General features: G+C 75.0%; 103 protein-coding genes (2 of these 103 running past the window's edge). 50 read left to right on the top strand and 53 right to left on the bottom strand.

Annotation, left to right across the window (positions count from 1 at the left end; genetic code table 11):
• Positions 1–1258, top strand: partial view of a glutamate synthase subunit beta gene (locus tag ACFY0X_RS17280; protein ID WP_387755186.1) — the 3' portion only. It extends 353 nt beyond the left edge of the window; 1258 of the gene's 1611 nt are visible here — the last part of the coding sequence; its start codon lies off the left edge, out of view; its stop codon occupies positions 1256–1258.
• Between the two features lie 62 nt (positions 1259–1320).
• Here the strand turns inward: ACFY0X_RS17280 and ACFY0X_RS17285 are convergent, their stop codons facing one another.
• Entirely contained in the window at positions 1321–2841 is a 1521-nt protein-coding gene (locus ACFY0X_RS17285; RefSeq protein ID WP_387755189.1) for a TolB family protein, read from the bottom strand.
• A gap of 261 nt (positions 2842–3102) precedes the next feature.
• Positions 3103–4398 carry an MFS transporter gene (locus ACFY0X_RS17290; RefSeq protein ID WP_387755192.1) on the bottom strand — a complete coding sequence of 432 codons (1296 nt, stop codon included), beginning with the start codon at positions 4396–4398 and terminating at the stop codon, positions 3103–3105.
• A 124-nt stretch (positions 4399–4522) separates the two neighbouring features.
• Between ACFY0X_RS17290 and ACFY0X_RS17295 the strand changes: the two genes are divergently transcribed.
• Complete coding sequence (locus ACFY0X_RS17295; RefSeq protein ID WP_387755194.1) at positions 4523–5161, top strand: TetR/AcrR family transcriptional regulator C-terminal domain-containing protein; 639 nt, start codon at positions 4523–4525, stop codon at positions 5159–5161.
• Between the two features lie 33 nt (positions 5162–5194).
• On the opposite strand, the gene murQ is transcribed toward ACFY0X_RS17295, so the two are convergent.
• Positions 5195–6100 (bottom strand): N-acetylmuramic acid 6-phosphate etherase, encoded by a 906-nt coding sequence (gene murQ / locus ACFY0X_RS17300; RefSeq protein WP_387755197.1) that lies wholly within the window; start codon positions 6098–6100, stop codon positions 5195–5197.
• 292 nt (positions 6101–6392) lie between these two features.
• On the opposite strand from murQ, the gene ACFY0X_RS17305 reads away from it, so the two are divergent.
• On the top strand, positions 6393–7016 hold the full coding sequence (locus tag ACFY0X_RS17305) for an endonuclease (protein ID WP_387755200.1): 624 nt from the start codon (positions 6393–6395) through the stop codon (positions 7014–7016).
• 23 nt (positions 7017–7039) lie between these two features.
• On the opposite strand, the gene ACFY0X_RS17310 is transcribed toward ACFY0X_RS17305, so the two are convergent.
• Together ACFY0X_RS17310 and ACFY0X_RS17315 are read right to left on the bottom strand one after the other, a co-directional pair.
• Positions 7040–7720, bottom strand: coding sequence for a DUF6445 family protein (locus tag ACFY0X_RS17310; protein WP_387755202.1), 681 nt, complete (start codon positions 7718–7720; stop codon positions 7040–7042).
• Positions 7721–7841: 121 nt separating this feature from the next.
• Positions 7842–8489: a TetR/AcrR family transcriptional regulator gene (locus ACFY0X_RS17315; protein ID WP_387755205.1), complete on the bottom strand. Its 648-nt coding sequence runs from the start codon at positions 8487–8489 to the stop codon at positions 7842–7844.
• Positions 8490–8685: 196 nt separating this feature from the next.
• Between ACFY0X_RS17315 and ACFY0X_RS17320 the strand changes: the two genes are divergently transcribed.
• Both ACFY0X_RS17320 and mca read left to right on the top strand, forming a co-directional pair.
• On the top strand, positions 8686–10134 hold the full coding sequence (locus ACFY0X_RS17320) for an MDR family MFS transporter (RefSeq protein WP_387755208.1): 1449 nt from the start codon (positions 8686–8688) through the stop codon (positions 10132–10134).
• A gap of 40 nt (positions 10135–10174) precedes the next feature.
• The gene (gene mca / locus ACFY0X_RS17325) at positions 10175–11068 is read left to right on the top strand and encodes a mycothiol conjugate amidase Mca (protein WP_387755211.1); all 894 of its coding nucleotides are present in this window, start codon (positions 10175–10177) and stop codon (positions 11066–11068) included.
• A gap of 104 nt (positions 11069–11172) precedes the next feature.
• Here mca and ACFY0X_RS17330 read toward each other — a convergent pair whose 3' ends face one another.
• The 12 genes from ACFY0X_RS17330 to ACFY0X_RS17385 all read right to left on the bottom strand — a co-directional run bounded on the left by ACFY0X_RS17330 (position 11173) and on the right by ACFY0X_RS17385 (position 27825).
• Positions 11173–12669 (bottom strand): PHB depolymerase family esterase, encoded by a 1497-nt coding sequence (locus tag ACFY0X_RS17330; protein WP_387755214.1) that lies wholly within the window; start codon positions 12667–12669, stop codon positions 11173–11175.
• Between the two features lie 265 nt (positions 12670–12934).
• Positions 12935–13933 (bottom strand): YdcF family protein, encoded by a 999-nt coding sequence (locus tag ACFY0X_RS17335; protein ID WP_387755217.1) that lies wholly within the window; start codon positions 13931–13933, stop codon positions 12935–12937.
• Between the two features lie 74 nt (positions 13934–14007).
• A complete protein-coding gene (gene pip / locus ACFY0X_RS17340) occupies positions 14008–14970 on the bottom strand; it encodes a prolyl aminopeptidase (RefSeq protein WP_387755219.1) in 963 nt (320 codons plus the stop codon).
• A 218-nt stretch (positions 14971–15188) separates the two neighbouring features.
• Entirely contained in the window at positions 15189–16073 is an 885-nt protein-coding gene (locus ACFY0X_RS17345) for a lysophospholipid acyltransferase family protein (RefSeq protein WP_387755222.1), read from the bottom strand.
• Positions 16070–16903: a GNAT family N-acetyltransferase gene (locus ACFY0X_RS17350; RefSeq protein ID WP_387755225.1), complete on the bottom strand. Its 834-nt coding sequence runs from the start codon at positions 16901–16903 to the stop codon at positions 16070–16072. Before ACFY0X_RS17350 ends, ACFY0X_RS17345 begins: the two co-directional genes overlap by 4 nt.
• A gap of 350 nt (positions 16904–17253) precedes the next feature.
• Entirely contained in the window at positions 17254–18657 is a 1404-nt protein-coding gene (locus tag ACFY0X_RS17355) for a serine hydrolase domain-containing protein (RefSeq protein WP_387755228.1), read from the bottom strand.
• Positions 18658–18851: 194 nt separating this feature from the next.
• A complete protein-coding gene (locus ACFY0X_RS17360; protein WP_387755722.1) occupies positions 18852–20177 on the bottom strand; it encodes a M1 family metallopeptidase in 1326 nt (441 codons plus the stop codon).
• Between the two features lie 47 nt (positions 20178–20224).
• Positions 20225–24211 (bottom strand): Pls/PosA family non-ribosomal peptide synthetase, encoded by a 3987-nt coding sequence (locus ACFY0X_RS17365; protein ID WP_387755230.1) that lies wholly within the window; start codon positions 24209–24211, stop codon positions 20225–20227.
• A 392-nt stretch (positions 24212–24603) separates the two neighbouring features.
• Positions 24604–25467 carry an NmrA family NAD(P)-binding protein gene (locus ACFY0X_RS17370; RefSeq protein ID WP_387755233.1) on the bottom strand — a complete coding sequence of 288 codons (864 nt, stop codon included), beginning with the start codon at positions 25465–25467 and terminating at the stop codon, positions 24604–24606.
• Positions 25464–25952 (bottom strand): hypothetical protein, encoded by a 489-nt coding sequence (locus ACFY0X_RS17375; RefSeq protein WP_387755236.1) that lies wholly within the window; start codon positions 25950–25952, stop codon positions 25464–25466. Before ACFY0X_RS17375 ends, ACFY0X_RS17370 begins: the two co-directional genes overlap by 4 nt.
• A gap of 113 nt (positions 25953–26065) precedes the next feature.
• On the bottom strand, positions 26066–26587 hold the full coding sequence (locus ACFY0X_RS17380) for a MarR family winged helix-turn-helix transcriptional regulator (RefSeq protein WP_387755239.1): 522 nt from the start codon (positions 26585–26587) through the stop codon (positions 26066–26068).
• A gap of 56 nt (positions 26588–26643) precedes the next feature.
• Positions 26644–27825: an FAD-dependent monooxygenase gene (locus tag ACFY0X_RS17385; RefSeq protein ID WP_387755241.1), complete on the bottom strand. Its 1182-nt coding sequence runs from the start codon at positions 27823–27825 to the stop codon at positions 26644–26646.
• Between the two features lie 235 nt (positions 27826–28060).
• Here ACFY0X_RS17385 and ACFY0X_RS17390 point away from each other — a divergent pair, with 235 nt between their 5' ends.
• Positions 28061–28666, top strand: coding sequence for a TetR/AcrR family transcriptional regulator (locus tag ACFY0X_RS17390; RefSeq protein ID WP_387755243.1), 606 nt, complete (start codon positions 28061–28063; stop codon positions 28664–28666).
• A 52-nt stretch (positions 28667–28718) separates the two neighbouring features.
• On the opposite strand, the gene ACFY0X_RS17395 is transcribed toward ACFY0X_RS17390, so the two are convergent.
• Positions 28719–29393 (bottom strand): TetR/AcrR family transcriptional regulator C-terminal domain-containing protein, encoded by a 675-nt coding sequence (locus ACFY0X_RS17395; RefSeq protein WP_387755246.1) that lies wholly within the window; start codon positions 29391–29393, stop codon positions 28719–28721.
• Between the two features lie 131 nt (positions 29394–29524).
• Between ACFY0X_RS17395 and ACFY0X_RS17400 the strand changes: the two genes are divergently transcribed.
• On the top strand, positions 29525–29857 hold the full coding sequence (locus ACFY0X_RS17400; RefSeq protein ID WP_387755249.1) for a hypothetical protein: 333 nt from the start codon (positions 29525–29527) through the stop codon (positions 29855–29857).
• Between the two features lie 233 nt (positions 29858–30090).
• Positions 30091–31710 (top strand): alpha/beta hydrolase, encoded by a 1620-nt coding sequence (locus ACFY0X_RS17405; RefSeq protein ID WP_387755252.1) that lies wholly within the window; start codon positions 30091–30093, stop codon positions 31708–31710.
• 562 nt (positions 31711–32272) lie between these two features.
• On the opposite strand, the gene ACFY0X_RS17410 is transcribed toward ACFY0X_RS17405, so the two are convergent.
• Entirely contained in the window at positions 32273–33004 is a 732-nt protein-coding gene (locus ACFY0X_RS17410; RefSeq protein ID WP_387755254.1) for an ABC transporter ATP-binding protein, read from the bottom strand.
• A gap of 420 nt (positions 33005–33424) precedes the next feature.
• Here ACFY0X_RS17410 and ACFY0X_RS17415 point away from each other — a divergent pair, with 420 nt between their 5' ends.
• From ACFY0X_RS17415 to ACFY0X_RS17425, 3 genes are all read left to right on the top strand, one after another.
• Entirely contained in the window at positions 33425–36769 is a 3345-nt protein-coding gene (locus ACFY0X_RS17415) for an FtsX-like permease family protein (protein WP_387755257.1), read from the top strand.
• A complete protein-coding gene (locus tag ACFY0X_RS17420; RefSeq protein WP_387755259.1) occupies positions 36766–39612 on the top strand; it encodes a hypothetical protein in 2847 nt (948 codons plus the stop codon). The genes ACFY0X_RS17415 and ACFY0X_RS17420 overlap by 4 nt, the downstream gene beginning before the upstream one ends.
• A 145-nt stretch (positions 39613–39757) precedes the next feature.
• On the top strand, positions 39758–40744 hold the full coding sequence (locus ACFY0X_RS17425) for an ABC transporter ATP-binding protein (RefSeq protein WP_387755261.1): 987 nt from the start codon (positions 39758–39760) through the stop codon (positions 40742–40744).
• Between the two features lie 77 nt (positions 40745–40821).
• Here ACFY0X_RS17425 and ACFY0X_RS17430 read toward each other — a convergent pair whose 3' ends face one another.
• A complete protein-coding gene (locus ACFY0X_RS17430; RefSeq protein WP_387755263.1) occupies positions 40822–41004 on the bottom strand; it encodes a hypothetical protein in 183 nt (60 codons plus the stop codon).
• Positions 41005–41170: 166 nt separating this feature from the next.
• Positions 41171–42721: an AMP-binding protein gene (locus tag ACFY0X_RS17435; RefSeq protein WP_387755266.1), complete on the bottom strand. Its 1551-nt coding sequence runs from the start codon at positions 42719–42721 to the stop codon at positions 41171–41173.
• Between the two features lie 169 nt (positions 42722–42890).
• Between ACFY0X_RS17435 and ACFY0X_RS17440 the strand changes: the two genes are divergently transcribed.
• The 7 genes from ACFY0X_RS17440 (at position 42891) to ACFY0X_RS17470 (ending at position 49977) form a co-directional block, all read left to right on the top strand.
• Positions 42891–43514: an AAA family ATPase gene (locus ACFY0X_RS17440; protein WP_387755269.1), complete on the top strand. Its 624-nt coding sequence runs from the start codon at positions 42891–42893 to the stop codon at positions 43512–43514.
• A gap of 175 nt (positions 43515–43689) precedes the next feature.
• Positions 43690–44442, top strand: a complete 753-nt coding sequence (locus tag ACFY0X_RS17445) for a thioesterase II family protein (RefSeq protein WP_387755272.1) — start codon at positions 43690–43692, stop codon at positions 44440–44442.
• A 179-nt stretch (positions 44443–44621) separates the two neighbouring features.
• A complete protein-coding gene (locus tag ACFY0X_RS17450; protein WP_387755275.1) occupies positions 44622–45860 on the top strand; it encodes a styrene monooxygenase/indole monooxygenase family protein in 1239 nt (412 codons plus the stop codon).
• A 79-nt stretch (positions 45861–45939) separates the two neighbouring features.
• On the top strand, positions 45940–46395 hold the full coding sequence (locus ACFY0X_RS17455; RefSeq protein ID WP_387755278.1) for an archease: 456 nt from the start codon (positions 45940–45942) through the stop codon (positions 46393–46395).
• Between the two features lie 50 nt (positions 46396–46445).
• Positions 46446–47873, top strand: coding sequence for an RtcB family protein (locus ACFY0X_RS17460; RefSeq protein ID WP_387755280.1), 1428 nt, complete (start codon positions 46446–46448; stop codon positions 47871–47873).
• A 224-nt stretch (positions 47874–48097) separates the two neighbouring features.
• The gene (locus ACFY0X_RS17465) at positions 48098–49147 is read left to right on the top strand and encodes an ABC transporter ATP-binding protein (protein ID WP_387755283.1); all 1050 of its coding nucleotides are present in this window, start codon (positions 48098–48100) and stop codon (positions 49145–49147) included.
• Positions 49144–49977 (top strand): ABC transporter permease subunit, encoded by an 834-nt coding sequence (locus ACFY0X_RS17470; protein WP_387755285.1) that lies wholly within the window; start codon positions 49144–49146, stop codon positions 49975–49977. The genes ACFY0X_RS17465 and ACFY0X_RS17470 overlap by 4 nt, the downstream gene beginning before the upstream one ends.
• A gap of 29 nt (positions 49978–50006) precedes the next feature.
• On the opposite strand, the gene ACFY0X_RS17475 is transcribed toward ACFY0X_RS17470, so the two are convergent.
• Complete coding sequence (locus tag ACFY0X_RS17475; protein ID WP_387755288.1) at positions 50007–50918, bottom strand: LysR family transcriptional regulator; 912 nt, start codon at positions 50916–50918, stop codon at positions 50007–50009.
• Between the two features lie 177 nt (positions 50919–51095).
• Between ACFY0X_RS17475 and ACFY0X_RS17480 the strand changes: the two genes are divergently transcribed.
• A complete protein-coding gene (locus ACFY0X_RS17480; RefSeq protein WP_387755290.1) occupies positions 51096–51776 on the top strand; it encodes a type 1 glutamine amidotransferase domain-containing protein in 681 nt (226 codons plus the stop codon).
• A gap of 150 nt (positions 51777–51926) precedes the next feature.
• Here ACFY0X_RS17480 and ACFY0X_RS17485 read toward each other — a convergent pair whose 3' ends face one another.
• Positions 51927–53489 (bottom strand): carboxylesterase/lipase family protein, encoded by a 1563-nt coding sequence (locus ACFY0X_RS17485; RefSeq protein WP_387755293.1) that lies wholly within the window; start codon positions 53487–53489, stop codon positions 51927–51929.
• 111 nt (positions 53490–53600) lie between these two features.
• Between ACFY0X_RS17485 and ACFY0X_RS17490 the strand changes: the two genes are divergently transcribed.
• From ACFY0X_RS17490 to ACFY0X_RS17510, 5 genes are all read left to right on the top strand, one after another.
• Positions 53601–54221 (top strand): TetR/AcrR family transcriptional regulator, encoded by a 621-nt coding sequence (locus ACFY0X_RS17490; protein ID WP_387755296.1) that lies wholly within the window; start codon positions 53601–53603, stop codon positions 54219–54221.
• Positions 54222–54250: 29 nt separating this feature from the next.
• On the top strand, positions 54251–55318 hold the full coding sequence (locus ACFY0X_RS17495; protein ID WP_387755298.1) for a TIGR03617 family F420-dependent LLM class oxidoreductase: 1068 nt from the start codon (positions 54251–54253) through the stop codon (positions 55316–55318).
• Between the two features lie 229 nt (positions 55319–55547).
• The gene (locus ACFY0X_RS17500) at positions 55548–55907 is read left to right on the top strand and encodes a hypothetical protein (RefSeq protein ID WP_387755300.1); all 360 of its coding nucleotides are present in this window, start codon (positions 55548–55550) and stop codon (positions 55905–55907) included.
• Positions 55908–56130: 223 nt separating this feature from the next.
• Positions 56131–56973, top strand: coding sequence for a hypothetical protein (locus ACFY0X_RS17505; protein ID WP_387755303.1), 843 nt, complete (start codon positions 56131–56133; stop codon positions 56971–56973).
• Positions 56970–57113: a hypothetical protein gene (locus tag ACFY0X_RS17510; protein ID WP_387755306.1), complete on the top strand. Its 144-nt coding sequence runs from the start codon at positions 56970–56972 to the stop codon at positions 57111–57113. The genes ACFY0X_RS17505 and ACFY0X_RS17510 overlap by 4 nt, the downstream gene beginning before the upstream one ends.
• Positions 57114–57157: 44 nt before the next feature.
• Here ACFY0X_RS17510 and ACFY0X_RS17515 read toward each other — a convergent pair whose 3' ends face one another.
• The 5 genes from ACFY0X_RS17515 to ACFY0X_RS17535 all read right to left on the bottom strand — a co-directional run bounded on the left by ACFY0X_RS17515 (position 57158) and on the right by ACFY0X_RS17535 (position 61516).
• On the bottom strand, positions 57158–58147 hold the full coding sequence (locus ACFY0X_RS17515) for a bile acid:sodium symporter family protein (RefSeq protein ID WP_387755725.1): 990 nt from the start codon (positions 58145–58147) through the stop codon (positions 57158–57160).
• Positions 58148–58314: 167 nt separating this feature from the next.
• On the bottom strand, positions 58315–58632 hold the full coding sequence (locus tag ACFY0X_RS17520) for a hypothetical protein (protein ID WP_387755309.1): 318 nt from the start codon (positions 58630–58632) through the stop codon (positions 58315–58317).
• On the bottom strand, positions 58629–59516 hold the full coding sequence (locus ACFY0X_RS17525) for an oxaloacetate decarboxylase (protein WP_387755312.1): 888 nt from the start codon (positions 59514–59516) through the stop codon (positions 58629–58631). The genes ACFY0X_RS17520 and ACFY0X_RS17525 overlap by 4 nt, the downstream gene beginning before the upstream one ends.
• Positions 59517–59851: 335 nt before the next feature.
• Positions 59852–60730, bottom strand: coding sequence for a class I SAM-dependent methyltransferase (locus tag ACFY0X_RS17530; protein ID WP_387755315.1), 879 nt, complete (start codon positions 60728–60730; stop codon positions 59852–59854).
• Between the two features lie 249 nt (positions 60731–60979).
• Entirely contained in the window at positions 60980–61516 is a 537-nt protein-coding gene (locus tag ACFY0X_RS17535) for a PadR family transcriptional regulator (protein WP_387755318.1), read from the bottom strand.
• A gap of 201 nt (positions 61517–61717) precedes the next feature.
• Here ACFY0X_RS17535 and ACFY0X_RS17540 point away from each other — a divergent pair, with 201 nt between their 5' ends.
• Complete coding sequence (locus ACFY0X_RS17540; protein WP_387755321.1) at positions 61718–63106, top strand: MATE family efflux transporter; 1389 nt, start codon at positions 61718–61720, stop codon at positions 63104–63106.
• A gap of 285 nt (positions 63107–63391) precedes the next feature.
• Here ACFY0X_RS17540 and ACFY0X_RS17545 read toward each other — a convergent pair whose 3' ends face one another.
• Both ACFY0X_RS17545 and ACFY0X_RS17550 read right to left on the bottom strand, forming a co-directional pair.
• Positions 63392–64882: an MFS transporter gene (locus ACFY0X_RS17545; RefSeq protein WP_387755324.1), complete on the bottom strand. Its 1491-nt coding sequence runs from the start codon at positions 64880–64882 to the stop codon at positions 63392–63394.
• A complete protein-coding gene (locus ACFY0X_RS17550; protein ID WP_387755327.1) occupies positions 64879–65469 on the bottom strand; it encodes a TetR/AcrR family transcriptional regulator in 591 nt (196 codons plus the stop codon). The genes ACFY0X_RS17545 and ACFY0X_RS17550 overlap by 4 nt, the downstream gene beginning before the upstream one ends.
• 73 nt (positions 65470–65542) lie before the next feature.
• On the opposite strand from ACFY0X_RS17550, the gene ACFY0X_RS17555 reads away from it, so the two are divergent.
• Positions 65543–65803: a hypothetical protein gene (locus ACFY0X_RS17555; protein ID WP_387755330.1), complete on the top strand. Its 261-nt coding sequence runs from the start codon at positions 65543–65545 to the stop codon at positions 65801–65803.
• Between the two features lie 90 nt (positions 65804–65893).
• On the opposite strand, the gene ACFY0X_RS17560 is transcribed toward ACFY0X_RS17555, so the two are convergent.
• Entirely contained in the window at positions 65894–66076 is a 183-nt protein-coding gene (locus ACFY0X_RS17560; RefSeq protein WP_387755332.1) for an antitoxin, read from the bottom strand.
• A gap of 151 nt (positions 66077–66227) precedes the next feature.
• Between ACFY0X_RS17560 and ACFY0X_RS17565 the strand changes: the two genes are divergently transcribed.
• The gene (locus ACFY0X_RS17565; protein WP_387755335.1) at positions 66228–67859 is read left to right on the top strand and encodes a M28 family peptidase; all 1632 of its coding nucleotides are present in this window, start codon (positions 66228–66230) and stop codon (positions 67857–67859) included.
• Positions 67860–68141: 282 nt separating this feature from the next.
• Positions 68142–69548, top strand: coding sequence for a dihydrolipoyl dehydrogenase (lpdA, locus tag ACFY0X_RS17570; RefSeq protein WP_387755338.1), 1407 nt, complete (start codon positions 68142–68144; stop codon positions 69546–69548).
• Positions 69549–69695: 147 nt separating this feature from the next.
• Here the strand turns inward: lpdA and ACFY0X_RS17575 are convergent, their stop codons facing one another.
• Both ACFY0X_RS17575 and ACFY0X_RS17580 read right to left on the bottom strand, forming a co-directional pair.
• On the bottom strand, positions 69696–70430 hold the full coding sequence (locus ACFY0X_RS17575) for a sigma 54 modulation/S30EA ribosomal C-terminal domain-containing protein (protein ID WP_387755341.1): 735 nt from the start codon (positions 70428–70430) through the stop codon (positions 69696–69698).
• A 178-nt stretch (positions 70431–70608) separates the two neighbouring features.
• Entirely contained in the window at positions 70609–70944 is a 336-nt protein-coding gene (locus ACFY0X_RS17580; protein WP_387755344.1) for a GNAT family N-acetyltransferase, read from the bottom strand.
• A 185-nt stretch (positions 70945–71129) separates the two neighbouring features.
• On the opposite strand from ACFY0X_RS17580, the gene ACFY0X_RS17585 reads away from it, so the two are divergent.
• Entirely contained in the window at positions 71130–71453 is a 324-nt protein-coding gene (locus tag ACFY0X_RS17585) for a hypothetical protein (RefSeq protein ID WP_387755346.1), read from the top strand.
• Here ACFY0X_RS17585 and ACFY0X_RS17590 read toward each other — a convergent pair.
• Positions 71355–72614, bottom strand: a complete 1260-nt coding sequence (locus tag ACFY0X_RS17590; protein WP_387755349.1) for an AI-2E family transporter — start codon at positions 72612–72614, stop codon at positions 71355–71357. The genes ACFY0X_RS17585 and ACFY0X_RS17590 overlap by 99 nt on opposite strands.
• Positions 72615–72871: 257 nt before the next feature.
• Here ACFY0X_RS17590 and ACFY0X_RS17595 point away from each other — a divergent pair, with 257 nt between their 5' ends.
• The gene (locus ACFY0X_RS17595) at positions 72872–73111 is read left to right on the top strand and encodes a DUF6296 family protein (protein ID WP_387755351.1); all 240 of its coding nucleotides are present in this window, start codon (positions 72872–72874) and stop codon (positions 73109–73111) included.
• A gap of 83 nt (positions 73112–73194) precedes the next feature.
• Here the strand turns inward: ACFY0X_RS17595 and ACFY0X_RS17600 are convergent, their stop codons facing one another.
• The 5 genes from ACFY0X_RS17600 to ACFY0X_RS17620 form a co-directional block, all read right to left on the bottom strand.
• The gene (locus tag ACFY0X_RS17600; protein WP_387755354.1) at positions 73195–73419 is read right to left on the bottom strand and encodes a hypothetical protein; all 225 of its coding nucleotides are present in this window, start codon (positions 73417–73419) and stop codon (positions 73195–73197) included.
• 183 nt (positions 73420–73602) lie between these two features.
• Complete coding sequence (locus tag ACFY0X_RS17605) at positions 73603–74040, bottom strand: CBS domain-containing protein (RefSeq protein ID WP_387755357.1); 438 nt, start codon at positions 74038–74040, stop codon at positions 73603–73605.
• A gap of 146 nt (positions 74041–74186) precedes the next feature.
• Positions 74187–74609, bottom strand: a complete 423-nt coding sequence (locus ACFY0X_RS17610) for a DUF6343 family protein (protein ID WP_387755360.1) — start codon at positions 74607–74609, stop codon at positions 74187–74189.
• Positions 74610–74731: 122 nt separating this feature from the next.
• Complete coding sequence (locus ACFY0X_RS17615) at positions 74732–75184, bottom strand: hypothetical protein (protein ID WP_387755363.1); 453 nt, start codon at positions 75182–75184, stop codon at positions 74732–74734.
• A gap of 130 nt (positions 75185–75314) precedes the next feature.
• Entirely contained in the window at positions 75315–75965 is a 651-nt protein-coding gene (locus tag ACFY0X_RS17620) for a TetR/AcrR family transcriptional regulator C-terminal domain-containing protein (protein WP_387755365.1), read from the bottom strand.
• Positions 75966–76050: 85 nt separating this feature from the next.
• Here ACFY0X_RS17620 and ACFY0X_RS17625 point away from each other — a divergent pair, with 85 nt between their 5' ends.
• Positions 76051–77454 (top strand): FAD-dependent monooxygenase, encoded by a 1404-nt coding sequence (locus ACFY0X_RS17625; protein ID WP_387755727.1) that lies wholly within the window; start codon positions 76051–76053, stop codon positions 77452–77454.
• A 73-nt stretch (positions 77455–77527) separates the two neighbouring features.
• Here ACFY0X_RS17625 and ACFY0X_RS17630 read toward each other — a convergent pair whose 3' ends face one another.
• From ACFY0X_RS17630 to ACFY0X_RS17640, 3 genes are all read right to left on the bottom strand, one after another.
• Positions 77528–77713, bottom strand: a complete 186-nt coding sequence (locus tag ACFY0X_RS17630) for a hypothetical protein (RefSeq protein ID WP_387755367.1) — start codon at positions 77711–77713, stop codon at positions 77528–77530.
• Between the two features lie 81 nt (positions 77714–77794).
• Positions 77795–77968 carry a CsbD family protein gene (locus ACFY0X_RS17635; protein WP_387755369.1) on the bottom strand — a complete coding sequence of 58 codons (174 nt, stop codon included), beginning with the start codon at positions 77966–77968 and terminating at the stop codon, positions 77795–77797.
• Positions 77969–78074: 106 nt separating this feature from the next.
• The gene (locus ACFY0X_RS17640; protein WP_387755372.1) at positions 78075–78701 is read right to left on the bottom strand and encodes an SRPBCC family protein; all 627 of its coding nucleotides are present in this window, start codon (positions 78699–78701) and stop codon (positions 78075–78077) included.
• Positions 78702–78877: 176 nt separating this feature from the next.
• Here ACFY0X_RS17640 and ACFY0X_RS17645 point away from each other — a divergent pair, with 176 nt between their 5' ends.
• Positions 78878–79549, top strand: coding sequence for a TetR/AcrR family transcriptional regulator (locus ACFY0X_RS17645; RefSeq protein WP_387755375.1), 672 nt, complete (start codon positions 78878–78880; stop codon positions 79547–79549).
• A gap of 278 nt (positions 79550–79827) precedes the next feature.
• On the opposite strand, the gene ACFY0X_RS17650 is transcribed toward ACFY0X_RS17645, so the two are convergent.
• On the bottom strand, positions 79828–80151 hold the full coding sequence (locus tag ACFY0X_RS17650) for a plasmid stabilization protein (RefSeq protein WP_387755378.1): 324 nt from the start codon (positions 80149–80151) through the stop codon (positions 79828–79830).
• 361 nt (positions 80152–80512) lie between these two features.
• On the opposite strand from ACFY0X_RS17650, the gene ACFY0X_RS17655 reads away from it, so the two are divergent.
• A complete protein-coding gene (locus ACFY0X_RS17655; RefSeq protein ID WP_387755381.1) occupies positions 80513–82039 on the top strand; it encodes a threonine/serine exporter family protein in 1527 nt (508 codons plus the stop codon).
• 174 nt (positions 82040–82213) lie between these two features.
• Entirely contained in the window at positions 82214–82369 is a 156-nt protein-coding gene (locus ACFY0X_RS17660; RefSeq protein ID WP_359903176.1) for a DUF6131 family protein, read from the top strand.
• A 61-nt stretch (positions 82370–82430) separates the two neighbouring features.
• On the opposite strand, the gene ACFY0X_RS17665 is transcribed toward ACFY0X_RS17660, so the two are convergent.
• Positions 82431–82772: a hypothetical protein gene (locus ACFY0X_RS17665; protein ID WP_387755384.1), complete on the bottom strand. Its 342-nt coding sequence runs from the start codon at positions 82770–82772 to the stop codon at positions 82431–82433.
• Between the two features lie 126 nt (positions 82773–82898).
• Here ACFY0X_RS17665 and ACFY0X_RS17670 point away from each other — a divergent pair, with 126 nt between their 5' ends.
• The 3 genes from ACFY0X_RS17670 (at position 82899) to ACFY0X_RS17680 (ending at position 85843) form a co-directional block, all read left to right on the top strand.
• Complete coding sequence (locus ACFY0X_RS17670) at positions 82899–83540, top strand: L-threonylcarbamoyladenylate synthase (protein ID WP_387755387.1); 642 nt, start codon at positions 82899–82901, stop codon at positions 83538–83540.
• Positions 83541–83735: 195 nt separating this feature from the next.
• Positions 83736–85451, top strand: coding sequence for a cytochrome c oxidase subunit I (gene ctaD / locus ACFY0X_RS17675; protein ID WP_387755390.1), 1716 nt, complete (start codon positions 83736–83738; stop codon positions 85449–85451).
• Entirely contained in the window at positions 85448–85843 is a 396-nt protein-coding gene (locus ACFY0X_RS17680; protein WP_387755393.1) for a cytochrome c oxidase subunit 4, read from the top strand. Before ctaD ends, ACFY0X_RS17680 begins: the two co-directional genes overlap by 4 nt.
• Here ACFY0X_RS17680 and ACFY0X_RS17685 read toward each other — a convergent pair.
• On the bottom strand, positions 85809–87518 hold the full coding sequence (locus ACFY0X_RS17685) for a cytochrome bc complex cytochrome b subunit (protein WP_387755395.1): 1710 nt from the start codon (positions 87516–87518) through the stop codon (positions 85809–85811). The two genes, ACFY0X_RS17680 and ACFY0X_RS17685, sit on opposite strands and share 35 nt — an antisense overlap.
• 133 nt (positions 87519–87651) lie before the next feature.
• Positions 87652–88074, bottom strand: a complete 423-nt coding sequence (locus ACFY0X_RS17690) for an SsgA family sporulation/cell division regulator (RefSeq protein ID WP_387755397.1) — start codon at positions 88072–88074, stop codon at positions 87652–87654.
• A 427-nt stretch (positions 88075–88501) separates the two neighbouring features.
• Between ACFY0X_RS17690 and ACFY0X_RS17695 the strand changes: the two genes are divergently transcribed.
• Complete coding sequence (locus ACFY0X_RS17695; protein WP_387755400.1) at positions 88502–89701, top strand: enoyl-[acyl-carrier-protein] reductase FabV; 1200 nt, start codon at positions 88502–88504, stop codon at positions 89699–89701.
• Positions 89702–89724: 23 nt separating this feature from the next.
• Here the strand turns inward: ACFY0X_RS17695 and ACFY0X_RS17700 are convergent, their stop codons facing one another.
• The 4 genes from ACFY0X_RS17700 to ACFY0X_RS17715 form a co-directional block, all read right to left on the bottom strand.
• Complete coding sequence (locus ACFY0X_RS17700; protein ID WP_387755403.1) at positions 89725–90309, bottom strand: hypothetical protein; 585 nt, start codon at positions 90307–90309, stop codon at positions 89725–89727.
• Positions 90310–90450: 141 nt separating this feature from the next.
• On the bottom strand, positions 90451–91650 hold the full coding sequence (locus tag ACFY0X_RS17705; protein ID WP_387755406.1) for an NAD(P)/FAD-dependent oxidoreductase: 1200 nt from the start codon (positions 91648–91650) through the stop codon (positions 90451–90453).
• Complete coding sequence (locus ACFY0X_RS17710) at positions 91647–91844, bottom strand: ferredoxin (RefSeq protein ID WP_387755409.1); 198 nt, start codon at positions 91842–91844, stop codon at positions 91647–91649. Before ACFY0X_RS17710 ends, ACFY0X_RS17705 begins: the two co-directional genes overlap by 4 nt.
• Positions 91845–91938: 94 nt before the next feature.
• Positions 91939–93138, bottom strand: coding sequence for a cytochrome P450 (locus ACFY0X_RS17715; protein WP_387755412.1), 1200 nt, complete (start codon positions 93136–93138; stop codon positions 91939–91941).
• Positions 93139–93324: 186 nt separating this feature from the next.
• Here ACFY0X_RS17715 and ACFY0X_RS17720 point away from each other — a divergent pair, with 186 nt between their 5' ends.
• The 7 genes from ACFY0X_RS17720 (at position 93325) to ACFY0X_RS17750 (ending at position 103525) form a co-directional block, all read left to right on the top strand.
• Positions 93325–93921 (top strand): MarR family winged helix-turn-helix transcriptional regulator, encoded by a 597-nt coding sequence (locus ACFY0X_RS17720; protein WP_387755415.1) that lies wholly within the window; start codon positions 93325–93327, stop codon positions 93919–93921.
• Between the two features lie 31 nt (positions 93922–93952).
• A complete protein-coding gene (locus ACFY0X_RS17725) occupies positions 93953–95431 on the top strand; it encodes a PTS transporter subunit EIIC (protein WP_387755418.1) in 1479 nt (492 codons plus the stop codon).
• A 301-nt stretch (positions 95432–95732) separates the two neighbouring features.
• Positions 95733–99191, top strand: coding sequence for a SpaA isopeptide-forming pilin-related protein (locus ACFY0X_RS17730; RefSeq protein WP_387755421.1), 3459 nt, complete (start codon positions 95733–95735; stop codon positions 99189–99191).
• 171 nt (positions 99192–99362) lie between these two features.
• The gene (locus ACFY0X_RS17735) at positions 99363–99719 is read left to right on the top strand and encodes an ArsR/SmtB family transcription factor (protein ID WP_387755424.1); all 357 of its coding nucleotides are present in this window, start codon (positions 99363–99365) and stop codon (positions 99717–99719) included.
• Positions 99720–99846: 127 nt separating this feature from the next.
• Positions 99847–101154 carry an MFS transporter gene (locus ACFY0X_RS17740; RefSeq protein ID WP_387755427.1) on the top strand — a complete coding sequence of 436 codons (1308 nt, stop codon included), beginning with the start codon at positions 99847–99849 and terminating at the stop codon, positions 101152–101154.
• A 95-nt stretch (positions 101155–101249) separates the two neighbouring features.
• A complete protein-coding gene (locus ACFY0X_RS17745) occupies positions 101250–102155 on the top strand; it encodes a hypothetical protein (protein ID WP_387755430.1) in 906 nt (301 codons plus the stop codon).
• A 257-nt stretch (positions 102156–102412) separates the two neighbouring features.
• Complete coding sequence (locus tag ACFY0X_RS17750) at positions 102413–103525, top strand: FAD-dependent oxidoreductase (RefSeq protein ID WP_387755433.1); 1113 nt, start codon at positions 102413–102415, stop codon at positions 103523–103525.
• A 96-nt stretch (positions 103526–103621) separates the two neighbouring features.
• Here the strand turns inward: ACFY0X_RS17750 and ACFY0X_RS17755 are convergent, their stop codons facing one another.
• Positions 103622–103963, bottom strand: coding sequence for a darcynin family protein (locus ACFY0X_RS17755; protein ID WP_387755436.1), 342 nt, complete (start codon positions 103961–103963; stop codon positions 103622–103624).
• Between the two features lie 119 nt (positions 103964–104082).
• Here ACFY0X_RS17755 and ACFY0X_RS17760 point away from each other — a divergent pair, with 119 nt between their 5' ends.
• Positions 104083–104823 (top strand): TetR/AcrR family transcriptional regulator, encoded by a 741-nt coding sequence (locus tag ACFY0X_RS17760; protein WP_387755439.1) that lies wholly within the window; start codon positions 104083–104085, stop codon positions 104821–104823.
• A gap of 33 nt (positions 104824–104856) precedes the next feature.
• Here the strand turns inward: ACFY0X_RS17760 and ACFY0X_RS17765 are convergent, their stop codons facing one another.
• Complete coding sequence (locus ACFY0X_RS17765; protein WP_387755441.1) at positions 104857–105612, bottom strand: S1 family peptidase; 756 nt, start codon at positions 105610–105612, stop codon at positions 104857–104859.
• A 271-nt stretch (positions 105613–105883) separates the two neighbouring features.
• The gene (locus ACFY0X_RS17770; RefSeq protein ID WP_387755444.1) at positions 105884–106450 is read right to left on the bottom strand and encodes a TetR/AcrR family transcriptional regulator; all 567 of its coding nucleotides are present in this window, start codon (positions 106448–106450) and stop codon (positions 105884–105886) included.
• 118 nt (positions 106451–106568) lie between these two features.
• Here ACFY0X_RS17770 and ACFY0X_RS17775 point away from each other — a divergent pair, with 118 nt between their 5' ends.
• The 4 genes from ACFY0X_RS17775 to ACFY0X_RS17790 form a co-directional block, all read left to right on the top strand.
• Positions 106569–107009, top strand: coding sequence for a DoxX family protein (locus ACFY0X_RS17775; RefSeq protein WP_387755447.1), 441 nt, complete (start codon positions 106569–106571; stop codon positions 107007–107009).
• Between the two features lie 170 nt (positions 107010–107179).
• Positions 107180–107389: a hypothetical protein gene (locus ACFY0X_RS17780; RefSeq protein WP_387755450.1), complete on the top strand. Its 210-nt coding sequence runs from the start codon at positions 107180–107182 to the stop codon at positions 107387–107389.
• A gap of 142 nt (positions 107390–107531) precedes the next feature.
• Positions 107532–109748 carry a glycoside hydrolase domain-containing protein gene (locus ACFY0X_RS17785; RefSeq protein ID WP_387755453.1) on the top strand — a complete coding sequence of 739 codons (2217 nt, stop codon included), beginning with the start codon at positions 107532–107534 and terminating at the stop codon, positions 109746–109748.
• Between the two features lie 471 nt (positions 109749–110219).
• Positions 110220–112119, top strand: the 5' portion of a protein-coding gene (locus ACFY0X_RS17790) for a hypothetical protein (RefSeq protein WP_387755456.1). Its footprint extends 935 nt past the window's final position; only the first 1900 of its 2835 coding nucleotides appear in the window; the start codon lies at positions 110220–110222; the stop codon falls past the right edge of the window.

Consider the following 112119-nt stretch of genomic DNA (forward strand, 5'->3'; position numbering starts at 1 on the left):
GGCGGACTGGCGGGCGGCCGCGGCGCGGCTGCTGGCGACCAACAACTTCCCGGAGTTCACCGGGCGGCTCTGCCCGGCGCCCTGCGAGAGCGCCTGCGTGCTGGCGATCGACGGCGCGGCGGTGACGATCAAGAACGTGGAGCTGGCGATCGCCGACCGGGCGTGGGAAGCGGGTTGGGACGTGCCCCGGCCGCCCGAGTGCCGGGAGCGGGCCGGTGGTCGGCGGGTCGCGGTGATCGGCTCGGGGCCGGCCGGGCTGGCCGCCGCCCAGCAGCTGACCAGGGCCGGGCACACCACCACGGTGTACGAACGGGCCGACCGCGCGGGCGGGCTGCTCCGGTACGGCATCCCGCCGTTCCGGCTGGAGAAGCACCGGTTGGAGCGCCGGCTGGACCAGCTGCGGGCCGAGGGCGTCGACCTCCGCACCGGGGTGTGGGTCGGCCGGGACGTCCCGGGTGAGGAACTGCGGGCCGGGTACGACGCGGTGGTGGTCGCGGTGGGCGCCACCGCCTGCCGGGACCTGCCGGTGCCGGGTCGGGAGCTGTCCGGGGTGCACCAGGCGATCGACTACCTGACCTGGGCGAACCGGGTGGACGAGGGCGACCGCCCGGTCTCACCGGTGTCCGCCGAGGGGCGCGACGTGGTGATCGTCGGGGGCGGGGACACGGCGGCGGACTGTCTGGGGACGGCGCTGCGCCAGCGTGCCGCGTCGGTCACCCAGTTGGACGTCAATCCGCGTCCGCCGCGGGGCCGGGCCGCCGGGCAGCCCTGGCCGGTGCACCCCAAGGTCTACCGGGAGACCACCTCGCACGAGGAGTCCGGCGCCGCGGAGGCCGGGCCCCGGGTTTTCGCCGCGGCCACCGTGGGCTTCGAGCCGGGCCCGGACGGTCGGCTGGCCGCCGTCCGGTTCGCCGAGGCCGAACCCGCCGACCGCAGCCCGCGGGCCGGCACCGAGCGCAGCCTGTCGGCGCAGCTGGTGCTGCTCGCGCTGGGGTTCACCGGGCCGGAGCCCGACCGGCGGCTGTTCGGCCAACTCGGCCTCGCCACCGGCGCGGAGGGCACCCTGGCCAGGGACGACGGCTTCGCCACGGCGGCGGAGGGCGTGTTCGTCGCGGGGGACGCCGGGCGCGGGCAGTCGCTGATCGTCTGGGCGATCGCCGAGGGGCGGGCGGTCGCGGCGGCGGTCGACCGGTACCTGCGGGGGTGGACGGAGCTGCCGGCGCCGATCCGGGCCTCGGCGCGGGCGCTCACGGTGTGAGTCCGGGAGCGCCCGCGCCGGACCGGGCCTCCGCCGGGGGTCAGTGGTCCGTCGGGCGGGTGTCAGAACAGCGGCAGGCGGCGGAGGAACACGTCCTCCACGCCGTTGGTGTCCCCGGGGACGAGGGTGCCGTCGGCCGAGGTGAACACCACGGTGGTGCCGAAGGCGCCGGGGAACGGGGAGTGCGAGGGGCCGGTGCTCTGCGAACCGTCGCCCGCCAGGCTGACCCGCTCGGTGCGGCCGGTCCACAGGTCGTGGCGGAACACGTCTTCGGCGCCGTTGGTGTCGCCGGGGACGAGATTCGCCGCCTCCGAGCTGAAGAGGACCCACCGGCCGTCCGCCGTGATCCGGCCGCCGTAGGAGCTCAGGGTGGTCGTCGTACCGGGCAGGCCGGCGCTGACCAGCGTCTCGGTGCCCCGCCCGAGGTCGCGGACGTAGACCTCGAAGTGGCGGTCCCACTGGGAGTCGCCGTGCAGGACCCAGGAGGAGTAGACCGCGTAGCGGCCGTCGGGGCTGATCGAGGGGCTGACCACGCCCTTGTAGCCGCCGTCGGCGTCCGGGCTGGCCAGGCTCGTCCGCCCGGTGCGCAGGTCGCGGGCGTACAGCGGGTAGGTGCGCGGCTTGCGGATCTCCGCGCGGGGGTCGGGGAGGGCGACGGGTCGGAGGTCGGCTCGGGAGTCGGGCAGGGCGTCGGGGCGGGCGTCTGGGCGGGAGTCGGGGCGGGACGAGTCGGCGGTGAACTCCTGGTCGGAGCCGGCCCTGAGCTCGGCGACCACCTTCGGGGAGAGGCCGCCCGCCTGGCCCGGGTCGAGGAGGTTGGTCGCCTTGGAGATGAAGACGACCGTGTTGCCGTCGGCGCTGATCTCCGGCGCGGAGGAGGAGGCGTCCGCCTCCCTGCCGTCCGCGCCGATGCTGACCAGGCGGGTGTCGCCCGTCCAGCGGTCGGTGACGTAGATGTTGCCGCCGGACCAGGTGACCGTGCCCGGGGCGAGGTCACCGCGGTTGGACTGGTAGGCGACGTAGCGGCCGTCCCAGCTGATCGAGGGGACGCCGGAGAGCTTGCCGGTCTGCGGCACTCCCGTCCTGCCGACGCTGACCAGCCGGGTCTCGCCGGTCCGGCGGTCGTGGACGTAGACGTCCTCGGAGCCGCGGTTGGCGCCGGGGGCGAGGTTGGTGGCGGTGGAACCGAACGCCACGTAGCGGCCGTCGCCGCTGATGGCGGCCTGGTAGGAGGCGCCGTCGGCCTGGGCGCCGCCCGGGCCGGTGTCGACGCGTTCGGTGCGGCCGGTCCACAGGTCGCGGACGAAGACGTCGGACGTGCCGTTGGTGTCGCCGGGCACCAGGTCGGCGGCCTGCGAGGTGAAGACGGCGAAGCGGCCGTCGGCGCTCAGACCGTCGGCCTGCGAGGCTCCGGTGGCCTGAGCGTGTCCGGGACCGACGGAGACGCGTTCCGTGCGGGCGCCCGGCCGGACGGCCGGGCCCGCGTCGGCCGGAGCGGCCTGGGCCGGTGCGGCGACGGCGGCGGCCAGTGCGGCGGCCGCGAGGGCGCAGGCCGTGCGCAGCGGGCGGCGGATGCGGATCATCTGGTTCCCTCCCCTGGGATCGGCCGTGCCGCGTCGGCGGTGGACGCCGAACTCCCCGGCGGCCGGCTCGGGGTGAGCCAACCGCCGGGCGGGGCGGTCGGTCAACGGTTGCGCGCCGGGAGCGGCGCACCCGTGCCGGGAGCCCGCAGACGTGATCGAGTCGGGTGCGTACGGCTGTTGCGGCGATCCGGTGACAGGAGGGTCGGGAGATCTGCGTACGGGGGGTGGTGGGTCGGGGCGGGGGCCGGCGGGCGGGCGCCGTCACGGGGTGGGCTCCGCGGTGGCCGGCCCGGTGCGGTGGGCCCGCTGGTCGTAGCGCCAGAGCGCGGGGATCGCGGCGGACAGCGCGGCCGAGCTGCCGAGGCAGAGCAGGCCGCCGGTGCGCAGGGCCGCCCGGATGCCCTGGCGGGCGGCGAGCCCGCCGGCCCGGAGGTCGCCCAGGGCCGGGCCGGCGGATCCGGTCAGCATCTCCAACCCGGCGGCGCGGCCCCGGAGTTCGTCCGGAATGGACTGGTTCCAGATGGCGCTGCGGAAGGTGTCGCCGATCCAGTGCGCGCCGCCCGCGACGGTGAGGCAGAGCAGCACGGTCCACAGTCCCGGGGCGAACGCGGCCGCGGTCGTCGCCGCGCCGACCAGGGCGGCGGAGAGCAGGACCAGCCGGCCGTGCCGGTGCACCCGCGCCGCCCACCCGCCGGTCGCGGCGGCGAGCAGGCTGCCGGCCGCGCCGGCCGAGTAGAGCAGGCCGAGCGCCCAGGTGGCGTCCAGGTCCGCGGCCAGGAACGGGAAGAGCGCGGTGGGCAGGGCGAACACGGTGGCGGCCAGGTCGGCCAGGTAGGTGCCGATCAGATCGGGCCGCCTGGCCGCGTACCGGGCGCCGTCGAGGAACTCGGTGAGCCGCGGTGCCTCGGCGTCCCGCTCGGAGGGGACCGGCCGGACCCGGGCGAGCAGGGCGATCGAGAGCAGGAAGGTGCCGAGGTCGACCAGGTAGGCCGCCGGGACGCCGGCGGTGGCGATCAACAGGCCGGCCGCCGCCGGGGCGGCCACGCCGCCGATGCTCCAGCGCAGCGAGAGCAGGGCCCCCGCCGCCACCAGCTGGTCCCGGGGCACCAGCCGGGGCACCATCGCCTCGACCGAGGGCTGCTGGATGCCCTGGAGCGCCGCGGCCACCCCGGCGGCGGCGTAGAGCGGCCAGACGGAGGGCGTGCCGAGCAGCGCGTTGGCCAGCAGGAGGGCGCTGAGCGCGGCCAGTGCGACCTCGGTGACCAGGGCGACGGTGCGGCGGTCGGCCCGGTCGGCGAGGACACCGCCGTAGAGGCCGAACAGGACGGTGGGCACGAGTTCCACCGCGCCGACCGCGCCCACGGCCAGCGGCGAGCCGGTGAGGTCGGCGATCTGGAGCGGGATCGCCGTCATGGTGAAGATCGAGCCGAGCAGGGTGACCGTGCCGGAGGTCCAGGTCAGCCGGAAGTCCCGGGAGGACCGCCAGGGCGCGGTGTCGGGCAGCACTCGGGACCGGAAGCGGCCCCTTCCGGAGGTCGGGTCCGGTCCGGAGGTCATGAGGGGTGATCCCTTCGCGGCCGTCGGCGTCGCGACGGCTCTCCTTATCGCTGATAAGTTCCAGCTCGGGAACTTATCGGCGATAAGGTGGGCCTGGCAAGTGGTTGACGGGGAGGTCGATCGGATGGCGCTGCGGCGCGACGAGGTGGTGCGCACGGCGCTGCGCCTGCTCGACGAGGAGGGCATCGACGGGCTGACCACCCGCCGGCTCGCCCGTGAACTCGGCGTCCAGTCACCGGCGTTGTACTGGCACTTCAAGAGCAAGCGGGAACTGCTCGACCTGATGGCCGAGGCGATGCTCGCCGAGGCCCTCCCGCCCGACCGCGAGCCGGACCCGGAGCACTGGCCCGAGTGGATCGCCGCCGACGCCCGCGCCAAGCGGAACGCCCTGCTCGCTTACCGCGACGGCGCCCGGGTGCACGCCGGAACCCTGCCCACCGAGGACGAGCTCCCGGCGGTCGAGGCCCAGTTGGGAGCGCTCTGCGGAGCCGGGCTGCGCCCGCGCACGGCGCTGCGGCTGCTGCTGACCGTCGACCGCTACATCATGGGCTGGGTCACTGAGGAGCAGGCCTGGCGGCAGGACGCGGCGGACCGCGACCGGCCGCCGTTCCCGGACGAGGCGCTGAGCGGACTGCCGCTGCTGCGCGAGGCGGTCGACGTGCTGCGGATGACCGACCACGACGCCGACTTCGAGTACGGGCTGCGGGTGCTGATCGAGGGGTTCCGCGCGGAGATCGCGCGGGAGGCTGGGGAGGGCCGTTAGGGCCTGGATGCCGGCGGCCCCGGGGCGCGGGCGTCAGGGCTGGGCGAGCCGGAGGGCTTCGCGCAGCCGGCCGTCCGAGGCCGTGAGCAGGCGGGCGGCGGTGGGGGCGTCCACGTCCGCGAGCAGGGACAGGACCGCGTCCTTGGCCCGGCCGCCGGTCGCGGCCAGGGCGCGGTCGACCGCGGCCCCGTCGGCGCCGGTCGCCTCGGCGACGATCCGTCGGGCGCGGTCGCGCAGCTTGTCGTTGGTGGCGCGCAGGTCGACCATCAGATTTCCGTACGTCCGTCCGAGCCGGACCATCACGGCCGTGGACAGCAGGTTGAGCACCAGCTTCTGCGCGGTGCCCGCCTTGAGCCGGGTCGATCCAGCCAGTACCTCCGGGCCGACCTCCACCTCGACGCCCAGCTCGGCCGCGGCCGCGAGGGCCGAGCCCCGGTTGCACGCCAGCCCGACGGTCAGCGCCCCGGCCGCCCGGGCGGCGCGGACGGCGGCCAGCGGGTAGGGCGTACGGCCGGAGGCGGAGACGCCGACCAGGGTGTCGGCGGGGGTGAGGGCGAGCGCGGCCACGTCGGCCTCGGCGAGGTCGGTGCGGTCCTCGGCGCCCTCGGCGGCCGCCGTCACGGCCGAGCGTCCGCCCGCGATCAGGCCGACGACCAGCGCCGGATCGGTGCCGAAGGTCGGCGGGCACTCGACGGCGTCCAGCACACCGAGCCGCCCGGCCGTCCCCGCACCGGCGTAGACCAGCCGGCCGCCACGCGCCATCCGGGCGGCCACGGCGTCGACCACGGCGGCGATCCGGTCCAGCTCCCCGGCGACCGCCGCGGGCACCGTGCGGTCCTCGGCGTTCATCAGGCGGAGCAGCTCGACCGTGGGCAAGTGGTCGATCGCGGCCCACTCGGGGCGGACGGTCTCGGTCGTGGGAACGGCATCACGGCTCATGCTCCCGCCTCGCTTCGCTCGGCAGGGGCCTTCGCCCACGCGCACCTCTTGATGATTCGCTCGCTGCGCTCGCTCATGCTCCCGCCTCGCCTCGCTCGGCAGGGGCCTTCGCCCACGCGCACCTCTTGATGATTCGCTCGCTGCGCTCGCTCATGCTCCCGCCTCGCTGCGCTCGGCAGGGGCCTGAGCCCATGCGCACCTCTCGATGATTCGCTCGCTGCGCTCGCTCATGCGGCGAGCCTCCCCGGGTGCGAGGCGCCCGAATCAGGGCAAGCGTGGAGGGAGGGAGGTGGTGGCCGTGGAACCGACCGTTGCCGAACTGCTGGACCGGTTCGGCCGTACCTACGCGGAGGAGGCGGGGATCACGCTGCGGGACAAGCCCTCGCCGCTGTACCGGCTGCTCGTCCTGACCGTGCTCTGCTCGGTGCGGATCAGCGCCGGGACCGCCACCGCGGCGGCCCGCGAACTGTCGGCCGCCGGGCTGCGGACCCCGCGTGCGATGGCCGGCGCCCGGCGCCGGACGCTCATCGAAGCCCTGGGCCGGGCCCACTACGTGCGCTACGACGAGAGCACCGCCACCGCGCTCGGACAGGGGGCGGAGCTGCTGCTCGACCGCTGGCACGGTGACCTGCGGCGGCTGCGGGAGGAGGCCGGGGGCGATTCCGAGCGGAGCGGCGAGCTGCTCCGGGAGTTCCCCCGGATCGGACCGGTCGGCGCGGGGATCTTCCGGCGCGAGGCGCAGGCGGTCTGGCCCTCGCTGCGGCCGTACTTCGACGAGCGGGTGCTGGAGGAGGCCCGGACGCTCGGGCTGCCGGATGAGCCGGACGGACTGGCGGCGCTGGTCGGGCCGGGGGACCTGGCCCGGTTTGCGGCGGCGCTGACCAGGGCGAGCCTGGCGCACGTGGGGGCCGGGTGAGGTGTGCCGTTGCTGGGCGGGCGTCAGGCCATCCAGAAGAAGACCGCCGTCATCCGCCGCTCGGCGAGCTCGGTGCCGTAGTAGCCGGTGGCGCTGTGGATCAGGTTGGCGTGGTAGAGGAGCAGTTGGTTGTAGCGGTTGGGGACGCGGACGTCCTCCGTGAAGTGGTCGGCCGGTACGTGGCGGGTGCCGAGCGCCTCGACCAGGTTGTTGTGCGGGGCGTTGACCAGGTTGCCGCCGAGGCGGCCGCCGGGGAACTGCTGGCGGTAGAAGCTGGTGCCGGCGTCCTTGGGGGCGCCGGGGCTGAGGTAGAGGACGGCGGCGTAACGGCAGAGCGCGCGGGAGTCGGTGTGCGGGCGGGACTCGGACTCCCCGGCGCCGACGACCTGGACGCAGTTGTGGTTGAGCGTGCCGCCGCCCGGGGTGCTCTGCACCCAGAGCCGGGAGGCGCCGGTGGCCTTGCGGACCAGCGACTCGACCCGGGCCAGCTCGTCGGGTTCCAGGCCCGGCATGGTGCGCAGTCCGGGCCATGTCTCGGGGCGGTGCGGGTAGCCCTCCGTCCAGTCCCCCCGGGCCAGGCAGCGCTCCCGGACGGCGTCCGGGTCGGGCAGCACGTCGTCCAGGACCCAGTAGTCCCGGCCGCGGGTGGGTTTGCGGTACGGCAGAACGGGCAGGGCGATAGGCCTGATGGGCTGTGGGGGCATGCGCCGACCATAGGGGCGGTGATCGTCAACGTTCTGCCGTGAGCAGGTCAACCTTTCGTCAAGGGTGCCCTGACCTGGGCGTATGGCCGGGGCCCCGGGCGCGCGGCGGTGGTCCGGTGCGCTAGTCCTCCCGTACGGCGAAGCTCCCCAGGGCGCCCTCCAGGCGGTCGTAGGCCCGGACCGCCGAGGGGCGGACCGCGGTGGCGATCGCCGCGTGCTCCTCACCCGCCAGGGTGCGTCGGAACACCTCGGCGAACACCGCCCGGTCGACGGCGGCGAGCAGCGCGGCGGCGACCCGGCACTCGAAGCCGACGGGTCTCTCGTGCACCGCCTCGGCCAGTGCCTCGGCGAGTGCCGTCTCGCTCTGCTCGTGCAGCTCGCGCAGCCGGGCGCCCAGCGAGGGACTGTCGAAGACGGTGCGGGCGAAGGCCGGGCCGGAGAAGCCGAGCCGGGCGTCGTGCCGGTCGAGCCCGGTCAGGCAGTCGCGGCGCACGGCGGCGAGCGCGGACTCGCCCGGCGCGCGCCCGGCGACGGCCGCGGCGAGCCGGCCGGCGAGCTCCTCGTGCAGGTCGAAGAAGAGGTCCTCCTTGCGGGGGAAGTGGTTGGTGACGGTCATCTTGGCGACTCCCGCGGCGGCCGCGACCTCGGCGATGGTCGTGCGGTCGAAGCCCTGCGCGATGAAGAGCCTGGTCGCGGCGTGCGAGATCGCCTCGCGGGTGCGGCGCTTGTTGAGCTCGCGCAGGTTCGGCGTGGTCCCGGTCTCGGTCATGGCGGGAGCGTAGCGCAGTTCGCTGGGTCGAGCACAGTAATTAGGTTTGACCCAGAAGCTCGGTCCGCCCTAAGTTCTTCCCGGGCGGTCGGACCGGCCGCCCGGGTGAGTGTCCGCGAGGGTGCCGGGTGAGCGTCGGAGTGACCGCACGCGGCTTCGGGGAGCGGCTCGCCCGAGGGCGACCAGGGGAGGGCGCATGACCACATCCGTCACGGCGAAGGACCGACCGGGAGGAGTCCGGGAGGGGGAGCCGGAGCCGATTCCGCCGGGTCTGTGGAAGATGGGCGCCGTGCTCGCGCTCGGGCCGGTGCTCGCACTGTTGGACAGCACGATCGTCAACGTCGGCATCGACTCGGTGGGGCGCGACCTGCACAGCTCGATCGGGGCGGTGCAGTGGGTGGCCACGGGGTACCTGCTGGCGATCTCGCTGACGATGCCGCTCTCGGGCTGGGCCGCGGCGCGGTTCGGTGGGCGGCGGGCGTGGCTCGCCTCGGTCGTCCTGTTCGTGCTCGGATCGGCGCTGTGCGGGCTGGCCTGGTCGACGGGCAGTCTGATCGCCTTCCGGGTACTGCAGGGGATCGGCGGCGGGATGATCCAACCGCTGGGCCAAGCGATCATCATACAAGCGGCCGGCCCCTCCAGGGTCGGGCGGGTGATGGGCACGCTGATGCTTCCGATCAGCCTGGCCCCGGTCCTCGGTCCCATCCTCGGCGGGCTGGTGCTGGAGCACTTCGACTGGCGCTGGATGTTCCTGCTGAACGTGCCGGTCGGGCTGGTGATCCTGCTGCTCGCCGCCCGGTGGCTGCCGGCTGACGAAGCGTCGGACGGGCCGAAGCCCCGGCTGGACGTCACCGGTCTGGTGCTGCTCTCGCCGGGCCTGACCGGGCTGGTCTACGGGCTCTCGACGGTCGGTGACGGCGACGCGACGGCCGGCTGGGCCGCTCTGCTGGTGGGCGTGATGCTGGTGGCGCTCTACGGCCGGCACGCGCTGCGGGTGGGCCGCGGGGGAGTCCGGACGCCGCTGATCGACCTGCGGCTGTTCGCCCGGCGCGGCTTCAGCGTGGCGACGGCGAACAGCTTCCTGCAGGGCGCCGCGCTGTACAGCTCGATGTTCCTGGTGCCGCTGTACTACCAGCAGGTGCGGCACGCCGGCGCGGTGGAGGCCGGTCTGCTGCTGGCCCCGCAGGCCCTCGGCACGGCGGTCACCGCCATGCTGGCCGGCCGGATGACCGACCGCATCGCGCCGCGTCCGCTGATCCTGATCGGCATCGTCTGCTCCCTGGTCGGCAGCGTCGCGTTCACCCGGCTGGGCAGCGGCTCCGAACCGGCCGGCTGGCTGATCGCCGCCTCGCTGGCCCTGCGCGGCGCGGGCATGGGGATGATCGCGATACCCGGCCTGGCGGCGGTGTACGGGAGCGTCGAGAAGGACCAGGTGCCGACGGCGGCGGGCGCGGTCAACGTGCTGAACCGGGTGGGCGGAGCGCTCGGCACGGCGGTGCTGACGCTGGCGCTCCTGCAGGCGCAGGACGGGCACCCGGGCCACCCGGGCGCGGCCTTCGGCGAGACCTTCTGGTGGGTGCTGGCGCTGTCCGCGCTCGCCATCGCTCCGGCACTGCTCTACCCGAACACCCGCAAGTCCGGCTGACCACCGGTCGGTTCCCGACCCCCCAGGCATGGAGGTACCCGTGTTCACCCGTCACCCCGGCGGCCTGCGGCTGCTCAGCGTGCACGCGCACCCCGACGACGAGTCCAGCAAGGGCGCGGCCACCCTCGCCCGGTACGCCGCCGAGGGCGTGGACGTCCTGGTCGCCACCTGTACCGGCGGCGAGCGCGGCTCGGTGCTCAACCCGGCCATGGACCGGCCCGAGGTCCGGGCCGACATCGCCCGCGTCCGGCGCGAGGAGATGGCCGCCGCCCGGGAGATCCTCGGCGTGCGCCAGCAGTTCCTCGGCTTCGTCGACTCCGGGATGCCCGGGGAGGGCGAGCCGCTGCCGGAGGGCTGCTTCGCCGCCCAGCCGGTGGAACTGGCGGCGGAGCCGTTGGTCGCCCTGATCCGGGAGTTCCGCCCGCAGGTGGTGATCACCTACGACGAGACCGGCGGCTACCCGCACCCGGACCACGTGATGACCCACCGGGTCACCGTGGCGGCCGTCGAAGCCGCCGCCGACCCGGAGCGCCACCCCGGGCTGGGCGGGCCCTGGCAGGTGGCCAAGCTCTACTACCACCTGGCGCTCTCCCGGGCCTGGTTCCAGGCCCTGCACGAGGCCATGACGGAACGGGGCCTGCGCTCGGAGATGGGCGAGCTGCTCGCCGGCTGGCCCGACACCCCGCCCGCCCTGGCGACCACCACCCGGATAGCGTGCGCCGAGCAGTTCGCCGTACGGGACGCGGCGATGCTGGCGCACGCCACCCAGGTCCAGCCGGGTGTGGCCTTCATGGCCCACCCGCGGGACATCGAGCGCGAGGTCTGGCCGACCGAGGACTACCACCTGGCCCGGAGCCTGGCGCCGGCGCCCGGCGCGGGTGAGGTCGAGACCGACCTGTTCGCCGGGCTCCGGGCGGGGGTGGGGGCGGGGTGAGCTCCGGGGTGGGCGCGGTGGACGCATTGGGCGTGGCGATGCGGGCGTTCGCGGCGGGGCGGGCGGTCGGGGCGGTGCTCGGCCGCGTGCCGGCTGTCATCCGTTCAGCACTGGCCGTCGGCGAGAACGTAGTACCCCGGGCCGGTCTGCTTCAGGGTGTGGGTGACGAAGGTGTTCCAGAGCCCCATGCTCTGGCCCGAGCCGAGGGCGTAGGCGAGGCCGCCGCTCTGGGTGGCCCGGCCGGCCTGCACGTGCGCGTAGTTGCTGGCGGTGTAGCACTGGGACGTGCCCCCGCCCGGGGTGGTCGCCGTCACCGCCGCCGACCGGGTGCCGACCGCGCCCGACCCGTCGACCGCCGCCACGGTGTAGCTGTACGTGGTGCCGGCCGCGAGCCCGGTGTCGGTGAACGCCGTGCCGGTCGCACTGCCGACCTGGCCGCCGTCGCGGAAGACCTGGTACGAGGCGGCGCCGCTGACGGCCTGCCAGGTGAGGGCGATCGAACCGGAGGCCGCGGTCGCGGTCAGCCCGGTCGGGGCCGGCAGCCCGGGGTCGGCGGGGCCGGAGCCGCCGTCCAGCCCCCAGAACCGCGCGGTGTGGTAGCCGGAGCAGATCGTGTCGAGGAAGTAGGCGCCGGTCGCCCCGCACTGGTCGGCACCGGAGCCCGGGTCCACGGCCAGGCCGTGCCCCATCCCGCTGATCGTGAACAGGGCCACGGCGGGCTTGCCGCTCGCGTCGGCGTAGAGCTCCTCGGTGGTGCCGCCGGGGAGGCTTCGGGTGCTGGTCGGCTGACGGCCGATGCCCTGGACGTCGGTCCACTGGTCCCGCAGCTCGGTCGAGTTCACCGGCCTGACCACGGTGTCGGCGGTGCCCTGCCAGATCGCGACCCTGGGCCACGGCCCGGTGTACCCCGGGTACGCGGCCCGGACCTTGTCGCCCCACTGGGCCGGGGTGAGCCGCTGGTCGGAGTTCTGGCAGCCGGAGGCGGCGGCCTGAGTGGCGGCGCAGTGGGCGGGCAGGCCGGAGTCGATCGCCCCGCCGGCGAACACGTCCGGGTAGTCGGCCAGCAGGTCGGCGGCCATCCCGCCGCCCGCCGAGAGCCCGGTGACGAACACCCGGTGCGAGTCCGAGCCGTACAGGGACTCGGCCTTGGTGACCATCTCGACCACCGACTCGGCCTCGCCGACGCCCCGGGCGGCCTCGTTCGCGTCGAACCAGCTGAAGCACGAGAGGCTGTTGTTGGCGCTGCTGGTCTGCGGGAACACCACCGCGAAGCCGTACTGGTCGGCAAACTTTGTCCAGCCGGAGTTGCGGTAGTAGTCGGTGGCGCTCTGGACGCAGCCGTGCAGCGCCACCACCAGGGGAGCGCCGCCGGGCAGTCCGGCGGGGGTGTAGGTGTACATCGCGAGGTTGCCCGGGTTGGTGCCGAACCCGGTGACCTGCTGGAAGCTGCCGCTCGTGGCCGTGGCCGTGGCCGTAGCCGTGGTGCGGGAGGGTGCGGCGGAGGCCGGGGCGGGGGCGGCGGCGGCCGCAGCGGGCGCGGTGGTGCCGAGTGCGAGAGTGACGGCGGTGAGCAGTGCCGCCGCGGCGGGGCGCAAGGGCATGGGGACTCCTGGGTGGGGGAGGAGTGGGGGCCTGTCCCGTGCAGCGTGGCGCGCCCCGCGGCCCGGTGCCATGTGGCGGTCATCCGAGGTCCGCCGCCGGGCATGGCACGGGCCGCCATGGTTCCGCCGCCCCGGAGCGCGCCCGGGGCGACCACCGGAGGCCGCACCCGCACCGTGCCGCACCGCACCGGCGCCCGCACCGCACCGTGCCGCACCGCACCGCACCGGCACCTGCACCGCACCGGGCGGGCGGGACCGGGGTGGATCAGAGGGCCACGAGCACGCCGCACAGGGCGATGAAGCCGCAGATCCCGAAGTTGACCAGCTTGTGCGAGAGGAAGATCGCGGCGAACTCGCGGATGGTGGCGCTCGGCCAGTAGTACCGGGCGGTGGGCGAGCCGAAGACGTGGCCGTTGACGCCGGTCTGCCGGGCGAGCAGGGCGGCCCGGAAGGCGTGGAAGTTGTTGGTGACCACGACGCACCGGTAGCCGGGCTTGGCCTGCTCCATGATGGCCTTGCTGAAGAGCAGGTTCTCCTCGGTGGTGCGGGAGCGGTCCTCCCGCTCCAGGTGCTCCTCGGGGAAGCCGCGCTCGACCAGGTAGTCGGCCATCGCGTGGGACTCCGGCAGCTTCTCGTCCGGCCCCTGGCCGCCCGAGGTGATCAGCACCGGCGGGTTGCCGCGGGCGGCCTGCTTCTCGTACACCTCGTGGCCCCGGTTCAGCCGGCTGGCGAGCAGCGGCGGGACGCGCTCGCCACCGATCAGCCCGGAGCCGAGCACCACCACGAAGTCCACGTCCTGGCGCGGCCGGTGGCGGCCGTACAGGAAGGCGTAGCCGACGAAGCAGGTGAACAGGAAGGAGACGTAGCCGACCACCAGCACCGCGGTGCCCGCCAGGGCGGCCAGTTGCCGGGAGTGGACGACGAGGGCCGCGACCAGCAGCCCGATGACCCCGAGGATGCCGAGGCCGGCGAGCAGCGACAGCAGGTTGGCCGGCCGCCTGCCCTCCTTGCGGATCATGGTCAGGCCGTTGGCGAGCAGGAACCAGACCAGGGCCGCCGTGCCGAAGGCCGGGAGGATGACGATGAGGGCCGCGACGAGCGTGACCACCACGCCGGGCGCCTTGCGGAGTTCGGCGAGCAGGGCGAGGGAGAGGAGGGAGACGGCGATGCCGAGCAGGACGGCGTTGCTGAACTGGCGGCGGTCGCGTAGTACCCCGATTCCGAACAACAGGAAGAACAGGGCGGCTGGGGCATAGGCGATCATGCGTCGTATGGTAGGCCTTCCTCGGTCTGGACCATTCGTACGGAAGGCCCAACCGCCCCGGGGCTCATGGCCGATCAGGCGAAGCGTTCGATCGCGGCCAGGACGGCGTCCCTCATCTGCGGGCTCCCGGTGTGCCCGGCCTCGTCGATGACCGTCAGTCGGGCGTCCGGCCAGACCTTGACCAGCTGCCAGGCGGTGTCGACCGGTCCGCCGAGGTCCAGCCGACCGTGGATCAGTTCGCCGGGGATTCCGGCCAGCCGCCCGGCGTCGCGCAGCAGTTGGCCGTCCGGCAGGAAGGCCTGGTGCGAGAAGTAGTGCGCGGTGATCCGGGTGAAGGCCATCACGGCGTCGGAGGGTCGGTCGGTGTACGCGTTCGGCTTGCCCAGGGACTCGTGCGAGATGACCGCGTCCTCCCAGGTGGCCCAGGCGTTGGCGGCGGCCCGCCGGACGGACTCGTCGGTGCTGTTGAGCAGCCGGCTGTACGCGGCGAGCAGGGCGGAGGTGTCCCCGTCCCGGTCGGCGGGCGGAAGGAAGTCCCGGAACTCCTCCCAGGCGCCGGGCAGGAAGCGGCCCACGCCCCGGTAGAGCCAGTCGGTCTCCTCCGGGCGGGTCATGGTGACCCCGCAGATCACGATCGCGGAGACCCGCTCCGGGTGGGCCTGGGCGTACGCGAGGATCAGCGTGGAGCCCCAGGAGCCGCCGTACAGCAGCCACTTGTCGATGCCGAGGTGCTCGCGCAGCCGCTCCATGTCGGCGATCAGGTGCGCGGTGGTGTTGTGCTCCAGGCTGGTCGACGGGTCGGCGGCGGACGGCAGGCTGAGCCCGCAGCCGCGCTGGTCGAACTGGACGAGGTGGTAGCGCTCCGGGTCGAAGTGGCGCCGGGAGCCCGGGCTGTGGCCGGAGCCGGGCCCGCCGTGCACCACCACGGCGGGCGTTCCGGCCGGGTTCCCGGAGGCGTTCCAGTGCATCAGCTGCCCGTCGCCGACATCCAACAGGCCTTGTGCGTACGGCTCGTAGAGGGGATACGGCTCGGGCATCGGTGACTCCTCCGTGATCGTACGAGCGGACCCGGGGAGCCTACCCCGGTGTCGGACCCCGAGGCGGCCCGTCCGCGGCCGGCGGGGTGGGCGGGGGCGCTCCGCCCTGCCGGACCGTGGGAGGAGCCGGTCCGCAGTCCGCCGCGGCAGCAGTCCGCCGCGGCAGCAGTCCGTCCCATCAGCAGCCCGCCGCCGCAGCCCGCCGCACCGGCGGCCGGTCAGCGGATGCCCTCGACCGCCGCCTGCGCCGTGCGGGCCAGCTCGCGCCGGGCTCCGGCCCGGCCGGGCTGCGGGCCGGGCGGCGGTATCGGCGGCAGGAAGGTCACGTCGGCGACCAGCCCGCGGGCGGCGACCACCCGGGCGAGCGAGGTGAGCAGCCCGTCGTCCCCGATGAAGGCGGGCACACTGGTCGGCCGCCCGTCCGCCAGCCGGTAGCGGATCGTCACCGGCTGGACGTCGGCGCCAGCCTCCACCGCGGCCTGGAACAGCGCGGGCCGGAAGCGGCCGCTCTCCCGCCCGCACCAGGTCGACCCCTCCGGGAAGACGATCACCGGGTGCCCGGAGCGCAGCACCTCGGCCACCGCCGCCACGGTGTCCGGCAGGGTCCGCAGCCGGTCGCGGTCCAGGAACACGGTGCCGCCCCAGGCGATCAGCGGGCCGAGCACCGGCCACTGCCGGACCTCGGTCTTGGCCAGCGACCGGCCGGGCCGCCCGGCGGCGAGCAGCGGTATGTCCAGCCAGGACACGTGGTTGGCCACCACGAGCACCCCGGCGCCCGCGCCCGCGCCGCCCGCGCCGCCACCGCCCGCGCCGCCGCCGCCCGCGCCCGCGCGCGGGCCCGCGCCGGACTCCGGTCCGTCGGGCCCGGTGAGGTGGACGGTCACCCCCAGGGTGCGCAGCACCACCCGCGCCCAGAGCCGGACCAGCCGGTCCCGGGCCCGTTCCGGGAACAGCCGGACCGGCAGGCTGAGCACGATCCCCGCCAGCACGGCGGCCAGACAGGCCGTCAGCCGCAGCGCCCGCCGGGGGTGGGAGACCTCCGGCGAGGCTTCGGCCAGGCAGGTCTCGGGCCGGCAGGTCGCCGTGGGCAGCCAGACGCTCATGACGAGGCGCCCGAGGCGGGTACGCCGGACAGGAAGTGCCGCAGGTAGCGGGGGTCGGTGCGCTCCAGCGACAGCAGCACGTACAGGTCGGCGCAGTCGAAGTCCGGGTCGTACGCGGGCTCGCCGCAGACCCAGGCGCCGAGCCGCAGGTAGCCGCGGAGCAAGGCCGGCAGCGCGCCCCGCTCGGCGCGGGCCACCCCGGTGGCGTCCCAGCGGCGGTGCGGGGCGACCCGGTACTCCTCGGGCGCCAGGTGCTTGGCGCTGACGGTGTCCCAGACCCGGGCCGCGGTGGCGCCGCCGTCCGCCAGCTCGATCGAGCAGCAGCCGCCGACCCAGGTGTTGCCGGTGTCGGCGAGGTAGCGCGCTATGCCGCCCCACATCAGGTTGATGACGGCGCCGTTGCCCCGGTGGTCCGGGTGGATGCAGGAGCGCCCGAGCTCGACCAGGCCGGGGCGGAGCGGCGCGAGCGCGGAGAGGTCGAACTCGCCGTCGGAGTACAGCCGGCCGGCCCGGCGGGCGGCCTCGGGGCGCAGCAGCCGGTAGGTGCCGACGACGGCGCCCTGCTCGCCCTCGCGGACCAGCAGGTGGTCGCAGTACTCGTCGAACGGGTCGACGTCCAGACCGGCGACCGGGCTGTGCAGCACGGCGCCCAGTTCGGCGCCGAAGACCTGGTGGCGCAGCCGCTGGGCGGCGCGCACGTCGTCCTCGTCGCGGGCGAGGGAGACGGTGTACGCGGCCGGGGCGGCGGGCCGGGGGCGGGGCGCGGGGACCGCCGGGGCGTCGTGGGTGGTGGCGACTGCGGACGGAGCGTACGTGGGGACGGTGGTCATGGCGGACCCTCCAGGGCAGCACGATCGGCGGTGCCGTGGATCGCCAGGGCACCGTCCCGGTCCGCAGGCGGTTGGGCATGGACGCGAACCGGTCCCCGTATGTCTCTCCGAGCCGGTTGGCATTTATGTTGCGGCCCGGGGGATCGCAGATGTGCACCTGTTGAATGGGACCACCCGTGGCCCGGCGGTCATCTGCCCGGCACCGGGCGGTCGTCCGCCGAGGGTGGACAGCAGACGCCACGGGGGCGTACGGCCGTGCCGCACACCCCCGTCGTCACCTCGCGGTTGTCAGATCGCGCTCGTCACGCCGCTGCTTTCACGCCGCTGTGGTGCCGGTCGCGACGCGCGGCTCAGAAGGCCCGCCAGCCCTCCGGGTCGACCCCGCCGGGGACGGCGCCCGCCGGTCCGTACGGCTCGCGGGTGTAGACGAAGGAGCCGATGTCGAGGTGGCTGACCGTGCCGTCGGGGTGGCGGACCACCCGCAGGGTCTCGCCCGCGTAGTAGTTCTCCGCGCCGGTCCAGGTGCCGTCCGGCTCGGGCAGGAACCGCGAGCCCCGGCCGGTGCCGGTGAGCGGGGTGAGCTCCAGCACCCGCCCGGGCAGCAGCCGCAGGGCGGCCGGGGCGGCGCCCCAGTACCAGGGGCCGGTGAGCTCCAGCAGCTCGTCGTCCACCTCGCTCAGCGGGCGCCACGGTTCGGGCAGCCGGGGTTCGAGCTCGGCGGTGAGCGCGATCAACTGGGCGGCCAGCGACGCGGCGCTGGCGCCGCTGGTGGCGTTGGAGAGGGCGTACGCGGCCAGGCCGTCGGCCTCGCTGATCCACAGGCCCGCGGTGAAGCCGGGCATCGAGCCCGTGTGCCCGTACAGCAACCGGCCCTCGTGGCGGCGCAGTTGCAGGCCGAGGCCGTAGCCGCCGGCCCACTCGGTGTCGTCCGGGGCGACGGCGGGGCGGCGCATCTCGGCGAGGGTGTGGGCGGACAGCACCTTGTCGTCGCCCGCCGTCAGGAATGCCGCCCAGCGGGCCAGGTCGGCGACGGTGGACCAGAGTTGGCCGGCCGGGCCCATCAGGCCGGTGTCGGTGAGCGGCTCGGGGAGCATGACGTCGGCCCAGGGGTGGACGGCGAAGCCCCCGGCGTGCGGGTGCTCGGGGAGCAGTGTGGTGCGGTCCATGCCGAGCGGGGCGAGCACCTCGCGGCGCAGCACCTCGCCCCAGGTCTCACCGCGCAACCTCTCCACCAGCGCGCCGAGCAGCGCGTAGCCGGTGTTGGAGTAGTGGAACACCCGCCCTGTCGGGTGCTTCGACGGCCGCTCGGCCTCCAGGAGGTCGCCGAGTTCGGGGCGCAGCGTGCCCTCGGTCCGCTCCCACCAGGGGGCGGGGGTCTCGGCGGTCAGGCCGGAGGAGTGCGAGAGCAGCTGGGCGACGGTCGCCCCGTCGGCGGGGGTGCCGGGCAGGTGGCGGGAGAGCGGGTCGGCGAGGTCGAGCAGGCCCTCGTCTCGCAGCCGCAGCACCAGGACGGCGACGAAGGTCTTGGTGAGCGAGCCGATCCGGTACTGGACGTCCGGGGTCGGCGCGTGCCCGTCGACCATGCTGCGGGCGCCGCTCCACACCGGCTGCCCGTCGCGCAGCACCCCGGCGACCATCGAGGGCGTGCGTCCCTCGGACTGGGCGACGGCGAGCCGGTGCAGCAGGGCGCGGCGGGTGGCGGGCAGCAGCTCGTGGGGCGGATCGGTCAGGTGGGCTTCTGGACTCATCGACATGTGCACGGACAGTAGCCCAACCCGGCCCCGGGGCCGACCGAATAACCCCGCCGAGCACTCCGGGCGAACAACGCGGCCGATCTCACCCGCCGAGCACTCCGGCCGATCACCCCTGCCGAGCGCCCCCGGTCCGGACGGTCCCGAGAACGCCCCGGGCCCGGACGGTCCTGGAGACACCGGCCCGGCCGGAGCGCTCAGTCCGGCAGCGCCGGCAGCTCCGGCCGCTCCAGCCAGGCCTCGAACAGCGGGCCGAGCGGGGCGGCGGTGTACCGGGCGGCGTGCGCGCGCAGGTCGGCGGTGGTGACCACGCCGTGCCGGTTGGCGCCGGTCCAGTCCCGCAGCATCGCGAAGAAGGCGTCCTCGCCGAGGGCCCGCCGCAGCGCGTGCACCACCAGCCCGCCGCGCTGGTACAGCCGGTCGTCGAACATCAGCTTCCGGCCCGGGTCGCCGAGCCGCAGGTCCTGCGGCAGCCCGGCCAGCAGCCGGTGCGCGGCGGCGGCGTGCACGGCCGCGCCCGGGCCGCCGGCGTGCTCGGACCAGAGCCACTCCGCGTACTTGGCGAAGCCCTCGTTGAGCCAGATGTGCCGCCAGTCGGCGATCGTGACGCTGTTGCCGAACCACTGGTGGGCCAGCTCGTGGGCGATCAGCCGCTCGCGCTCCCAGCCGCCGCCCAGGTGGTTGGTGCCGAAGGTGGCGACGCCCTGCGCCTCCACCGGGACGTCCAGCTCCTCGTCCGCGACCACCACCGCGTACTCGCCGAACGGGTACGGGCCGAAGACGTCGCCGAAGTACGCAGCCATCTCCGGCTGCCGGGCGAAGTCCCGGGCGAACGCGGCGGCCAGGCGCTCCGGCACGTAGCCGGTCTGCGGCACCGCCGGGCGCACCGCCAGCGGCACCGGCCGGTAGTTCCCGATCGACACCGTCACCAGGTACGTCGGGGTGGGCGCGCTCTGCTCGTACACCCAAGTGGTGCTGGAGGCCCTGGTGGTGCGGGTCAGCAGCCGGCCGCCGGCCACCACCGTGAACGGGGACGGCGTGGTGACCGCCAGCTGGTAGGCGGCCTTGTCGGCGGGCCGGTCGTTGCACGGGAACCAGGACGGCGCGCCGACCGGCTGGCTCGCCACCAGCGCGCCCTCGGTCAGCTCCTCCCAGCCCAGGCCGCCCCACGGGCTGCGCACCGGGCGCGGGTTGCCGGTGTAGTGCACCTCGACGGTGAACGCCGCGCCCGGCGCGAGCGCCCTGGCCGGGCGGATCCGCAACTTCCCCGCGCGGTGGGTGTAGCGGGCGGCCCGGCCGTCGACCAGCACCCGCCCGATCCGGAACTCGGCGAGGTCGAGCGCGAACTCCGCCAGCGCCGCGTCCGCCACCGCGCTCAGCCGGGCCGAGCCGGCCAGCCGGTTGGGTCCGGGCCGGTAGTCCAGCGCCAGCTCGTAGCGGTGCACCCGGTAGCGGTGGTCGCCGCTGTTCGGGAAGTACGGGTCCGGGGCGGCGGCGGCCGCCGGGACGTGCTTGGGCTTCACGGGGACGTGCGCTTCCTGCGGGCCGGGACGGGGGGACGGGGAGGTGGTCACGACGTGGTCTGCCACGCCTCGATCGGATTGCCCAGCCACCGCGTGTCGGCGGGGACGGACTCGGCGCGCATCACCAGCGACGCCGGGCCCAGCGTGCTGCGCGCGCCCACCGTGCTGCCGGGCAGCACGATGCCGCCCGGGCCCAGGGTGGCGCCCTCGCGGAGGACCACAGTATCCATCCGCATGATCCGGTCGTGGAAGAGGTGCGTCTGCACCACGCAGCCCCGGTTGATCGTGACCCCGTCGCCGAGGGTGACGAGGTCGGCCTCCGGCAGCCAGTAGCTCTCGCACCAGACCCCGTGCCCGACGTGCGCGCCGAGCGAGCGCAGCCACAGGTTGAGCACCGGGGTGCCCGGCACCGCGCCGACCAACCACGGCACCGCCAGCATCTCCACGAAGGTGTCCGCCAGCTCGTTGCGCCACACGAAGCCGCTCCACAGCGGGTGCTCCACCGCCCGGAACCGTCCGACCAGCAGCCACTTCGCCGCCACCGCGACCAGGCAGGCCACCGTACCGGCGGCCAGCAGCACCAGGCCCGACAGCAGCGCGGCGGCCGGCGGCGAGCCGGCCGCCAGCCAGGACAGCGCCGCCACGGTCAGCAGGCCCAGCGCCCCCGAGGCCAGCACCGGCACCAGCCGGCCCAGTTCGACCAGCCCGCGCGCCCACAGCAGCCGGGCCGGCGGCTCGTAGGTCAGGCTCTGGTCGGCCCGGTCCGCGGAGCGCGGCAGCCGCATCGGCGGCATGCCCAGGTACGAGCCGCCCTTCTTCGCCTTCGCCGGGGTCGCCGACAGCACGCCCACCAGGCCGCGCTTGGGCACCGCGCGGCCCGGCGCGGTCATCCCCGAGTTCCCGAGGAACGCCCGCTCGCCGACCTTCGCCTCGCCGAGCCGCACCCAGCCGCCGCCCAGCTCGTACGGGGCCATCAGGGTGTCGTCGGCCAGGAACGCGCCGTCGCCGACCGTCGTCAGGCTGGGCAGCGCCAGCACCGTGGACACCTCCGCGCCCCGGCCGACCCGCATCCCGAGGGCGCGCAGCCACAGCGGCGTGACCAGGCCGGCGTAGAGCGGGAACAGCACCTCGCGGGCTCGATCCATCAGCTGGGTGACGGTCCACGCCTGCCAGCCCACCCGGCCGTGCAGCGGGTGCGTCCCGGGCACCAGGCCGATGCTCAGCAGCCGGACCAGCACCACCAGCTGCGCCGCGTACACCGCGCCGAACGCCAACGTGGCGGGCAGCAGACCGAGCAGCGCGCCGCCGAGCGCCGGGCCGAGGGCCGCGCCCTGGTCGACGAACCGGGACAGCACGGCCAGCGCGGCGAGCGCGGGCGGCACCGGGAGCAGGCCGAGCACGGCACCGCTGGCGCCGTACAGCGAGGCCCAGCGGGCCCGGCGGACCGGACGCTCCTCGGGCCAGTCGCGCTCGGCGCGGCCCAGCTTGACGGCGGGCGCGCCGCCCCAGCGCTGGCCGGTCGGCACCTGGCCGGTGACGCTGGAGCCGGCCGCCACCCGGGCGCGCTTGCCGACCCGGGCGCCGGGCAGCAGCGTCGAGCGGGTGCCGACCACGGCGCCGGAGCCGATCTTGACCTGGCCGATCAGCAGCCGGTCGCCGTCCAGCCAGTAGCCGCACAGGTCCACCTCGGCCTCGACCGCGCAGCCGCGGCCCAGCTTCAGCATCCCGGTGACCGGCGGCAGCGAGTGCAGGTCCACCTCGGGCGCGACCTTGGCGCCCAGCGCCCGGGCGTAGCGCACCAGCCAGGCGCCGGACAGCGAGTCCGCGCCGGTCAGCTCGGCGAGCCGCTCGGCGGTCCACAGCCGCAGGTGGACGGAGCCGCCGCGCGGGTGGCTGCCCGGGCGCACGCCGCGCAGCAGCAGCCGGGCGCCGCCCGCCGCGACGGCCAGCCGGCCCGGCGGGGTGAACAGCGCGAGCGCGCCCGCGCCGACCCACCACCAGGAGGCGGTGGGCGCCCACGGGTAGTCGCCGAGGTGGGTGAGCAGGTTCCCGGCGGCCAGCAGGGCCACCGTCCAGCGCAGCCCGACGACGGTGAACAGCGGGACCAACAGGAGCAGTTGGAGGAGCTTGGCCCGGGTCGGCACCAGGGTGACGGGGCGGGCCTCGGTGCTCTCGCCGGCGCTGCGCTCCAGGTGCCGGGCGAGCTTGCGCAGTGTCGGGTGCTGGTAGACGTCCAGCACGGCCGCGCTCGGGTAGCGGGTGCGCAGCAGGGTGGTCAGCCGGGCGGCGGCCAGGCTGCCGCCGCCGATGGCGAAGAAGTCGTCGCGCGGGCCGCCGACCCGGACGCCGAGGATCTCCGACCACTGCTCGGCCAGCCAGGCCTCGGTGCCGTAGAGCTGCTCGCCCGGGCCGGCGGTCTCCAGCTCGGGCAGCGGCCAGGGCAGGGCGTTGCGGTCGACTTTGCCGGAGGTCCGGGTGGGCAGGGCCTCGACGGTCGCCAGCAGCGGCACCAGGGCGGCGGGCAGCTCGGCGCGCAGCCGCTCGACGGCCTGCTCGCGGTCGAAGCCCTCCTGGACCACCAGGTAGCCGACCAGCAGCTGGTTGCCGCCGCGCGCGGTCCGTACGGCGGCGGCCGCGCCCGCCACCCCGGGCAGGGCCTGCAGGGCCGCGTCGACCTCGCCCAGCTCGATCCGGCGGCCGCCCAGCTTGATCTGCTCGTCGGTGCGGCCGAGGAACAGCAGGCCGGCCGGGTCGGCCTGGACGAGGTCGCCGCTGCGGTAGGCGCGTTCCCAGCCCAGCGAGGGCAGCGGCGCGTACTTCTCGGCGTCCTTCTCCGGGTCGAGGTAGCGGGCCAGGCCGACCCCGCCGATCACCAGCTGCCCGGTGCCGCCGGGCGCGACCGGCCGGCCGGCCTCGTCCACCACGGCGAGGTCCCAGCCGTCCAGCGGCAGGCCGATCCGCACCGGGCCGTCGCCGGTCAGCAGGGCGGCGCAGGCGACCACGGTGGCCTCGGTGGGGCCGTAGGTGTTCCACACCTCGCGGCCCTCGGTGACCAGCCGCTGCACCAGTTCGGGCGGGCAGGCCTCGCCGCCGAAGATCAGCAGCCGCACCTCGTTGAGCGCCTCGGCCGGCCACAGCGCGGCGAGCGTCGGGACGGTGGAGACGACGGTGATCTCCTGCTCGGCCAGCCAGGGGCCGAGGTCGGCGCCGCTGCGCACCTGGGAGCGGGGGACCGGTACCAGGCAGGCGCCGTGCCGCCAGGCCAGCCACATCTCCTCGCAGGAGGCGTCGAAGGCCACCGAGAGGCCGGCCATCACCCGGTCGCCGGGGCCGATCGGCTCCTCCTGGAGGAAGAGCGCGGCCTCGGCGTCCACGAAGGCGGCGGCGTTGCGGTGGGTGACGGCCACGCCCTTGGGCCTGCCGGTCGACCCGGAGGTGAAGATGATCCAGGCGTCGTCGGCCGGCGTGGGGCGGCGCTCCGGGGCGGGCGCGCGCTCGGCCGTCGTCGTCAGGCCGCGCCCGGTGCCGAGCACGGCGGCGACGGCGGCCTCGCCGAAGACCAGCTCGGCGCGCTCGTCCGGGTCCTCGGCGTCCACCGGGACGTACGCGGCCCCGGCGGCGAGCACCGCGAGGATCGAGACGTAGAGGTCGTTGGTGCCGGAGGGGACGCGCACGCCGACCCGGTCGCCGGGGCCGATCCCGGCGGCGGCCAGCCGGCGGCGCAGCTGCTCGACCTCGGCGGCCAGCGCGCGGTAGCTGAGCACGGTGCGGCCGTCGTCCAGGGCGGGTTCGTCGGGGTGGGCGCGGACGGTGGCGTCCAGCACGTCGACCAGGGTGCGCGGCGCGGTGGCCGGGCGGCCGGGGAATAGGGCGAGTTCCTGCTGCGGCTGCTGCCGCTGCACCGGCTGCACCGGCTGCACCGGCTGCACCGGCTGCACCGGCTGCTTCGGCGCGGCCTGCGGCGCCGGCTGCTGCGGGGCCGGCTCCTGCGGTGGCGCGGCGTAAAGCTCCGGGTGGCTCGGTTCAGCTGTCATGGCAGCCGTGCGCTCCTCGTCCTCGCCCCGTTCCGACCGATGCCCGGCCCCTGGGGCGGTGGGAGCACCGCCTGATCGGGTGACCCCACTCCGGGGCCGGAGCGGACAACCCGACCGATGGTAGCCCGGGTCCGACGACCCGGCAGGAGCGGGAACTCGGCCCAACTGGCTCTGAAATGACCGAATCTGACGTCACGTCAGCCGACAACTGAGGCTTCGTGTCATCGATGTGACGAGACGTCAGCGGAGTTGACGGAGCGTCAGGTTGATTTTCCGACCGTGACCCACGCCACACGGAGTGCTGCTCCCTCCGGGTGGCGGGCCGGGTCTCCCGGGTCTCCCGGGCCGAACCGTCCGGTCCGGGAGACCCGGCCCGCCGTGCTGCCCGGCGGTCAGCGGAACCGGTGCAGGTTCTCGCCGAGGAAGGCCTCCAGGGTGCGCGGGGCGCGTCCGGTGAGGCGGCGGAAGGTGTCGTCCGGCGTCTCCTCGCGGACCACCGCGAGCCGCTGGATCTCCACCACGTGGGTGGCCAGCCAGTCCGGCATCCCGGCCCGGCCGACCAGGTGGGCGTGCAGCTCGGCCGGGCTCAGGTCGAGGTAGCGGACCGGCCGGCCGAGCAGCTCGCTCAGCAGCGCGGTGAGCTCGGAGTGGCTGTAGGCCCGTCCGCCGGTGAGCGGATAGCTGCCGCCGGCCAGTTCGGGGCGGGTGAGCACCTCGGCCGCGGCGTCCCCGACGTCCCGGACGTCCACGTAGTTGCACCGCGCCTGCCCCAGCGCGCCGTGCACCACCCCGGCGGCGATGCCGGGGGCCAGGAGCAGCAGCTTCTGCATGAACGCGTACGGCCGCAGGACGGTCGCCGTGACGCCGGAGCGCCGAAGCCGCTCCTCGATCAGGTGGTGGCCGCGGGAGACGGCGACGGGGGAGTCCGGCTCGGCGGCGGGCGCCGAGACCTTGACGATGTGCTCCACTCCGCAGTCGACCGCCGCCTCGATCGCGTTCAGCTCGTACCGGACCTGCTGCGGGCCGTTGGCCATGGTGAGGAGGAGCTGGTGCGCGCCGCGGAACGCCGTGCGCAGGGAGGCCGGGTCGGCGGCGTCGGCCGGGGCGGTGGTGGTCCGGGCGAGCGTGTGCCCGTCCAGTGCGGCGGCCAGTCGGGCGGGGTCGCGGCTGAGGGCGCGGGACGGCGCGCCGAGCGCGGCGAGGCTGCGCAGGGTGGCGCCGCCGGTGGCGCCACCGGCGCCCATGATGACGATCATGACGTCTGCCTTTCGGGTCGGGGTGCGGCGGGGAGCCGGTGCTGAGCCGTACGGGCGGAGCGGCTGCCGCGCCAGCGCCAGGTGGTGATGGTGGCGGCGATCGCCGAGGAGACCGCCAGGTCGAGCGGGAGCCGACGCGGCCACGGGCTGTCGGCGAGGGCCGGGAGCTGCGGCAGCCAGTGGCCGGCGGCGAGGCCGACGGCCAGGCCGAGCGCCGCGGCGAACAGGCCGAGGGCGGCGGCCGCGAGCGCGCGCGGGGTCCGGGCGGGCCGGCTCCGGGCGGGGCGGCGGCGCAGCACGGCGCCGAGTGCGGCGGCCACCAGGGCGGAGGTGCCGCCGATGGTGGTGAGCGCGGCGGTCACCAGCTGCGGTTGGCCGGTGAGGGCTCCGCCGGCCCCGGCGGTGGCGGCGGGCATGGCGTAGGCGGCCAGGACCTCGCGCCACAGGACGAAGGGCGGGGGAGCGCCGGGAGCCTTCTTGCTCATGGGCGGAGCTTCCTCTCATAGGTGCTAAGGTGCCTAAGTATTTGTGCTTAGGTGCCTAACTATCCGGGCTGAAAGGAGGCGGGCCGCCGTCCGGCGGCCCGCCTCGGTGCGGATCAGTCCTCGGTGAGCGCGTCCATGCCCGCGACCACCCGGGCCAGCAGCTCCAGGAAGGTGGCGCGCTCCTCGACGGAGAGGCCGCCGACCAGTGCCTGCATCCGGGCGAAGTGCTCGGGCGCCAGTTCCCGCAGCCTGTCGGCGCCGCGCGCGGTGAGGATCACCACGTTGCCGCGGCCGTCCTCGGTGGACGGCCGGCGGGCCACCAGGCCCTCCCGCTCCAGACCGTCGACCAGGCCGGTCACCGTCGCCCGGGAGACGCCGAGGCTCGCCGCGAGCTGGGAGGGCGACTTCTCGCCGCCGTGGTCCTCCAGGTCCGCCAGCAGCCGGTAGCGGCCGGTGGAGAGGCCGAAGCGGCCGAAGTGCACCTCGCCGGCCTGGCCGATCCGGGCGCCCGCCGCCATCAGCCGGGCCGCGACCAGGATCGCCTGCGGATCGGCCGTGAGGCCGTAGCGGGCGATCTGGCGGCGGGCCTGGTCGAGGCTGGGGGCGGTGGGTCCGCTCTCGGGCTGCTGGGTCACGAGAAGTAATATGGCGCCTAATCTGATTCCCGGTCAAGTGGGCCGGGGCCTCGGGCCTACGCCAGGGTGGCGCGCGGCGCGATCCGGGGCGGCGTCCAGTCGGCGTGCCGCAGCACGGACCGGACCATCGCGCCGGGCGGGGTGAGCCGGATCGCGGCGTTGCGCAGGCCGACCGCCAGCGGGTGGGCGAGCTGCTGGCCCATCCGGCCGGCCCGGCGGGCGTCGCGGGCCACGGTCTGGCTGCGCGGGCGGCGGGCCGCGTCGTAGTGGGCGAGCGCGCCCTCGACCGTCCGGGACCCGGCGAGGGCCGCCGCCAGGGTCACCGCGTCCTCCAGGGCCTGGCAGGCGCCCTGGCCGAGGTGGGGCGTCATGGCGTGCGCCGCGTCGCCGAGCAGGGCGATCCGGCCCGAGACGTAGGACGGCAGCGGGGTGGCCAGCGCGTTGACGTCGTGGTGCAGCACCGCCTCCGGCCGGGTCGCGGCCAGCAGCGAGGGGATCGGTTCGTGCCAGCGCCCGAAGCGTCGGCGGACCTCGGTCAGCGGGTCCCGGTAGCGGACCCCGGCCGGGGCGTTCAGGACCGCGTGCCACTCGGCGGTGCCGTCCGGGAAGGCGATGTGGCCGAACTCCGCGCCGTGGCCCCAGGTCAGCTCGAAGTCGGCCTTCAGCCCGTCGATCGGGCGCTCGGTGATCGCCCGCAGCACCGTCGAGCCGCTGTACACCGGCCCGGGGTGGTCGGGGAAGAGGCGGCGCCGGAGCCGGCTGTTGATGCCGTCGGCCGCCACCAGGAGGTCGGCCTCCAGGGTGGTGCCGCCGACGCCGACCCGGACCCGGAACGGCCGGGTGGTGTCCACCTCGGCTACCTCGGTGCCGATGACGAGTGACTTGGCGGGCAGCGCCTCGCGCAGGATGCGGTGCAGCGCCGCGCGGGGGATGCCGACGATCGGTGCGCCCAGCTCGCGTTCCAGGGCCGCGCCGTCCATCGCGGCGAGCCGGCGGCCGTCCGGGGTCCGGGTGCCGCCGGTGTACTGGCGGCGGGCGGCCGCCTCGACGGCCTCGCCGACCCCCAGGGCGGCGAGCGCGCGCATCCCGTTGGCGGCCAGGGAGATGCCGGCGCCCGCGTCGTCCAGGACGGCCGCCCGCTCGACCACGGTCACGTCCCACCCCGCCAGCCGGAGCCCGATCGCGGCGGCCAGCCCGCCGATGCCGCCCCCGACCACCACCGCGCTGTTGCCGCTCATGCCCGGTCCTTCCCGTGTCGCCGCGCTGCTTTCTACAGCTGTAGAAGGAGCGTACTACGGGGCTGCCGACGGGCGGACGGGGGTGGGGGCGGGGCCGCCCGGGCAGTGCGGCGGCGGTCGGCGGCGGTCGGCGGCCGGTGGCGGTGGTCGACGGGGCGGTCGTTGGCGGCGGTCGGCGGCCGGGCCGGTCCGACGGGATGCGCGGTGGACGGCGCGGCCCCGGTAGAAAGGGGGGATGCGGCGACACGAGGACCAGAAGCGCGACGATGCGGGACGGCCGGACCGGCGGACGGTGTTGGCGGACGCCGCGATCGGGGTGCTGGCGGACCTCGGCGTGCGCGGACTGACCCACCGGGCGGTCGACGCGGCGGCCGGGCTGCCGGTCGGGACCACCTCGGCCTACCTGCGGACCAGGCAGGCGCTGCTCACCGCGCTGGTGCGGCGGCTGGTGGAGCTGGACCAGGGCGAGCTGCACGCCATGGGGCAGCAGGTGCCGGTCCGTTCGGCGGAGGAACTGGTGGACGGGATCCGGGAGTTGATGCGGCGACGGCTGTCCGGCGACGGGCGGCGGCGCTCGCTCGCCCGGTACGCCTGCGCGGTGGAGAGCGTACGCGACCCCGAGCTGCGCGAGATCCTCGTCCCCCGGGAGAACGCCGGGCGCGCCGCCGTCCGCGGGTTCCTCGCGGACCGGGGCGTGGCCGACCCGGACGGACGGACCACCACGTTGCTGGCCTGCATCGACGGCCTGGTCTTCGAGCACCTGGTGGGTGGCGGCGAGCCCGGGGCCGACGCGGTCCACGGGCTGGTGGCGGCCGCCCTCCGGGAGGCGGTCGCGGGCTGAGACGGGGTCGGCCGACCCCGTCCCGCGGGACGGCCGGCTGTGAGCCGTCCGATCAGGCCCCGGCCGCTCGGGCGTGCGCCAGTTCGGCGGCGTACCCGGCCAGCAGGATGCGCAGCGTGCGCCGGAAGCACTGCTCGGAGTCGAGGCCCTCGCCGGTCGCGAAGGCCCGCGCCAGGTGGGGGTAGACCTCCTGGTCCAGTGCGGCGAACTCCTCCGGGCGGGGCTCGGTGCCTTCGTGGTGGGGCGTCTCGCCGACCTCGCCCAGTGTGTGCCCGATGGTCCACCGGACGACGGAGTTGAGCACGTCGAGCGCGTCGCCGAGCGGGACGCCGTCCTCGTGGAGCACCGCGATGCCGCGCTCCAGCAGGGCGAGGGAGGCCGGCGTGGCGGCCGGGCGGGTGGCCAGCACGGTGAGCATGGCGGGGTGGTCGAGCAGCAGCCGGCGCAGCTCGACGGCGAACTCCCCGACGACCGCCGTCCACGGGCCCTCGGGTTCGGTGAACAGGCTCCCGGCCGACAGCTCCAGCAGGCGCTCCACCATGCCGTCCAGCAGGGCGGCCTTGCTGGGGACGTAGTAGTAGAGCGTCATGCCCTCGACGCCGAGCGCCGCTCCGAGTTTGCGGTTGGAGAGCGCGGCGAGGCCGTGCTCGTCGACGTAGGCGAGCGCGGCGTCGATGACCTTCTCGCGGGTCAGTCCCGTCCGCGGGCGGGTGCGCCGGGTCGGCATCGGTTCCTCCTCCGCCCCGGTGTGCTCCGGCCGGGGCTGTGCGGCTTGGGCCTTGACAAGTCTTGCAGTGCAAGAAAACAATACTCGGCGTCAACTTCTTGCACTGCAAGAAAAACTCTGGGGAGGATGCCGTGCAGCTCGTCGCCGTGATGGTGCGCAAGCTCAACGAGGGTGTGGAGTACGGGGAGTTCCGCAAGGCATGGATCCCGGACGAGGTGTTCCCGGACGACCCGCGCACCCGGGTGATCAGCGCCACCGCGCTGGAGGACTCGCGGGAGATCGTCACCATCGCGCTGATCGAGGGCGACCACGACCCGGAGTCCGTCGAGGCCTGGACGGAGCGGGTGGCCCCGGTCGAGGCGCGCCGCTTCGAGCGGATCAAGGACCTGGTCGGCCCGCCGAGCCTGAACGCCGTCTACCAGGTCGTCGCCGAGGACGACCTGTCGCGGCCGATCGCGCGATAGCGGTAGCCCCCGGGGTGCGGGCACGGGGATTCCGCACCCCCGGCCGACCGGCGGCCGATCGGCGACGCGGATGACACGCCATCAAATCAAATCAACCGTCAAGTTGGTTCATTCACAGAATGTTTCTCGACGGTTTCCGTGTCGGGCGGATGATTTGCGCCCCTCCCAGGTCTTCACACGGAGATCTCCGGCTGACAGGCTGGGGCCGCCCTTTTCAGTACCGAGGAGGTTCCTTGTCCCGCATATCCACGCTGGCCGGAGCGGTCACCTGCGCTCTCGCACTTGTCACCGGCACCGCCGTCGCCGCGTCGGCGGCGCCCGTCGACCAGGCCCCGGGCCTGCTCGAGGCGAAGGTCGACCCCGTCGCCTGGACGCCGTGCAACCCGGATCCGACCAAGCCGGACCCCGGTATCTACGACTGCGCCGTGTACCCCGTGCCGCTGGACTACGACAACCCGTCGGGTGAGAAGATCGGCATCGCCATGATGCGGCGGCGGGCGAGCGACCCGTCGAAGCGGATCGGCTCGCTGTTCCTCAACCCCGGCGGCCCGGGCGGCAGCGGTTACCTGTGGGCGACGACCAGCCGCTTCGGCGCCGAGGTGCAGTCCAAGTTCGACCTGGTCGGCTTCGACCCGCGCGGCGTGGCCCGGAGCAACCCGCTCAAGTGCTTCAAGACCCAGGAGGACGCCGACGCGGTCAACAACCGCATGGTCGGCGTGCCGGTCACCAAGGCCGAGATCAACGAGACGCTGGACGCCGACCAGGACTACACCGACGCGTGCAGCAAGAACGCCGGCCCGCTGATCGAGCACATGTCGACCATCAACGTGGTGCGCGACCTCGACCGGATGCGCCGCGCCGTCGGTGACTCCCAGCTCACCTTCGCCGGGTTCTCCTACGGCACGCTGATCGGTTCGACGTACGCCAACATGTACCCGAACAAGGTCCGCGCGATCATCGTCGACGGCAACGTCGACCCGAACCTGCGCCTGCACAACGGCCTGGAGTACGACCGCCAGCGGGCGAACGGCTTCGAGCTGGCCCTGGACGAGTTCCTCAAGCGCTGCCAGGCCGCCGGCGCCCCGCGCTGCGCCTTCGGCGAGGGCGACACCCGGGCCAAGTTCGACCAGCTCCGCGACCACCTGCGGACCAGCCCGATCACGCTGCCGAACGGCTCCAAGGTGACCCTCAGCAGCTTCACCGGCGAGGTCGCCAGCGCCCTGTACTCGCAGGCCAAGCTTGCCCCGCTGGCCAAGTCGCTGCAGGCCACCTACCAGGTGTTCCAGAAGCCGGCCGCGACCGCCCTGCTGGCCCCGCAGGCGAACGTCTCGGACGAGGACGCCAACCTGCTCTCGGTGGACGTCCCGCGGGCGGCGCTGCGGGAGGCCCCGGTGGACTCCGAGTACACCGCGGACGACTCCTACCTGGCCGTCAACTGCCAGGACAAGCCGTACCCCTCCAACGACCGGGTGTTCGCGAACGCGGCCAAGGCGTGGGAGAAGGACATGCCGACCTTCGGCCGCTACCAGGCCTTCGACGCGCCCGCGTGCGCGAGCTGGCCGGCCCCGGCCCGGGACGCCGAGCGCTTCTCCGGCCCGTGGAACAAGAAGACCTCCAACACCGTGATGGTGATCGGGAACCTCTACGACCCGGCCACCCAGTACAAGTTCGCCGAGCGGATGCAGCAGCAGCTCGGCAACGCGGTGCTGGTCAGCGTCGACTCGATCGAGCACTGCGCCGTGGGCCGCAGCCAGGCGCTGAACCAGCTGGTCACCCGCTACCTGGTGGACGGCACCGCGCCGGCGCCCGGCCAGCTGCTGAAGCCGGACGCGGAGATCTTCCCGGCGGTCTGACGGAACGGCCCCCGGTGACCCGGGGGCGGATGTGACGGTCGTGGTGGTCGGCTTCGCAGCCGGCCACCACGACCGTTTTCTGCGGACGAGTTCCCGGAGGGTCGGAAATGCGCGGAGAACGCGGCAGTGGATCGCCGTCGAACCTCCGGCGGAGTGGAATCCGGCGAGTTGTCGGCGACCGTGGCCCATGCCACTGACCATGGGATTCCGGTGCGAAGCCGGAGGCCGCCGCGGGGCGGCCCCGCCGAGAACGACGTACTGTCGCACCGTTGACAAAGAGATTCCCACGGCCGGAACTCCGCGTCGGCGTGCGGGCCGTCGGCTTTCCCGGGGTCGGGAAGGTGGGGGCGGCTCAGGTGGGGTGGGAATTCTCCCGGCGGCGGCCCGAGACCCAGGGCCCGTCCTCACCGCCGGCGCCCCGCGGGCATGGGAAGGCGCCGCAGGCGTGGGGATGAACGGCAGGCGTGCGGAGGGAACCCCGCGGGCGTGCGAAGGGCACCCCGCGGGCGTGGGGAGGCACCCCGCCTCCCCACGCCCGTGACCGACCCCGGGGCCCGCTCCGCTAGGCGGCCTGTTCCGCCGCCTCCTCGATGATCCGTCCGTCCCGGACCTCGATCACCCGGTCGGCGAGCCCCATCAGCGTCGGGTCGTGGGTGGCGACCAGCACCGTGACGCCCTCGCTGCGCACCACGGCGCGCAGCAGTTCCATGATCGAGCGGCCGGTCTCGGAGTCCAGCTGACCGGTCGGCTCGTCGGCGATGATCAGGCTGGGCTCGTTGGCCAGCGCACGGGCGATGGCGACGCGCTGCTGCTGGCCGCCGGAGAGCTCGCCGGGGCGCTGGTTGGCGTGGTCGGCCAGGCCGACCAGGGCGAGCAGGGCGTGGGCGCGCTCCTCGCGCTCGGCGGCCGGGGCCTTGCGCAGCCGCATGGGCACGCCGACGTTCTCGGCGGCGGTGAGCATCGGGATCAGCCCGAAGGACTGGAAGACGAACCCGATCCGCTCCCGCCGAAGGGCGAGCCGGCCGTCCTCGTCCAGTCCGGCGAGGTCGGTGCCGTCCAGCGCGATGGTGCCGCCGGTCGGTGTGTCCAGGCCGCCGACCAGGTTGAGCAGGGTGGTCTTGCCGGAGCCGGAGCGGCCCTTGAGCGCGGCGAGTTCGCCGCGACCGACGGTGAAGGAGACGCCGCGAAGGGCGTGCACGGCGCGCTCGCCGGTGCCGAAGCTCCGGCGGAGGTCGGTCACGGCCACCATCGGCCGGGTGGTGGTGTCGACAGTGGCGGCCTGATGCTGCGTCATGCGGCGTCCCCCTGTGGGCGGCGTGGCGGCCCGGTTCCATCCGGATCCCGTCCGGTTCTACGGATATGACTGCTCCGGCGGTTCACGTTCCCGGGCCGGAAACCGAGAAGGCGGTTCCCGGGTCAAAAGGGTGCGCCGAAGCCGGAGTTGTGAAGTGTGCATGGCATTCAAGCGGGGGCATCCCCGGCCCGGATGCTACCAAGGAAAGGAATTTGCTCACTGCTTACTTGATTCGCGCAAGTCCCTTCCGTTCCCGGATCGAATCTGACAGCATCGTCCGCTATCCGGCGACCGATTGCCGGGGATCAATGCGCCGGTGTGCTCCCGATGTGTCCGTCCGCGGCCGAGTTGTCCTCGGATCGGATCGACGAGCGGGGCCCGGGATGCAACCGGGGACCGTGAATCCGGGGGAGGAACTTGATGCTCGGCTTCGTCGTGCGCCGACTGCGCGGGCGAGTGCCGCTGGCTGCCGCCGTTCTGGCGGCGGTGCTGATCACCACGTCCGTGCTGACCGCCTTGGTCGCCTTCAACAGCAGCGTCGGCGAGGCCGGCCTGCGACAGGCGCTCCAAGGGTCCGGTCACGCCCGGACCACGGTGGCGGTGACCGGTGAGCACGGACTCGACCAGCGGACCAAGGACGAGGCGGCCGTCGCCGCCTACCGGCAGAAACTCTTCGGCGACCTGCCCGTCCGCACCGACAGCCTGACGCGCAGCCGTTCCTACGGCCTGCCGGTCTCCGGCACCGCCGCGGACGGCGCACCCGCCAACGGCAGTGCCCCCAACGGCGCACCCGCCAACGGCACCGCCACGGGCGGCGCCCCCGCGGGCCAGGCCGCCGGTGCCCCGCTCGACCTCACCGTCCTCGCCGACCTCGACCGCGGCCGGGTCCAACTGCTGGCCGGCGCCTGGCCGGCCGCCGCCACCGCGCCGGTGCAGTCCGCCGCCCCGGAGGCCGCCGTCCCGCAGAGCCTGCTGCGCCGGCTCGGCCTGACCGAGCAGGCCCTGCCCGCCGAGGTCCGGATCGTCGACCGGACCGACGGCAAGCCGCTGACCGTCCGGATCACCGGCGTCTACCGGGCCACCGACTCGACCGCCCCGTACTGGCGGATCGACCCGGTCGGCGGCCACGAGATCGAGGTCGGCGGCTTCACCACCTTCGGCCCGATGATGGTCGACCGGAGCGCCTTCACCACGGCCGGCCTGCTCCAGAGCGGCGCCGGCTGGTCGCTGGACGCCGACTTCTCCGGCACCGACCGGGCCACCGCGCAGGCCGTCGGCGACCGCGCCCGGGCCCTCTCCGAGGAACTGCGGCGCACCGCCTCGCTCGGAGCGTCGACCGAACTGCCGGACATCATGAACGAGTTGTCCGCCAGCATGGTGGTCGCCCGGTCCACCCTGCTGATCGGCGCCCTCCAGCTGGCGGTGCTCGCCGCCGCGGCCCTGCTGCTGGTCGTCCACCTGATCGCCGCGCGGCAGGAGTCCGAGAACGAGATGCTCGCCGCGCGCGGCGCCTCGGCCGTCCGGCTCGGCTCCTTCACCGCCCTGGAGTCGCTGCTGCTGGCCCTGCCCGCGGCGGTGTTCGCGCCGCTGCTGACCCCGGTCCTGGTCCGCGCGCTGGCCGGCCTCGGCAGCTCCCGGCAGATCGCCCTGGACACCGGCATCAGCTGGTCGCTCTGGCCGGTGGCCGTGGTCTGCGCGTTCGCCTGCATCCTGCTGGCCACCGTGCCCAGCGTGGTGCGCGGCCTCGGCGCCGCCCTGCGCCGCCGGGCCGGCCGCCGCCAGGCCGTCGTCTCCGGCGTCGCCCGCAACGGCGGCGACCTCGCCGTGCTCGCCCTGGCCGCGCTCGCCTACCAGCAGCTCGACCAGTACGGCGGCGGGCTGTCCCCCGACTCCAGCGGCCGGCTCGACGTGGACCTGCTGCTGGTCGCCACCCCGACCCTCGCGCTCTGCGCCGGCACCCTGGTGGTGCTGCGGCTGCTCCCGCTCGTCGCCCGGCTCGGCGCCCGCGCGGCGGCTCGGGGCCGGGGCCTCGGCCCCGCCATGGTCGGCTGGCAGCTGGCCCGCCGGCCCGGCCGGGCCACCGGCCCGGTACTGCTGCTCGTCATGGCCGTGGCCACCGGTGTCCTGGCACTGGGCCAGCACGCCACCTGGACCTCCTCCCAGCGCGACCAGGCCGCCTTCACCACGGCCGGGGGCCTGCGGATCTCCGGCTCGCACAACTCCCTGATGGGCCAGGGCGGCCGCTTCGGCAGCCTGCCCGGCGGCGACCGGGTGCTCCCGGTGGTGCGCGACGAGCAGCCGCTGCAGGGCGGCGCCGGCCAGCTGCTGGCCGTGGACGCCGCAGCCTTCGCGGAGCGCGTCCCGGTCCGCTCCGACCTGATCGACGGCCGCTCCGGCGCGGAGGTGTTCGGAAGTCTCGCCGCACCGGCCGTGGCCGGCATCCCGCTGCCGGGCCGGCCGCTGCGGATCGACGCCGACATCGCGGTGAGCCAGCCGGGGCAGGCCTCCGCCTGGCGCAACCCCGTCCACCCCGAGGTCCGGCTGCTGCTGCGCGACCGGTTCGGCCTGGTCTACAAGGTCCCGTTCGGCGACCTCCCGCTGAACGGCCAGGTCCGCACCTCGATCCGGCTCGGCGCGCTGGTCGACGCCCCGGTGGGCTCGGTCGCCGCTCCGCTGACCGTGGTCGGCGCGACCGTCGCCTTCAGCGACCACGACGCCGGCGAGGTCACCGTGCGGAACCTGGCCGTCTCGGAGTCCGCCGACGGACCGTCGACCGCCGTCCCGGTGCCGGCCGGTGCCGCCTGGAGCCTGAAGCCCCCGGCGGCCCGCTCCGCCGCGGAGACCTCGCCGGTGGCCGCGCTCGACTCCGAGAAGGCCGCCGCCGACAGCCTGTTCACCGTCCGCTACCGCTCCGCCAGGGGCATCGGCGACGCGGTGCGCGCCGTCCTGACCCCGGCCGGTTCGATCGGGTCGGCCGCTCCGGCCACCGTCGGCGCCGTCGCCACCCGCGACTACCTGAAGGCCGTCGGAGCGTCGGTCGGCGACACCCTCCAGGTGCCGTTCAGCGGGGTCGTCGTCCCGGTCAAGGTGACCGCCGCGGCCGAGGCCGTGCCGGTGGCCGGCCGCCGGGCCCTGGTGATGGACCTCGGCACCGTCGCCCGGGTGCTGTCCGTCCAGGACCGCAACCTGCCCACCCGCACCGAGTGGTGGCTGCCCGCCACCGGGCCGGGCGACCGCGCCCCGGCCGAGACCGCCGCCGCCCTGCGCGGCGCCCCCGGGAGCCAGGACCTCGCGCTCTACGAGGAGGTCGCCGACGGCCTCCTCGGCGACCCGGTCGGGGCCGCCCCGCAGAGCGCGCTGATGGCGATCGCCGTCGTCACCGGGATCCTCGCCGCGATCGGCTTCGCGGCCGCCGTGGCCGGCTCCGCCCACGAGCGCTCCCGGGACTCCGCGCTGCTGCTCGCCCTCGGCGCCCCGCGCAAGCAGGTCACCCGCACCGTCGCCGCCGAGAACGCGGTGCTGGTCGGCCTCGGCGGGATCGTCGGTCTGGCCCTGGGCGCCCTGCTGGTGCGGCTGATCGTGCCCTTCGTGGTGCTCACCCCGGCCGCCCGCCGCCCGTTGCCCGAGGCCCTGGTCGAGCTGCCGATCGGTCAGGCGCTGCTGTTCGCGGCCGCGATCGCCGTCGTCCCGCTGCTGTCGGCCTTCCTGCTCGGACGCCGGCGCCGGGACGTGGCCTCCCGGCTGCGCCACGTGGAGGAGATGTGACCACCGAGTCCGGCACCACCGTGCCCACCCCCGAGCCCGCGCCCGCGTCCGGGCCCGTGCGTGCCCACCGGCCCGCGCCCTGGGTCCGTACCAGGCTGCGCGCGATGCCGCTGGCCGCGCTGCTCACGGCGGCCCTCGTCCTCGTCACCGTGTTCCTGGCGTCGGCCTACCCCCGCGTCGCGGACCGGGGCGCGGACACCGCGCTCCAGGAGTTCACCCGCAGCCTGGGCGCCGGCGTGACCAACCTGGAGTACACCGCCGAGACGGCCCGGATCGACACCGGGGCGGACCTGGAGGCGATCCAGCGGAAGCTGGACCAGCGGATCGGACGGGACCTCCCACTGCTGCCGTCGGCCCAGACCTACGGCACCCGGGTCAAGACCGAGCGCAAGATGTTCAACCCCGGGTTCACCCGGATCTCCGACAACGCCGTGCCGGGCCTCGGCCTGTACTACCTGCACGGCCTCGCGGACCGGACGACCCTGACCGCGGGCACCTGGCCGGGCCCCGCCCCGGCCGACGGCCCGCTGCCGATCGCACTGAGCCAGCAGGCCGCCGAGACCATCAACATCAAGGTCGGCGACGTCATCGAGAGCGGCACCGACGGGCCCTTCACGCTGCGCACCACCGTGGTCGGCCTCTACCGGGTCAACGACCCCCAGGACCCGTTCTGGGAGGGACTCGGCTGTCCGGCCAGGGCCTGCCTGGGCCTCAAGGGCGACGCCGCCTGGTACTGGACCACCGGCTTCGTCGACGGCGGCAGCCTGCCCGCGCTGTCCGTCTGGGGCGGGAGCGGCCAGAACTTCTGGCGGCTGCCCGTGGACCCCGGTCCACTGCGCGCCGACCAGCTCGACCGGACCCGCGCGACCCTCGGCTCGTACATGGCCGGCCCCGGCATGACCGCCCTGGTCGACTCGACCCTCCGGGCCGACCTGCACGCCACCTCGCTGATGCCGGACGTCCTCGCCCGGGCCGCCGACCGCTACCGGGCCGCGGGCCCGCTGGGCGCCGTCGGGCCCGCCGGGGTCGCCGGTGTCGCGGTCGTCGTGCTCTGCCTGGCCGCGGCGCTCAGCACGGACCGGCGCACCGCCGAGATCCGGTTGCTCCAGGCCCGCGGCGGCTCGCGCGGCGGAGTGCTGCTGCGGCTGCTCGGCGAGGGCGCGGTGACGGTGCTGCCCGCGGCGGTGGTCGGCACGGCCCTCGCGCTGGTGCTGCTGCCCACCCCGCGCTGGGGCGACTCGGTGCTGCTCGCCCTCGCCGTGACCCTGTTCGCGATCCTCGCCTTCCCGGCCCGGGCCGCGCTGCTCTGGGCGCGTCCCCGGGCGGCCGGCGGCTGGCGCCGGGTGATCGGCGAACTCGCCGTGCTGGGCGTCACCGCCGCCGCCGTGGCCGAGGTCCGCCGTCGCGGCGTCGGCCACCCGGGCAGCGACGTGGACCCGCTGCTGGTGGCCGCCCCGCTGCTGCTCGCCGTCTCCGGCGGCCTGCTGCTGGCCCGGATCGAGCCGGTCGTGGTCGGCTGGCTGGCGGCACTCGCCGGCCGCGGCCGCGGACTGGTCGGCTTCCTCGGCCTGGTCCGGGCCGCCCGCGACAACTCGGGCCGGCGCCGGCCCTCCGCGCTGCCGCTGCTCGCCCTGCTGATCGCCGTCACGGCCACCGGCTTCGGGGCCACCGTGCTCGACACGGTGGACCACTCCCGGACGCGTGCCGCGCGCATCGCCACCGGCGGCGACGTGTCCGTCAGCGTCCCGACCTACGCCGGCCTGCCGGAGGCCTTCACCAAGGCGGCCGGCGAGCTGCCCGGCGTCCGGGCCGCGACCGGCGCCTGGGTCGAGGAGCGGGCCACCTTCATCGGCGGCGACCGGGTCAGCACCGACGCCATCCTGGTGACGGTCGACCCCCAGGCCTACGCGGAGATCTCCCGCACCGCCGGGGTCGGCGAGTTCGACCCGGCCGCGCTGGCCGCCGCGCCGGCCGGCCAGGACGCCCCGGTGCCCGCGCTGTTCAGCCGGGACCTGGCCGACCGGCTGGCCGCGGGTGCGCCGCAGGTGCGCACGCCCACCGGGAGCCAGCTGGCCACCGCCGTCGCCGGGATCGTCACCGCCACGCCCGCCCTGGCGGATCCCGGCAAGCCGTTCGTCGTGGTGCCGGCCGGCCCCGCCACGGAGCGCCTGCCGGAGCTCAGGCGGGCGAGCAAGGTGAACAAGTGGTTCGCGGTCGGCGACGTCGACCCGGACCGGGTCCGCGCCCTGCTCATCGAGCGCGGCATCGCCACCGGCGTGAACCTGGGCAAGCACGCCCGACTGGTCGACGAGGAGGCCAGGGCGGCCGGAAAGACGTCCGGCGGCCTGCCTCCCGGCTACGCGGTGCACAGCAGCCGCGAGAAGATCGCCGAGCTGGCCGCCGACCCGGTGCAGCACGCCGCCGGACGGATGTTCTGGTACGCGGGCTTCGCCGCCGCCGGATTCGCCCTGCTGGCCGTGCTGCTGACGCTGCTGCGGGCCGCGCCGGACCGTACGGCGGTGCTCGCCCGGCTGCGCACCATGGGCCTGCGGCCCCGGCAGGGGCTGGCGCTGATCATCGCCGAGTCGCTGCCGCAGACCCTGGCGGCGGCCGTCGGCGGCGGCCTGGTCGCCCTGGCCGCGGTCGCGCTGCTCGGGGGCGCCTTCGACCTCTCGGCGCTGGTCGGCGCCACGGTCGGCGAGACCCTGGCCCCGGCGGTGCTGCCGGTGCTGCTGCCCACCGCCGGTCTGACCCTGGTGGTCTGCCTCGGCGTGGTGCTGGAGACACTGGTCGCCGGACGGCGCCAGATCGCCACCGAACTGCGAGCGGGGGAGCGGCAATGAGGCCGGGAACGGCGGCGGCCGGTGACGCGGACGGAGGGCCGCGACCGGCGGACGGGAGCGGTGCACGGCCCGTGCCGGGCCCCGCGGCCGCCAGGACAGTGGAGAACGGTGCGATGAAGCGGACAGTCGAGACAGGAGACGAGCGGTGAAGAGCACTCCCCAGGAGCGGACGGTCGCCGAGGCCCCCAGCCTCCAGGAGCTCCAGCAGCGGGCGCTGGCCGCCGCCTCGCCGAAGGCGTACGGCGAGGGCGCGGCCATCGTCTGCGACCGGCTGGTCCGGATCTTCAGCGCGGAGGGGGTCGAGGTCCAGGCGCTCCAGGGCCTGGAACTGACCATCCGACAGGGCGACCTGGTCGCCCTGGTCGGCGCCTCGGGCAGCGGCAAGTCCACCCTGCTCACCATCCTGGCCGGGCTGGACGTGCCGACCGCCGGCACCGCCACCGTGGCGGGCTGCGACCTGCTGGAGATGTCGGTCAAGGAGCGGCTGCGCTACCGGCGCGAGGTGGTCGGCTTCATCTGGCAGCAGACCGCCCGCAACCTGCTGCCCTTCCTCACCGCGGCCGAGAACATCGCGCTGCCGATGCAGCTGCGCGGCCGCTCGGGCGCCGGCGGGGCCAAGCGGCAGGCCGCCCGGGTGGCCGAGCTGCTGGAGGCGCTGGACATCGGCGAGCTGGCCCACCGCAAGCCCCACGAGCTCTCCGGCGGTCAGCAGCAGCGGGTGGCGATCGCGGTCGGGATGGCCAACAACCCGCCGGTGCTGCTCGCCGACGAGCCCACCGGCGAGCTGGACTCGGAGACCGCCGGGATCATCTTCGAGTCCTTCCGGACCGTCAACCGCGAACTGGGCGCCACCGTCGTGATCGTCACCCACGACCCGATGGTCGCGGGCGAGGTCCGCCGCACGGTCGCGATCCGGGACGGGCGCACCGCCAGCGAGGTGCTGCGCCGCACGGTGACGGACGAGCACGGCGAGGAGTCGGTGAACGAGCGCGAGTACGTGATGCTGGACCGCGGCGGCCGGGTGCAGCTGCCGGTCAAGTTCCTGGAGTCGCTCGGCATGGAGCACCGGGTGGCGGTGGACCTCGCGGCCGACCACATCGAGGTCCGGCCGGACGACATCGCGGGCCACTGATCCGGGCCGCTCCGGATCGGGCGGGCCGGGTCGGCAGGTCGGGACGGGGAGGCGGCGGCCGCCGCCTCCCCGGACGGTCAGCCGTCGCCGCCCGTCCGCTGGAAGAGGCCGCTGCCCTCGGCGTCCGTACGGAGGTCGGGCGGCGCCTCCTGCGCGGCGCGCTCGCCGCGGGAGGTGGCGGTGCAGAGGGCGAAGACGATCAGCGCACTGGCCGCCACGGCGAGGATGCCCAGTGCGGTCAGGACGCGTAGCCAGGTCAAGGTAGTGCCTCCTGGGGAACGGTGCGGCCCACACCGACGCGCGCGACGCCGCCCGGGAGGTATCGGCAGGTCGGGCCGCACGGTCGAGTGTCCACGGACGGTTCTTCCCGCCGGGTGGTGCACAAGAGGCCGCCCGCGTGGGCGCTCGAAGCACTCGCGGGGCGCGTCACGCCGTGTCGCACGCCCCTGCGGTGGCGGGCGCTCGTCCGGCCCCGTCGTCCACCTGGGCCCTCAAGGAGCCGAGGTCCGGCTTCCCGAGGCCGTTCAGCGGGATCGCGGGAAGCAGCAGGAGCGTGTCGGGGGCGCACGAGCCCAGGCCGCGCGCCCGGGCCCACCGCTGCAGCTCCCCGGCCGTCAGCCGCGAGCCGGGGGCGAGGGCGACGGCGGCGTGCACCCGCTCCAGGCGGTCCGGGTCGGTGGTGGTGAACATCACCGCCTCGCGGACCTCCGGGTGGGAGAGCAGCGGCTCCTCGATCTCGCGGGGGAACACATTGAGCCCCTCGACGATGGCCATCGGGTCCCGCCGCCCGGCCACCGTCAGATAGCCGGCCGCGTCCAGGCTGCCCAGGTCCCCGGTGTGCAGCCAGCCGCCCCGGAGCACCCGCTCGGTCAGCTCCGGTTCGCGCCAGTAGCCGGCCATCGCGGTCGGCGTCCGGACGCAGATCTCCCCGGTGCGGTTCGGCGGCAGCTCCGTGCCGTCCTCGTCCAGGATCAGCAGTCCGGTGTCCGGGTACGGGCGGCCGGCGGTGGTCAGCAGGCGCGGCGCCAGGTGCTCGTCCGGGCCCAGCCGGGTGACCGGCCCGCACTCCGTCAGGCTGTAGGTCTGGTGCAGCACCCGGCCCAGCCGCCGGGTCGCCTCGGCCAGGCGCCGCGGCGAGGGCGCGCAGCCGGTGTAGCCGACCCGGCGCAGGCTGCCGGTGTCGGTGATGGGCAGCAGCGGGTGGTCCAGCAGCCGGTACAGCAGGTGCGGCGGCAGGTAGACCCGGCTCACCCGGTACCGCTCGACCGCGGCCAGCACGGCGCCGGCGTCGAACTCGTCCTGCATCACCACCGTGCCGCCGGCGGCCAGGGCCAGGTCCGCCGAGGTGCCGCCGCCGTGGCAGAGCGGGGTGCACAGCAGGAAGACGGACCCGGACAGCAGCGGCGGGCGCGGCGGACGGGCGAAGCGGCGCAGCACCCCCTTCGGGCGCCCGGTGGTGCCGCCGGTGAAGCGCACCGCCATCACGTCCTCGGGCCGGTAGCGGGCTTCGAACGGGGCGGGGGAGAGGCCCGCGGCGAGGTCCAGCAGGTCGGTGCCGAGCCCGGGCGGCGGCGGGCCCAGGGAGAGCAGGACGGCCGAGGGCACCGCCCGCGCGATCCCGTCGGCCGCCGCCGCGTACCGGCCCGGGTCGAAGACCAGCGCGGACGTCCCGGCGAACTCCGCCAGCGCCACCTGCTCCGCCACCGGCCCGTCCGGGAACGGCATCGCCACCCGGCAGCCCAGCAGGTTCGCGGCCAGTCGCACCAGCAGGGCCTCCGGCCGGTTCCCGGCCAGCACCGTCACGCCGTCCCCGCGCCCGAGCCCGGCCCGCTCCAGCGCGCGGGCGGTGCGGTGCACCAGGTCCAGGCACCGCCGCCCGCTCCACGCCTCGTCCCCGGCCCGGATCGCCACCCGGCCCGGATCGCGCGCCAGCCCGTCCAGCACCTGCGCGGTGTACGTCGCAGCGGCCTCCGCCATGGCCCACCCTCCTGTCTGACGGTGCGTCAGCCTAGTGGACGGCGGGCCCGCGGACGCACCGCGGCCGCCCCGGCCGCACGGGCACCGGTGGGCGCGGGTGAGCGGTGGCCGGGCGTTGTTGTTAGGGTTCCCGGTCGGACGTGAACGGGGGTTCGGGCTGGTGGGCGGCATGGTGGACGCGGTCGTGGCGCCGTGCGGCGTGGTCGATCTGCGGGGCGAGGCCGGGGCGGGGTTCGTCACCGCCTACCCGGCCGACGCCGTCGTGGTGGTGTCCGGGCTGCCGGGGGCCGGGAAGAGCACGCTGCTGCGGCGCTGGTCCGGGGCGGACGTCCGGGCCGTGGACCCGCGGACGGTGCACGAGGCCTGCGAGGCGGTGATGCCCGCCGCCCTGCCGTACGCGGTGTACCGGCCGTGGGCCCGGCTGGAGCACTTCCGGCTGCTGCGCTCCTCGGTGCGCGGCGGCGGGCCGCTGCTGGTGCACGACTGCGGCAGCCGGGCCTGGATGCGGCGCTGGCTCGCCCGGGAGGCGGGCCGCCGGGGCCGTGAACTGCACCTGGTGCTGCTGGACGTCGGCGCCGCCACCGCCCTGGACGGCCAGCGGGCGCGCGGCCGGTACGCCTCCACCGGGGTTTTCGCCCGCCACCACCGGGGCCTGGAACGGCTGTTGGCCGCCTTCACCCGGCACGTGCGCTCCGGCGGGCCGGTGCCGACGCCGGAGGCCTCGTCCGTCCTGCTGCTCGACGCCGTCTCCCGCTCCCGCGCCGAGGCGGTGCGCTTCGGGGGCGCGGGCTGAACGTCGGGGCGGGGCCAGGCCCGTGCCCGGCGGACCGGGCGCATGCCGTCAGGCGGCGGTGAGACGGGAACCGGCCCACCCCGGGCCATGATCGTCACAACGATCCCCCACGGCCCGCCGGGCACTGCCAGACTGGGGCCGGCAGAGTCCGTCACGGAGAGAGGTCGCACCCCGCATGTCCAGCAGCGCCGTCGTCGAGAATCCGTGGTTCCGCAGGTTCAACCCGTCCGACTCCGCGCCCGCCCGGATCGTGATCTTCCCGCACGCCGGCGGCTCGGCCAGCTACTACCTGGAGTACGCCAACGCGCTGGCGCCGCACGCCGACGTGCTCGCCGTCCAGTACCCGGGCCGGCAGAACCGCATCACCGAGCCGACGATCGGCTCGGTGACCGGGCTCGCCGAGCAGCTCGCCCGGGAGCTGCGGGAGTGGACGGACCGTCCGCTCACCTTCTTCGGCCACAGCATGGGCGCGGCCGTCGCCTTCGAGACGGTCCGGTGCTTCGAGCGCGACGGCGTGAAGGGGCCCGACCGGCTGTTCGTCTCGGCCGGGCGCGCGCCCTCGCTGCCCCGGACGACCGCCGTCCACCAGCTGCCCGACGACGAACTGCTCGCCGAGATCTCCGCGCTCGGCGGCACGGACGACCGGGTCCTCGCCCTGCCCGCGCTGCGCGAGCTGATCCTGCCGAGCCTGCGGGCCGACTACACGGCCGTGGAGACCTACCGCAGTGCCCCGGACGCGACCGTGTCGCTGCCGATCACCGCCCTGGCGGGGGAGTCCGACGCGCACGCCACCGTCGACCAGGTCGGCCAGTGGGAGCGGCACACCACCGGCGCCTTCGACCTGCGGGTCTTCCCGGGCGGGCACTTCTACCTGGCCGACCGGACGACGGACGTGGTGGAGGTGCTCACCGCGCACCTGCGCGGCTGAGCCGGCCGGTGACCGGTCGGGCGCCGGGCCCGGCCCGGCCGCCGGGGGCGCGCACCGGACACCGCACCGCCCTTCGAACCCGCCTCCGGGGCGATCCGCCCCGTGCCGGTGCCCGGAGCGCGCCCGCTCGGCTACTGTGCCTGCTTGACGGACCGTCAGCAGACCACCAGGAGGCAGCCGTGCGCCGGATCGCCGTTGTCGGAGCGGGCCAGGCCGGCCTCCAACTCGCGCTCGGCCTGGTGGCGGACGGGTACCGGGTGACCCTGGTCGCCGAGCGCACCCCGGAGCAGCTGCGCGGCGGCCGGGTGCTGTCCACCCAGGCGATGTTCGGCCCCGCGCTGCGGATCGAGGCGGCGGCCGGGCTGGACCTCTGGGCGGAGCGGGCGCCGGCCGTCTCCTCGGTGGAGGCGGTGCTGGCGGCGCCCCCGGGCGTGCGGGCGCTGGAGTACACCATGACGCTGGACGAGCCCGCCCAGTCGGTGGACCAGCGGCTCAAGCTGGCCGGCTGGCTGGAGCTGCTGGCCGAGCGCGGCGGCGAGGTCGAGTACCGCACGCTGGACCGCGACGGGCTGCACGAACTGGCCCGCCGGCACGAGCTGACCGTCGTCGCGGCCGGGCGCGGCGCGCTGTCCGGGATCTTCGAGCGCGACGCCGCCCGCTCGCCCTTCGACCGGCCGCAGCGGGCCCTGTCCTGCCTGTACGCGCACGGCGTCGGCTCGCCGGACCCGGCCGCCGGGCCGAGGGCCCGGATGAACGCCCTGCCCGGCCTCGCCGAGCTGTACCTGCAGCCGGCGCTCACCCTCTCCGGCCCCTGCGACGTCCTGCTCTGGGAGGCGCTGCCCGGCAGTCCGCTGGACGCGTTCGGCGACGCTCCGCCGCCGGACGTCCAACTGGCCCGGATCCGCGAGCTGTTGGGCGAGTACCTGCCCTGGGAGGCGGAGCTCTGGACGGAGGCCGAGCCGACCGACGCCGGGGCCGGGCTGTTCGGCGCGGTCACCCCGGTGGTCCGGCGCCCGGTGGCGGAACTCGGCTCGGGCGTGGACGCCGTCCACGTGCTGGGCCTCGGCGACGCGGTGGTGGTCACCGACCCGATCACCGGGCAGGGCGCCAACAACGCCGCCCGGGCCGCCGAGACCTACCACCGGGCCGTCGTCGAACACGGCGACGCCCCGTTCACGGCCGACTGGATGTGCCGCACCGCCGAGCGGTTCTGGCAGCAACAGGCCCGTCACAGCGTGGAGTTCACTACCGCGATGCTGACCGTCCCGGAGCACGTCCAAGCCGTGTTCGCGGCCGCCGCCGACCACCCCGAGGTCGGCCGCCGGCTCGCCAACACCTACGCCGAGCCGAGCGACCACGCCGCCTGGCTGGCCACCCCCGAGCTGACCGCCGCCTACCTGGCCTCCGTGTCGGAGTAGCCGGCCGCACTTGCCCCCGGGCGGTCCGCGGGACGACGCTGGAGGGGAGGGACGGCAACGGGTGCGGGAGGCGTCGGTCGTGGACGGACAGCAGCCCGCGGGCCGGTCCGCCGGCGGCCACCGGAGCGTGCCGCACACGGCCGACCTGCGGGTCGAGGCCTGGGCGCCGACGGCCGAGGGCTGCATCGGCGAGCTGGTGCAGGCCGTCGTCGGCAGCTTCGCCGACCTCGCCGAGGCGCGGCCCGTCGGCGAGCGCGACTGCACCGTCCTCGCGGCGAGCCACCCGGACCTGCTCGCGGGTGTCCTGGAGGAGGTCGTCTACCGGATGGACGCCGACGGCGAACTGCCGGTGGAGGTCGCCGTCGGCCCGATCGAGGGCCGGGACGGCGCCCGCCGGGTGACGGTCCGCTTCCGGATGGCCGACGCCGCCACGGCCGAACTGGTCGGCGCGGTGCCGAAGGCCGTCTCCCTGCACGACCTGCACCTCGGCGCCGGGCCGGACGGCTGGATCTGCCGGGTCACCGTGGACGTCTGAGCCCGGCCCGAGCGCAGCGGACCGGAGCCGCGGGAACGGGGTGAGCGAAGGTGGAAATCGCACTGGTCGAGGCGGGCCGGCACCGCTGGCGGATCGAGCAGCGCCCGCCGATGCGGGTGCCCGGCGTGGTGTTCGCGAACGGTGCGCTGCTGCCGCAGGCCGCCGGGGACAAGGCGCTGGAGCAGGTGGCGAACGTGGCCACGCTGCCCGGGATCGTCCGCGCCTCCTACGCGATGCCCGACGTCCACTGGGGCTACGGCTTCCCGATCGGCGGGGTCGCCGCCACCGACGTCGAGCGGGGCGGGGTGGTCTCGCCCGGCGGGGTCGGCTTCGACATCTCCTGCGGGGTCCGGCTGCTGGCGGCCGGAATCAGCCGGGACGAGCTCGACCCGGAACGGATCGGCCGGCTGATGGACCTGCTGGACCGCACCGTCCCGCGCGGCCTGGGCCGCGGCGGCCTGTGGCAGCTGTCCGGACCGGAGGAACTGGACGACCTGCTGCTCGGCGGCGCCCGCTACGCCGTGGAGCACGGCCACGGCGTGCCGCGCGACCTGGAACGCTGCGAGGACCGCGGCGTGCTGGCCGGGGCGGCCCCCGGCGAGGTGAGCACCCGGGCCGTCGAGCGCGGGCTGCAGCAGGTCGGCAGCCTCGGCTCGGCCAACCACTTCCTGGAGGTGCAGGCCGTGGACCGGGTGCACGACGCGCCGACCGCCGCCGCCTTCGGACTGCGGCCCGGCCAGGTCTGCGTCATGATCCACTGCGGCTCGCGCGGCCTCGGCCACCAGATCTGCACCGACCACGTCCGCGCCATGGACCGCGAGCTGCACCGCCACCACATCGAACTCCCGGACCGCCAGCTCGCCTGCACCCCGGTCGACTCCCCGCGCGGCCGCGCCTACCTGGGCGCCATGACCGCCGCCGCCAACTACGGCCGGGCCAACCGGCAGCTGCTCTCCGAAGCGGCCCGCCGGGCCTTCGCCACCGCGCTCGGCGTCGGACTGGAGCTGGTCTACGACGTCTCGCACAACCTCGCCAAGCTGGAGACCCACGAGGTGGACGGCGAGCCCCGGACGCTGTGCGTGCACCGCAAGGGCGCCACCCGGGCGCTGCCGCCCGGCGACCCCGACCTGCCCGACGACCTGGCGCAGGCCGGGCAGCCGGTGCTGGTCCCGGGCACCATGGGCACCGCCTCGTACGTCATGGTCGGCCTGCCCGGCAACGAGGCCTTCCGCTCCGCCTGCCACGGCGCCGGGCGGGTGCTGAGCCGCCACCAGGCGCTGCGCACCGTGCGCGGCGAGCGGCTGAAGAGCGAGCTGGAGGCGCGGGGGGTCGCGGTGCGGCCGGCCTCCTGGCGGGCCCTGGCCGAGGAGACGCCGGAGGCGTACAAGGACGTCGACGCGGTGGCCGCCGTCACCGAGGCCGCCGGCCTCGCCCGGCAGGTCGCCCGGCTGGTGCCGCTGGGCGTGTGCAAGGGGTGAGTTCGCCGCACCGGTCCGGGCGCGTCCCTCGACTCGCCCGGCCGGGCGCGCTTGGATGTCGGACGCCGTCCGACACCGGACGGCGTCCGTCGGGGGACCGCAACCGTTGACCGGCCCGCGTCCGTCAGTGGACCGGAACCGTCACCGGGCCGGCGTCCGTCAGCGGACCGGTCCACCGCCGGAGCGCAGCCGTCGCCGAAGCGCACCCGCCACAGGAGGTCGTCATGCCGGGCAACCCGGACGGAACCGTGGACCGCCGGGGCACCGCGGCCGGCCCGGTGATCGAACTGCGCTCGCTCACCAAGCGCTACGGCGACACCGTCGGCATCGAAGGGCTGGACGTCTCGGTCGAGGCCGGCGAGGTGTTCGGCCTGCTCGGCCCCAACGGCGCCGGCAAGACCACCACGCTGCGCTGCCTGGTCGGACTGCTCGGCCCGACCGACGGGCAGGTGCGGGTGCTCGGCCTGGACCCGGTGGCCGACCACCGCCGGCTGGCGCCCTCGATCGGCTACCTGCCCGGCGAACTGCGGCTCTACCCCGAACTCACCGGGCAGCAGACCCTCGGCCTGCTCGCCGCCCTCCAGGGCGCCCCGGTGCCGCGCCGGCGCGAACTGTGCGAGCGGCTGAAGCTGTCCCGGGCCGACCTGGCCCGGCCGGTGGGGGAGTACTCGCGCGGCATGAAGCAGAAGCTCGGACTCGTCCAGTCGCTCCAGCACCGGCCGCCGGTGGTGGTGCTGGACGAACCGAGCGAGGGGCTGGACCCGCTGGTCCAGGAGACCTTCTACGAACTGCTCGCCGAGGAGACCGCGGCCGGGCGGACCGTCCTGCTCTCCAGCCACGTGCTGCCCGAGGTGCAGCGCACCTGCGGCCGGGTCGCCATCGTCCGCCACGGCCGACTGGTCACCGTCCGCTCGGTCGCCGAACTGCGCCAGGCCCGGGCCCGCCGGGTCCGGCTGCTCCTCGACGACGGACGGGGCGCCAGGCCGCTGGGCCCCGCCGAGCGTTGGTCCCCGCGCTGGGACGGCCCACGGGTCGAGCTGATGGTGCCACCGGACGAGGTGGTCGCGGCGGTGCGCACCCTGCTCGCCGACCAACCGGTGGCCGACCTGACGGTGGAGGAGGCCGGCCTGGACGAGGCCTTCCTCGACCTCTACCGGTCCGTCGGCGCCGAGGACCCCGGCGGGGCCGGAGAGCCGCCCGGCACCGAGGACCCCGCCGACGCCGGAGATGCGCCCGGCGGCGGCCGCCGGCCGGAACCGGAGGGGCGGCCGTGAACCCGGGCACCGTCAAACCCCGCCTCCCGCTGGTCTGGCTCGCCCTGCACCGGCGCCGCCGGATGCTGCTCTCGCTGCTCTTCGGCATGGTCGTCTTCGAGACCCTCATCGTGGTGATCGCCGGGACCGTCCCGTCCGGCGAGCTGTTCGGCGCCCGCCGCAACCCGCCCGGCGCGTTCAGGGCCTTCAGCGGCTCCAACGGCGACGTCTCCATCGCCAGCTACCCCGGCCTGCTCGGCGCCGGGCTCACCCACCCGTTCTGGATCGCCCTCCAGCTCACCGTGATCGGCTCGCTGGGCGCCGCCGCCGTCGCCGCCGACGTCGAGTCCGGCACCATCGAGCTGCTGATGACCCGCCCGGTCTCCCGCCGCCGGCTGCTCGCCGAGCGGACCGGCGCCCTGGTCGCCGCCACCGTGCTGCTCAACGCCGCCGCCACCCTGACCCTCACGCTCGGGGTGGCGTTCTCCGCGCGGCTGCGCGCGGCCGTCCCGGTGAGCGCGGTGTTCACCGCCGGACTGCTCGGCTGCGCCCTCGCGTTCTGCCTGACCGGACCGGTGCTGGCGATCTCCGCGCTCAGCCGGCGGCGGGCCCACGTGATCGGCGCGGCCGTCGCCATCGGCGCGGTCGGCTTCGCGCTCAACTTCGTCGCGCTGGCCTGGTCCCCGGCCAGGCCGCTGCGCTACCTCAGCCCGTTCCACTACTACGCGCCGGGCGACGTGCTCGGCCACGGCGGGGTGCCGTGGGCGGCCTTCGGAGTGCTGCTCGGGGTGGGGCTGCTCGGGCTGGCGGCGGCCTTCCGGCTGCTGGAACGGCGGGACCTGGCGGTGTGAGGACGGGGCCCGGGCCCGCGCGCGGCCGGTCAGCCCCAGGCGCGGGCCGCGGCCAGCAGCCGTTCGCGGACCAGGGCCACGTGCGGGTTGGCCGAGCCGGCCGGGCGGCGGACCAGGTAGGCGGTGTTGATCGGCGGATCGGCCGGCTCGTGCAGCAGCCGCAGGGCCCCGGAGGCGAGTTCGGCCCGGCACAGGTAGCCGGGCAGCACGCTCCAGCCCGCGCCCGCGGTCACCGCCGAGAGCACCGCCCGCAGGTCCGGCACGGTGATCGCGGCCCGGGCGTGCAGCCGCCGGTCGAACACGTGTCGCCAGTAGCGGCGGGCGATCGGCAGGTCCTCGGCGTAGCTGAGCAGCGGGACCTCGGCCAGCGCGCCGGGCAGCTCGCGGCCGGCCAGCCGCTCGGCCCAGACCGGGGCCGCGACCAGGACGAACTCCTCGTCGGCCAGCGGTTCGGCGAGCAGCGTCCGGCCGCGCGGACGCCGGGTGGCGACCACCAGGTCGTGCCGCCCGGCCCGCAGCTCCGCCAGCAGCGGGTCGGTCAGCCCGGCGGTCACCCGCAGCTGGACGCCCTGCGCGACCAGCGGGGCCAGCTCCGCCAGCAGGACGGTGCCGAGGAACTCGGCGGGCCCGGCGAGGTGGACCGGCTCCGGCACGCCCCCGCCGCGCCCGTCGGCGACACCCGCGAGCTGGTCCAGCGGCACCGCGAGGCGGGTGGCGAGGTCGTCGGCGTACGGCAGCGGGCTGACCCCGCGCGCCCGGCGTTCGAACAGCTCCCGGCCGAGCCGCTGCTCCAGCGCCCGGATCTGCGCGGTCACCGTGGACTGCGACAGGCCCAGCAGGTGCCCGGCCGCGGTGAAGGAGCCGGCCCGGTGCACGGCGAGGAAGGTCCGCAGCTGGTTGAGGTCCAGCGGGCCGGAGCCGGTGGTCGGCCGATCGCTCATGCGGACGAGCCTACGGGATTCCGATGGCTGGACGGTCCGGGTGAGGTATCGGGATCCCGATGCCTCGCATCGCGTGGCCCATTGGTTCGCGCGGGCCGGGCGCGTCTAGCGTCGACGCCGTGAGCGCCGCGGCGGACCGTCGCGGCACGGACCGCGGCACCCCTGGAGGCACATCCCATGGCCGACATCCTGTTCGTCCTGACCGGCGCGAGGTTCTGGACCCTGAACGACGGCACCGCGCACCCGACCGGTTTCTGGGCGGAGGAGGCGGTCGTCCCGTACCGCGCCTTCACCGAGGCCGGCCACCGGGTCACCGTCGCCACCCCGGCCGGCGTCGTCCCGGTCGCCGACGGGGCCAGCCTGACCGACCCGGCGATGGCCGAGGAGCTGGAGAAGATCGCCGAGTTCCGGCAGCCCCTGGTGCTGGCCGAGGTCGACCCGGCCGACTACGACGTGGTGTTCTACCCCGGCGGCCACGGCCCGATGGAGGACCTGGCGGTCGACCCCGACTCCGGCCGGCTGCTCAACCGGGCGCTCGCATCCGGGCGCCCGCTCGGAGTGGTCTGCCACGGCCCGGCCGCGCTGCTCGCCGCGCGGTCCGAGGACGGCGGCTCGCCCTTCGCCGGGTACCGGGTGACCGGCTTCACCAACGCCGAGGAGACCCAGGCCGGCCTGGCCGACCGGGCGCCGTGGCTGCTCCAGGACCGGCTGGTCGAGCTGGGCGTGGACTTCGAGGAGGGCGAGCCCTGGGCGCCGCACTCGGTCGTCGACCGCAACCTGGTGACCGGTCAGAACCCGGCGTCCTCGGCCCTGGTGGCCACCGAGCTGCTGAAGCTGCTGAACGCCTCGGCCTCGTAGCGGCCGGGCGACGGCTCCATCCGACGGGCGGGCGACGGCTGCTCCCGGACGGGCGGGCGACGCGGGGTTGGTCCCGTCGCCCGCCCGTCAGGGATTGCCGTCCGAGCCGGCAGGGCCGCCGACGCGCGCGCCCCTGCCGCGCGACCGCCGTCAGCGCAGGTCGTAGGCGGTGAGCGGGTGCCCGGCCCAGATCCGGCGGGTGGCCTGCTCCGGGTAACGGACGGTCTCCGAGCGGGCGTCCAGGACCCGGGTGAGCTGCCCGTCCGGATCGAAGGCGGGCCACCCCGGGTCGCCGGTGGTGGCGAACCGGACCCAGGCCTCCCGCAGTTCCGCCGAGAGCCGGACCACCTCCTCCGGCGGCTGGTCGCCGAGGACCTGCCGCGCCATCGGACTGTCCAGACTGCCGAAGGCCAGCGGCACGTCGAGACCGTGGCAGGCGCCGAAGACGCCGCCGAGGGCGGGGGCGGTCAGCGCGAGCTCGAAGAGGTACGAGGTGCCGCCGGCCGCCGCGTTGGCCTCGGCCAGGCGCAGGGACGGCACCCGGAACAGGGCGTCGGAGTTGACGGCCTCGAGGAGTTCGGACGGCGTCGCCCCCGGGAAGGCGGCCCGGTAGGCGTCCGGCCCGTCCGGCGGCGGGGCGGACAGCTGCAGCGCGAGCCGGGCCTCCTCCTCGGTGAAGCTGCCGTGCCGGCCGCTGAGGACGCTGAACGGCCGGAACTCGTCCCGGGTGTGGCCGACCAGCAGTTCGACGCCGTCGGTGAGCGCCGACCACGGCGAGCCGGGCAGCACCTCCCCGTCGACCACCGGGACGGTGGCGATGCCGCTCTGCGCCAGCCGGCCCCAGCGCGCGAGGTGCTCCGGCAGCGCGGCGCCGAGCTCGGTGACCGCCGAGGCCAGGCGCCACGGGTGCACCTCGGCCAGCGCGGCGGCGGTGGGGGCCGCGCCGACCAGCTTCGCGAGCTCGGCGGTGACCTCGGCGGCCAGCGCGGGGGTGCAGTGGGTGCCCGGCACGCTGTGGGCCACGGCCCGCCGGAACAGGCCGCGGGCCGCGTCCATCACCAGCAGGGCGGCGACCGACCCGGCGCCCGCGGACTGCCCGGCGACGGTCACCAGGGCCGGGTCCCCGCCGAACCGGGCGATGTTGCGCCGCACCCAGCGCAGGGCGGCGACCTGGTCCAGGAAGGCCCGGTTGGCCGGGGCACCCTCCAGCAGCGCGAAGCCCTCGGCGCCCACGCGGTAGTTGACGGTCACCACGACCAGCCCGGCGGAGGCCAGGGCGGTCGGGTCGTACAGCGGGTCGGCGGAGGCCCCGGACATGTAGCCGCCGCCGTGGATCCACACCAGGACCGGCAGCCCGGCCGTGCCCGGATCGGGCGTGCAGACGTTGAGCGTCAGCCAGTCGGTGTCCTCGGAGGCCTGGCCGGCCCCGGTGGGCATCGGCCCGGACTGCGGGACGACGGGCCCGAAGGCGGCCGCCTCGCGGACGCCGTCCCAGGACTCGGGCTCGACCGGGGCGGCGAAGCGCAGCGCCCCGACGGGCGGCTGGGCGTAGCGGAGGCCGCGGAAGACCGCGAGGTCCCGGCCCTCCCGCTGCTCCCGCTGCCGTTCCGGTTGCCGCTGCTCCTGGCCGCTCCGCTGGTCCTGGCCGCGCCGCGGCTGCCAGCGGCCGCGGACGAGCCCCTCGGTGGTGCGGACGACGGGTTGCTCTGACATGGGGACGCTCCTCCCTCGGAAGGCTTCCCACGTTATAGGTCAGATGTATTATGTCAAGCGTATGGAAAAGAGTCCGCCACCGCGCGGAGCGAGTCCGAGGAGCCGCCGTCCATGCCGAAGCAGGTCGACCACCGGGAACGCCGGGAGACGATCGCCCGCGCGCTGTGGCGGGTCGTGGAGCGGCGCGGCGCCACGCACCTGACGATGCGCGAGGTCGCGCAGGAGGCCGGCATCTCGCTCGGGCAGCTCCAGCACTACTTCGGCTCCCGGGCGCAGATGCTCGCCTTCGCGATGGACTTCGCCGGCGAGCAGAGCGGGCTGCGGGTCGGCCGGGCGATGGCGGCGCTCGGTGAACGGCCGCACCCGCGCGAGGTGCTGCGGGTGATGCTGGTCGAACTGCTGCCGCTGCACGCCGACGCACGGGCGACCAGCCGGATGAGCGCCGCCTACGTGCTGGAGGCGCTGCACGACGAGGAGGTCCACGCGCGGGCGCGCGGCGGCCTGCTCCAGGGGCGGGCGATGGTCGAGCAGGTGGTCCGGCAGGCCGTCGCGGACGGGTACCTGGCGGCCGACCGCGACCCGGTGGTGGAGACCGACCTGCTGCTCGCGCTCACCGGGTTCACCACCCTGCTGGAGCTGGGCGTGGTCGAGCCCGCCGCCGTCCTCACCGCCGTCGACCGGCACCTGGACCGGCTGTTCGCGGTACCGGGGCATGGCAGGCTACCCGGGTGACACCGCCGCCCGCGACCAGGAGCACCGCCATGGACCGACCCGCCGCCCTCCGCCTCGACGCCACCGCCTCAGGACACCCGGCGGGCATCCTGGACGCCGCCGAGCGGGCCGAACGCCGGGGCATGGACCGGCTGGTGGTCGCCGAGACCGCGTACGACCCGTTCCTCCAGCTCGCCCGGGCGGCCGACCGCACCGCGTCGATCGAACTGGCCACCGGCATCGCGGTGGCCTTCGCCCGGACCCCGATGACGCTCGCCTACCAGGCCTGGGGGCTGCACGCGGCCTCCGGCGGACGGGCCGTCATCGGACTGGGCTCGCAGGTCAAGCCGCACATCGAGAAGCGCTTCGGGATGCCCTGGGACCGCCCGGCCGCCCGGATGCGCGAGTACGTCCACGCGGTGCGGGCGATCTGGCACAGCTGGCAGACCGGTGAACGGCTGCGCTTCCGGGGGGAGTTCTACACCCACACGGTGATGACGCCGGTGTTCTCGCCGGACCCGGTCCCGTCCGGGGTGCCGCGCATCCTGCTGGCCGGCGTCGGGCCGCTGATGACCAGGACCGCCGGGGCGGTGGCCGACGGCTTCCTGAGTCACCCGTTCACCTCCACTGCCTACCTGACCGAGCAGGTGCTGCCCGGACTGACCGAGGAGCGGGCCCGGGCCGAGGCGGAGGGGGCCGGGTGGACGGAGCGGCCGTTCGAGATCGTCGGCAACGTGCTCACCGCCACCGGCCGCACCGAGGAGGAGTTGGCGGCCAACCGGGCGGCCACCCGGGAGCGGCTGGCGTTCTACGCCTCCACGCCGGCCTACCGCCCGGTGCTGGCGCAGCACGGCTGGGAGGGGCTCCAGGAGGAGCTGCACGCCCACTCGGTGCGCGGGCGCTGGGCGGAGATGGCCGCCCTGATCGACGACGAGGTGTTCGACGCCTTCGCGGTCTGCGGTCCGGTCGAGGAGGTCGCCCGGGAGATCCACCGCCGGTACACGGGCCTGGTCACCCGGCTGTCCGTCAGCCTGCCCGAGGACGCCGACCCGGAACTGGGCCTGGACGTCCTGGCTGGGGTCCGGGCACTGGGCCGACCGGAAACGGACGCCGGGTGACCACAGTGGGAGGCTGGCCGGGCAGGGGCCGACGAAGTCCGGGCAGATTCGCGCAACGCGTTTCCGGGGGTGGTGGTGGGCGGCAGGATCGCGGTGGCAGGCCGGACCGTTCGGCGGAGACCGACGCTCCGGGCCCGCCGTGTTGTGGGGCCTGTCGCGCCGTACGGACCACCGTGCCGAACGGCCTGTCATGCCTCGGCCGCCCGTTGCCGATCATGGGGGTGCCCGCGTGCCCGTGTCCGACGACCGCCCGGCCGACTACGACCTGGCGGAGCGCTGGGACCCCGTCGCCAACAGGTACGTCGACGCCCTGGCCGACCTGGACGAGTTCCTGCGCGTCTGCGCCGAGCTGACCGGCTTCGACGTGCCCGAGCTGCGCTCCACCGGGATGGCGGACGAGCACCACCGCACCACGCTGGCCCACCGGGTGCGCGACGGGCACGCCCTGGTCCACCTCTGGTACGTCGGCGCCTGGCCCGGCGAGGCGCCCTCCTCCGCCCGCGCCCGTGACCAAGGACTGGTCTGGCGGACCTTCCGCGCCGCCCCTCCCGGCGCCGCCGCACCGGACACCGCCGGCGAGGGCAGCTGAACGCCCGGCGGGACGCACGCCGAACCGGCACGCGTCGGCCTGGGGAACACCCCGCCGTCAGCTCCATGAGCAGCGGCCGGAACGCGGATCTCACTCAGCGGTCGGGGGCCAGGGGTCAGGGCGCTCGGAGAGCCGAACGGCCACGTCGAGGGAGCCCCTGAAGGCGCAGCCACATCAGCCACCTCCGGCCCTCCGGGGCCACGCAAGACCTCATGGAGCCCTCATGACCGGCCTGCCACTACCGCCCGTCCCGGAGCCGTACCACTTGCCCTTCCACTACGGCGCGCTGCACACCATCGGCGTCGACTACCTGGTCGACCACGGCCGGGCGCGCGGACTGCTCGCCAAGCGCCACCCCGGGTTGACCGTCGCGGCCTTCGACGGCGGGGCCTGCGTCTCGCTCAACTACCGGCTGTACTTCGCCCAGTACCCGGACGGCGGCGGCATCACCCAGGAGCTGGAGATCAACCTGATCGCCCACCCGGTCTTCGCCGAGGAGCGGATGCCGGTGGTCGACTACGGCCAGTACGCCCGGGGCTGGGACCAGACCAAGTTACTCGGCAGCGCCCGGCTGCACGTGCTCTGCGACAACCCGCTCGCCATCGACGCCGGGCGCCGGCTGTACGCCGAGCCCAGGCACCCGGGGTGGTTCGAGACCGCCCTGCCCTCCCTCAACGCGCCCGAGGCGCGCGAACGCTGGTCGGTCTCCTGCCGCCGGGCCACCCTGGGGGAGGACGGACTGAGCCGCCACGACGAGGAACTCCTCGCCCTGGACGTCAGCCTGGTCGGCCTCACCCCCGAGCCGGTCAACAACACCCCGATCACCGGCTACGCCACCGACGACGAGGGCAAGCTGCTGGCCGCACCGCTCAACGTCTACCAGCCCTACCGCTACTACGCCCTGGACGACCGCACCGCCGAGCGCGTCCGGCTCGACCTCGGCAACCCCGCCGAGGAGTCCGCTCGAGACCTCGCCCACCTGATTGCCGAAGCCCCGGCCGCCGGGGTCTGGACCTACCAGTCCCCGCCGGTCGCCGCCCACAACCGGGCCTACTACGTCCGATGACGGCCCCGTTCTTCGTCCCGGGCGGCACCGCCGTGCGGCGGGACGCCGCCCACGGGAGGATCTGCTCCGCCCTGCCCTGCACCGGGCCACTGCTCATCCTCCCGGCCACCGCCCTCAGCACTCCTGCCGAAGGGGGCTGAGGGCGGCGGCCGACCCGCGGCCCTGGCCGGGCTGCGCCTGAGGATCAGCCGGGCGCCGGCGGAGCGCCCGGACCGGTGGGCGCGGCCGGCGCCGGGTCGGGCGCTCCATCGGCCGAGGGCGCCCGCGACCAGCGGCCGGCCAGGACGGTGCCGACGATCAGCTGGAGCTGGTGGTAGAGCATCAGCGGCAGCACCATCAGCCCGGCTTGGGCCCCGAACAGGACGGTGGCCATCGGCAGCCCGTTGGCCAGGCTCTTCTGCGACCCGCACAGCACCGCCGCGATGGCGGCCGCCCGGTCGAGCCCCAGCAGCCGCGCGCCGAGCCCGGTGGCCGCCAGGGCGGCGGCCAGCAGGGCGAGCAGGACCGCGAGCAGCCCGAGCAGTGCGAGGGGGGTGGCCAGACCCCAGATGCCCTGGGACACCGCCGCGCTGAACGCCGTGTAGACGACCAGCAGGATCGAGCCGCGGTCCACCGGGGTGAGCACCCGTTTGTGCCGGGACAGCGGACCGCCGAGCCACGGCCGCAGCAACTGCCCGAGCAGGAACGGCGCGAGCAACTGGAGACCGATCCGCAGCAGCCCGTCGGCGGCCAGCTGGGTGTGCGAACCCAGCAGCCAGGCGGCCAGCAGCGGCGTCAGCAGCAGGCCGGCGAGGCTGGAGTAGGTGCCCGCGCAGATCGCCGCCGGGACGTTGCCCCCGGCGGCGCCGGTGAGCGCCACCGAGGACTGCACCGTCGAGGGCACCAGACAGAGGAACAGCACCCCGGTCTGCAACTGCCCGGTCAGCGGGACGGGCGTGAGCAGCGCCGTCGCCACGCCGAGCAGCGGGAAGAGGACGAAGGTGGCGGCCAGTACCAGCCCGTGCAACCGCAGGTGGCGCAGCCCGGCCAGCGTCTCGCGGGTGGAGAGCCGGGCGCCGTAGAGGAAGAACAGCAACGCTACCGCGACGTCGCAGCCCACCCCGGCGACCCGCGCCGAGGTGCCCGAGGCCGGGAACAGCGCGGCCAGCCCGACCGTCCCGGCCAGCGCCGCCATGTACGGGTCCAGCCAGCGCGGCAGCAGCCCGCGGGGGCGGGGCCCGGGACCGCGGTGCGCCCGGGCGCCGGGCCCGGACACCTGGCCCCCGGATGACCGCTCCCCGGGCACCCGCTCCCCGCGCGCCCGGAGCCCTGGTGGCTGCTCCGGGCGCGCCAGGCGGTCGGTCACGGGCCGCCTCCCGTCGCCGGGCGGAGCGTGGGCCCGGAGGAGGAATCCGGCCCGAGCAGACCGCCCACCAGCGAGCCGGCGCCGTCGTGGTCGCTGCCCGCCGAACCGCTGCCGTTCTGGAGGTTGGCCGTGCGGTCGACCTCCAGCCAGGAGTCGGCGTGCGAGTTGTCCACGACCGTGATCAGCGAGCCGTCGGCCGCCGCGGGCGCCGCGGCGCCCGCGAGCAGCGCGCAGGCCCCGGCCAGCCCCAGGGCGGTGGCCCGCAGGGCGGCGGCCGGTGAGGGCGGGGCGGGCCCGCGCAGCCCGGCGCTCACGCCGTCACCGCCATCAGCCCGCGGGAGCGCGAGATGTTCCGCTCCAGCAACTCGGTGGACTCCCGAACCCCGACCTGGTCCCGGCCACCGGCCGGAGCCGGCAGCCGCCCGTCGGCGTCCTTCAGCCCGGCCAGCGCCTCGTCCATCGCCCGGTGCGCGGCGAACAGGCACGGCGTGCTGTAGATGGCCACGTCCACTCCCAGGTCCGACAGCTCCGAGAGCGACAGCCGGGGCGACTTGCCGCCCGCGATCTGGTTGAACAGCAGCGGCTTGTCGCCGACCACCCGGCGGATCCGGCGGATCCACTCCTCGCTGCGCACGCCGTCCACCAGCACCACGTCGGCGTCGGTGGCGGCGAGCGCCCGGGCCCGGCGCAGGATGTCGTCCTCCTCGGTGGCGTCGGTGCGCGCGACCACCACCAGGTCCGTCCGGTTGTCGAGGACGAGCTCCAGCTTCTCCAGGTACTCCTCCAGCGGGAGCACGATCTTGCCGTCCGCGTGCCCGCAGCGGCGCGGCCGCTTCTGGTCCTCCAGGATCACGCCCGACGCGCCGATCCGTTCGAGCCTGCGCACGACGTGGCAGGCCACCTCCGGATCGACGTAGCCGTCGTCGATGTCGACCAGCAGGTGGTGCCGGGGGAAGGCGCCGCGCAGCCGCTCGACGAAGCCGACCATGTCGGGCCAGGCGATGAAGCCGATGTCGGGCAGCCCGTAGTAGGAGGCCGCGAAACCGAAGCCGGAGACGAACATGCCGTCGTAGTGCTCGGCCGCGATGGAGGCCGAGTACATGTCGTAGACGCCGATCAACGGCGTGGTCCCCGGGCCCGCGATCTCCGCGCGCAGCCGCTGCCCGGGGCTGTCCGATGCCGTGTTTCCGTGGAACAAGGTCTTCTCCTTGCTGGGGATGACTTTGCCTGAACTTGGTGTTCATCAGACCGAACTGAGGTGTCATCACTATGCGCCCTTTAATGTTCCGTGGGCAAATCTTTAAAGGAGGTTCCCTCGTTAGAGTGAAACGGCGGAGACAATAAGAAAGCCCCTAAATATGGTTATCGGCCCACGAGGCGACTCGGCGGCTCCTTGGCGGCGGAACGGCGATCGGGCAGGGGTGCGCGGCCCGGCGCACCCGCAGGCGCGCGGGTGCGCCGGGCGTGCGGGGCGAGGACGGCGTCGGCGCCCGTCCCGCACGGGACGCGTGCGGGACGGGCGCCGATGAGGGGTCAGGCGCTCGGTACCGGGGGCGCGGCGCGGCGCTCGCGCAGCGTCCGGAGCATCCGGCGGGTGGCCTTGGTCGCGACCGGGGGCAACAGCTCCAGGGCGATCCGGCGCGGCGTGGAGCGCTGGACCGGGGCCTTGACCTGGTAGTTGAGGCGCAGCACCCGGGAGCCGGCGATGGTGTCCTCGTCGATGGTGTACCCCTCGGCCCGCCAGTCGCGCTCCCGCAGGACCGCCTGGGGGGCCGCGGCGTCGCCCCAGGTGCCGTAGAACTTCATCGGGGTGAGCAGGACCGGCCGCAGCCCGCCGGTGAAGACCGCTTCCCAGACCGCGGCGGAGACGCCCGGGGTGTGCTCGGAGCGGTAGTCGTCCAGGGCGACCAGGCCGTTCCCGGCGAGCGCGGCGCGGGCCACGGCGATGTCCCCGGCGACGTGCTCGTAGAGGTGGGAGGCGTCGATGTGGACGAAGCGGCAGCTGTCCGCCCGGATGCGGCCGTCGGCCAGGACCGAGGTGGGGGCCTGCACTATCTCGGGCAGCTCGCGGTGGAAGGCGAGGTAGTTGGCCTCGAAGGCGCTGCGGGTGAGGGTCCTGCGGTAGGACATGTCCATCTCGGCGGCGTTCTCGGCGTCGCCCGCCTCGGAGTCGAACAGGTCGCAGACCGTCAGCCGCTCGCCCGGCCGCAGGTGGTCGCCGAGCAGGACCGCGCTGCGGCCCAGGTAGCTGCCGAGCTCCAGGATGTCGCCGGTGACGCCGGCCGCGCTCTGGGCGGCCAGCAGGTGGCTGAAGGCGGCCCGGTCGAGGCTGAAGAACCAGCCGGGGATGTCGTCCCGCTTCAGCGGCGCGGAGGGGGTCGCGGCCTCGGCCGCGGTCTCGGGAACGGGCACGGCGGCCTCCAGGGGGACGGCGGGGCGCGGTGGCGGGTCACGTCGCGGAGGGGGAAGCCGAGGACGTGAGGCGGATCATCATAGCGACGCCGGGGCCGGAGGGAACCAGGTGTGCGGCGGCCCGGATCCGATTCTTCGCCCTGCTGTTCGGCAGGGGCGCGGACCTTCGTTTCCGCTCTCGATTCGCCTGGTCGGCCTAGCGTTCCGAGGGCTGGGAAACCGTCGGCGCGTGGAGGGTCTCCGGGCGGTTCACCCCGACGGTCGTTCGAGCTCCGCGACGGTGTCGGTCAGCCAGGCCCGCTCGGCCGCCGTGGAGGCCCGGGCGACCAGCAGCATCCCGCGCCGGAAGGGGTTCGGCTCGCGCTCGGCGGTCACCGGTTGCCCCGCTCCGTCGTAGAAGAAGCTGCTCGGCGCGTCCAGGAAGTCCAGTCGGCGGCGGAGGACGGCGGCCTGCCCGAGCGGATCGGCGAGGTGGTGCAGGAAGGTGGTGACGGTGAAGAAGCGGATCTGGTCGGTGATCTCGGCCTGCTCCGGATCGGCCAGCCGGCGCAGCAGCTCGGCCCGTCCCTGCGCCGTCAGCTCCAGCGTCTGCCGCGGCGCCGCGCCGCTGCCCGGTTCGGTGCGGCGGTGCAGCAGTCCGGCCTTCTCCAGCCGGGCGATGGCGGGGTAGAGCGCGCCGTCGCTCACCGGCCGGACGTGGCCGGTCAGCCCGGTGATCCGGGACTTGAGCTCGTAGCCGTGCAGCGGCTGGTCGTACAGGAAGCCGAGGATCGCGAGCGTCAACACGGCTGGAGCCCTTCGGTCGGAGTGCGGCTGCAGGAGCGCTCATGTTACCTCTTGTCGATGTGCCTCGAAACGATGTATCTCTATTCGAGGCAGGTCGCAGGCCGAGCCAGGCCGAGTCGCGGCAAGCCAGGCCAAGCCAAGCCAGGCCAAGCCGAGGACACCCACGAGGCGAGAGCGCTTCGGGCGCGAAGGGGAGACATCATGCGGGGGCAGGTGCGCCGACTCACGGCGTTGGCGGTACCGGTGTACGCGGAGCTGCTGTCGGGGGTGGTCGCCTCGGTGATCGGCACCCTCTGGGTGGCCGGACTCGGCGGAGCCGCGGTCGCCGCCGTGACGCTGGCCGGCACCGTCGAGAACCTGCTGCTCGGACTGGTGCTGGTGGTCGGCTCCGGCACCAGTGTCCGGCTCTCCCACGCCCTCGGCGCGGGCGACCACGCCGACGCCGCGCGCACCGTCCGGGCGGCCCGCCGGCTCTGCGTCACGGGCAGCGTGCTGCTCGCCGTCCCCGGCTTCCTGCTGCGCGACCGGCTGGCCGGCGCCTTCCTGGACGGCGAGGCCGCCGCGCAGGCCGCCGAGTACCTCACCGTCGCGTTCCCGGCCTTCGCGCTCTTCTTCGGCCAGCGCGTCGCCGACGAACTGTTCAAGGGCGCGGGCGACACCCGCACGCCGATGCGGATCGCCCTGCTCTCCAACGCCCTGCTGCTCCTCCTCGACCCGCTGCTCATCCTCGGCCCCGGGCCGCTGCCCGCCCTCGGCGTGCCGGGTGCGGCACTCGCCCTGGCACTCTCCCGGGCGATCGCCCTCGCCGCCACCCTGCGACTGCGGCGACGCCGGCACCGCGGGCAGCCGCGGCAGCAGGCCGTCGGCGGAACCGGGGGAGTGGGCCCGGCGGCGGCCCGGATCCTGCGCGCGGGCGCGCCGTTCGGCCTGGACTTCACCGCCCGGATGGCCGTCGGAACCGCCCAACTCGCCCTGGTCGCGGGCTTCGGCGTCGCGGCGGTGGCCGGGTACGGCGTCGGCTACCGTGTCCTGCTGGTCGTCACCATGGCCTTCTACGCCCTGCGCCAGGCCGCGGCGATCGAGGCCGCCCGGCTGACCGGCGCGGGGAAGGGCGCCGCGCTGGGCACCCTGCGGCGCGCCACCGCCCGCCTGGCCGCACTGCTCGGCGCGGTGGCGGCGGTGCTCTCCGCGACGCTCGCCGGCCCGCTGACCGCGCTGTTCACGGAGGACCGGGCGGTGGCCGCGCAGTCCGTCGGCTTCCTGCGCGCGGCGGCGCTCTACCTGCTGCCGTACGCCCTGGTGGTGGCCGTCGGCGGGGTGCACCAGGCGGCGGGAGCCGGCCGACCGCTGGCGGTGTCCGTCCTGCTCGGGCTCGGTGCCCAACTCGCCGCCTCGGCAGCCCTGTCCGGGCCGCTGGGCGTGACGGGCGTGTGGCTCGGACCGGCCGTGGGCGCCGCCGTCCAGCTCGCGTTGATCATCACTCTGACACGGGCGCGGAGTTCGAGCGGGGCGAGCGGAGCGGCGGGCCGGAGTCGGGCCGATGGCACCCGGCCCGGGCGGGCGGCCGACCCCGCCCGCTCACGCGCCTGAACGCGCCACGCCGGAGAGCCGGTCGGACCTCCAACGGGCCACGCCCGCCCGGAAGGCCCGGCCTCCGCCCGCCGTCCACGATGGCCCTGCCGCGCCCGGGGTGCGGCACCTCGCCGAGGTCGAACGCCACCGGCATCAGCGGGCATTCGTCGGCTGGAGGGCCCCGCCGGTGTACCGCGCGGACGGTAACCGGCTGGACCCACCGCGGACGACCGAGGCGCCGCTGGACCGGCGGGCGGAGGTGCGGTCGGCGGCGTCACCGGGGCCGGACGGCAGGTCCGTTGCTCACGGACGACCGACGGACCCCGGCCGTCCGGGCACGGCCTGACCGGCCTGACCGGCCTGACCGGCCTGACCGGCCTGACCGGCTTGACCGGCCGTCCGGCCGGTCGCCGCCGCCCGGCCGGGCAGCCGCGCGGCGAGCAGCGTCCCGGCGCCGGCCACCGCCGCCATGGCCAGCGCCGCTGGCGCGAGCGCCGCGCCGGGATCCGTACGGCCGGCGGCGGTGGTGGCCAGGGCGATGCCCAGCGCCGGCCCGATGTTCAGCACGGTCTGCTGCAGGCCGCCCGCGACCCCGGCCCGGCCGGCGGACGCGCCCCGGACCAGCACCGCGGTGGCGGTGGCCATCACCGCGCCGAAGCCGGTGCCGAGCAGCGCGAAGCAGCCGCCGATCGCGACCGTCCCGGAGTCGGGCCCGAGCCCGGCGGTGAGCAGCGCCCCCGCGGTGACCAGCGCCATCCCCGACAGCACCACCGCCCGTTCGCCGTGACGCTTCGCCAGCCAGGGGGAGCCGGTCGCCGCGAGGATCATCGCCGCCGCGAGCGGCACCGCCCGCAGGGCGCTCTGCAAGGGGTCGAGCCCGAGCACGTCCTGGAGGTAGTAGACGGCCGGGAAGAGCGCGCCCTGGAGCGCCGCCGAGGCCGCGAGCAGGACGACGAGCGGCGGTGCGACCGCCGCCGAACGCAGCAGCGCGGGCGGCAGCAGCGGGTCGGCGGTCCGGCGTTCGTGCCGGACCAGGACCAGGGCGAGGCCCCCGGCCGCGGCGAGGCCGAGCAGCGGTCCGGCCGACCAGCCGGCCTCCGGCAGCGCCACCAGGCTCTGCACCAGGCAGGCCAGCGCGAGCGCGAGCAGCGCCGCGCCGGGCAGGTCGAGCCCGGAGCCACGGGCGCCGGCCTCCGCCCGACCGGTCCCGGACGATCCCGGCCCCGTCGGCACCGGCCCGGTCGGCACCGCGAGGGCCGCCAGGAGGGCGGCCGCCGCGGGCAGCAGGCCCAGCACGAAGACCGACCGCCAGCCGAAGTGGGCGGTCAGCGCCCCGCCGACCAGCGGCCCGGCCGCCGCCGCGAGCCCGATGGCGGCGGTGCGGATCGCGATCGGCCCGGAGAGCCGGTCGGCGGGCCAGACGGCGCGCAGCATGCCGAGGGTGGCCGGTTGCAGCAGCGCGCCCGCCATGCCCTGGAGGACGCGCAGCGCGACGACCCAGCCGATGCCGGGAGCCAGGGCGATCCCGAGCGAGCTGGCGGCGAAGCCGGCCACGCCGAGCGTGAAGACCTGCCGGTGCCCGTAGCGGTCGCCCAGCCGGCCCGCGAAGACCAGCAGGGCGGCGACGGTGACCAGGTAGCCGGTGCTGGCCCACTGGACGGCCGCGACCGAGGCGTGCAGGTCGTGCTGGAGGGCGGGCCGGGCGACGGTCAGCGCGGTGCCGTCGACGGCGACCAGGACGGCGCCGGTGATGCTCGCGGTCAGGGCGAGCCCCCGGCGGTGCTGCGGCCTCACAGGGCGGCCGGGCCGAGGTGGGCGTCGAGCGTGACGCGCAGCAGCGGCTCGACGGAGTCGTCGCCGGTGATGAGCCGCAGGCTGCCCCAGGTCCGCAGCTGGGCGAGGCCGTGCAGGTTGGACCAGAGGGCGGCGGTGGCGGCGGCCGGATCGTCGGACTGCGGGAGCACCTCGGAGACCAGTCCGACGAAGGTCAGGAACAGCGGCAGGCTGGTGCGGCGCAGTTCGACGCCGCTGCCCTCCAGCAGGTCGTGACGGAACATCAGCTCGAACATGCCGGGGTTGGCGGCCGCGAAGCCCAGGTAGGCGCGGGCGAGCGCGTCGAGGCGGGTGCGCGCGTCGGCGCCGGTGGTGGCGGAGAGGGCGTCGGCGCCCGCGAGGGTGTCGGTGAGCCTGCCGAAGCCCTGCTGGGCGACGGCCCCGAGCAGCTCGCGGTGGGTGGGGAAGTAGCGGCGGGGCGCGCCGTGCGAGACCCCGGCGCGGCGGGCGATCTCGCGCAGGCCGAGCGCCTGGACGCCGCCCTCGGCCACCAACTCGACGCCCGCGGCCACCAGCCGGGCCCGCAGGTCCCGTTCCTGTTCGGTCATAGACACTGTCTACCAGGCGGCCGTAGACAGTGTCTACTCGCGCACCCGGGAGTGCTCCGACAGAATCGGCCGTATGGACGAAGGCGGCGAGCCGGCCTGCTGGCTGGACCGGGTGTGCCCGGAGTGCGGGCGGCTGCGCGAGCGATCCGGCCCGGGGCCCTGCGAGAACTGCGGCGCGAACCGCGGTGAGAACGGCGGCGCGAACGACGGCGGTGCGAACGACGGCGCCCAGAAGAGCGGCCACGACCGGGAAGGCGGCCACGACCGCTCCGGCCCGGCGGCACCCACGGCCCGGCAGGGCTGGACCCCGGCAGGGCTGAACCGGCAAGGCTGACCCCGGCCCGGCCGGGCGGCCGGACCGGGGCGGTGAGCCGGTCGGACGGCGCCGGGTGCGGCGCCTCACGGATCCCGCTGCCGCTGCCCGCTACTGCTGGGACGGCGGCTGGTCGCGGAACTGGTTCTTCAGCTGCTCCTGGGCGGCGTCCACCTGACCGCTGTACTTGCCCTGGGTGCGCTGGTCGACGGTGTCGCCCGCCCTGTCGACGGCCTTGTCGGCCTGCTCCTCGTGGCCCTTCAGCAGGTTCTTGAGCTTATCCATCATGGACATCTGGTCACACTCCTGGATGAGACGCCCCCACTCCTCCAATATCGCCGCGCGCGCCGCGGACCGCATCCCGCGGGTGTGCGTAAAGGCTTGGCAACGCGATTCCGATCATGTCCAATCGTGACCTCACGGCCCGTCGGAAGGAGCTGCCTTGATGCTGCGCACCCGTCGCCCCACCTCCCCGCTCGACCGTTCCACCCCGCTCGACCGCACCGCCTCCCCAGGGCGCCCGCGAATCGCCGTCACCCGGCGTGGCGCGGGCGCCGCCCTGACCGTCGCCGCTCTGGTCACCCCGCTGCTGCTGGCCGGCGCGGGCACCGCCTCGGCCGACCCGGACCCGGCGCGCAAGGGCGCCAAGCTGGCCTCCCGGCTGGTCCAGACGAGCAGCGCCCGGGACGCCCGGGCCACGCTGGCCGCGCTCCAGCTGATCGCGGACCGCAACGGCGGTACCCGGGTGGCCGGTTCGACGGGACACGACCAGTCCGCGCAGTACGTCTACGAGCAGGCCCGGCGGGCCGGACTCAAGGTGTCCAAGCAGGAGTTCGTCTACACGTTCTTCGAGGCCCGCTCCGAGCGCCTCGACGTGATCTCCCCGCAGGCCGAGTCGGTGCCGGTGATCGCCATGACCTACTCGGTGAGCGGCCCGGAGGCGGGGCTGGCCGCGGACCTGGCGGTCGCTCCGGTCGGCGCCACCACCGGCTGCACGCCCGCCGACTACCCGGCGGGCGCCTTCACCGGCAAGATCGCCCTGATCCGGCGCGGCGGGTGCAGCTTCGCCGAGAAGCAGGCCGCCGCGGCCGCCGTGGGCGCGACCGGCGCGATCATCTACAACAACACCGACGGGAACCTCAACGGGACACTCGGCGAGCCGACCGCCGGGAGGATCCCGACCGGCGGGATCACCAGGGCCGCAGGCGAGGCCCTGGCCGCCGAGGCAGCCGCCGGGCCCGTCCGGGTGAACCTGGACATCCGCACCTTCATGGAGCCGCGCAAGACCTGGAACGTGCTCGCCGAGACCCGCGGCGGCGACCCCGACCACACCGTGATGGTCGGCGCGCACCTCGACTCCGTCCCCGAGGGGCCGGGCATCAACGACAACGGCTCCGGCTCGGCCGGCATCCTGGAGGTCGCGAAGAACCTCAGTGCCCACCCGGTGAAGAACAAGGTCAGGTTCGCCTGGTGGTCGGCCGAGGAGTTCGGCCTCAAGGGTGCCGAGAAATACGTGAACTCCCTCTCCGACGCGGAGAAGAAGCAGATCGGTCTCTACCTCAACTTCGACATGATCGCATCCCCCAACTACGCGCAGTTCGTCTACAACGGCTCCGGCAGCCTCGGCGGCGAGGCGGGCCCCGAGGGCTCGGCGCAGCTGGAGCGGGACATCAACGGCTATCTGGACGGCCGGGGCCTGCCGCACGACCCGACCGCCTTCGACGGCCGCTCCGACTACGGTCCGTTCATCGACGCGGGCATCCCGGCCGGCGGCACCGACACCGGCGCCGAGAAGATCAAGTCCCCGGAGCAGGAGGCCCGTTACGGAGGCACGGCCGGCGTCGCCTACGACCCGTGCTACCACAAGGCCTGCGACGACCTGGGCAACATCGACATGGGCGCCTTCGACGTCAACATCGACGTGATCGCGAACGCCGTCGGCGCCTACGCCTGGGACCTCTCCTCGCTCCGCCGGCCCGTCCCGGCCCAGCGCCCGGCCGCGAAGGCGGCGCCCGGCACCGACGCGGCGGGGGCCGGCGGCACGAGCGCCGGCCGCTCCCAGGGCGTGACGGCCTGACGCCCGGGTGGGCCCGCCGCCGCTCCCGGCCCGGCGGGCCCACCCGACCGCCGTACCCGACCGCTCCGTCCGCGCCCTAGCCAAGCGCGACCTCCCTCCGTCATCGCCCCTGGTGGCCACGGGTGCGGTCACCGTAGCGGAGGCCACTGACAAATCCGGCCCCGGGCCGGTACGGTGCCGCGCGGAGCGCATCGGCCGAGACCCGGTGGGTGCGCCGAGCCCGGTCCTGACACCATGGGACCGAGATCACGACACGGTGACATCCTCGGAGGAGTCAGCAACATGAGCACGCACTACGACGTCGTCGTCCTGGGCGCGGGCCCCGGCGGTTACACCGCCGCCGTCCGCTCGGCCCAGCTGGGCCTGAAGGTCGCGGTCATCGAGGCCAAGTACTGGGGCGGCGTCTGCCTCAACGTCGGCTGCATCCCCTCCAAGGCCCTGCTGCGCAACGCCGAGCTCGCCCACATCTTCACCAAGGAGGCCAAGACCTTCGGCATCAAGGTCGAGGGCCAGGTGACCTTCGACTTCGGCGAGGCCTTCCGGCGCAGCCGCTCGGTGGCCGACGGCCGGGTCAAGGGCGTCCACTACCTGATGAAGAAGAACGGCATCACCGAGTACGACGGCTGGGGCACCTTCGTCGACGACCACACCCTCCAGGTCGCGCTGAGCGGCGGCGGATTCGAGGTCGTCACCTTCGACCACTGCGTCATCGCCGCCGGCGCCACCACCCGACTGCTGCCGGGCACCAGCCTGAGCGAGCGCGTGGTCACCTACGAGGAGCAGATCCTCACCGAGCAGCTGCCGGAGAGCATCATCATCGCGGGCGCCGGCGCGATCGGCGTCGAGTTCGCCTATGTGCTGCACAACTACGGCGTGAAGGTCACCATCGTCGAGTTCCTGGACCGCATGGTGCCGCTGGAGGACGTCGAGGTCTCCACCGAACTGGCCAAGCAGTACCGCAAGCTGGGCATCGAGGTGCTGACCTCCACCCGGGTCGAGTCGATCGACGACAGCGACCCGAACGCCAAGGTCCGGGTCACCGTCACCAAGGACGGCCGGCAGCAGGTGCTGGAGGCCGACAAGGTGCTCCAGGCGATCGGCTTCGCGCCGCGGGTCAACGGCTACGGCCTGGAGAACACCGGCGTCAAGCTCACCGACCGCAACGCGATCGCGGTGGACGGCCGCGGCCGCACCAGCGTCGAGCACATCTTCGCGATCGGCGACGTGACCGCCAAGCTGATGCTCGCGCACGCCGCCGAGACGATGGCCGTGATCGCCGCCGAGACCATCGGCGGGGCGGAGACCATGGAGGTCGACTTCGCCATGATCCCGCGCGCCACCTACTGCCAGCCGCAGATCGCCTCCTTCGGCTACACCGAGGCGCAGGCCCGCGACCTGGGCTACGACGTCAAGGTCGCCAAGTTCCCGTTCACCGCCAACGGCAAGGCGCACGGCCTCGGCCACCCGATCGGCTTCGTCAAGGTCATCAGCGACAACACGCACGGCGAGCTGCTCGGCGCCCACCTGATCGGCCCCGAGGTCACCGAGCTGCTGCCGGAGCTGACGCTGGCCCAGCAGTGGGACCTGACCGTCCACGAGGTCGCCCGCAACGTGCACGCCCACCCGACCCTGGGCGAGGCGGTCAAGGAGGCCATCCACGGCCTCGCCGGGCACATGATCAACATGTGACGCGCCGATCCCCGCGCGCACGCCGATCCGCGTGCGCACGCCGCGCCTCGTGTACGCCGCGCCTCGTGTACGCCGCGCCTCGCGCGCGCCGCGCCCCCGCCGAGCGACTGCCCGGCGGGGGCGCGGCGGCGTTCCGGTGAGGGCTCGTCAGGCGCGCCCGCCGATCAGGCCGAGCCGGCCGTCGAAGCGGCGGTAGAGCACCCGGCCCCGCCCGCTGACCGGGTGCGAGAAGAACAGGAACGGCAGCTCCGCGCCCGCCAGCCGGTCGACGGCCTGCGCCTCCGTCAGCCGCGGAGCGCCGTACGGGCTGAGGGTGATCGGCGAGGTCCGGCGGCCCGCCGGGCCGGCCGGGACGGTACGGGCGAGGCGGTAGCCGGTCGGTCCGACCCGGTAGACCACGGCGTCGGTCTCGGTCGCCGGATCGGTGAACAGGTGGATGTCGTAGTCCATCGCGTCCATGGTCCGGGCGGCGGCCTCCGGCGAGCACCACACCAGCGAGGGCTCCTTGCGCCGGACGACCCGCGGCTCGCGGACGGCCCCGCCGTCCGGACCGGTGCGGGCCGCCGCGCGGTGGCCCGGCCAGGGGCGCGGTGTCCAGGCCCCGGTGACGGCCCCGATCCTGCCGCGCAGCGCGTCACTCACCCGGTCGAGCGAGTCGCCGAGTCCGGCCGCGGCCTCCTGGACGCGGATCCGGCGGCCGTCCACCTCGGCGTTCACCTGCGCCAGCACGCCCCCGGCCACGGCGGCGAACCGGACCCGCAGGGCCTCCACCAGCGTCCCCACCCCCGCAGCGGCCGCGGCGGCGGCCACCCGGGCCCGTGCCTCGGCCAGGACCTCGCCGGTCAGCCCCTCGAACGCCCTCACCGTGACCAACTCGCCCATCCTCAGGCCCTTCCGCTCCCGACCTCGCGCGTACCGGCGACCAGGATTCCGGCCCCCCGGCCGCGCGGACAGGGCCCAACGGCCCCACCTCGGAGGGCCGGGCGGACCAGCCGCGGGCCGGGCCCGGCCCGGCCCGGGAAAGCATCGGTCAGGAAAGCTCCGGTCAGGAGAGCGCCGGTCAGTACAGCTGGCTGCGCAGCCAGCCCTTGACCTCAGGGGTGACCGGGTCGGCGATGTCGGCGAACTCCTCGTGCTTCAGCAGGAACTTGGCGACGTACGGGCAGATCGGCACGATCCGCTTCCCGGCCGCGCGGACGTCCGTCAGCGCCTCCTGCACCAGTCGCGAGGCGAGGCCCTGGCCGGCGAAGGCCTCGTCGACCTCGGTGTGGAAGAAGACGCGCTGCTCCTCGTGGTCCCGGTACTCGGTGAAGCCGGCGAGCCGGCCGTCGACGGAGATCTCGTACCGGTTCCGCTCGTCCGCCGGCTCGACGACGACGGTGCTGGGAGTGGTCACGGGGTGGCCTTTCGGTCGCGGGGCGTGCCGGCGGAGCGTCACGGGGGCGCCGTCGGCACAGGTCAGCGGGAATCCTGCCAGGTCACCGGGGGTGAGGACCAGCCCCGTCCCCGTGGGCCCGGCCCGTGTTACGGACCGCCCGGGCCGGGCAGCCGCCTGTGCACGGGGGACCGGAGGTGGCGGCCATGGACGGGCCCGGGCTCTCCCGCCGGGAGCTGCGGATCCTGGTGGAGATCGAGGACGACCTGCGGACGGACGGACGGCTCGACCGCGCGATGCGCACCATGCGGGGCCGGCCCGGCTGGTGGTCGGACCGCGTCCTGGGAGCCGCCGTGCGGGTGCCGGCCTCCGTGCTGTCGGTGCTGCTGGCGCTGTCGGCCGGCCTGCTGCTGGTCAGCGCCAACGCGCACTCAACCGCCTCGCTGACGGCCTTCGCCCTGGTCTGGGCCCCGACCTTCGTCCTTTCGACGGCCAGGCTGATCGCCCGCCGCCGGGGGCTGCGGCGCTGAGCCGCCGGGGCCGCCCCGGTTGCGCAGCTCGCCGAGCACCGCCCAGCCGACCGCCACCACCGGCACCGCCACCACCGCGCCCAGGACCCCCGCCAGCACCGCGCCGCCGGCCACCGACACGGCGATCACCACCGGGTGGATGCGGACGGACCAGCCGAGCACCAGCGGATGCAGCAGGTGGCCCTCGATCTGGCCGATGACCACGATCAGCGCGAGCACCAGCAGGGCGACCACCGGGCCGCGGGCGGCGAGCGCGACCACGGAGGCGATCGCCAGGGCGATCGGGGAACCGACCAGCGGGACGAGGGTCGCCACGAACTCCAGCACCATCAGCGGCATGACCAGCGGCACCCGCAGGACGGCCAGCGCGATGCCCACCAGCACGGCGTTGGAGGCCGCGACGATCAGCACGCCCCGGGTGTAGCCCGCGAAGGTGCGCCAGGCGGCTCGGCCGACGCGGTCCCAGGCCGAGCCGGTCCGGACCGGCAGCTGGTCCTGCGCCCAGGACCACATCCGGTCGCCGGAGTGCAGGAAGAACACCGAGCAGAACACCGCGAGCGCCAGCCCGGTGACCAGCTCGACGATCCGTCCGGCGCCGCTGAGGGCGGTGCTGAGCAGCGTGGAGCGGTGGGACGCGATGAAGTCGCCGATCTTGGCCCGGAGATCGGTGACGGTGCCGGGCCGCAGGTGGAAGGGTGCGCCGGTGAGCCAGCGGTCGATCCGGGACAGGCCGCCGCGCAGCTCGTTGCCCAGCCGGGTCCACTCGTCGGCGACGGTCGTGCCGACCAGCGTCAGCACTCCGCCGACGACCGCGACGGTGCAGAGGAGGGCGATCAGGACGGCGAGCGAGCGGGGCGTCACCCGGGCCAGCAGGTCGACCAGCGGGCGCAGTACGGAGGTGATGACCAGCGCCACGAACAGCGCGACGACCGGCAGTTCGAGCCGGGCGAGGACGTCGACGACCAGGTAGACGGCGAGCCCGAGCAGCGCCAGCCGCCAGGTGTAGCCGGCGGCCGTCCGCAGCCCGGCGGGGACGTGCTCCCCGGACGGAGCCCGGCCCGGGGCCGGTGCCCCCACCCTGGTCCGGCGCGCCGGTACCCGGGGGCGGCGGCTGCCCAGCGGCACGGCACGCCGGTCCGGTCCGGCGCCGTTCACTCCCACGGCGCGGCCTCCTCGGGATCGGCCGGGTTCCCTCTCACGGCCCGGTCACCCGTGCCCCCGGGGGCTCGCTCCCGGCGCCGCCGGGCCCCACCGTCGCGGCACCAGGATTCTCGGTTCCTCGGTGTGTAAGCGCTCCGGTTCGGGGAAGACGCGAGACGGAGTCCGGCCTCCTCCCGGAATGACGATGGTCCTCCGTGTACGAGCGGTCGGATCGGGGGAGAATCGATGGCGCAGGGTGGGGAGAGAAGGAGGCCGAGATGAGAAGCCTCACCCGCCGCTACGCGGTGACGCTCCCCGGTCCGATCGGCGGGCACGCTCCACCGTCCGTCGTGGTGGTGCACGAGACCCAGAACCTCGGGCCCGGCGGGGGCCCGGTCTGGGAGAGTTCGGACGGCGGTCTGCGGGTGGAGATCACCGGAGGGGTCGCCACCGTCCTGGCGACTCCCGGAAGCTGCAACAGCCGGCACCCGTGCCTGACGGCGGTGCCGTTGCCATGAGGGCGCGCCGGTGAGACGCGCCGGAACGAGGGCGGCGGAGAAGAGAAGGACAGGGAGACGAGGGGGGACGTGGCGACGGACGGTCACCGCGCGCTGGCCGCCAAGGCCTCGCGCACGGTGACCAGGCACGGGTCGCAGTACCGGTCCGGCCCGGCCGCGCCGGTGCCGTCGGCTGCCGGGACGACGCGTTGGGAGGGTTCCAGGAACCGCCCGCACAGCGAGGAGCTCGCGTCGTCCTTCGCCACCACGTGCCACACCACGGCGGGCGGGGTCACCGCCGGGTCGTGCTCGGCCCACATCTCGTACACGGCGCTACCTCCGGATCGCAGGGGGCTCGGTGACTCCATGCAAACCCGGGGCCTGCCGAACGGCCACCGGGCCAGACCCGGTGGGATGGTTGTGAGCCGGTGGGGCTTGGGGAACGAGGGATCGGGAGTCACCCCGCGGGTTCCCGAGTGACTCGTCTCGTCGGGGGGCGGGGCGGCAACCGGTCAGGAGTCGGGCGCGGCGGCGCTGATGTCGGCGAGCGCGGAGCCCAGGCTGGCCGCCCCGACGTCCCGGTCCGTCGCGAGGTCACCGAGCGAGACGACGCCCACCGCCCGTCCGTCCTCCAGCACCGGGAGGCGACGCAGGGCATGGCGTCGCATGAGTTCCACGGCGTGCGCGACGTCGTCGTCCGGGCCGACGTCGACCAGCTCGGAGCTGCACACGTCGCCGGTCCGGGTGCTGTCCGGATCCTTGCCCGCCGCCAGGACCCGGACCACCAGGTCCCGGTCGGTCACCAGCCCGCACACCTCGTCGTCGTCGCCCACCACCAGGACGTCCCCGATGGCGGCGTCGCGCATCCAGCGGGCCGTGTCGCGCACGGAGGCGAGCCGGGGAACGGTGACCGGGGCCGGCGTCATGATCTCCTTGATCTTCCGGGTCATGGTGCCCTCCTCGGCTCTGGGACGGGGTCTGCTGCGGGGTGGCGCCTGCCCGTCGGGACGCCGCGGAAACGGCCGCGCCCGCGGAAGCCCGCAGCCGGACGGCCGAAGAGTGAGGAGCACGGGAGCCGGAGCGGCGGACGCCCCGCTCACTCCCGTCGGTCGGCGCCCGGCCGCCCGCGGGTCCGGCTCGCCGAGCCGGCGGCCCCCCGGGCGTCGGCCCGGTCACGGCCCTGGCCGGCGGCCAGGCGGCGCCGGATCACCAGCAGGTCGAGCGCGGCGAGGCCGGCGAACCCGGCGCACAGGGCGGCGAAGAAGGCGTAGGTCCCCTGGTTGGGGGCGGGGCCCGGGTCGGTCAGGGCGGCCAGCACGGCGAAGGCCGCCGTCCCGCCGACGAACAGGACCAGGAAGACCCGGGACAGCAGCCGCCGCAGCTCCAGGTCCGATCGGGCGGTCACCGGCTCGGTGCCCCGGCGCACCGTCTCCTGCGGCCGGAGCTGCGGCGTCGTCCGGCCGGGGCCCTGCGGGGCGTGCGGGAAGTCGTGGCGCTCGCCGCCCGCGCGACCGGCCATGCCCCCGCGCTGCGTGCCGGGTCTGCGTTGTACGGCCATGACGGCCCCCGAGTGAAGTCGGCCGGTGGTGTTCCGCCGACGCGCCTACCCCGGTGCGGTGCCGGCACACGCCCGCGGGGTGCTCACCCGTGCTCGCCGAGCCGCAGCCGCACCGCCAGTTGCGGCCCCCGCGGCTCGCGGCCCTCCTCGTGCGTCCGGCAGAGCCCGGCGAGGGCGTCGAGCACCCGCTCGACCTCCGCGGGGCCGCCGAGCAGGTCCGCGGCGAGTCCACCGGGCACGGTGACCGGCGGCGCCGGCGAACCCGCCCGGTGGGCGTCGAAGGACTGGGAGAGGCGCACCGACGGGCTCGGTGCCGGATGGGCGGGGGCGCGGGTGATCCGGGGCTCGGCCACCACCCGGACGCCCTCCGAGGTGAGGGTGGCCGGATCCTCCCAGACGTTGCCGTGCATCGTCCGGCCGCGCCCGGTGTGGGTCGGGAAGACGGCCTCCAACGCGTCGAGCACGGCTTCCGCCGACTCCTGCGGGCCCTCGCCGAGCGTCACCAGCACGTGCCCGGCCGCCAGGGGAAGTCCCATCGCAGCCACCTCCTGAGCCTCGGCGACAGGCGCCGACCGCTGCCGTCCCCTTCCGTTCTACGGCCGGTCCGCGCGCGTACGCACGCCGGGGCGGCGCACCCGCGGGAGGCGGGCCGGGGCGCGGACGCCGTCAGCGCAGCAGGGTGGCCTCGACCCCGGCCAGCACCGCCGCCAGGCCCTGCTCGAAGCCCTCGTCGAAGTCCTGGAACATCACCCGGCCCGACTCGGCGGCCAGCGGGTGGGCGGCCAGGCGTTCGGCGCGGGCGTCCACGTCGTAGCCCTCGCCGCCGTCGAAGGGGTTGGGGCCCATCGCCTGCTCCTCGATGACGTAGCCGATGGTGTAGCTGTACGCGGTCTGCCAGGCCCGGGCGGCGGCCGCCGGGGTGAAGCCGGCCTCCACCAGCAGGCGCAGCGAGGCGTCCAGCCCGGCCGCGTAGCCGGTGTCGGTGAACCGGGCGCCGCTGTAGACCTTCGCGCCGTCGCGGTAGCGGAGCAGCTCGGCGCGCAGGGCGCGCATGGTCGCCAGGTAGCCCTGCCGCCAGTCGCCGTCCGCGCGGCCTTCGCCGGCCCGACTGGTCAGCCGGCGCAGCATCTCGGTCGCCATCTCGTCCAGCAGCGCCTGTTTGTCCTTGAAGTGCCAGTACAGCGCGGGTGCCTTGACGTCGAGCCGGGCGGCGATGGCGCGCAGCGTCAGGCCGTCCAGACCGGCCTCGTTCAGCAGGTTCAGCGCGGCGTCGACGACCTGGGCGCGGTCGAGCTTGGGGGTTCTCTGCGGGGTCACGGTTGACAGTTTAACGCCGTTAAGTGCACGCTGTGGGCAACGGCTACTTAACAACGTTAAGGGGGTTGCCGTGGCTTCTCGCGGCATGCACACGGACGTCCTGATCATCGGCGCCGGGCCCACCGGGCTCGCCCTGGCGCTGGACCTCGCACGGCACGGCGCCGCCGCCCTGGTGGTCGAGCGCGGCGCGGAACTCTTCCCCGGCTCGCGCGGCAAGGGGCTCCAGCCGCGCACGCTGGAGGTGCTCGACGACTTCGGCGTGCTCGACCGGGTCCGCGCGGTGGCGGGGCACTACCCGCCCAACCTGTTCTGGCGGGACGGCGAACCGCAGGGCGAGCGCACGATGTACGACCCGACCGAGGCCTCCGAGGCCGAGCCGTACACCGAGACCCTGATGCTGCCCCAGTGGCGCACCCAGCAGGTGCTGCACGAGCGGCTGCGCGAGCTGGGCGGCGAGGTCGCGTTCGGGCGCGAGCTGGTCGGCCTGACGCAGGACGAGGACGGCGTGACCGCCGAGTTCGCCGCAGGCGGCCCGGTCCGGGCGCGGTACCTCGTCGCGGCGGACGGCGGGCGCTCGACGGTGCGGCGGCTGCTCGGCATCGGGATGACCGGTGAGACCGTCGACCCGAGCCCGATGCTGGTCGCGGACGTCCGGGTCGACGGACTGGGCCGCGACCACTGGCACGTCTTCCAGGCGGAGGACGGGCTGCTGGCGATCTGCCCGCTCGGCGGCACCGAGGACTTCCAACTGGTCGCCCAGTTCCCGGAGGGCGCGGCCGTCGACCTCACCCTCGACGGGCTGCGCGAGGTGGTCGCGGCCCGCACCCACCTGGCCGCCGAGCAGGTCACCGAACTGCGCTGGAGCTCCGAGTTCCGCCCGCGCGCGGCGCTCGCGGACCGCTTCCGCGCGGGCCGGGTGTTCCTCGCCGGCGACGCCGCGCACGTCCACTCGCCGGCCGGCGGGCAGGGCCTGAACACCAGCGTCCAGGACGCCTACAACCTGGGCTGGAAGCTGGCCGCCGTGCTGGCCGGCCGGGCGGAGGCGGGCCTGCTCGACAGCTACGAGGAGGAGCGCCGCGCCAACGCGGCGGCGATGCTGGAGCTGTCCACCCGGGTCCACCGCGGCGAGCAGCGCCGCGGCCGGGCGACCCAGCAACTCGACCTCGGCTACCGGGAGTCCGCGCTCTCCGTGGAGACCCGTCCGGACCTCCCGGCGGACGCGCTGCGGGCCGGCGACCGAGCCCCGGACGGCCGCCGGGGCGGCACCCGGCTGTTCGACGCCTTCCGCGGCCCGCACTGGACGCTGCTCACCGTCGGCACGGACGCCCCGTTGCCGGCCGTCACCGCGCCGGTGGTCCGCATCCCGGACTACCGGGCGTACGGCACCGGCGTGTTCCTGGTCCGGCCGGACGGCTACCTCGGCTGGGCCGGCGCGACGGCCGAGGGCCTCGCGGCCTACGCGGGCCGGCAGGGGCTGCTCGCCCCCTGACCGGGCGCGCGGCCGGTGGGACCGGCGGCCGTGGCCGCCGGTCCCACCGAGTGGCCGGCGCGGGGGGAGTCGCTCAGTCCGGCGGCTCGTGCGGATCCGGGTCGTGGGCGGGCTCGGTGGTCTCGTACTCGGGGCCGTCCCGCGGCCCCTTCCGCTCCTCGTGCTCGGGCGGCGGCGAGCCCTCGCCCGTCATCCGGGCCTCGGGGGTCTCGACCGGGGTCGGAGGATCCCTCGGGACGGGTTCGTTCTGGTCGGTCATGGGGGTTCAACTCCTCTGCCGGGTGCGCTGGGAAGACGGGGACACCCGGCAGCCGTCCGGGGACGACCGCCGGGCGCCCGGTCAGTGCTTGCCCGCGTCCTTGACCTTCTCCGCGGCCTGCTTCAGGTCGCTCTTCGCCTGCTCGGCCTTGCCCTTGAGTTCGGTCGAGCGGTCGTCGGTGGCCTTGCCGGCGGCTTCCTTGACCTTGCCGCTCGCCTTCTCCGCCATGTTGCGCAGCTTGTCGTCGGTACCCACGAGGGGTGCCTCCTCTCGGTCGACGGGGCGACGTCCGCCCCGCACGGCGTCTGCCCGGGCGGCGCGCTTCCATGCGCGGGCCCGAAGCGCCGGTTCGGGCGGCGGCCTACCGCACGCCGGTCTCGGCGGCGGCCTTCAGGTCCCGCAGCCAGCCTTCGAGGCCCTGGCGGAGGATGTCGGTGGCGGCGGGGACGTTCGCGTCGACCTGGGGCCCGGTGTGGGTCTCCTCGGTGCGCACCAGGACACCGCCCGGGACCTCGGTGAAGGTCCACACGTGGACGCCGTCGATCCGCAGCCCGGTCGCGGCCGCCGGGCCGGTCCACCGGACGCAGGAGCCGGGCCGCAGCTGCCGGACGGTGGAGGTGATCTCCAGGACGGGGTCGGTCGACGCCGGGTTCGGCGGCAGCGGGGTGGTCCAGTGGAACGCCGAACCCGGGTGCAGCGGGCCGCTGTCGAGGCGCTCGGCGCTCAGCACCGGGGTCTGCCAGGCGGGCCAGCGCTCCACGTCGGTCTGCAGTCGCCAGACGGTCCGCAGCGGCGCGTGGATCACGGCCTCGGTCCGGTGGCGGACGCGGGCCTCGGGGTCGACGCCCGCCCCGCGGCAGGTGAGCGAGGAGCCGGGGCGGTGGGCGGTGGCGGCCCCGGCCGGCGCGGCGGCGGCGCCGAGCAGGCCGAGGACGAGCGGGACGGTCAGCAGGGCGGTGCGCAGGCCGGTGCTGCGGCTGGCGGACATGGAACTCCCCATTCATCTGTCGGCCGTCGGGACGGCACGGTCGCCGCGAGCTAGATGCTCACGCCGTCGTTAGAAGTTGTAACTCGGCGCGGCCTGAGCGGTCAACAGGTTCCGTGATACCTTCTAACGGAAGCGTGAGCATCTATTCGGGTGACCTGGGGAGCGGACGGACGCCGATGGCGAGGACGGACGGAACGGGCGCGGAGACCCCACGCGAGCGCTACCGCTCGCAGGTACGCGAAGAGATCAAGGCGCACGCCTGGGAGCAGATCGCCACGGCGGGCGCCTCGGCGCTCTCCGTCAACGCGATCGCCAAGCGGATGGGCCTGAGCGGCCCCGCGCTCTACCGGTACTTCGCCGGGCGCGACGAGCTGATCACCGAACTCGTCCGGGACGCGTACCGCAGCCTCGCCGACACCCTGGGCGCGGCCGCCGCCGGTGGCGCCGACCTGTCCGGGCTCGCCCGTGCCCTGCGCGGCTGGGCGCTGGCCGACCCCCAGCGGTACTTCCTGGTCTACGGCACCCCCGTGCCGGGCTACCACGCCCCCGCGGACACCACCGCCGTCGCCGACGAGGTCATGCGGACGCTGGTCGACGCCTGCGCGGCGCTCGCCCCGGCCGGGCCGGAGGCCGGGGCGGCGCCGTTCGCCACCCATCTGCTGGGCCACCGGGACTGGGCGGGCGAGCAGCCGGCCCCGCCCGAGGTGCTCCACCGCTTCCTGGTCTTCTGGACCCGGCTGCACGGCGTGCTGTCACTGGAACTCGCCGGGCACTTCACCGGCATGGGCTTCCGGCCCGAACTGCTCTTCGAGGCCGAACTGGACAGCCTGCTGGCACCGCGGTTCTGACCGGCGCGCCCACCACCGCGGTCCGGGGCGCCCACCGGTGCGGCCGGGCGCCCCGGGCGGCCCGGTCAGGACTGTCCGGGGTGCGGCTGCGGAAGCGGCGCCGGATCGGTGTCCGGGAACGGCTCCGGCGGTGGGAAGGGCGGGATCGGCGGCGGCGCCGGGTCCGGCTCGCCCGGCCCCGGCACGGGGTCGGGGTCGGGCCGGGGGATCGGCCGGGTGTCCGGGTCCGGGGGCATCGGGACGGTCATCGAGGCACCTCCTCGGAGGAGCGCGCCCGGTCAGTGGCCGAGCGCGTCGGCCAGCTGGCGCTTGTTCATCTTCGAGCGGCCCTTGACGTTGCGCTGCTTGGCCTCGTTGTACAGCTGGTCGTAGGTCGGGCCCTGGGAGCCCTGGTGCGAGCGCTGTCCGCCGCGCCGGCCGGAGGACATGTCATGGGTCGAACTACGGCTGGCGGTCTTCGACTCGCCGTGCCGCGCGCGCTCCTTGTTCACCGTCCTGGCGGCGATCTCCTTGGCCCGCTTCTCACTCTCGCCCCGGTCGAGCGCGCTGTCCTTGATGTGCTCGTACTGGCGCTCCCGCTTGGGGCTGGATCCTCGCGGCATGACCGACGCCTCCCTTTCTGGTTCGGGGTCCTTGCGCAGGCGCGTCTACCCTCCGTCGCCGCCGTGAATCCGGCGGCCGGAGCCGGCCTCGCCCCGCCAGTGCCCCGCCCGCGACCCGCCAGTGCCCCGCCAGTGCCCCGCCCGCGACCCGGCCGTGCCCCGGCCGTGCCCCGGCCGGGACCCCGCCGGCCCGGCCGGCCCGCCCCCCGGGATCGGCACGCGCGGGGCGGTGGGGCGTGTACGGCCGGTCGTGCTCCGGTTCGGACGGGTGTGCCGGGTGTGGCGCGTTCGCCACAGCATCACTCGGGGTAGTTGAACGGCTGCACGTTGTTGACGGAGGGGGTGGGGTCAGGGAGTCGCGATGACGGAACACGAGCAGCTCGGCGCGCCCGCCGGCCCGGACGGACACCCCGCCCGGCCCGGACGGGTGCCGCCCCAGGCCCCCGCGCCCGGGGAGCGCGAGACCGGAGCCCGGCCCGGTGCGGACGGTGACGGCACCCCGGCGCCCTGGCCCGACATGATGCTGCCGCTGCTGCGCACCCCGACGGCCGACCGGCAGCCCGCACCGGACGCGATCGGCGCCGAGCCGCCGGCCGGTGTGGAGCCGGCGCAGGTGCTGGACCTCGCGCTGCTGGTCGGCGAACTGCTGCTGGCCAGCGGCGAGGCGGCGGAGGACGTCGAGGCCGCCATGCTCGCCGTCGCCCACGCCTACCGGCTCCACCCCTGCGACCCGCAGGTCACCTTCACCCGGGTGGCGATCTCGTACCAGCCCGGCCCGTCGGAGCCCTCGCTGACGGCCGAGTGCTCCGTCCGCCGCCCGGCCGTCGACTACGCGCGGCTGGCCGCCGTCTTCCGGCTGGTCACCGAGATCACCGTGCGCGGGATGGCCGTCCCCGAGGCGCACGGCCGCCTCACGGCGGCGCGCAGGCGCAGCCACCGCTACTCCGGGCGGCTGTACGTGCTCTGCTGGGGCGGGATGGCCGGGGCCGCCACCCTGCTGATCGGCGGCCGGGCCGACGCCCGGGCCTGGCTGGTCTTCGCGAGCGCCCTCGTCGCCGCGTTGACGGGCGAGCGGCTCTCGGCGCTGGTGGCGCGCCACGACTTCCCGGCCTTCTACCAGTTCGTGGTGGCCGCGGTGCCGGCCGCCGTGATCGGCATCCTGCTGTCGTTCAACGGGCTGCACCTGCGCGGATCGGTGGTGATCACCGGAGGACTGTACGCGGTGCTGCCGGGGTGGCCCCTGGTGGCGGCGGTCCAGGAGGGCCTGGCGGGCTTCTACCTCACCGCGGCCGCCCGGCTGCTCGAAGCGCTGTACCTGATGGCCGGGGTGGTGATCGGGGTGATGACGGTGCTCTACGTCGGCGTCAACAACGGTGCCGACCTCGCCGCCCAGGACGTGCCGCACGGGGCGGTGAACCCCCCGCTGCAACTCGCCGCCGCGGTGCTCCTGACCGTGGCGTTCGCGGTGCTGCTGAACACCGAGCCGGGCACGCTGCCGGCGGTCCTGCTGAACAGCGCGGCGGGTTGGACCACGTACGGGGTGCTGGTGAACGCGGGCGGCGAGCCGATCCTGGCCACCGGTCTGGCGGCGGGGCTGGTCGGACTGTCCGGCCAGCTCATGGCGCGTTGCCGGGGCAGCTCGGCGCTGCCGCACATCACCGCCGCGCTCGGCCCGCTGCTGCCCGGCTCGGTGCTGTACTTCGGGATGCTCGCCTTCGTCCGGGGCGAACCCGAGGTCGGACTGAGCGGCATCGGGCGGGCCGGCGCGATGGCCATGGCCCTCGCCATCGGCGTCAACCTGGGCCGCGAGCTGGCCCGGCTCTTCCTGCCCGCGCCCCGGGTGGTCGTCGCACCGCGCCGCCGCCGGCGCGGCCGCCACCGGCGCTGACGGGTGAGTGGCGAGCGCGTTTGCCCCGGCGGCGGCGCGGTACACGCGTGGGTGTGGAGAACGGGCCGGAGGAGGCCGGTCCCGCTCCCCGGAGACGGTCCCGGCGGGTACGAGCCGACGAGGGCCGCCCCGTCGAACAGCCCCCTCGTCCACCCGTCAACCCTGGAGACCCTCGTGATAGTCCTCGGTGTCATCCTGCTCATCATCGGTTTCGTCACCGGAATCTCGATCCTGTGGACCATCGGCATCGTGCTGGTCGCCATCGGTCTGGTCCTGTGGGTCGCCGGAGCTCTCGGGCACGCCGTCGGCGGCCGCCGCCACTACTACTGACCGCGCCCAACCGCTGCTCAGCGGCGTGCGCCGGCCGTTCGACGCACCTGGACCGCCCCGCTCAGGGGCGGTCCTCGTGCAGTCCGCAGAGCCAGGCCAGTGCCCGGTGGACGCCGAGCACATAGCTGTGGTCCGCGCCCTGGGTGCGGACCCGGTGGAGATGGACGGCGGCGGCCTGGCACTCCGCCAGCAGCTGGGCGTGGCCCGGGCCGGTGGCGCCGGCCGTCGCGGCGGCGGTGACCGGCGCCGCGACCTGGGCGCCGGCGGCCCACCGGTAGGCGCCGAGCACGCCGTGCTCGAAGCCGCTCCAGGGCCGGGGGTGCCGGTTGACCTTGTCGATCGCGGCGAACACCTCGTCCAGCGGCCGCACCCCCACCGCCGGGACCGTCTCGTCACTGGTCATGTCCGCAACCTACGTCCGCCCGTCACCGCCCGCCGGGGCGGGTAGGCTGACCAGGTCGTGTCCGGCCGGAGAGGTGGCCGGGCCGGAGGAACGGGGCGGGCCGGCGGCCCGCCGGTGGAGACCCTGATGACTCGTCGATTTGACTGCTCGGACCCGTCCGAGCGCGCAGCCGGGCTGCGCGAGGCCGTGGCCGCGGTGCGCCGCGGTGAGCTGGTCGTGCTGCCCACGGACACCGTGTACGGCGTGGGCGCGGACGCCTTCGTGCCGCAGGCCGTCGACCGCCTGCTGCGGGCCAAGGGTCGGGGGCGGAACATGCCCTCGCCGGTGCTGGTCGGCTCCCCGGAGGCCCTCGACGGGCTGGTCGAGGTGACGGAGCGCGCGCGGAACCTGGTCAAGGAGTTCTGGCCGGGCGGGCTGACCGTGGTCGCCCGCCACCTGGAGTCGGTCGACCTCGACCTCGGCGAGACCAACGGGACGGTCGCGGTGCGGATGCCCGCGCACCCGGTCGCCATCGAACTGCTCAACGCCACCGGGCCGTTGGCGGTCTCCAGCGCGAACCTGACCGGGCACGACTCCCCGCAGGACTGCGACGCCGCCCAGGGCATGCTCGGCGACTCGGTCGCCGTCTACCTCGACGGGGGCCCGACCGCGGCCGCCGTGCCCTCCTCGATCGTGGACGTCACCGGTGAGGTGCCGGTGCTGCTGCGGGCGGGCGCGATCGGCGCCGAGCGCCTGCGCGAGGTGGTCCCGGACCTGCGGGAGCGCTGAGCCCGCCGCCCGCGGACGGCGCCGCCCGGGCGCGGCGCCGCACCCGGGCGCGGGCCCGTACCGCGTGGCGCCCCGGCGGCCCGGGCCGCCGCCGCTAGGGTCGGCGATGGCGTGCGAGGGCGGGCCCTCCGCTTGGGCCGGGGAGGGGATCGGCGCCGCGACCGGGGGCGTCACCGGCTCCGCTGCGGAGGTTCCATGAGCGCTTCGTCCACCGCGCCGCCCCGGGCGCAGCACCGCACCCGGGCGCGCGTCCGGCAGGGCGGCACGCTGCTGCGCTGGCTGTTCACCACGGACCACAAGGTCATCGGGAACCTGTACCTGGTGACGGCCTTCGGCTTCTTCCTGGCCGGGGGCGTGATGGCGCTGCTGATGCGGGCCCAGCTGATGGGGCCGGACACCGGGCTGCTGTCGAACGAGCGGTACAACCAGCTGTTCACCATGCACGGCACGATCATGCTGCTGCTGTTCGCCACCCCGACCTTCGCCGGGTTCGCCAACGCGATCATGCCGCTGCAGATCGGCTCGCCGGACGTCGCCTTCCCCCGGCTGAACGCCTTCACCTACTGGGCCTTCCTGCTGGGCGGGCTGATGGTGCTGAGCGGCTTCCTCACCACCGGGGGCGCGCCCTCCTTCGGCTGGTTCGCGTACGCGCCGCTGAACGGGCCGCTGTTCTCGCCCGGGCCGGGCGGGGACCTGTGGGCGCTCGGCCTGGTGGTGGCCGGCCTCGGCACCATCCTGGGCTCGGTCAACTTCATCACCACCATCACCTGCCTGCGGGCGCCGGGCATGACGCTGTTCCGGATGCCGATCTTCACCTGGAACGTGCTGTTCACCTCGGTCATGGTGCTGCTGGCCTTCCCGGTGCTGACCGCCGCGCTGCTCTGCCTGGAGGCGGACCGCAAGTTCGGTGCGCACGCCTTCGACGCGGCGAACGGCGGGGCGCTGCTGTGGCAGCACCTCTTCTGGTTCTTCGGCCACCCCGAGGTCTACATCGTCGCGATCCCGTTCTTCGGCATCGTCACCGAGATCATCCCGGTGTTCAGCCGCAAGCCGGTGTTCGGCTACTACGGCATGATCGGCGCGACGATCGCCATCACCGCGCTGTCCATGTCGGTGTGGGCGCACCACATGTTCGTCACCGGCCACGTGCTGCTGCCGTTCTTCTCGATGATGTCCTTCCTGATCGCGGTGCCCACCGGGGTGAAGTTCTTCAACTGGGTCGGGACGATGTGGAACGGCTCGCTGTCCTTCGAGACCCCGATGCTCTGGTCGATCGGCTTCATGGTGACCTTCCTGTTCGGCGGGCTGAGCGGGGTGCTGCTGGCCGCGCCGCCGATCGACTTCCACGTCACCGACAGTTACTTCGTGGTGGCCCACCTGCACTACGTGCTGTTCGGCACGGTCGTCTTCGCGACCTTCGGGGGCTTCTACTTCTGGTGGCCGAAGCTCACCGGGAAGATGCTCGACGAGAGGCTGGGGAAGGTGCACTTCTGGATCCTGTTCGTGGGCTTCCAGAGCACCTTTCTGGTGATGCACTGGCTGGGCGCCCAGGGGATGCCGCGCCGCTACGCGAGCTACCTGCCGGCCGACGGCTTCACCACACTGAACGTGTGCGCCTCGATCGGCTCGTTCCTGCTCGGGGTCTCCAACCTGCCGTTCTTCTACAACGTCTGGCGGACCACCCGGTACGGGGAGAAGGTCGCCGAGGACGACCCGTGGGGCTGGGGCCGGTCGCTGGAGTGGGCGACGTCCTGCCCGCCGCCGTCGCACAACTTCCACGCGCTGCCCCGGATCCGCTCCGAGTCGCCGGCCTTCGACCTGCACCCTCCGGAGGTGCCCCCGGAGGAGTCGTCGGGCGGCGCCGCCGGGGTGCCGCAGGGCCGCAGCGGTGAGCGGGGGAGCGGGCGGTGAAGGCGGAGGGGTGGCTGTTCGCCGTCATGACGGCGTTCTTCGCGGTGACCGGGCTGGTCTACGGCTTCTGGGCGCAGGAGCCGGCCGGCAAGGCGATCCTGGCGGTGGCGTTCCTGATGTCCGGCCTGGTCGCGCTGTTCTGGTTCGTCCAGCACCAGCGGCTGGGCGGCGGCCGGGCGCAGGACCGCGAGGAGGCCGAGATCGCGGAGGCCGCCGGGCCGGTGGGGTTCTTCCCGGCCCGCAGCGGCTACCCGGTCCTCGCGGCGGTCGGCGTGACGGTCTTCGCGCTGGGGCTGGTGTTCGCCCGGTGGCTGATCGTCGTCGGCGCCCTGGTGCTCGCGCTCTCGGTGGCCGGCTTCATCTTCCAGTACCGCGACCACGGCGCGGGCTGAGGCGGCGCAGCAGCCGCCGGAGCGGGCCGCCCGGGACGGGCCCGGGCGGCCGGGCGGCCGGCGGAGCGGGGTGGGCCGGGGCGGTGAGGACGGCCGCGATGTGCGCCGACTCCCGCTCGGTGGAGGGCAGTTCGACCCGGTCGCGGTGGAACCAGGAACTGGCCGCGGCGCGTACCCGCCGGTGCCGGGGCGCTCCCTCGGGTGCGGTCACCGGGTCCGTCGCGGCGCGCGCCAGCAGCACGTACCGCTCGGCGGCGGGCACCGGGCGGTGGTGGCCGGTGAAGCCGCCGTCGTGGGACTGGTCGATCCGGCCGGTCTCGTCGCCGTCCAGCAGCCGGGCGCGGTCCCGGGCCTGCAGGGCCAGGCAGATCCGCCGGGTGAGCACGAAGACCACCGGCGGCAGCACGACCAGCGCCGCCCGCAGCGCCACGGTGAGCGCGTTGACGGAGACCTCGAAGGCGTACGCGATCACGTCGTTGCCGCCGGCGACCAGGAGCACCGCGTAGACGGTGACCCCGGCGGCGCCCAGGGCGGTACGGGTGGGCCGGTTGCGCGGACGGTCGCACAGGTGGTGCTCGCCGCCGCCGGGGTCGAGCCACCGTTCGACGAAGGGGTAGGCGTACAGCGCCGCGAACAGCAGGCCGGGCACCACCAGGGCGGGCAGGAAGACGTTCCACGACACGGTGTGCCCGAGCACCCTGGTCTCCGCGGCCGGCATCAGCCGCAGCGCCCCCTCGATGAAGCCGATGTACCAGTCCGGCTGGGCGCCCGTCGCGACCACGTCGGGGCGGTAGGACCCGTACCGCCAGATCGGGTTGACCTCGGCGAGGAACGCCGACAGCGCCATCACGCCGCCCACCGCGAACAGCAGGCCCAGGGTGCGGGTCAGGAACTGGGGGAAGAACGGCATCCCCACCACGTTGCGGTTGGTGCGGCCGGGGGCGGCCCAGTGGGTGTGCTTCAGCACCACCACCAGCGTCAGGTGCGCCCCGACCAGGGCCAGCAGCAGGCCGGGGACCAGGAGCACGTGCACGGTGAACAGCCGGGGGATGATCTCGTGCCCGGGGAACTCGCCGCCGAAGGCGAACAGGGTGAGGTAGGTGCCGACCAGCGGCACCGAGAGCAGCACGCCCTCGGCGATCCGCAGGCCGGTGCCGGAGAGGGTGTCGTCCGGCAGCGAGTAGCCGGAGAACCCCTCCAGCAGCGCGAGGCTGAACAGCGTCACCCCGATCACCCAGTTGAGTTCGCGCGGGCGGCGGAACGCCCCGGTGAAGAACACCCGCAGCAGGTGCACGCCGATCGCGGAGGCGAACAGCAGGGCCGACCAGTGGTGGATCTGGCGGATCATCAGTCCGCCCCGCACCTCGAAGCTGATCCGCAGGGTGGACGCGTACGCCTCGGACACCCGTACGCCGCTGAGCGGCAGGTAGGCGCCCCGGTAGACGACCTCGTCCATGCTCGGCTGGAAGAAGAGCGTCAGGTAGACGCCGGTCAGCAGCAGCACCACGAAGCTGTACAGCGCGAGTTCGCCGAGCAGGAAGGACCAGTGGTCCGGGAAGACCTTGCGCAGCAGCTCCCGGCCCGACTCGGTGACCGGCAGCCGCCCGTCCAGGCCGGCCGTGACGCGCTCGCCGGCGGACGGCCGGCGCCTGCTCGAAGCCCTGGTTTCGTCCACGGCAGGAACCTAGTGGGCCTCGCGGCGCGCGGGGCGGCCGAGCACCGCGGTTGCCGTGGCGGGCGGGGGCAGAGCACTCCAACGGCGCAACGGCGGGGTCGGCCCGTGCGGCGCGGGCCGGTCGACCGGGCGGTCAGTCCTCGTCGAGCAGCCGGGCGAGCGCGGCGTCCACGTCCAGGTGCTCGGACTCCGTGCCGGCCGGCACCAGCAGGAAGGAGTCCGACAGGAACGCGGAGACCTCCCCCTCCGGCGCGCTGAGGACGGCCTGCCCGCCGTCGGGCCCGCGCAGGGTTATCAGGACCTCGCCCTCGTGCCCCGGGCTCACCAGGACGTCGCCGCTGCCGGTCGGCGCGTGCCGGCCCTCGTTCAGCAGCTCCCGGCTGAAGTACCAGCACACCTGGGCCTCGGACGGTGCGCACTCGCAGGGCGTCAGCGGGAACGCCAGGCAGGCCGCGTAGGGGAGGTCGGGGTCGAACCGCAGCTCCGCGGTGACCGGGACGTCGGGCAGCGGGCTGTGGGGGAAGGTGACGGGCATCGGGTGGACGGGCATCTGCATCGAAAGATCCTCCTGTGGCCGTGGCGCCGGTCCCCGGCGGTCCGGAGACCCTCACCGGCGCCTACCCGGTGCACCGGGACACAGTCGACGGGCACGCAATCTCCACAACTCGGTTGTGCGGACGGGCAGTTCGTCGGCGGAGCGGCGCGGAGGCGGCGCCGTCCGGTCGGCCGGGGCATCATCGCGGGATGACGACGATCAAGAACCGCCGGGCTCCGGCGGCTCGACCGCCCGGGCTCCCCGGCGGCTGACCGGCTGACCGGCCGTCGGGATAGCCGAAGCGGGACCGCGCCGCAATGACGACCTCCCACAAGCGCTGGCCGGATCTTCCGTGACGGCGTGGCAAAGGCCGCGCCCGTCGACGCGGATAGGCTCCGGACGAACGACACCAAGATCACGATCTTCGGATCGGAGAGGGCGCCACCGCGTGAGCAACCAGCAGATCACCCCCAAGCAGCGGGGCTACCTGATCGTCAACTCCCACCCCACCGGCAGCGGAGCCACCGTCGACCGCCAGTGGCAGCGCATCGAGCCCGCGGCACCGGCCGACCGGGCCCCGGTCGCCCTGATCCTCGGCGCCAGCGCCGGATACGGCCAGGCGCTCCTGCTCGCCGGGCTGCGCCGCCAGGGCATCCGCGGCATCGGCGTCGGCTTCGAGGCCGCCGCCACCGAACGGCGCACCGCCACCGCCGGCTGGTACCGCACCGCCGCGACCTCGGCCCTGGTCGAGCGCGACGGCGGTGACTTCACCTTCGTCAACGCCGACGCCTACGCGGACGCCACCCGCGCCGAGGTGCTCAAGCTCCTCACCGAGCGCTACGGCAAGGTCGACTACCTGGTCTACTCGCTCGCCTCGCCCCGGCGCACCGACCCGGCCACCGGCGAGGTCCACCACTCGGTGATCAAGCCGCTCGGCGCCCCGTACACCTCGCCGTCCCTGCTGTTCGACGACGGGGCCCCGCAGATCGGCACCGTCGACCTCACCCCGGCCGACGAGGCCGAGCGGGCGGCGACCGTCAAGGTGATGGGCGGCGAGGACTGGCGGCTGTGGGTGCGGGCGCTGGCCGAGGAGGACCTGCTCGGCCCCGGCTTCACCACCGTGGCCCTGTCCTACGTCGGCTCCGAGATCACCGCGCCGGTCTACCGGCAGGGCACGATCGGCGCCGCCAAGGAGCACCTGGAGGCCACCGCCCGTGAGCTGCAGACCGGGCTGCTCGCCGACCGCGGCCGGGCATTCACCGTCGTCGCCGGCGCGGCCGTCACCCAGGCGTCCACCGCCATCCCCTCCATCGCCCTGTACACCTCGCTGCTGCGCAACGTCCTCGGCGAGGACGGCTGGCGCACCACCGACGACCAGGCCGTGGACCTGTGGGAGCAGCTGACCGGCGCGAAGGAGCTGGTCCTGGACGCGCAGGGCCGCATCCGCCTGGACGGCTGGGAGCTGGACCCCGGCGTGCAGGACCGGGTGCGGGAACTGTGGGCCGACCCGGCGGCCGCGCTGGGCGCCGACCCGGCCGGGGCCGCCTGGTTCTACAACCAGTTCCGGCAGCTGTACGGCTGGGACGTCCCCGGCGTCGACTACACCGCCGGGGTCGAGACCTCGGTGCCCTGGCCCGGGCAGGCGTAGCAGCTCGGCGGCCGCGCCGGCCGTCACCCCGTCAGCGGACGGGACCGGTCCAGCAGCCGGACGACGAGTGCCACCAGCAGGGCGGCGCCCAGTGCGTACACCGGCAGCCAGAGCGTGGTGGTGGCGGACAGGCAGCCGGCGACGGCGAGCCGGGCCTGTTCGTCCTGCGCGGTGGCGAGCGCGGCGCCGTCCCGGGCGGCCAGGTCGCCGAGGGCGGACTGCGCCTGCAGCCGCGCGTAGTCGCCCAGGTGGGGGCAGGTGCGGCGGGTGCCCGGCATCGGGAACAGCCAGGACCAGCGCTGCATCGCGGGGGCCAGGGCGAGGGCCGCGCTCAGCCCGACGACCAGCGCGTAGGCAGCCAGGTTCCGGGCGTAGCCGGCACCGGCGTCCGTCGCGCGGGTCGGCGGGTGGGTGGAGGACAGGACCACCGCCAGGAGGGTCAGCCCGATGTAGGCGGAGAACCACTGCCACGTGCCGGAGGAGAGCGAGAAGGCCAGTACGGCGGCCAGCGCGGTGCCCAGGACCCCGGCCCGGGAGCGTGCCGCCGGGACGGGGGCGGGGACGGGGGCCGCGGGCCCCGGGGCGGCTCGGCGGCTGCGGTCGTCCATGTGCGCTCTCCCCTGGCCGGCTGCGGGCCACCAGTCTCCGGGCCCGGCCGTCCCGCGGCCCGCGCACCATGCCGGACCGCCCGCCGCCTCGCCCGGTTGGCGGGCGGACCGCAGCTGCCCGGTCCATACCCGCCCGGAGCCTCAGGTGGGCTCGGGCGGCCACGGACCGTGCGCCGCCACCTGGGCGCGCAGCCCGCGCAGCGCCCGGGCGGAGGCGATCCCCACCGCGCCGGTGACCAGTCCGTCCCGGACGCAGACGGCCGCGAAGCGGTGCTCCGCCAGGCTGCCGTCGACCACCTCGAACCGCTGCGCGCCGCCGGGCCGGCCGAACACCTGGACCCGCAGCCCGTACTGGTCGGTCCACAGGTAGGGGACCGGCCGGTAGGCCGTCCGGGCGCCGTCCGGCCCGGCCAGCAGGTTCCGGGCCGCGTGCATCGCCTGCTCGGTCGCGTTGGTGCGCTGTTCGAGGCGCCGGTGGCGGCCGGTTCGCGGGTCGGGCCAGGAGGCGGCGTCCCCGGCCGCCCAGACGCCGGGGCCGGCGGCGCAGTAGGCGTCGCAGACCACGCCGTCGTCCAGCGGGACGCCGCTGTCGGCCAGCCACTCGGTGGCCGGCTCCGAGCCGACGGCCATCAGCACGGCGTCGGCGGTCAGTTCGGAGCCGTCGGCCAGCCGGACGCCGACGGCCCGGCCGCACCGTTCGAGCAGCGCGGTGGCCACGCCCCGGTGGAGCCGCACCCCGTGCGCGCGGTGCAGGCCGGTCAGCAGCGCGGCCGTCTCGGCGCCCAGGACGGCGGCCAGCGGTGTGGCGGTGGAGGTCAGCCACGTCACCTCGGCGCCGAGCCCGACGGCGGTGGCCGCCGCCTCGGCGCCCAGCAGCCCGCCGCCGACCACCAACAGCCGTACGCCCGCGCGCAGTTCCTCGCGCAGGGCGAGGGCGTCGGCGAGGGTGCGCAGCACGTGCGCCCCGGGCCGGGGCGCGTCGGCGCCGGGGAGCCGGCGCGGGCGGACCCCGGTGGCGACGACGACGGCGTCGCAGCGCACCCGCCGGCCGTCCGAGAGCCGCACGGTGCGTTCCCGGCGGTCCAGCCGCTCGGCGCGGACCCCGAGGCGCAGGTCGAGCCGGAGCCCGTCCAGCGCCTCGGGGCCGCGCAGGGCCAGGCGGTCGGGCTGCCACTCCCCGCCGAGCAAGTGCTTGGACAGCGGCGGCCGGTCGTACGGCGGCTCCGGCTCGGCCCCGATCAGGGTGAGGCGGCCGTCGTAGCCGGAGCGGCGCAGTGCCTCGGCGGCGTGCAGCCCGGCCGCGCCGGCGCCGACCACGGCCACGTCCCGCAGTGCGGTCACACCTGCTCCAGGCTGATCGCCGAGGCCGGGCAGACCGCGGCGGCGTCCCGGACGGCCTGGTGGAGCCCGGTGGGCGGTTCGGCGTCGAGCAGGACGACGATGCCGTCCTCGTCGCGCTGGTCGAAGACGTCGGGGGCGGCGAGCACACAGTGCCCGGCGCCGCAGCACTTCTCCTGGTCGATCCGGACGAGCATGGTCTTCCCTTCGGAACGGGTGCCCCGGCGGTCGCGAACTCCGCCGCGGGGCAGGTGGGTCGGTGTGGTGGGGACGGTCAGCGGGGGGAGCCGGTCACCAGGTGACCGGCAGCTCGTGGACGCCGTAGACGAGCATCTCGCCGCGGAAGCGGATCTCCTCGAACGGGACGGCCAGGCGCAGCCGGGGCAGCCGCCGCAGGACGGTGGCCAGCGCGATCTGCAGCTCCAGCCGGGCCAGCGGCTGTCCCAGGCACTGGTGGCCGCCGAAGCCGAAGGCCAGGTGGCGGCGGGCGTCGCGGGTCAGGTCGAGCTCGTCGCCACCGGGGAACTCGCGCTCGTCCCGGTTGGCGGTGTTGACCATGCAGACGACGCCCTCGCCCGCCCTGATCCGCACGCCGTCCAGGTCGACGTCCTCGGTGGCGACCCGGGACAGGCCGGAGTGCACGATGGTCAGGTAGCGCAGCAGCTCCTCGACCGCGCCGGGCACGGACTCGGGGTGCTCGCGCAGGTGGTCGAGCTGGTCGGGGTTGCGCAGCAGGGCGAGGACGGAGAGCGCGGTCATGTTCGCGGTGGTCTCGTGTCCGGCGATCAGCAGCAGCCGGCCCATCGAGCCGATCTCCTCGGTGCTCAGCTCGCCGCGCTCCAGCAGGCGGCTGAGGATGCCGTCGTCGGGCCGGGCGCGCTTGGCCTCGGTGAGGTCGACCAGGTAGTCGACCAGCTCGGCCTGGGCGGCGGTGACCTGCTCGGGGGTGGCGGAGCGGTGCAGCAGGACGCGGCTGCGCTCCTGGAAGAAGTCGTGGTCCCGGTAGGGGACGCCGAGCAGCAGGCAGATCACCAGGGAGGGCAGCGGCAGGGCGAACTCGCGGACCAGGTCGGCGTGCGAGCGGCCCTCGGTCATCCGGTCCAGCAGGTCGTCGGCGATCCGCTGGACCTCGGGGCGCAGCGCCTCGACCTTCTTGATCATGAACTCGCCGGTCAGCATCCGGCGGTAGCGGGAGTGCTCGGGCTCGTCCATCCGGATGATGGTGGGCCGGCCGGTGTTCAGCTGCCGGGCGCCCGCGCTGATGAACGGGAAGCCGGGCCGGGTGGAGTCGGAGCTGAACCGGGGGTCGGAGAGGACCGCCTTGATGTCCTCGTGGCGGGTGACCAGCCAGCTGGTGGAGCCGTCCCACAGGGAGACGCGGCTGACCGGCTCCTCCTGTCGGGCCTGCCCGTACGCGGGCGGCGGGTCGAACGGGCAGGTGCCGCGGGCGGCGGGGTGGGTGAAGCGCGGGGTCCTCTCGGTGGTGGCCATCGGTGAATCCCCTTCCGGGAGTTGGGCCGGGCGTCATTACGTGCCCAAAGCAACTAACTGAACGTCACGCTAACTCGCGTTCCGTGGTGGCGAAAGGGCGTACCGGGTGTCGGCCGAATCTGTCCGGAATCCGGCCATGCTTCCCCGTCCGGACCGCCGTCGGCACCCGATCGCTACAGTTCCCCCATGTCGGACGAAGAAGACGCCGAAGACGCCCGGACCACCGCCTCCCCGCCGGAGGGGCTGGACGGCCTGGAGGACGTACTGGCCACGCTGACCTACCTGCTGACGCGGTCCCAGGAGCACGAGCGCCGCACCGCGCGGGCCGGCATCACCGCCAACCGCTCGGACGTCTACCTGCTGCGCGCGCTCGCCGAGGGCGCGGGGGCCAGCCGGGTGAGCGACCTGGCCGACCGCCTGATGGTCAAGCCCTCCCACGTGACCCGGCAGATCGACCGCCTCCAGGGCCAGCAGCTGGTGGAACGCAGCCAGGACGAGCTGGACCGGCGGGCCCGCCAGGTGGCCATCACCCCCGACGGACGGGACCTGCTCGACCGCCTGAAACAGGCCAACATCGCCGGACTCGCCGGGGCGTTGGACGGCGTCCCCGAGCCGGACGTCGCCGCCACCGTCAGCGTGCTGCGCCACCTGATCGACCGGTACGTGCACCGGGTGCGCACCATGCGGGCCGAGGACGACCCGCTCGCGGACCGGGCGGACGCTGCCGCCCGCCCCCCGGCGACGGCCGCCCGGCTCGGCACCGCCGCGCACGCCGGCGGTTGAGCCCGGGGAGCACCCGGGTACGCCCCCCGGCATGTCGGACGAGAAGAACCGCGCCGTGGCCGAGGCGATCCTCCCGCTGGTCGGTGGCGCCGCCAACATCCACTCGGTCGCCCACTGCATGACCCGGCTGCGGCTGGGCCTGACGGACCGCTCCCTGGTCGACACCGACGCGCTGCGGGCGCTGCCGGCGGTCCTGGGCACGGTCGAGGACGACACCTACCAGATCGTGCTCGGGCCCGCCGCGGTCGCCGGGGTCACCGGGCAGCTGCGCCGCCTCCTGGAGCCCGCCGCCGCACCGGCGGGAGCGGCCGGAACGGGGGAAGCGGCCGCGCCGGAGGTCCGGGACGCCACCACCGCCGAGGCGCTCGCCGGGCGCGGCGAGCGCCTCCGGGCCGAGGCCCGGCAGCGCAACGCCACCCCGGTGAAACTGGCGCTGCGCCGGATCGCGAACATCTTCGTCCCGCTGATCCCCGCCCTGATCGGCTGCGGCATCGTCGCCGGCCTCTCCGGCGCCCTCGCCAACCTCGGCTGGGCACCGGCGCTGGTCACCGCGCTGGGCCCGGTCTCCTCCGGGTTCATGTCCCTGATCGCCGTCTTCGTCGGCTACAACACGGCGAAGGAGTTCGGCGGCACACCCGTGCTCGGCGGGGCCGTGGCGAGTGTGATCGTCTACGCCGGGGTCGCCAAGGTGGAGGCCTTCGGGCACCACCTCACCCCCGGGCAGGGCGGGGTGGTCGGGGCGCTCGGCGCCGCGCTGCTGGCGGTCCACCTGGAGCGCTGGACCCGCCGGCTGGTGCCCGCCGCCCTGGACGTGCTGGTCACCCCCACCGTCACCGTCCTGCTCGGCGGGCTGGCCGCGCTGTTCGGGCTGATGTTCGTCGCGGGGGAGGTCTCCACCGCCATCGGCCGCGGCGCCACCTGGCTGCTCGCCCACGGCGGCCTGCTCGCCGGGCTCGTGCTCGGCGGCCTCTTCCTGCCGCTGGTCATGCTCGGCCTGCACCAGGCGCTGATCCCGATCCACACCACCCTGATCCAGCAGCAGGGCTCCACCGTCCTGCTGCCGATCCTCGCCATGGCCGGCGCCGGGCAGGTCGGCTGCGCGGTGGCCGTCTACCTGAGGCTGCGGCACAACGCCTCCCTCCGGGCCACCATCAGGTCCGCCCTCCCGGCCGGCCTGCTCGGCGTCGGCGAGCCCCTGGTCTACGGGGTGACCCTGCCGCTGGGGCGCCCCTTCGTCACCGCCTGCGTCGGCGGCGCCGCGGGCGGCGCCTTCGTCGGGGCGGCCGGCCAGCTCGGCGACGCGGTCGGCTCCACCGCGATCGGGCCCTCCGGCTGGGCCCTGTTCCCGCTGCTGGCCGACTCGCACGGACTCCTCGCGGGCGCCGCCGTCTACGGAGGCGGGCTGCTGACCGGCTACCTCGCGGGCTTCCTGGCCACGTACTTCTTCGGCTTCACCCGCGAGACCCTCGCCGAGTTCGACGCCCCCGCCGCGGGCGGGAACCCCGGATAGCCGCCGGGGAGATCGGCGGCGGCCCGGTGCGGGCGGGCGTGCACGGACCCGGCGGGGGGGGGGGGGGGGGGGCGCGGGCGGGGGGGGGGGGCGCCGCGCGGGGGGGGGGGGGGCCCCGCCCGGCCGGCCGCCCCCCGCCCCCCCCCCCCCCCCCCCGACCGGGTGCACCGGCGCGGCGTTCAGGCGAAACCGCTCGCGTGTCACCGTCGCCCGGCGCTGCGGCCCAGGACACTCCGAGGGCCGTACTGCATCCACAGATGAAAGGACTGAGGTGAAGCCCAGTCAGAATCCGGCGACCGCCGTGACCTGGAGACGCCGACTCGGCAGGGCGATGGGTTCCGCCCTGGCCCTGGCGCTCGTCCCCTTCGGCATGTCGCTCGTCGCACCGACGGCCGCCCACGCGGCCGGCCTGCCCGGAGGGCTCGGTCCCTGCCTGGGCGCGGACTGTCCGGCCACGTTCCCGCCGATCAACAACGGCCCCTTCGCCGGACGCGACGCCGGCGTGAACATCTTCGTCGGCGGCGACTTCAACGTCAGGGGTTCGGCCGCGGAGGCCGAGGGCCACGTGGTGACCCTCGGCAACTTCGACCAGAACAAGGCGGCCGGCGTCAGCTCGGTGTACAACATCGGCATCGTCGGCGTGGGCTCCCGCGTCCCCCCGCCGGACGGCGCCGACTTCCTCACCGCCGGCGGCAACGTCACCATCGCCCCGGGGCAGACCCTGCTGGCGGACGGGGGCGTGGTCCGCTACGCGGGCACCGCCACGGGCAACATCACCGGCACGAAGGTCCAGGACCCGCAGGCCGTGGCCGCCTACACGCCGCTGCGCGGCCAGCTGCAGACGGCGAGCGAGTGCTACGCCGGGGTCGGCACGCCACGCCCCGCCACCGGGACCGCCGTCAACCAGGGCTACCAGACCCTGTTCACCGGTGACGGCACCTCCGCCCTCCAGGTCTTCAACGTCGACTTCGACCTGGTCGGGAACGGAGGCGGCACCCAGGGCATCGCGTTCGCCGGCATCCCCGCGAACGCCACGGTGCTGGTCAACCTCGTGGGTGGCGCCCGCACCATCAACACCTACAGCGGCAGCCTGGTGGACAACGACCCCTGGAACCAGCTGCGCGAGCGCCTGCTGTGGAACTTCCCCACCGCGACGACCGTCACCCTCACGGGCTCCGGGCAGTTCCAGGGCAGCGTGCTGGTCGGCAACCCGGCCAGCACCGCCACCATGAACCTGCCCGGCCTGAACGGACGGTTCTTCACCACCGGTTCGCTGCTGCACAACTCGGGCTCCGGGATGACCGGTACCGAGTTCCACGCCTATCCCTTCAACGGCGACCTCCCGGAGTGCGGCACCCCGCCGGCGCCCACCGGCTCGACCAGTGTGACGAAGGTCGACTCCGTCACCTCGCAGCCGCTGGCGGGCGCGGTCTTCCAGCTGTGGCGTGAGACCAACGACGTCCCCGGCCTGCAGACCTCGGGGGCCGACCCGGACACCAAGGTCGGCTCCCCCTGCACCACCGGGGCGGACGGCGTCTGCTCCGTGGCCGACCTTCCGCTGGGCACCTACTACTGGGAGGAGACCGCGGCTCCTTCCGGCTACGACCTGCCGCAGCCCCCGGTGACGACCGTGGTGCTCAGCACCGGCGGGCAGAACGTGCCGGTCACCGTCAGGGACACCCTGAGCCCGGTGATCGAGACCGGGTCCACCAGCGTGACGAAGGTCGACTCCGCGACCTCGCAGCCGCTGGCGGGGGCGACGTTCCAGCTGTGGCTCGAGACCAACGGCGTGGCCGGTCTGCAGACCACAGGGGCGAACCCGGACACCGCCGTGGGTTCGCCGTGCGTGACCCCGGCGTCGGGCGTCTGCTCGGCGAGCGGTCTGCCGCTGGGCACGTACTACTGGCAGGAGGTCTCGGCCCCCAACGGCTACGACCTGCCCGAGCTCAACGTGACCACCGTGGTGCTGGACGCGAACGGGGAGACCGTCCCGGTCACCGTCCAGGACACCAAGACCAGCGCTCCGGTCGCCGCGACCACCGTCACCAAGGTCGACTCGGTCACGGGGCAGCCGCTGGCGGGGGCGACGTTCCAGCTGTGGCACGAGACCAACGGCGTGGCCGGTCTGCAGACCACAGGGGCGAACCCGGACACCGCCGTGGGTTCGCCGTGCGTGACCCCCGCGTCGGGCGTCTGCTCCGCTGAGGGCCTGCCGCTGGGCACCTACTACTGGCAGGAGACCGACGCTCCGGCCGGGTACGACCTGCCGCAGCAGCCCGTGACCGCCGTGGTGCTGGACACGAACGGGCAGAACGTCAGGGTCACCGTCAGGGACGTGAGGACGGTCGTCCCGACCGGTTCCACCTCCGTCACCAAGGTCGACGCCGGGACCGGCCGCCCGCTGGCCGGCGCCGTCTTCCAGCTGTGGCGCGAGACCAACGGTGTCCCCGGGCTGCAGACCACCGGCGCGAACCCGGACACGGCCGTGGGCTCGCCGTGCGTGACCCCGGCCACGGGCGTGTGCTCCGCCGACGGCCTGCCGCTGGGCACGTACTACTGGCAGGAGACCGTGGCGCCGCCCGGGTACGACCTGCCCGCGGTCAACGTGACCACCGTGGTGCTGGACGCGAACGGGCAGAACGTCCCGGTGACCGTCCAGGACGCCAAGACCAGCGTTCCGGTCGCCGCGACCACCGTCACCAAGGTCGACTCGGTCACGGGGCAGCCGCTGGCGGGGGCGACGTTCCAGCTGTGGCGCGAGACCAACGGCGTTCCGGGTCTGCAGACCACCGGGGCCAACCCGGACACGGCCGTGGGCTCGCCGTGCGTGACCCCGGCGTCGGGCGTCTGCTCGGCGAGCGGCCTGCCGCTGGGCACGTACTACTGGCAGGAGACCGACGCTCCGTCCGGCTACGACCTGCCCGCGGTCAACGTGACGACCGTGGTGCTGGACACCGAAGGGCAGAACGTCAGGGTCACCGTCAAGGACGTGAAGTCGGTCGTTCCGACCGGTTCCACCTCCGTCACCAAGGTCGACGCCGAGACCGGCCGCCCGCTGGCGGGGGCGACCTTCCAGCTGTGGCGCGAGACCAACGGTGTCCCCGGCCTGCAGACCATCGGGGCCGTCCCGGACACCAAGGTCGGCGCGCCCTGCGTCACCCCGGCCACGGGTGTCTGCTCCGCCGACGACCTCGCGCTGGGCGTGTACTACTGGCAGGAGACCGCGGCGCCGCCCGGCTACGAGCTGCCGCGGCCCGCGGTGACCACCGTCGTCCTCGACGTACGCCGGCCGGACGTCCAGGTCACCGTCAAGGACGTGAAGACGGTCGTTCCGACCGGCTCCACCTCCGTCACCAAGGTCGACGCCGACACCGGCCACCCGCTGGCGGGGGCGACCTTCCAGCTGTGGCACGAGACCAACGGCGTGGCCGGCCTGCAGACCACCGGGGCCAACCCGGACACCGCCGTGGGCTCGCCGTGCGTGACCCCCGCGTCGGGCGTCTGCTCCGCGGAGGGTCTGCCGCTGGGCACGTACTACTGGCAGGAGACCGCGGCGCCGCCCGGGTACGAGCTGTCGCAGCCCGCGGTGAGCACGGTCCAGCTGACCGAGGACTGCCCGTGCGTGGCGATCACGGTCGAGGACCGGCAGGAGTGCCCGCCGCCGCCGTGTCCGCCCACCCCCTGCCCGCCGGGTGACGAGTGGCGGCAGACTCTGCGTCACACCGCCGTCCCGGGCGCACTGTGGGGCGCGAACGCCTGATCCGATGACCCGGCCGGAGGAGTCCACGGCGGCTCCTCCGGCCGGGCGCGTCGGGCCGGCGCTGCCCGGCGCTTCGGCCGGTCCGGTCTGTCAGCCGGACCGGCCGAAGCGCTGTCACGGCCCGGACGGCCCGGACGGCGCGCCGGGACGCCGGGGCCCTACGATGGCGCCATGAGCGGCAGCCTTCAGGTATCAGGTGCGCACCATGCGCAGGAGCGCCGGGACGACGAGCGGCTGGAGGCCGCGGCCGGCATCCTGGCGCTGCTCGCGGACCGCACCCGGCTCGCCCTGCTCCAGCGGCTGAGCGCCGGCGAGGCCGACGTGACCACGCTCACCGAGGCGGCCGGAGCCCCCCGGACCTCGGTCAGCCAGCACCTCGGCAAGCTCCGGCTGGCCGGCCTGGTCACCGCCCGCAAGGACGGCCGGCGCGTCGTGTACGCGCTGCGCCACGGCCATCTGCGCCGGTTGGTCGACGAGGCGCTGAGCGTCGCCGACCACCAGATCGGCGGACTCCCGCCGCACGACTGACCCGTTCCTCCCGGCCCGTGCCCTCCGGGGTGCGGGCCGTTCTTTCCTCAACACGTGCACATGCGTGCACATGTTGACCTATCCTGGTCGTGTCGTCCTGCCGCGCCCGTCCGAGCGGGGGTCCCTCATGCTGTCCGTGCTGCGCAACCGCACCTACCTGCACCTGTTCGCCGCCCAGACCGTCGCCCTGGTGGGCACCGGCCTCGCCACGGTGGCGCTCGGCCTCCTCGCGTACGACCTCGCCGGAGCGGACGCCGGATCGGTGCTCGGCACCGCGCTGGCGATCAAGATGCTCGCGTACGTCGGCATCGCGCCGGTGGTCACCGCGCTGGCCCACCGCATCCCGCGCCGGCGCCTGATGGCCGCCTCCGACCTCATCCGGGCCGCCGTCGCCCTCACCCTGCCCTTCGTGACCGAGGTGTGGCAGGTCTACGTCCTGATCTTCGTCCTGCAGTGCGCCTCGGCGGCCTTCACCCCGGCCTTCCAGTCGGTGATCCCCGAGGTGCTGCCGGGGGAGCGGGCGTACACCCGCGCCCTGTCGCTGTCCCGGCTCGCCTACGACACCGAGAGCCTGGTCAGCCCGGCGCTCGCGGCCGCCCTGCTCGCCCTGATCAGCTACAACTGGCTGTTCTGGGGCACCGCCGCCGGGTTCCTCGCCTCCGCCGCCCTGGTGCTCTCCGCCGTCCTGCCCAAACCGGTCCGGCCGGAGCGGGTGGAGGCGGGCGGGGGCGTGCTCGCCAGGTCCGTCCGCGGCACCCGGCTGTTCCTCGCCGTGCCCCGGCTGCGCGCGATGCTCGCCCTGGACCTCGCGGCGGCCGCCGGCAGTGCCATGGTGATCGTCAACACCGTCGTCTACGTCCGCGGCCAGCTCGGCCGGCCCGCCACCGACGTCCCGGTCGCGCTCGGCGCCTACGGGGCCGGGTCGATGGCCGTGGCCCTGCTGCTGCCCCGGGTGCTCGACCGGCTGCCGGACCGGATCGTGATGATCCCGGCGGCCTTCGGGATCGTCGGTCTGTTCGCCCTGCTCGCCGCGCTCACGGCCGCCGGGCCGGGCGCCTGGCACTGGCCCGTCCTGCTCGCCGTCTGGGCCGCCTTCGGCGCGGTCGGCTCGCTGATCCTCACCCCGACCGGCCGCGTGCTGCGCGACTCGGTGGCCAGGGAGGACCTCCCGGCGGTCTTCGCCGCCCAGTTCTCGCTCTCCCACGGGTGCTGGCTGCTCACCTACCCGCTGGCCGGCTGGCTCGGGGCGGCCCTCGGCCTCACCGCGGCCTCCGCCGCGCTCGGCACCCTCGCCCTGGCCTCCGGCCTCCTGGCCGCCCGCGCCTGGCGCGGGGTGCCCGGGCGGGCGGCACCGGTCCCGGCGCCGGCCCCGGTGGAGAACGCGGTGGACGGCGCGATGGAGGGTACGGAGCGGGACGCCGCGCTGCCCGGCTGACCGCCCCGGCGGCCGTACGGGTGGCCGGATCGGCACCCTTCCCAACCGGCGGACAGCGCGTTATGGATGTTCCATCGGAATGAGGAGGTGTCCTGATGAGCGCGGCCGGCGACGAGCACACCCCGGGTACGCCGATGCGGATGACCCGGTTCGACGACCTCTACGGCCGACCGGACCCCCGGTCGTACTTCGGCGTCCTGGGAGCGCTGGAGTACCAGATACCCCATCACGCCCAGAGCGTCTTCCGCGGCCTGCTGCCCCTGGCGGGCCTGCCCGGACCTCCCGGGCGCCCGGCGGGCCGCCAGGACCACGAGCCGGGGGCCACGGTCCTGGACGTCTGCTGCTCGTACGGCATCAACGCGGCCCTGCTCAACCACCGGGTCACGCTGGAGGAGCTCTACGACCGCTACACCTCGCCGCGGATCGTCCGGCTGACGACCGACGAACTGATCGAGTCGGACCGGAAGTTCTTCGCAGAGCGCCGTCGACCGGACGCCGTGCCCGTCATCGGCCTCGACATCTCCGCGCCGGCCGTCGCCTACGGCCTCGCCGCCGGCCTGCTCGACGCGGGGTTCGTCGAGAACCTGGAGACGGACGCGCCGAGCCCGGAGTTGTACCGGGCCACCCGCGGCACCCGGCTGATCACCCTGACCGGCGGGGCGAGCTTCCTGTCCGCCCGCACCTTCCGCCCGCTGCTGGAAGGCCGGCGGGAACCGCCTTGGGTGGCCGCCTTCGTGCTGCGTACGGTCTCCTACCGGGACATCGCCGACGGGCTGGCCCCGCTGGGCCTGACCACGGAGCGGGACACCTCCCGCACCTACCCGCAGCGGCGCTTCACCGACGCCGACGAACAGCGCTACGCCGTCGCCGCGGTGGCCGCGGCCGGCGACGATCCCCGCGGCAAGGAGACCGACGGCCTCTTCCACACCGCCCTGCACCTGACCCGGCCCGCCGCGCAGGCGACCGCCCGTCCGCTGCCGGCCCTGCTGCTCGACCGGTGAAGCCGCCCGGTGATCCGCGCGGTGGCCTGGTCCGGGGTCCGTCGTCCGGCACGGTCGCGTCGCGCTGTCGCCCTGGTGGCCGGGCTATAGTCACGAGGTCGCGAAAACCGATGTTCCGCGGACCACCCGCCGGACATCGCTCGTACATCGATGCAGATGGTTCTGATCGGTGAGCGTCTCCTCGCCGAGAGCGGGCGTCCCGTCCGCTCCCGGCGCTGACCACCGCCGGCGCGTGCCGGCCAACGGAGGAGCGCAGCATGCGGAAGACCATCGCGATCGTCGGAGCAGGACTGGGCGGGCTGACGCTCGCGCGGGTGCTCCAGGCCCACGGCGTCGCCGCGACGATCTACGAGGGTGAGGCTTCGGCGAAGGCCCGAACGCAGGGCGGCCTGCTCGACATCCAGGTGGAGACCGGACAGGTCGCGCTCCGCGCAGCCGGTCTGTACGACGAGTTCCTCACGCTGGTCCGCCCGGGCGAGGATGCCAAGCGCGTGGTGGACCGCCACGGCACGATCCTGCTCGACCTGCCCGCGGACCCCGGTTCGGCCCGTCCGGAGGTGGATCGGGGCGAACTGCGGCGCCTGCTCATCGACTCGCTGGCGCCCGGGACGATCAGGTGGGGTCACAAGCTCGCCTCGATCCGGCCCGGGGTGGGCGGCGGTTACGACCTCACCTTCGCGCAGGGTTCCGCCGTGAGCGCCGACCTCGTCATCGGCGCGGACGGTGCCTGGTCGAAGGTGCGTCCGCTGCTCACCCCCGCCGAGCCCGTCTACAGCGGAACCTGCTTCATCGAGATCGCCCTCGCCCGGGGCGGCCGGGCGAGCGTGGCCGAGACCGGCAGTGGCACGCTGATGGCCGTCGCGCCGGGCAGGGGCATCATCGCGCATCGCCACGCCGACGGGCGCGTGCGCGGATACGTGGCGCTGAACAAGCCCGAGGAGTGGATGAGGTCGATCGACTTCGGCGACCCGTCCGCCGGCCTCCGTCGACTCGCGGACCAGTTCGACGGCTGGTCGCCGCTGCTCACCGCCTTCGTGACGCAGAGCGACACGGAACCGTGGCTCCGACCCGTCTACGCCCTGCCCGTCGGGCTCACCTGGGACAGGGTGCCCGGTGTGACGCTCGTCGGCGACGCCGCGCATCTGATGTCGCCCTTCGCCGGCGAGGGTGCGAACCTCGCCATGTACGACGGCGCGGACCTGGCGGGCGAGTTGGTCGGGCAGCCCGACACCGAGGTCGCGCTCGCCGCCTACGAGGAGCGGCTGTTCGTGCGCGGCGGCGACGCCGCCCGTCGCTCGGAGCGGAACCTGGAGGTCTTCTTCGGCCCGGAGGCACCGCGGAGCGTGGTCACCCTGTTCGATCGTTCCTGACACCCCGGTCCGGCTCCCGCGGGTCGGCGCCCGCGGGAGCCGCGACCGGCCGCCGGCCGTGTCGCGGACGGCCCGCGGGCGCGGCGGCGTCCGTGATCATGCGGCCTGCTCCGTCAGGGCGCGACGCTCGAAGTGCTGGTAGCCGTCCTCGATGCCCAGCACGACGTCCTTGAACTCGAGGTAGCCCTGGTGGATCAGCGGGGTGTCCCGCAGCTCCTCGACGAGGTGGTAGTAGGCCGTCAGGTCCTCGGTCTCCAGCAGGGCGAAGTCGGTGAAGCGGGTCTGGAAGGCCTCCGCGTCGAAGAAGCGCGTCCGTACCCGGTCCGCGTACTTCGCGACCAGCGGGGCGAGGTGGGTCTCGCGCAGGTGGTTGCGCTCGGGCCGGGACAGCGCCAGCCACCGGGTGGTGAACGAGTAGCCGAGAACGATCATGTACATCGGACGAATCCCCCTGAGGTCGCGACGGGGTGGCGGCCGGGCCGGCCGCGCCACCGTCGAAGTGCTGACGGTGTAAGCTAAAGCTGACATCGTTAACAAAGTCAAGCCGGGGAGACCGGATGCCCGAGAAGCCGCCCACCCGACGCGAGCGCCAGCGCGAGCGGACCGCCGCCGAGATCGTCGCCGCGGCGCGCACCCTCCTCGCCGAGGAGGGCCCCACGGCGCTCACCCTGCGCGCCACCGCCCGGGCGGTCGGCATGACCGCCCCCGGCGTCTGCCGCTACTTCCCCGACCACCGCGCCCTGGTCCAGGCCGTCGTCGCCGACCTCTACCTCGACCTCGCCGCCGGGCTGGAAGCCGCCCGCGACCACCGCCCCGACGCCCCGACCCCGGAACGCCTCGCCGACGCCGCCCGCGCGCTGCGCCACTGGGCGCTCGCCCACCGCGCCGAGTTCACCCTGATCTTCGGCAAGCCGGTCCCCGATGCCGGCACCGCGCCCGCGGACCCCGCCCACGACGCCGGCTGGCGCTTCGGCCAGGTCTTCCTCGGCCTGATGGTCCGGCTGTGGCGCGAGGGCGTCATCCGCCCGACGGCCGGCCCGGACCCGGCCCCGTCGTGGTGGGCCCAGTTCGACGACCTGCGCGAACACCTCGCCGAGCCCGTCCCGCTACCGGTGCTGGCCGCCTTCGTCCAGGCGTGGACCCGGATCTACGGCCTCGTCGCGCTGGAGGCCTTCGGCCACCTCGACTTCACCCTCGCCGACCCCGAGCCCTTCTTCGAACAGACCCTCCGCGACACCCTAGGCGCGCTCTGCGCTTCCCCGGCCGGACCCGCCGAGCGCGCCGGAGGCCGCCCCTGACGGCGGGCGGCCGCAGGCACGGGGAGGCCCTGGTCAGGACAGCAGCTCCGCGGGGACGTCGGTGGCCCGGGTGAACACCGAGACCGGGTGCTGGGTGTCGCAGTACTTGTTGCCGGTGGAGACCACGCCGATCACCACGCCGCCGACCAGCAGCGGGCCACCCGAGTCCCCCTTGCAGACGCTGTCCGTCGTGCCGGCCCGGGGGAGGCCGCAGACCTTGAGCAGGGGCGAGTCGTCGGGCCAGGTGAACGGGTCGCAGGAGGCCGGCGGGGCCAGCGTCAGCACGGCCTGCTTGAGGTGGGTGCCCGGGCCGTCCGAGCCGGTGCGTCCGAACCCCAACAGCGTGGCCGTGCGGCCGTACCGGTAGAGCGCCGCGTCCCGCTGCCCCGCCACCCGGACCGGCCGCTGCGGCAGCGGCCGGTCCAGGGTGAGGACGGCGGAGTCGTGCTCCAAGCCGGCGGTGTACCGCGGGTCCAACCGGTAGTCCTTCACCCGGCGGACCTGGCCGCCGGAGCCGGTCAGGTCGGTCCGCCCGGTGATGACCCGCAGGGAGCGCGGGTCGGCCGCCTCGGCGACGCAGTGGCCCGCGGTGAGCACCTTGGTCGGCGCGATCAGCGCGCCCGTGCACCACTGCTCGCCGGAGGCGGTCTCCAGGGCCACGACGAAGGGGTGGGACCTGGTCGTGGTGTCCGACCCGCCGTGGACGGCGGCGGCCGGGCCGGCCGCCGCGGCGAGCAGTCCGACCGAGGCCGCGAGGACGGCGAGCGGGCGCCGGTTCGAGGTGCGCATACGAGGGCTTCCTTCTGGGATCGGTGGGGAGGCGGCGAGCCTGCCGCCGGACCGCAGACTGCCCCGGCATCCGTCCCGCCCGCCAGCGCCGCCGGGTGATCCGGGACGTTGGAACGACGAAATGGGCCCTGACCTGCGCGTTCGCCGCTTCCTGGAACGCCGCTGCGGGACGGGGGGCCGCCCGGAACGGGGCTGATGACGGCGGTGGGAAGCCGAGGCGAGGGACCCGGTCGTGAGCGCACCGGCAGGAGTCGGTCAGGCCGCCGACCTCCTACTCCGCGCCCCGGAACATCACCCGCAGCACCTCCCGGGCCAGTTCCTCCACCTCTCCGCCGTCCCGGCTCTCCGGCAGCGCGCCGTTCAGCCACAGGCTCGCGAAGCCGTGCGCGACCGACCACGCGGCGATCGTCGTCGCCCGGTCGGTCCCCTTCCCGCGTGACAGTTTCCGGCCGCTCGCCGCCAGCACCGCCCCCGCCCGGTCCCGGGCCGCGGCCATCTCCGGGTCGTCCGCCCGGTAGAGCTCCGGGCGGAACATCACCTCGAAGTACGCCCGGTGGTCCACTGCGAACCGCACGTACGCCACACCCGAGCCGTACGGATCCCCCGCCGCCCGCTCCAGGGCGTCCGCGAACAGCGCGAAGCCCTCGGCCGCCACCGCCGTCAGCACCCCCGCCTTGTCCCCGAAGTGGTGCGCCGGAGCGGCGTGCGACACCTCCGCCCGGCGCGCCAGCTCCCGCAGGCTCCACCCCGACGGCCCCGACTCCGCGATCGCCTCCAGCGCGGCGTCCAGCACCGCCCTGCGCAGGTTCCCGTGGTGGTAGCTCTCGGCCCTGCCCATGGTTCATCCCTCTCGTCGACGACCCCACGAGCATATCTAGGCATTGACAAGATTGCTTGCCCGCGCGAATCTTGTCAGTGGCAAGATTATCTTTCCAGTGACAAGTTGGAGTGTCCCCATGGCCCCGCTCATCGCCCTCCTCGGCGGCTTCGCCGTCCTCCGCCTGCTCGGACTTGTCGCCGTCGACTCCCTCGACGCCTGGCAGCCGGCCGTCCGCGGTGCCCTCGCCCTGATGTTCCTCACCACCGGCGTGCCGCACTTCCTGCCCGCCTTCCGGCGCGACTTCGTCGCGATGGTCCCGCCGGCCCTGCCCCGCCCTGCGCTGCTGGTCACGCTCACCGGCGTCCTGGAACTGGCCGGCGCCGCCGGGCTGCTCGTCCCGCCGCTCGCCCCCTACGCCGCCGTCGGGCTCGCCCTGCTGATGCTGGCGATGTTCCCCGCCAACGTGTACGCCGCCCGCACCGGCGGCACCCTCGCCGGCAAGCCGGTCACCCCGCTGCCGGCACGCACCGCGCTGCAGGTGCTGTTCGTCGCGGCGGCGGTGGCGGCGGCGCTCTGATCGGGATTCGCGTCTGCGCCGCATCCGCCGAGCAGCGGTGGAGGGAGATCATCCGAATGACTGCGCGCCGTCGTGAGTTGGGGGTCGCGGCAGCCGTTGTGCGACCTTGGCAGTGCGTCACGGGCTGAGAACCCTGGCGCCGTACTCCGGGGAAGCGCGAGGGGCGCGGCATGCCATGGGTTCACGAGAGCGGGCGCCAGCAGGGCTTCCCGGCTGCGGTGCTGGCGGATGGCAGTGACCCGGCGCCGTTGCCGGACGGGCGCACCACCTGGTGGCTCTACAACGGTGCGGACGGTCCTCGGGTGGCCGAGGTGCGCAGTGGGTGCCACTGCGGCTGGCGGGATGAGCGGGTGCAGGGACCGTCCCGCAGCGACCGTTGACGATGGGTCAGGCTGTTCGGCCGGGGGTGGTGGGGCCCGTGGCGGCCCCCGTCGGCGGCGTGGATATCGTGACCGACGCCGCGCGCCGACTCCTCGGCGCGCGGCCTTCGTCACGTCAGGAGAGATCTGGGTGAAGTCCCCAATGACAGCGCTCCGGAGCGCCGCGGCCGTCGCGGTGGCCGTGCTCGTGGCGGCGCCCGCCGCCGCAGGCTCCGCCGTAGCAGCTCCCGCCGGTGGTCAGGACATCAAGGCGGTGACGTACCAGGGCCGCGTGTTCCGGGTGCCCGCGGCCTGGCCGGTGGTGGACCTGGCCGCGGACCCGCAGGCCTGCGTCCGCTTCGACCAGCACGCGGTGTACCTCGGCCACCCGGGCGAACAGCAGGTCTGCCCGCCGCGGTTGATCGGCCGTACCGAGGCACTGCTGGTCGAGCCCGCCGCGGGCGCCGTACCGGACCGGGAGGGCTCCAACCCCGTCGCGCGGACGATACGGGCGAACGACGGCGTCGTCGCCGTGACCGGGACGTACGAGACGGACCAGCCGCTGGTGCGGCGGACCGTCACCGGCGCCGGGCTCACCCCCGCGCCGGCGCACCGTCCGGAGCCGGCACCCGCCGGATCCCCGGCGGCCCCCGCCCCGCGGTCCACGACCGCCGGAACCGCCGCCGCGGCCGCGCCGTCCGGCCAGGCCGTGACCGCACCGGCCGCACCGGCCGCACCGGCCGCGCCCTCGGCGGTGGCGTCGATACCCGCGTCGGCGACGAACTACACCGGCAAGGGGTTCGACGCCTGCACCGCGCCCTCCGCCGCCGCGATGAACGCGTGGATGACCTCCTCCCCGTACCGGGCGGTCGGCATCTACATCGGCGGCGCCAAGCGGGCCTGCGCCCAGCCGAACCTGACGGCCTCGTGGGTCCAGCAGCAGCAGGCCGCGGGCTGGGCCTTCATGCCGCTGTACGTCGGCGTGCAGGCCCCGAAGATCGTCTACCCCGCCACGGAGGGCGCCAACGCCGCCGACGACGCGGTGAGCCAGGCCCAGGCCCTCGGCTTCGGCCCCGGCACGATCCTCTACTACGACATGGAGGCGTACACCACCCCGCAGTACTCGGCCGCGGCCCTCGGCTTCCTCACCGCCTGGACCAACGAACTGCACGCCTGGGGCTACAACTCCGGCGTCTACAGCAGTTCTTCCTCCGGCATCAAGGACCTGGTCGCCAACGCCGGCAACAGCGCCTACACCATGCCCGACGCCGTCTTCAGCGCCAACTGGAACGGCAGGGAGGACACCGAGGATCCGGCGATACCCGCCGGCTACTGGTCCAACCACCAGCGTGCCCACCAGTACGCCTCGCCGCAGAACCCGGAGACCTGGGGCGGCTACTCGATCGGGATCGACCAGGACTACCTCGACATCCAGCTGACCGCCGCCCCGCCGTCCCAGACCTCCGCGTTCTTCCTCGGCGTGCGCCAGAGCTCGGGCGCCTGGCCCGGCTTCAGCCCGCTGACGGGCGGAGCGGGCGTGTTCCGCGGCTCGGAGGCCGCGATCGCCGGCCTGCCGGGCGGCTCCTCGCAGGAGCTGGGCATCGGCTTGGATGGCCGGCTGTACCACGGCGTCCGCGCCGCGGGCGGCAGTTGGAGCGGCTTCGCCGCGCTGCCCGACGACGGCACGCCGGCGTCGCGGCCCAGCCGGGTCGGCATCGCGGGCCTGCCGGACGGCTCCTCCCAGGTGCTGGCCGTCGGCGCCGACGGCAACGTCTACCACCGCACCCGCTTCGCCGACGGCAGCTGGTCCGGCTACGGCGCGCTCCCCGGCGTCGGCACCCCGACCATGGGGGCCGCGGACGTCGCCATCGCCGGTATGCCCGACGGCTCCGCCCAGGTCCTCGCGATCGGCAACGACGGCAACGTCTACCACGAGACCCGCTTCTCCGACGGCAGTTGGAGCGGCTTCGCCCCGCTGCCCGGGGTGAACAGCCCGCGGATGGCGGGCCGGCGGGTGGCCATCGCCGGTCTGCCGGGCGGCTCCTCGCAGGTCCTGGTGATCGGCGGCGACGCGAACGTCTACCACGAGTCCCGCTTCGCCGACGGGAACTGGTCCGGTTTCGCCGCGCTCCCCGGCAACGGCACGCCCACCCTGGCCGCGCGGACGGTCGCCATCGCCGGTCTGCCGGACGGTTCGTCCCAGGTGGCGGTGATCGCCAACGACGGCAACATCCACCACGAGACCCGCTTCTCCAACGGCAGCTGGTCCGGCTTCGCCGCGGTCCAGGGCCCGTACGGCGCGAGCACCTTCCCGGCCCAGCGCGCCGCCATCGCCGGCCTGCCGGACGGCTCCAGCCAGCTCGTGGCCACCCGGAGCTGACCGGGCCGCACTCCACCACCAGGCGCCCCCGCTCCCGGCACTCCCCGGGTGCGGGGGCGCTCCTCGCCGCGGAGTGGAGGCGACCGGAACCGCCGGCGAGCCGGTACGGGCTCGGTGCGCAAACGGATGCGGCGGCTTCCCGGTTCAGCATCCCGGCGGGGGAATTCAGGAAAGCGAGATCCCAGGTCAACGGGGTTGAGTGGAGCCGAAGTTGTGACGTGTGCACGGTATTCCGGGGGCCGCTCCCGGAATACCGGCCGTCGCTCAGGTGATTCGCGCGAATCCCTTCCGTCCGCCGTTCGAATCTGACAGCATCGTCCGCTATCCGGTGATCGAATGCCGGTGATCACTGTGCCGGTGTGCCCGTGCGGTCCGTCCGCGGCCGATGTCCGCCCGGATCGGATCGGCGGCCTTCACCGCAGGGCGCCGCCGTCGGGACGCGGCCGACCGGCCGCGCCACGTGGAGGAGATGTGACCACCCAGGCCGGCACCCGCGTGCCCGCCCCCGAGCCGGCGCCCCCGTCCGGCCCCGCGCGCGCCCACCGCCCCGCGCCCTGGGTCCGCACCCGGCTGCGGGCGAACCCGTCGGCCGCACTGCTCATGGCGGTCCTCGCGTTCGTCACCGTCTTCCTGGCGGCGGCCTTCCCCCGCGTCGCGGACCGGGGCGCGGACGCCGCGCTTCAGGACTTCGTCCGGCAGAAGGGCGTCAACCCGACCAGCCTGCACACCACTTCCAGGACGCGGGACGACGACACCGCCGACGGACTCGACCAGGTGCAGCGGCAGCTCGTCGAGCAGGTCGGCCGGCGGCTGACACTCGCTCCGTCGGGCCAGGCCTTCGGTGCCCGCGCGCTGGGCGAGCACCACATGGCCAATCCGGGGTACGCCCACATCTCGGACAAGGAGCCCTACCCGGCCCTCAGCCTGCTCTACCTGCACGACCTGGCCGCCCGGGCCACCCTCACCGCCGGCACCTGGCCGACCCCCGGCGCCGTCGGCGGTCCGCTGCCGATCGTGGTCAGCGGGAAGGCCGCCGAGACCATCGGCATCAAGCTCGGCGACGTCATCGACAACGGCGTCGAGGGCTCCGGCGCCGCGCGGACCACCGTGGTGGTCGGCCTCTACCAGGTCAACGACCCCCAGGACCCGTTCTGGGACGACCTCGGCTGCCCGGCCCGCGCCTGCCTGAACGCCAGACCCGACCACGAGCACTGGACGACCAGCGGGTTCGTCGCCGGCGACAGCCTGCCCGCGCTGCTCCGCTGGGGCCCCAACGCCGAGAACTTCTGGCGGCTGTCCGTCGACCCCGCCTCGCTGCACGCCGACCGGCTCGACCGCACCCGCGGCGTCATCAGCTCCGTCCTGGCCGGGCAGGACGCCACCGCCCTGATCGACCGGACCAAACGCGCCGACCTGCACACCACCTCGGGCCTGCCCGAGATCCTCACCCGGGCGGACGAGCGCTACCGGGCCTCGCTGCCGCTCAGCGCGATCGGCCCGGCGGGCGTCGCGGGCGTCGCCACCGTGGTGCTGCTGCTGGCCGCCGCGCTCACCGCCGACCGGCGCGCCGCCGAGCTCCGGCTGCTCAAGGCTCGCGGAGGCTCCCGCACCGGGGTGGTGCTACGGCTGACCGCCGAGGGCGCGGTCACCGTCCTGCCCGCCGCCGTGCTCGGCACGGCCCTCGCCCTGGTGCTGCTGCCCACCGCCAGGTGGGACCGCGCGGTGCCGGCGGCCCTGGTCGCGACCCTGATCGCGCTGCTGGCCTTTCCGGTGCGCGCGGCCCGGGAGTGGTCCCGACGGCGGCCGGCCGGCGGCCGACGCCGGCTGGTCGGCGAACTCGCCGTCCTGGCGGTCACCGTCGCGGCCGTGGCGGAGGTCCGGCGCCGCGGCATCGGCCACGGGGCCGGGGTGGACCCGCTGCTGGTCGCCGCCCCGCTCCTGCTCGCCGTCACCGGCGGGCTGGTGCTGGCCCGGGTCGAACCGGTGGCGGTCGGCCGGCTGGCCGCCCTCGCCGGCCGGGGCCGCGGCCTGATCGGCTTCCTCGGCCTCGCCCGGGCCGCCCGCGACGGCTCGGGCCGCCGCAAGCCCGCCGTGCTGCCGCTGCTCGCCCTGCTGATCGCCGTCACCACGACCGGCTTCGGCGCCACCGTGCTCGACAGCGTCGACCACGTGCGGACCCGTGCCGCGCGCATCACCACGGGCGGGGACATCGGCGTCTCCCTGCCGGACTACGCCACCCTGACCGAGTCGTTCACCGAGGCCGCCGCCGCCCTGCCGGGCGTGCGGGCCTCGACCGGGGCCTGGATCGAGACCAGGGCCCGCTTCTTCGGCGCCGACCAGAGCTACACCGAGGCCTACCTGGTGGTGGTGG

It is taken from the genome of Kitasatospora sp. NPDC001547 (assembly GCF_042894165.1).
Lineage (GTDB): Bacteria > Actinomycetota > Actinomycetes > Streptomycetales > Streptomycetaceae > Kitasatospora.

Coding starts and splice junctions, on each gene's coding strand:
- ACFY0X_RS17640 (WP_387755372.1), bottom strand. CDS start 78,701: ATGTCCGCCAGCCGCAGCACCGGCCTGCGCACCGCCCTGCTGACCGTC.
- ACFY0X_RS17495 (WP_387755298.1), top strand. CDS start 54,251: ATGGACCGACCCGCCGCCCTCCGCCTCGACGCCACCGCCTCAGGACAC.
- ACFY0X_RS17505 (WP_387755303.1), top strand. CDS start 56,131: ATGACCGGCCTGCCACTACCGCCCGTCCCGGAGCCGTACCACTTGCCC.
- ACFY0X_RS17295 (WP_387755194.1), top strand. CDS start 4,523: ATGGCGCTGCGGCGCGACGAGGTGGTGCGCACGGCGCTGCGCCTGCTC.
- ACFY0X_RS17540 (WP_387755321.1), top strand. CDS start 61,718: ATGCGGGGGCAGGTGCGCCGACTCACGGCGTTGGCGGTACCGGTGTAC.
- ACFY0X_RS17575 (WP_387755341.1), bottom strand. CDS start 70,430: ATGGGCGAGTTGGTCACGGTGAGGGCGTTCGAGGGGCTGACCGGCGAG.
- ctaD (WP_387755390.1), top strand. CDS start 83,736: ATGAGCGCTTCGTCCACCGCGCCGCCCCGGGCGCAGCACCGCACCCGG.
- ACFY0X_RS17770 (WP_387755444.1), bottom strand. CDS start 106,450: ATGGGCAGGGCCGAGAGCTACCACCACGGGAACCTGCGCAGGGCGGTG.
- ACFY0X_RS17715 (WP_387755412.1), bottom strand. CDS start 93,138: ATGGCCACCACCGAGAGGACCCCGCGCTTCACCCACCCCGCCGCCCGC.
- ACFY0X_RS17585 (WP_387755346.1), top strand. CDS start 71,130: ATGGACGGGCCCGGGCTCTCCCGCCGGGAGCTGCGGATCCTGGTGGAG.
- ACFY0X_RS17410 (WP_387755254.1), bottom strand. CDS start 33,004: ATGACGCAGCATCAGGCCGCCACTGTCGACACCACCACCCGGCCGATG.
- ACFY0X_RS17365 (WP_387755230.1), bottom strand. CDS start 24,211: ATGACAGCTGAACCGAGCCACCCGGAGCTTTACGCCGCGCCACCGCAG.
- ACFY0X_RS17670 (WP_387755387.1), top strand. CDS start 82,899: ATGACTCGTCGATTTGACTGCTCGGACCCGTCCGAGCGCGCAGCCGGG.
- ACFY0X_RS17645 (WP_387755375.1), top strand. CDS start 78,878: ATGGCGAGGACGGACGGAACGGGCGCGGAGACCCCACGCGAGCGCTAC.
- ACFY0X_RS17710 (WP_387755409.1), bottom strand. CDS start 91,844: ATGCTCGTCCGGATCGACCAGGAGAAGTGCTGCGGCGCCGGGCACTGT.
- ACFY0X_RS17745 (WP_387755430.1), top strand. CDS start 101,250: ATGAGCGCGGCCGGCGACGAGCACACCCCGGGTACGCCGATGCGGATG.
- ACFY0X_RS17390 (WP_387755243.1), top strand. CDS start 28,061: ATGCGGCGACACGAGGACCAGAAGCGCGACGATGCGGGACGGCCGGAC.
- ACFY0X_RS17740 (WP_387755427.1), top strand. CDS start 99,847: ATGCTGTCCGTGCTGCGCAACCGCACCTACCTGCACCTGTTCGCCGCC.
- ACFY0X_RS17445 (WP_387755272.1), top strand. CDS start 43,690: ATGTCCAGCAGCGCCGTCGTCGAGAATCCGTGGTTCCGCAGGTTCAAC.
- ACFY0X_RS17775 (WP_387755447.1), top strand. CDS start 106,569: ATGGCCCCGCTCATCGCCCTCCTCGGCGGCTTCGCCGTCCTCCGCCTG.
- ACFY0X_RS17370 (WP_387755233.1), bottom strand. CDS start 25,467: ATGATCGTCATCATGGGCGCCGGTGGCGCCACCGGCGGCGCCACCCTG.
- ACFY0X_RS17630 (WP_387755367.1), bottom strand. CDS start 77,713: ATGACCGACCAGAACGAACCCGTCCCGAGGGATCCTCCGACCCCGGTC.
- ACFY0X_RS17485 (WP_387755293.1), bottom strand. CDS start 53,489: ATGTCAGAGCAACCCGTCGTCCGCACCACCGAGGGGCTCGTCCGCGGC.
- ACFY0X_RS17385 (WP_387755241.1), bottom strand. CDS start 27,825: ATGAGCGGCAACAGCGCGGTGGTGGTCGGGGGCGGCATCGGCGGGCTG.
- ACFY0X_RS17515 (WP_387755725.1), bottom strand. CDS start 58,147: ATGGCGGCGCTGGCCGGGACGGTCGGGCTGGCCGCGCTGTTCCCGGCC.
- ACFY0X_RS17735 (WP_387755424.1), top strand. CDS start 99,363: ATGAGCGGCAGCCTTCAGGTATCAGGTGCGCACCATGCGCAGGAGCGC.
- ACFY0X_RS17725 (WP_387755418.1), top strand. CDS start 93,953: ATGTCGGACGAGAAGAACCGCGCCGTGGCCGAGGCGATCCTCCCGCTG.
- ACFY0X_RS17285 (WP_387755189.1), bottom strand. CDS start 2,841: ATGATCCGCATCCGCCGCCCGCTGCGCACGGCCTGCGCCCTCGCGGCC.
- ACFY0X_RS17415 (WP_387755257.1), top strand. CDS start 33,425: ATGCTCGGCTTCGTCGTGCGCCGACTGCGCGGGCGAGTGCCGCTGGCT.
- ACFY0X_RS17440 (WP_387755269.1), top strand. CDS start 42,891: ATGGTGGACGCGGTCGTGGCGCCGTGCGGCGTGGTCGATCTGCGGGGC.
- ACFY0X_RS17355 (WP_387755228.1), bottom strand. CDS start 18,657: ATGTCGATGAGTCCAGAAGCCCACCTGACCGATCCGCCCCACGAGCTG.
- ACFY0X_RS17565 (WP_387755335.1), top strand. CDS start 66,228: ATGCTGCGCACCCGTCGCCCCACCTCCCCGCTCGACCGTTCCACCCCG.
- ACFY0X_RS17395 (WP_387755246.1), bottom strand. CDS start 29,393: ATGCCGACCCGGCGCACCCGCCCGCGGACGGGACTGACCCGCGAGAAG.
- ACFY0X_RS17655 (WP_387755381.1), top strand. CDS start 80,513: ATGACGGAACACGAGCAGCTCGGCGCGCCCGCCGGCCCGGACGGACAC.
- ACFY0X_RS17475 (WP_387755288.1), bottom strand. CDS start 50,918: ATGAGCGATCGGCCGACCACCGGCTCCGGCCCGCTGGACCTCAACCAG.
- ACFY0X_RS17785 (WP_387755453.1), top strand. CDS start 107,532: ATGACAGCGCTCCGGAGCGCCGCGGCCGTCGCGGTGGCCGTGCTCGTG.
- ACFY0X_RS17595 (WP_387755351.1), top strand. CDS start 72,872: ATGAGAAGCCTCACCCGCCGCTACGCGGTGACGCTCCCCGGTCCGATC.
- ACFY0X_RS17690 (WP_387755397.1), bottom strand. CDS start 88,074: ATGCAGATGCCCGTCCACCCGATGCCCGTCACCTTCCCCCACAGCCCG.
- ACFY0X_RS17605 (WP_387755357.1), bottom strand. CDS start 74,040: ATGACCCGGAAGATCAAGGAGATCATGACGCCGGCCCCGGTCACCGTT.
- ACFY0X_RS17465 (WP_387755283.1), top strand. CDS start 48,098: ATGCCGGGCAACCCGGACGGAACCGTGGACCGCCGGGGCACCGCGGCC.
- ACFY0X_RS17560 (WP_387755332.1), bottom strand. CDS start 66,076: ATGTCCATGATGGATAAGCTCAAGAACCTGCTGAAGGGCCACGAGGAG.
- ACFY0X_RS17510 (WP_387755306.1), top strand. CDS start 56,970: ATGACGGCCCCGTTCTTCGTCCCGGGCGGCACCGCCGTGCGGCGGGAC.
- ACFY0X_RS17555 (WP_387755330.1), top strand. CDS start 65,543: ATGGACGAAGGCGGCGAGCCGGCCTGCTGGCTGGACCGGGTGTGCCCG.
- ACFY0X_RS17665 (WP_387755384.1), bottom strand. CDS start 82,772: ATGACCAGTGACGAGACGGTCCCGGCGGTGGGGGTGCGGCCGCTGGAC.
- ACFY0X_RS17650 (WP_387755378.1), bottom strand. CDS start 80,151: ATGCCGCGAGGATCCAGCCCCAAGCGGGAGCGCCAGTACGAGCACATC.
- ACFY0X_RS17480 (WP_387755290.1), top strand. CDS start 51,096: ATGGCCGACATCCTGTTCGTCCTGACCGGCGCGAGGTTCTGGACCCTG.
- ACFY0X_RS17490 (WP_387755296.1), top strand. CDS start 53,601: ATGCCGAAGCAGGTCGACCACCGGGAACGCCGGGAGACGATCGCCCGC.
- ACFY0X_RS17720 (WP_387755415.1), top strand. CDS start 93,325: ATGTCGGACGAAGAAGACGCCGAAGACGCCCGGACCACCGCCTCCCCG.
- ACFY0X_RS17610 (WP_387755360.1), bottom strand. CDS start 74,609: ATGGCCGGTCGCGCGGGCGGCGAGCGCCACGACTTCCCGCACGCCCCG.
- ACFY0X_RS17335 (WP_387755217.1), bottom strand. CDS start 13,933: ATGATCGCCTATGCCCCAGCCGCCCTGTTCTTCCTGTTGTTCGGAATC.
- ACFY0X_RS17310 (WP_387755202.1), bottom strand. CDS start 7,720: ATGCCCCCACAGCCCATCAGGCCTATCGCCCTGCCCGTTCTGCCGTAC.
- ACFY0X_RS17625 (WP_387755727.1), top strand. CDS start 76,051: ATGCACACGGACGTCCTGATCATCGGCGCCGGGCCCACCGGGCTCGCC.
- ACFY0X_RS17320 (WP_387755208.1), top strand. CDS start 8,686: ATGACCACATCCGTCACGGCGAAGGACCGACCGGGAGGAGTCCGGGAG.
- ACFY0X_RS17290 (WP_387755192.1), bottom strand. CDS start 4,398: ATGACCTCCGGACCGGACCCGACCTCCGGAAGGGGCCGCTTCCGGTCC.
- ACFY0X_RS17780 (WP_387755450.1), top strand. CDS start 107,180: ATGCCATGGGTTCACGAGAGCGGGCGCCAGCAGGGCTTCCCGGCTGCG.
- ACFY0X_RS17700 (WP_387755403.1), bottom strand. CDS start 90,309: ATGGACGACCGCAGCCGCCGAGCCGCCCCGGGGCCCGCGGCCCCCGTC.
- ACFY0X_RS17375 (WP_387755236.1), bottom strand. CDS start 25,952: ATGAGCAAGAAGGCTCCCGGCGCTCCCCCGCCCTTCGTCCTGTGGCGC.
- ACFY0X_RS17760 (WP_387755439.1), top strand. CDS start 104,083: ATGCCCGAGAAGCCGCCCACCCGACGCGAGCGCCAGCGCGAGCGGACC.
- ACFY0X_RS17765 (WP_387755441.1), bottom strand. CDS start 105,612: ATGCGCACCTCGAACCGGCGCCCGCTCGCCGTCCTCGCGGCCTCGGTC.
- ACFY0X_RS17350 (WP_387755225.1), bottom strand. CDS start 16,903: ATGACCACCGTCCCCACGTACGCTCCGTCCGCAGTCGCCACCACCCAC.
- murQ (WP_387755197.1), bottom strand. CDS start 6,100: ATGAGCCGTGATGCCGTTCCCACGACCGAGACCGTCCGCCCCGAGTGG.
- ACFY0X_RS17755 (WP_387755436.1), bottom strand. CDS start 103,963: ATGTACATGATCGTTCTCGGCTACTCGTTCACCACCCGGTGGCTGGCG.
- ACFY0X_RS17315 (WP_387755205.1), bottom strand. CDS start 8,489: ATGACCGAGACCGGGACCACGCCGAACCTGCGCGAGCTCAACAAGCGC.
- ACFY0X_RS17615 (WP_387755363.1), bottom strand. CDS start 75,184: ATGGGACTTCCCCTGGCGGCCGGGCACGTGCTGGTGACGCTCGGCGAG.
- ACFY0X_RS17750 (WP_387755433.1), top strand. CDS start 102,413: ATGCGGAAGACCATCGCGATCGTCGGAGCAGGACTGGGCGGGCTGACG.
- pip (WP_387755219.1), bottom strand. CDS start 14,970: ATGCCCGAGCCGTATCCCCTCTACGAGCCGTACGCACAAGGCCTGTTG.
- lpdA (WP_387755338.1), top strand. CDS start 68,142: ATGAGCACGCACTACGACGTCGTCGTCCTGGGCGCGGGCCCCGGCGGT.
- ACFY0X_RS17435 (WP_387755266.1), bottom strand. CDS start 42,721: ATGGCGGAGGCCGCTGCGACGTACACCGCGCAGGTGCTGGACGGGCTG.
- ACFY0X_RS17345 (WP_387755222.1), bottom strand. CDS start 16,073: ATGAGCGTCTGGCTGCCCACGGCGACCTGCCGGCCCGAGACCTGCCTG.
- ACFY0X_RS17550 (WP_387755327.1), bottom strand. CDS start 65,469: ATGACCGAACAGGAACGGGACCTGCGGGCCCGGCTGGTGGCCGCGGGC.
- ACFY0X_RS17330 (WP_387755214.1), bottom strand. CDS start 12,669: ATGCCCTTGCGCCCCGCCGCGGCGGCACTGCTCACCGCCGTCACTCTC.